The sequence below is a fragment of the Thalassospira alkalitolerans genome, from assembly GCF_002115745.1.
GTDB lineage: Bacteria > Pseudomonadota > Alphaproteobacteria > Rhodospirillales > Thalassospiraceae > Thalassospira > Thalassospira alkalitolerans.
Genome location: NZ_JFKB01000007.1, coordinates 57,672 through 173,014, shown reverse-complemented (window position 1 = coordinate 173,014; position 115,343 = coordinate 57,672). Strand labels below are relative to the sequence as shown.

Sequence of the window (115,343 nt, the reverse complement as noted above, 5' to 3'; positions counted from 1 at the left end):
AAATGGCGCGGTTGAAACCCGATCAAACGATATTGTTCTGGCCCAGAACGACGATCCGGCCGCATGGCCCGATCCGTTTGGCGGGCTGGTTTATCTGGTCAAATTCCTTGCCAAACGCGGCCAAAGCCTGAAACCGGGGGATGTCATCACCACCGGTGCCTGTGCAACACCGACGCTAACCGACCACGGCAAGATCGAAGCCATCTTTGCCGGTGTCGGCGTGGTTCGCGCCGAAATCAAACTGGCCTGAAAACCAACCAGTTAATCCGGCCAAAACAGACAAAGGGCCATGCAGTTTATGCTGCATGGCCCTTTGTGTTTGGAACTTTTTACAATGCTATCCGGCTTCACGGAACCGATGAACCGCAACGCCCGGCACATCGACATGCAACGTCACAAGCTTGCCCGCATCGGGGAACTCAGCACGTTTTTCAGCACTGTAATTTTCCATGTGGCTTGTGACATAAAGCGTCTTCATATCCGCCCCGCCAAAGCACGGCATGGTCGGATTGGGCATGGGCATCGGGATCGACAACAACAACGTGCCATCAGGCGCAAAGCGGTTCAGGTTCCCGGCCGATACCCCGGCACTCCAATAACAGCCTTCAACATCAACCGCGCCGCCATCCGGGCGGCCAAGCGTATCATCAAGATCCAGATAGCGCTGGCAATTGGCAATCGCGCCGGTCGCCGCATCAAAATCCCAGCGATTGACCCAGGGCCCGCGTGAATCCGAATGATACATTTTCGTTCCATCGGGCGACCATGCCAGCCCGTTGGAAATCTTGATCCCGCCAACCTTGTGCTCGACCGTGCCTTCACCGGTCACACGATACAGTGATGCCACCGGCTGCTTGTCGGCATTCTGATCCATGGTGCCGATCCAAAACGCCCCATCCGGGCCAATTTTGCCGTCATTTGTCCGGCTCATGGCGTTGTCGCCGTCAACCTCGGCCAGTTTTTCACGGGCACCGGTTTTCGGATCAAACAGGATAACGTCGCTTTTAAGCGCCACGACCAGACGCCCCTGATCGGTCAGGCCAAAACAGCCGACTTCGCTTTCGAATGACCAGCTGTGGCGCTGGCCGGTGGCGATATCAAGCGCATGGATTTTCTTGCCAACGATATCGCCCCAATACAGACGATTGTTATCACCGTCCCAGTTCGGGCATTCACCCAGTTCAAAGCGTTCTTCAAGCAGAAGGCGGGGCTGTGCCGCCGCTGAATTTTCACCCGACATGATCCGTCCCTGATCCGTTTTCGTGTTGCGCAACAACTTCACGGTGTGCCGGTCGCAACGATCACTTGTCAACAAATTTACAAAATAATTTTACAAGCACAACGGATCAACACCCCAGTGATGCTCCATACCAAGGCTTGACATCCTCACCGGATCATATAGCGAAAAACGGTCTGAATTCAAAATCTTAGCAAAAATAAATACCGGAGGAAATCACCCTCGCGCGCGCCATGCATTTTGCCTGTTACGCCACCAGACAAGATGCCCTGTCACATTTCACGCGCATGATCCGTCACGCGCTGGCGCGCCTGATGCAGGTGATAACGCATCAAAAGTTCGGCGCTGTCGCCATCTTGGCCACGAATGGCATCAAAAATCTGGCGATGTTCCGACAGAACCTTTTTGACCCGTTCGGCCGTGCCGCCGCGCGTGATATTCAGCGCGACATTCATGCTTTTGGCGATCACCCCATGCAGGGATGTCAATATGGTCACAAAGATTTCGTTGCCGCTGGCACGCGCAATCGCCATGTGAAAATCGAAATCGGCCTGATCGGCGATATCACCCGCGGCAATACTGTCTTCAAGCATCTTCAGCGCGTGTTCAATATCGCGGTGATGGCGCAAACTGGCCCGTTCGGCGGCAAGCCGCGCTGTTGCGCCCTCAATTGCAATACGGGCTTCAAAACACCGCAGCAAACCGGCAACGTCATTGATGCCGCCAAATTCGATCAAGCCCTGTGGCGGGCGTTTTTTAACAAAGGACCCAACGCCCTGACGGGCATAGACCAAACCATCGGTTTGCAATTTCCGAAGCGCTTCGCGCACAACCGGTCGCGACACGCCAAAAGATGCACAAATCTCGTTTTCCGAGGGCAGCTTCGCCCCTTCCGAAAGATTGCCCGATACAATCTGCTCCAAAATCTGCCCATAAAGCTGATCTGCAAGCTTTTCGCGCTTCTGAATTTTAAGCTGCAACCCGGTCATTCGCCTCATCCCCGCCGACTTGTAATCTTGTCAATCTAACTTGTAAGTTTTATCGGCAAACTCTGACTGGGTAAAGGGGCGGCAATCAATCAACCAATGAATAATCGCGCCGCCCAACGGGTTCTTCAGCGTCATCGACAAGGCTGTCATCAGACCGCGCCAAAAGACCGGGCGTCAATGTCATGGTACCAGAAATCGTATCGTTATACCCCAGCACCCTGACATCCCCGAATTTCTTAAGTTCCGGCCGATTATGAACATTGGGCACATGCGATACCGGTTCAACACAGAATGTTTCGCCGTTTTCCGGAATATAAAATTGCAGGTTCGAAAGCGTATCACTGGCTTCCAGCAACAGACTAAGCTGGCGATCCTTCCATGTCATTTCCACGGCCCCGTGCCAGCCGCTATAATGCACATCCAACCCCTTGTTATGGCGGATCATTTTGCCATCGGAAAAGTCCCGCCCAAGGTCAATCACCGTGCGGGTGGTCGGCAATTTACCGTCGTCGGTGCCAAAGCAATCGGCGGCAATAAAACTGACCGATGCATCTTCGCCCGCCGGGAACCACGGATGCAACCCAATCCCATAGGGCATCGGTTCACGGCCAAGATGGCGCACGCCGATTTCAATTGAAATTGATCCGTTCGCAACTGTGATTTCCTGCCAGGCGGTATAGGAAAAACCGGTTTGCGGATCATCATGTTTGTGACTGAACCGGATGGTATCGATTGTCGGGCGTTCAATTTCCCAAACCGCTGAAATGCCAAAACCATGGATGGCATGCGGGTCCGGCGCACGATTGGCCGGCACATTGATGGTTTTGCCATCAAAGTCAAACTGCGCATATCCAAGCCGATTGGCAAACGGCACCATCGGGAAGCACCCCAAATGCGATGGGTTACCCGATGTCAGTGAAAATTCGTCAACCGGACGCAAAAGGTTGATCACCCCATCGCCATCGGGACGCACCCAGTCAATCCGCGAAATCGCCCCGCCACGGGGGACAATTCCAACCCGAAACGGGCCGCTATTCCATAGATATTCCGCTTCGGACTGTTTGCCCATCATGCCGCCTCGTTTAATGTCTTAAGAAATCATATGATGACTTTGCGCCACCAACATAATAGGACTATTTCAAGATGTTAGGTATGTCACTATTAACAATTGCCACTCTTAACATCTGGTTCAGATCATACCGGATTTGCAGAGCAGGAAAATGAGCATCACCCCTGCGCGGAAAGCGCCACGGAAAGTTACGCTGACCGAGAAGGTCATTGCAAGTCTGCGCCACGAAATTGAAAGCGGCATGCGCACGCCAGGCAGCAAATTGCCGACCGAACCGGTTCTGACCGAACAATTCGGTGTCAGCCGCACCGTGGTCCGCGAAGCCATCGCTGCCCTTAAGGCCGACGGGCTGCTTGAACCGCGTCAAGGGGCCGGTGTGTTTGTGCTGGCGCCCAGCCCGCGCAAATTGGGCGACACAATTTTTGCCGTCGATTCGGCGCAAATTTCAGATGTGCTGGAAATTCTTGAACTGCGCATGGCGGTCGAGATCGAGGCCGCCGGCCTTGCCTGTGCGCGCAGTTCCGCCGCACAACAGGCCAAGATTTACGAAGCCCTGCAGGAAATGACCGATCAGTTTGAAAAAGGCAATCCGACCGAAAAGGCCGATTTCGAATTTCACCGCGCCATTGCAGACGCGACAAATAACCGCCGCTATGCCGAATTTCTGGAACATCTGGGCGATAAAACGATCCCGCGCGCGCAATTGCGCCGTCGCCCGCCCGAGGTCGAAGACCAGAAAAACTATATGCAAAAAATTCTGGCCGAACACCATCGCATCTTTGATGCCATTGCCGCCCGCGATGCCGAAACTGCCCGTCAGGCAATGCGCGACCATCTAAGCCAAAGTCAGGCCCGCTATCAAAGCCTGCTTCGACAAAGATAAAACCACCTTTTAGCCTTCACCCGCGTCAGCCGACCGGATCAGATCGGCAATATCGCGCATATTGTCAAAAACAATATCCGCCCCGGCATCATAAAGCCGCGTTCGGGCATCATCGCGGTCTTTCTCGTAATGGCCGCCGCCAACATATCCGATGCATGTCATGCCTGCGGCCACCGCGGCCTTAACCCCGGCCACGGAATCTTCAATCACCACCGCCTGTTCGGGGCGAACATCCATTTTCTTTGCCGCATATAAAAACAGATCCGGTGCAGGTTTGCCATTGGCGACAAAATCAGCACTATAAATCTGATCGCCAAACCAATGACCAAGCCCGGTCACCGCCATCGTGCGGTCAAGGCGTTGCATGGAACTGCTTGAAGAAATGCAAAACGCAATATTGCGATCCTTCAACGCCTTCAGAACGGTTTCAATTTCCGGTGTTTTGCGAAGTTCGAAATCATATCGGGCAAATAGCCGTTCATAAAAGAACGGTTTGAATTCGTCGGTGATATCGCGCCCGGTTTCGGTGTGAATATGTTCGATGGGCGCCGCACTGGATCGCCCGGTAAAACGCCTGGCCACTTCCGACTGGCCAAGCGGCGCGCCGAAATGATCAAGAACATCCACAAGCGTCGCCAGCGAAATAGGCTCGCTGTCAACAAGAACACCGTCACAATCAAACAAAACAGCGATCTTGCCGCTCAGGATTGTTGCTGATGCAGGGCTTTGGGCATTATTTCGGACATTTCCGGGGGCCATGTTAAACCTGGCTTCGTTGGATTGGATTATGAAACCCTATACAATCGCAAATATCGCCGTCAATCAAAATGAACATTTGACCAAACACTGCACTTTTGCTCAATTACCTGCAACGTGATTATATTGCGGTGAAAAACAGGCGTGAAAATCGCCCATAGCCGGGATCGGGACCGCCGTAAAACATGGCCCCGAACAACCGGCCCCGCGGGAGGGAAATCAAATGAAGCTTAGCGAAAAAGTCATCATTGGCGTTGATGTCGGCACCGGTAGCGCACGCGCAGGCGTCTTTGATCGAGACGGAAAACTGCTTGGCAGTGCGGCGCATGCTATCGCCATGAACAAGCCAAAGCCCGACTTTGTCGAACAGGATTCGGAAAACATCTGGCAATCCGTTTGCCAGTCTGTTCGCGATGCCATGGCAAAATCAAATACCGCCCCCGATCAGGTCGCAGCCATTGGGTTTGATGCCACTTGCTCGCTTGTCATCCGCGATACGGATAATCGCCCGCTTGGTGTCACACCGGGCGGCGCTGATAATTGGGATGTCATCGTCTGGATGGATCACCGTGCCGTGCGCGAGGCCGAAGAATGCACCAAAACCGGCGCCAAGGTGCTTGAATATATCGGCGGCACCATGTCCCCCGAAATGGAATTGCCCAAATTGATGTGGCTGAAACGTCATCATCGCCAGAATTGGGATAAAATGGGTGTCGCCTATGATCTGGCTGATTTCCTGTCCTATCGCGCCACCAACAGCAACGACCGGTCGTGCTGCACCGTCACCTGCAAATGGACCTATCTGGCCCATCAGGATGCACCATGGGATCGTGAATTTCTCGATCAGGTCGGGCTTGATGATTTCCCCGCCAAAATCGGGATGGACAGCAAGGCCTTGGGCGTTGGCGATCTGATCGGCAATCTGTCAAAACAGGGGGCCCTTGATCTTGGCCTGACCACCGATTGCGTCGTCGGGGCGGGCCTGATTGATGCCCATGCCGGTGCGCTTGGCACATTGGGTGAATATCTTGATGGCAATCTTGATGAACGGTTTGCCATGATTGCCGGGACATCGACCTGCCATATGGCGCTATCAAGCGAACCACGCTTTATCAAAGGCGTCTGGGGTCCGTATTTTGGCGCGATTGCACCGGGTCTTTGGCTAAACGAAGGTGGGCAGTCGGCCACGGGCGCCTTGCTTGATCATATTGTCGCCATGCATCCGTTTTCCCATGACATGGGCCGCGATGCCCATAAATTGGCTGGGCAAAAGCTTTTGCCGCGCATGATGGAAACACCCGATCTGGCCCCGCGCCTGCATGTTCTGCCCGATTTCCACGGCAACCGATCCCCATTGGCCGATTCCGAAGCATTGGGTGTTATCACCGGGCTAAGCCTTGACCAAGGCGAGGAAAGCTTCCTTGATCTTTACTGGGCCACCGCCTGTGCGATTGCCTATGGCACGCGCCATATCATCGATGCCCTAAACGCCACGGGATATAACATCAAACATATCCATCTAAGTGGCGGCCATACCGCAAGCCCGGTTCTGGTCAAACTTTATGCCGATGTCACCGGCTGCAATGTCGTGATGTCTGATTGCGCTGAACCGGTCTTGCTGGGGTCGGCCATGCTCGGTGCTGCCGCCCTTGATCCCGATGGCGGTCTTGCCGTTGCATCGCGTCAAATGGCGGGCAAGGAAACGGTTCATGCCCCGGATCAAACGGCCAAAATCGCCCATGACCGGCGCTATGGCATTTTCCACAAACTTCACGCCCATCGGCAGGAACTTGATGCCATGGCAAACGCCTGATCCCTTTAAAAAAGCCCCGCGGCATTTGCTGCGGGGCTTTTCATTTTCAGCCATTCTATACCTTCAGGCCTGAACCGTCGTCTGGCGCTGGCGCCCCAACCCTTCAATGCCAAGCTCCATGACATCACCGGGTTTCAGGAAACGTTGCGGCTTCATGCCCATACCAACACCGGGCGGGGTGCCGGTGGTGATGACGTCACCGGGTTGCAGGCTCATAAAGTTCGACAAATAGCTGATCAGATGCGCCACACCATAAACCATGGTCGATGTGCTGCCATCCTGAACCCGCTCGCCGTTCAGCTCCAGCCAAAGGCCAAGATTTTGCGGATCAGAAACCTCGTCGCGCGTCACCAGCCACGGCCCAATCGGACCAAAGGTATCGTGGCTTTTGCCTTTTACCCACTGCCCGGCATGTTCAAGCTGAAAGGCGCGTTCGGACATATCATTGACCACGCAATACCCCGCAACATGATCAAGGGCGTCGGCCTTTGTCACGTATTTGGCTTCCTTGCCAATCACGATGCCAAGCTCAACCTCCCAGTCGGATTTTTCCGAACCGCGTGGAATTTCAACATTATCATTCGGGCCACAAACCGCCGAAGTTGCCTTGAAAAACACCACCGGTTCCGGCGGGACTTCCATCCCGGCCTCGGCCGCATGGTCGGAATAATTCAATCCGATGCATATGAATTTTCCCGGCTTGGCAACGCAAGATCCAATGCGTGGATCACCTGAAACTGCCGGAAGACTGGCCGGGTCAAGGGCGGCGATCTTGGCAAAAACCGCATCGGAAATGGTATCGGGATTAATATCGTCAATCACGCCCGAAAGATCACGGATGACGCCATCCTGATCAAGCAATCCCGGCTTTTCCGATCCCGGCACACCAAAACGCAACAATTTCATTTTATCCGATCCTCCTGATATCATTGATCTGCGGCACGGTCGGCCACAGTTGTTATGCTTTCCTCATACAAATAAAACAAAGCACCGTCCAGCAACGATCCATCAATCCCAAAAATAACCTGCAAAACAAAAAGGGCCGCAAATTTGCGACCCTTGATGCTGTTAATCGGCATTGATCAGACCAGATTGGCCCTAAAGAATTCGGCCGTACGCGCATTGGCGGTTTCAGCATCATTCTTGTCGTAATGCGCCCCACCCTTACGCGCAAAGGCATGATCCCGACCGGGATAAAAGTGAAGCTCTGTCAGGGAATGATCCGCCAGCGCATCCTTGATCACATCCTGTGCCTCGGCCGGAATATATTCGTCATTCCCGGCAAGATGAATGATCACCGGCTGTTTGATATTATCCGCTTCACCGACGTAATTATCCATCCCGCCGCCGTAATAGACCGCAAAGGCATCGCCATCGGTGCGCGTTGCCGACAAAAACGTCAACAGACCGCCAAGACAGAAACCAACAACACCGACCTTGCCATTGGCTCCGTCAATCTTGCGCGCTTGCGCCATTGTGGCTGCGATGTCTTCGACACCCTTATCGACATTGAATGCCTGATAATAGCCAAACGCCTGTTTCCATTCTTCTTCGGTCTGGTCGGTGATGTTAATCCCCGGTTCGATCCGCCAAAACAGATCCGGACACACCGCAATATAGCCCTGTTTGGCGTAATCATCGGCAATGCCGCGCATCACGGGATTTACGCCAAATATTTCCTGAATAACCACCACAACAGGTGCCGGAAGTTTGGCCGGCATGGCAACATAGGCGTCAAATTTTCCGTCCGGCGTTGTCACGGTCAGGCTGTTTGTCATAGTGGCTCTCCTTGAGGATGCGGATGTTTGATATCAAAACCTGATTTTAGCTTTCCTGTTGAGTTATCAAATCATTGCGTTTGCGCAAGGCCCAAGACCGGACCGGTCACAAAATCATCACAGATCATGGCCCATTCATTCATCCTGTACGCGCAGGGTAAAGGGCAATGTGATCTGAACATGCAATCCGCCTTCGTCCCGGTTATGGATGGCAATCTCGCCGCCATGGGCTTTAATCGCACGCCGCGCAATCGACAACCCCAACCCGAACCCGATGCCATTTATCCCCGGTTCACCGCGAATAAACGGTTCAAACATATTTTCCAATTGTTCGGCCGGAATGCCCGGCCCCTGATCGGAAATCGTAATGCAGAACACCTTTTGATCCATATCGGCCTCGGCCGAAATCCGGACCAACTGCCCTTCGCGCGAATGACGCAACGCATTGCGCACAATATTTTCAAATGCACGGCGCAACAATTCGGCATTGCCGATAACCACCGGCACCTCGCCCTGCCAATTGCGTTTGATCGCAAGGTTGGTCTGCACCTTGATCCCGGTGGCATCTGCCTCGAACCTTGCATCGCTAACAACCCGGCCCAGCAAATGATCGATGTCAAGCCATGTCTGGTTTTGACTGGCACCGCTTTCCGCACGTGACAGGGTCAAAAGTTCCCCAACCAATTCGTCCAAACGAACGGTTTCCTTTTCGATCCGATCCAGCGACCCCTCGATCCGGTCCGGTTTCTGGCGCGCCAGTCCGACGGCCAATTGCATCCGCGCCAAAGGCGACCGCAATTCATGCGACACATCATTTAACAACCGATCCCGCGCCTCGATCAATTGTTGCAGGCGCACGGCCATCACATCAAAATCACGTGCCAAATCGGCAATTTCATCGCGCCTGCGGCCAATCTTTTCGCCCAGTCGCCAGGTTAAATCACCGGTCGAAAGCCTTTCAAATCCTTCTTGCAACTGTCGGATAGGCCGGGCCAGATACCACGCCAAAACACCGCTAAAGATCAATCCGCCGATAATCCCGGCAATGACAAGCGGGGTTGGCACGCTGAACCGTCCACGATCGGGGATTTCGGCCACAATATCAGCAACATCAAATTTCAAATGCACCAGCAAACCGACCGGGCTGATGGCATCACGGGCCAAAAAGCCGTTTACCTTGATATCTTCGACCCGGTCTTCCGGCGCAGGGGCCGCATTTATCATCGCGCCATCAATCACCGGCTCAATGGAAAGCCGATCCCGTTCAGATTGCGGCCAATAGGCCATCGCCTGTTCCAGCGGGCCAAGTCCCTCGGCCTCGACAATGCGCGCGGCTGTTTCGATATAACCGCGTGCCGTTTCCTTAAGATACCCAATATGATAGGGGGTCGGCGGGCCACCATAAATCGTGAACAGCAACCATACCCCCTGCCAGATGGCCGTAAAGGTCAGGGAAAACCCGATCAGGATTTTCCAAAATAAACGGCCCCTCATATGTCCTGCCTCAATCGATAGCCAAACCCGCGCACGGTTTCGATCAAACCGGCATCATTGCTGACAGATTGCAGTTTCTGGCGCAGGTTGCTCATATGAACGTCAATTGATCGGTCATAAACCTCGCGCGGGCGGCCCAAGACTTTCATCGACAATTCGTTTTTCGATAATGCCCTTTCCCGCGCCCGCATCAGAACTTCCAAAAGATTGAATTCCGAAACTGTCAATTCCATTTCAATTGCATTAAATGCCGCAACCCGGCGCGCGGTATTAAGGCGTAACTTGCCAAGCACGACTTCATCGTCCTTTTCACCGCCCTTGTCGTTGGAATGTCCTTTGCTGCGGCTATCATTGATCGGTTCTGCACGGCGCAAAACCGCCCGAATGCGCGCCACCAATTCACGCGGGTAATAGGGCTTGGGGATGTAATCATCCGCACCAAGTTCCAACCCGATCACACGGTCCACATCATCGCCCTTGGCGGTCAACATGATGACCGGCACCCGGCTTTGGGTTCGCAATTCGCGCAGCACCTCTATCCCGCCCATGCCCGGCATCATGATATCAAGCAACACCACAGAAAACGCCCCGTCTGCCCCCCCGTCCAGCGCCAGACGCAGGCCGTCCTGACCGTTAAAGGCATTGGTGATGTCAAATCCCTCGCCTTCAAGATACTCGGCCAGCATCGTGCCAAGTTCGACATCGTCATCAACAAGCAGAATTCTGGTCACAGGATGCGGATCTTTCAAAATGCGGGTTCATTCATATGCATGATGACATTCTAGCGTGGAAAATCCCGAACAAAAGGCACCCATGCCGGACTTTACACATTCCTTACACATCATTTTCACCCCGCTCACCCCCATCTGACAAACGACTTGCTATGTCTGGGGTGTCACGCGGCGCATTGCCGTCTGACATGTTTCATCTCAGGATCTGAAAGCCCGATGACAAAACCACAAAAGACTGCGCGCAACATTGTAATTGCCCTGATTGCCATATTGGTTGCCGGATGGATGGCACAAGCCTGGCTGTTCCCGCCAGAAACCAAAATCGGCTATGTCACCGCCAAACCCCGTATCGGCCATCTTGCCGATACGGTTCTGGCCAGCGGCACAATCACCGCATCCAAACTGGTCAGCGTCGGCGCACAGGTTTCCGGGCAAATCACCGCCTTGCATGTCGATCTGGGTGATCGCATCAAGGAAGGCGATATGATCGCGGAAATCGATCCATCAACCCAACAAAACGACCTGCTCGATGCCGAGGCCGCCTTGGCCAATGTCACCGCACAGCTTGCCGCCAAACAGGCCGAACTGAGACAGGCGCAACTGGATTACACACGCCAGAAAAAAATGCGTGCCCTTGACGCATCCCCACAAGAAGATTTTGATGCCGCCGAGGCAACCCTTGCCGTGACCAAGGCCGAAATTACCGCCCTCAAGGCGCAAATCGATCAGGCTAAAATCGCACTCGACACCGCACAAATCGATCTTGGCTATACCGAAATCCGCGCCCCGATGGATGGCACCGTTGTTGCCCTTGCGGTCAAGGAAGGCCAGACCGTCAATGCCGCGCAATCAACCCCGACCATCATCAAACTGGCCCAGCTTGATACCATGACGGTCGAGGCCGAAATATCCGAAGCTGACGTTATCCGCGTACACGAAGGTCAACCGGTCAGCTTTACCATTCTGGGGGATCGGACCACCAAATATGAAAGCACGCTGCGCGCCATCGAACCGGCCCCGGACGGGATCGAAGACGATGACGACAACACCGATGATGACGCGGTCTATTACAACGGCCTGTTTGATATCGACAACCCGGACCACCGTTTGCGCGTCTGGATGACTGCCGAAGTCATCATTACCCTAAATGATGTCGATAATGCCCTGATCGTACCATCTGCGGCCCTGATCGGCCCCGACACCAATGGCAATTATAGTGTGCGGGTTCTTGATGAAAAAGGCGACGCGATTGAAAAACCTGTCACCGTCGGGCTGAACACCAATATCGACGCCCAAATCATAAATGGCATTTCCGAAACTGATGATGTTGTGATCGGCGCGACAAGCGGCGCCACGGCGTCAAGCCAATCGGTCCGTCGTGGTCCCGGGGGGATGTTCTAGCCATGAACCAGATCACCCCTGACACAACAACTGCGCCGCTGATTGAAATCCGTGATTTATGGCGCCACTATCCGGCCGGCGAGGAACGCATTGCCGTTCTTAAAGGCATCAACCTGACCATTGAACGTGGTGAAATGGTCGCAATCATTGGCGCGTCCGGGTCGGGAAAATCGACCCTGATGAATATTCTGGGCTGTCTGGATCGCCCGACGGGCGGGGAATATCGCGTTAATGGCCGTCTGACCGGCGATCTGGAACCCGATGAACTGGCCGCCCTTCGGCGCGAATATTTCGGCTTTATCTTTCAGCGGTATCACCTTCTGTCGGACCTAAGCGCGCTTGGCAATGTCGAAGTCCCGTCGATCTATGCCGGGTTTGATACCGAAACCCGGCGCGACCGGGCGATGGATATTCTGACCCGTGTCGGACTTGGTGATCGTATTCATCACCGCCCCGGCCAACTTTCCGGCGGACAACAGCAACGTGTCAGTATCGCGCGCGCCCTGATGAATGGCGGCGATGTCATTCTGGCCGATGAACCAACCGGCGCACTTGATAGCCAAAGCGGTGCCCAGACATTGGAATTGCTGCGGGATCTGCACCGCGATGGCCATACGGTTATTCTGGTCACCCATGATCACGATGTTGCCGCCCATGCCGAACGCATTATTGAAATCCGCGATGGCGAAATCATTCGTGATGAACAACAATTTCAGGCAAATGCGTCTTCCACGTCGCGCAAACCTGCCGAAACCTTTGTCCAGAAATCATCGCGCATCCGTGCGGAAATAGACCGGTTCAACGAAGCCTTCAAAATGGCGCTGGTTGCCATGAATGCGCATCGCCTGCGCACTTTCCTGACCATGCTGGGCATCATTATCGGCATTGCATCGGTGGTATCGGTCGTTGCCCTTGGCCAAGGGTCACAAGACCGAATTCTTTCTGATATCAGCTCAATCGCGACTAATACAATTGACGTCATGCGTGGCAAGGATTTTGGTGATCGTGATGCCGATCAAATCCGAACCCTGACCGCGGCCGATGCCAATGTTCTGGCCACCCAGTATTACGTCGACAGCGTCACGCCAAAGGTTTCAAGCACCGTCACCCTGCGTTACGGCAATATCGAAGTCGATGCCGCTGTTTCCGGGGTCGGTATGGATTACTACCGGGTGCGCGGTTATGAAATGGCCAATGGCATCTGGTTTAACAACCTTGCTGTCGAAAAACGTGCCCAGGATGCCATCATTGATGACAACACCCGTGAAAAACTGTTTCCCAATGGGGAAAATGCACTGGGCCAGGTCATTTTCCTTGGCACCGTGCCGGTCCGCATCATCGGTGTCACCGCGCCCAAAGACAGCACATTTGGCAATAACGACAGCCTGAACATCTGGGTGCCCTATACCACTGCGCTCACCCGTATTCTGGGGCAAAATTACCTCAGCAGCATCACGGTGCGCATTGATGACAATGTACAAACCGCACTGGCCCAGCAAAATATCGAAAGCCTTTTGACCCAGCGACACGGGATAAAAGACTTCTTTACCATCAACACCGATACCATCCGTGAAACCATCGAAAAAACCACCCAGACCATGACGCTTTTAATCTCATCAATCGCGGTGATTTCGCTGATTGTCGGGGGCATTGGGGTTATGAATATCATGCTGGTTTCGGTCACAGAACGCACCGGTGAAATCGGCGTTCGCATGGCGGTTGGCGCGCGTCAAAGCGACATTTTGCGTCAATTCCTGATCGAGGCCGTTCTGGTCTGTATCCTTGGCGGCGCATTGGGTGTTTTGACCGCCCTTGGCATCGGCGTTCTGTTCGATGTGATGGGCAGTTCATTTTCGATGGTCTATTCGACAACATCAATCGTTGGTGCCTTTGCCTGCGCGACCCTGATCGGGATTTCGTTTGGCTTCCTGCCTGCCCGCAGTGCCGCCCGGCTTGATCCGGTCGATGCCCTGTCGCGCGACTGACGGAGAAATAAAAATGATCACGCATATTCTGAAAACCGGCACCATTCTGTCAATGATCGCCCTTGCCGGGTGCAGCAGCCTGACCGAAACCCGCTATTCCCGCCCCGATATAGCGGGACAGAACAGCTGGAATGGCGCCGCCACAACAACGGCAACAAGCGATAGCGCAACAACACCAACCCCCATCATCGACAGCCAAAACTGGTGGCAGAATTTCGATGATGCCAAGCTTGATGAACTGGTCGCGCGCGTGCTTGAACGCAACAATGATCTGGCGGCTGCCACGATCAAGGTCCGCAAGGCACAGCTAACCGCCGGCCTTGCCGAGGATGACCTGTATCCCGATCTTTCCGCAGGTGCAGATACATCTGTTTCGCGTCAACTTGATGAAAATAACGGCAGCACGCGAAGCTTTGGCACCAATGCCGGGATCAGTTACGAACTCGATCTTTGGGGCAAGCTTGGCCATGATTACGATGCTGCACGCTGGGAAGCACTGGCAACGCTTGAAGACCGCGAAAGCACCGCTCTTTCCCTGATCGGCACCACTGCCACCCTTTACTGGCAGGCGGTTTATTATCAGCAACGCCTTGATATTGCACAGGCCAGCATCGATTACGCCCAGCAGACCCTTGATCTTGTCGATGTGCAATATGCATCGGGATCAACATCGTCGCTGGAATTATTCGAAGCCCGTCAGAACCTTGAAAGCCAGCGTGCCGATTATACCCAGATTGAACAAAGCCTGACCGAAACCAAAAATGCGCTGTCGATCCTGTTTGACCGTGCGCCGGGCGATATCGCCATTACACGCACCACCCTGCCATCCGGGGCCTTGCCCGATGTGGCACCGGGCCTGCCATCCGAATTGCTGTCACGCCGCCCCGATGTCCGTGCGGCTGAATTGCGCTTAAAAGAAAGCGTTTCGGATTTGAATTCGGTCAAAACCAGCTTGCTTCCGACCGTCACCCTGACCGGTGAGCTTGGCACCAGCAGCGATCAGTTGCGCGATTTCCTGCAAAACCCGATTGGCACATTGGGCGCCAGCCTAGCCCTGCCATTCCTGAACTGGAACCAGGGACAACTTAACATCAAAGTATCCGAGGCCGAATACGAACAGGCCATCACCGAATTCCGCCAAACCACCTATGAAGCCATGAATGATGTGGAAAATGCGCTTTCGGCGCGCACGCAATATGAACGCCGCGCCCAGCGTCTTGAAGCCGCCCTTGATGCTGCGCGCAATGCCGAACGGATTTACGAAACCCGGTTCCGGTCCGGTGCGGTTGCCATGCAAGATTGGCTGGATGCCCAGGAAACCCGTCGTACCGCCGAAGAATCCGTTCTTGAAAACCAGTTGGATCGCATCACCAATCTGATCACGCTGTATCAGGCCCTGGGCGGCGATGCCACACCGGCCAATGCCCTGCCCGACACACCGCCGTCAATACCATCTGAGGCATAACAATGCCTGCCCGAACAAGGAAACATGATGATGCGATATCACCATCTTTCGCACCATATCGGCCATGCCCTGATCCTTGCCGGGGCCGGGCTTTGCATGACGGCCTATCTGCTGGGCGAAAGTCGTGCCGCACAGGAACACCCCGGCCAAATGGGCATGGATCAGATTGATCAAATAGATCAGCAGGATGAAGGTGAAAAACCGATCATCCTGCAACGCCCGTTTATCCCGGCGCCATTTGTTCCTATAACGGATTAACCGCCCGGCGATCGACAACACCGGGCACAATACCACGCGATGCATTCGAGACGTGATCCATCACATTGCTGGCCGCGATATCAAATTGCCGCGCGACCATGCGTTTTTGCCGTTCGGCAAACAGGGCGGCACGATCCGCAACATCAACCGGACTTCCGGCAACATCACGACCGGCAAGAAACGCATCACGATCCAGCCAATCCAGCGTATTTTTCGTCAGATCAAGCCGCAACACATCGCCATCACGCAAATGGCCGATACCGCCGCCGACAAATGCCTCGGGCACCATATGGCCGATGCAGGCGCCCTTGGTGACACCGGAATAACGCCCATCGGTGATCAACATGCTTGATGCTTCAAGAATGCGGTGATGGCGCAAATTCTGCGACGGGGAAAACATTTCCGGCATGCCATAGGCCTCTGGCCCCTGCCCGCCAATGACAAAGGCAAAGGACAAATGCCCCTGTGCCAGCATGTCTTTGGGGGCTGCCATATCAACCCGGTTGCCGCCGTTGCGCGCAACAATGGCCGCGATAAGGTCTTCATCCACGCCATCGGTTTCAATCAACCGCGTCACCAGATCGGGCGAGGCAAAATCCGCATTACAAACATGTTCATTTTCATAGTAACGCACGATGAAAACGTGATCGTCGAAATGTTCGATCAAATGGTCGCTCATCCCTGATGTCTTGACCGCACAATTTTCAAAAAAACTGCCGGTTAAAACATCAACGCCGGACCGGGCGCGTATCGGCGTTGCCCGGATAACCGATTTATCACCCAACGACAAATCGACCGGGTTATCAAGTCCCGCAATCCGTTCACCCCATGTTTTGCCAAGCACCGTCGGCGCATCCAGATCCATCGCGACACCAAGATCGACCAAAACCCGATAAATGCTTTCCATGCCGCGATTTTTGCCCTCGGCCATTTGCTGGGCCAGAACAAAGGTATCGCGATTTTCGGTTAAGCTATGGGCGAATATTTCCGGCACCGGGGTGTTAAGGCGGACATTCTGATAATCATCAACCGTCACATCAAACCCGGCATAGCGCATCATAAACGGCAGATGCAGCAACATATTGCTGCTGGAACCCGTCGCATTATGAATACGCACAAAATTGGCAAAGTTGCGTTTCAACAGATTGCTAATCGCATATTCGGGTTTGTTAAACACCCCAAACAGCGCATCAATCCCCGCCGCTACGGCGGCATAGGGCGGCACATCGGTCAAAAGCTCCAATTCCGGCGGCGTCAGGCCAAAGGCGGCCAACATGGTGCGCGATGAATTGCCCGTGCCGTTAAAGGCACAAATCCCGCCCTTGGAATCACAGGTCGCCCCGGCCAATTCGTCAAGCACCCGGCGTTCCATTTTGCCATCAACAATGCCCAGCAACCTTGCACGATCCAGCAATCCGGCAAAGGCTTCGTCGGATGTACATTGCAAGATATAGCGCATGTTTTCGCGAATATCAGACCCAAGGTCATCATGCCCGGCCCGGTCGGCATCATCGGCGATTTTATCAAGCAGGCGTCGCGTTCCGTCGGGAATTTCACCGCCCTTAAGCACATGTGATGGCGCAAACACCGCCCAAACCGGGGCCTGATCCCCGCGATAGGCACGCGCCTGATCGGCAGACGCCAATCCGGCCACCACGGCGGCGGGCGATTTGTCACATCCGGCAATCACATAGGCCGCGTGATAGCTGTGCCCTTCAAAGGTGATATTGACCGCCGCCGCCGTATGATTGCGCGATGCCAGCGAATAACTTTGGCCGATATTGTTCTGCGCGGTGCCGTCACAAATAACCGGCACATGAAACAAAAACGGCACCCCGCCCCTTTCCCAAATGCGGATTGCCGCCATCAAGGCCTGTGGCCGATCCAGCAAATGCGCCGGATGATCCGGTGCCCCGCCGATAATCGCAATCCGGGGCCGGTTTTCAACCAAACGCCCAACAACATCGCGGATTTCCGGCATCACAAAATGACGATCCCGCACAACCACGGGATTTTCATTTACCGCATCACGCAACAACCCGATCACCGTGATCGGTTGATTGGCAAGCCCCTGAATACAATCGCGATAGGGATTGGCTTTTTCGTCAATGGTGATTGCATTGGGGATGGATCGGGATTGGGGCATAATGGACTCTGTCTGCGGGAAGCGGGATGGCAAGATGGCGGGATGATATTAGCAGGCGTTTTAGCACGTATTTATGCACGCGCCAGCAGACTATCAGACAAGTCCACCATCAACGATAAAGCTTTGTGAACTGCACGCCGATGAAACATCTGATGCCAGGAAAAGCACCATCTGCGCAACATCATCGCCGACAAGCCGACGTTTGACGCATTGCTGTTGCTGTATGCGTTCTTCGTCCTCGGGCGTGATCCAAAGATCAAGCTGACGCTGCGTCATGATACAGCCCGGAATAACCGTATTGACCCGAATGCCATCGCCCCCCCAATCGCGTGCCAATGCCCGCGTCATACCGATGATCCCGGCCTTGGCGGTTTCATAGCCGACCAGATCAGGCAATCCCATCAAATAACTGACCGAACTGAAATTAATGATACTGCCCCCGCCTTTTTCGGCCATGCCCTTGGCCACCGCGCGTGAACAGAAAAACTGATGGCTCAGATTAACGTCAAGCTTGTCACGCCATTCATCCGGTCCGGTTTCGGCCGGGGTGTGCCGATCATCACGGGCGGCATTATTGACCAGAACATCGACCACGCCGATCTTTGCCGACATTTCCGTAATTGCCTTGGGAATCTTGAATTGATCACGCAAATCAAGCGACGCATAAACCGGCCTGACATTCAGGTCGCGGTCGATTTCATCACAAAGCTTTGCACCTGCTTCATCATCAATATCAAAAAAACCAACCCGCGCACCTTGCGCACAAAAGGCCCTAACAATAGACGCCCCGATCCCTGACGCGCCGCCGGTCACAAGGACCGATTTTCCGTCGATGTCGTGGTAACTCGCTGTCATGACGTTCCTGACCTGTTTTAATTTTTTAGGTTACCAAATTAAATGCTGCGCTGCATCAAACCAATCACTCCCTTAACCCAACCCTGAATGCGTTAAACGGGACTGATTTAGCCTTTGAAGCGAGTTTTTTAATTTGTTCATTAAAAAAAATTTGACAGGACGGACCGAAGGCGTCAACATTTTTTCGACAATAAAAATAAATGTTACCGCAAGACACATATCATTCAGGGAAGAAACAAATGAAAAAGCTCCTCTCCTCGGTCGCACTGGCCGGTGCAGTACTGTTTTCTGCCAATGCTTTTGCCGATGATCTGATCGTTGGCGTTAGCTGGTCGAACTTCCAGGAAGAACGTTGGAAAACCGACGAAGCCGCGATGGTCAAAGCCCTCGAAGCCGCTGGTGCGCAATATATCAGCGCCGATGCCCAAAGCTCGCCATCCAAACAGCTTTCCGATATCGAAAGCCTGATTTCGCGCGGTGCAGATGCCTTGATCGTTCTGGCACAGGATTCCTCGTCAATTGGTGCCGCAGTAAAGCAGGCAACCAACGAAGGCATCCCGGTTGTTGGCTATGACCGCCTGATCGAAGACGCCACCGCCTATTACATTACCTTTGACAACAAGGAAGTCGGCCGCCTTCAGGCCAAGGCCGTATTCGCCGCCCAGCCCAAAGGCAACTATGTCTTTATCAAAGGCGCCCCGACTGATCCGAACGCCAATATCCTGCACGAAGGTCAACTTGAAGTCGTTCAGGCCGCAATCGATTCCGGTGACATCAAGGTTGTCGGCGAAGCCTATACCGATAGCTGGCAACCCGCCATCGCCCAGCGCAACATGGAACAATTCCTGACCGCTGCCGATAACAAAGTCGATGCCGTTATTGCCTCAAATGACGGCACGGCCGGTGGTGTTGTTGCCGCCCTTTCCGCACAGGGCATGCAAGGCATTCCGGTTTCCGGTCAGGATGGCGACCATGCCGCCCTTAACCGTGTTGCCCTTGGCACCCAGACGGTTTCGGTTTGGAAAGACGCCCGCGTTTTGGGCCAGCGCGCAGCCGAAATCGCCGTTGACCTTGCCAAAGGCACCAAACTTGGCGACGTCAAAGGCACGCAGGATTGGCAAAGCCCGAATGGCGTCACCATGAAATCCTATTTCCTTGCTCCGGTCGCCATCACCCAGGACAAACTCAATCTGGTGATTGATGCCGGTTGGGTCTCGAAAGACGTTGTCTGCAAAGGCGTTGCAAGCGGCAAGGTCGCTGCCTGTAACTAAGGCAGGTTTCCTCCTCCCTCCGACCTTGCGAAACCCGGGGCTGGCCTATCATTCTGGCCAGCCCCGCTGCTTGACGAGCTTTTGACATGACAAGACTACTTGCCAAGATGGAAGTCGACCGCCGCCTTGTCGGGCTGGCCGTTGTGCTTTTGATTATCTGGATCGGCTTTGACCTGGCGTCTGGTGGCCGGTTTATCACCCCGCGAAATATCTTTAACCTGTCGGTGCAAACCGCATCCGTGGCCGTGATGGCCTGCGGGATGGTTCTGATCATTGTCACCCGCCATATCGATCTTTCGGTCGGCGCCATATTGGGCGTTCTGGCCATGATCATGGGCGTGGTCCAATCCGATATCCTGCCACAGTTTCTCGAATACAATCATCCGATGACCTGGGTGATCACGCTGATCGTCGGATTGATCATTGGCGGCGCCATTGGCAGCATTCAGGGACTTGCCGTTGGCTATCTTGGGGTTCCGGCCTTTATTGTCACGCTGGGCGGGCTTTTGGTCTGGCGCGGGGCAGCATGGTGGGTCACCCAGGGGCGCACCGTTGCCCCGCTTGATCATAATTTCATGCTGCTGGGTGGCGGCATCGAAGGCACGATTGGCGCCACTTGGAGCTGGGTCGTCGCCGCCATTGCCATTGCCGCCATCATCTATGCCGCGATCAAAGACCGACGTCGCCGGCTATCATTTGAATTCCCGGTCAAACCGATCTGGGCGGAATACACCAACACCGCGATCAAGGCGGGTCTGGTTCTGATTGCGGTCATCACCTTAAATGCCTATCACCTGCCCGAACGGGCCGCTGAACGCATTCTTGAAAGTCGCGGCATTGCGGCAACCGCAGAAAACCTTGTGATTTCGCATGGCATTCCAATCCCGCTTTTGATTGTTGCACTTGTCGCCATTGTCCTGACCATCGTTGCCAAACGCACCCGGTTCGGGCGCTATGTCTTTGCCATTGGCGGCAACCCACAGGCTGCTGAACTTGCCGGGATCAATGTCAAACGCATGACCGTGGCGGTCTTTGCCCTGATGGGGGTTCTCTGCGCCATCAGTGCGGCGATTTCATCGGCCCGCCTGCAATCGGCTGGTAATGACCTTGGCACTCTGGACGAACTTCGTGTGATCGCGGCTGTGGTCATTGGCGGCACATCGCTTGCCGGTGGGCTTGGCACAATTTACGGCGCGCTGATTGGCGCATTGGTCATGCAAAGCCTGCAAAGCGGCATGGCCTTGCTCGGCGTTGATACGTCATTGCAAAGCATCGTGATTGGCCTTGTTCTTGTTCTTGCCGTCTTTAGTGACAAATATTTCCACCGTCGTTACAGCGACCCGACCGCGTAAGGGAGACCGGAAATGCCAGAAACCAACAACAGCAACACCGATAAAAATCCGCTGGTCGAAATGCGCGACATCCATATCAGTTTTGGCGGGGTCAAGGCCGTTGACGGTGTTTCGATTGACCTTTACCCCGGCGAAGTGGTCGGCGTTCTGGGCCATAATGGTGCCGGGAAATCAACCCTGATCAAGGTTCTTTCAGGTGCCTATCAGGCCGATAGCGGCCAGATCATTGTCGATGGCCGCGAAGCCAAAATCGAAAATGCCCGCGATGCGCGGGACAACAATATCGAAACGATCTACCAAAACCTGGCCCTTGCCGATAATCTTGATGCTGCTCAAAACCTGTTTCTGGGCCGCGAATTCACCGATAAGTTTGGCTTTCTTGACGATGCAGCGATGGAACACAAGGCCCGCGAAGTCCTTCATCGTCTAAACCCGAATTTCAAGAAATTCACATCGCCGGTTTCAGCCCTTTCCGGTGGTCAACGTCAATCGGTTGCGATTGCGCGGGCACTTTTGTTCGAAGCCCGCGTCCTGATCATGGATGAACCCTGTGCCGCCCTTGGTGTTCATGAAACCCGCATGGTCGGCGAATTGATTGATCAGTTAAAACGCGACGGGCTCGGTATTTTGTTGATCAGTCACGATCTTCATGATGTGTTTGATTTATCTGATCGTTTGCATGTCATGAAAAACGGCAAACTGGTTGGAACGGTCCCGACCAAGGATGTTACCCACGACGATGTTCTGGGGATGATCATCCTTGGTAAAATGCCTGAACACCTGATGCATCTTGCCGGACCGGGTGCCACCAATGCCCCAAACAAAGAGGCTCTGCAATGACCGTCCACGTCCCCAATTCTGCCCGCGATATCCTGCCAAGCGATCATGATCGCGCCATTCTGATCGGTCGCGTGTGGGACCCGCGGGTATCGGGCCCAACGCCCGTTCTTGTCGATCAGGGCAACCTGCGCGATATCAGCAAGCTCGCCCCGACGGTCAGTCAGCTTCTTGAACGCGATGGCTTGGTATCCGAACTGGGCAAGGCATCCGATTTCCCGCTGATCGGGACGCTTGATGACATTGTCGCCGCGTCAAAACCCGGTACCGGGGCAGAAACCCTTCATTTGCTTAGCCCCAATGACCTTCAGGCAATCAAGGCAAGCGGGGTCACCTTTGTAGCCAGCCTGTTGGAACGCGTCATCGAAGAACAAACCCGCGGCGACGCCAGCAAGGCCGATCAAATCCGCACCGAAATCACGGGTATTATTGGCGATGATTTATCCCAGATCGAACCGGGATCGCCCAAGGCCGCCGAAATCAAACAGGTTCTGATCGAAAAAGGCGCCTGGTCGCAATATCTCGAAGTCGGGATCGGCCCGGATGCGGAAATCTTTACCAAATCCCCGCCGATGTCAGCAGTTGGACACGGGGCGCATGTTGGCTTGCATCCGATTTCAAACTGGAACAACCCGGAACCCGAAGTCGTTCTGGCCGTCAATTCGGCGGGCACCATTGTTGGCGCGACCCTTGGCAATGACGTCAATCTGCGCGATGTCGAAGGCCGGTCTGCCCTTTTGCTGGGCAAGGCCAAAGACAACAATGGATCCTGTGCCATTGGTCCATTCATTCGGTTGTTTGATGGTACATTCACCCTTGAAACCGTCAAGAATGCCGATTTGAAAATGGCGGTTGATGGCGCAGATGGCTATCACCTTGACGCCGGAAGTTCCATGAGCCAGATCAGCCGATCCCCCGAAAGCCTTGCCGCACAGGCATGTGGCAAACATCACCAATACCCGGATGGATTTATGCTGTTTCTGGGCACCATGTTTGCCCCGACCGATGACCGGGGCGGTCCGGGCAAGGGCTTTACCCATGAAATGGGCGATCTTGTCACCATCTCGACCCCGTCTCTTGGCACATTGTGCAATCAGGTGGATCGTTCCGATGCGATTGCCCCTTGGACATTTGGCATCACCGCCTTGATGACCAATCTGGCGGCACGCGGCCTGCTTTAAAACGGCGACATCAAAAACCCTCGGAAATCCTTGGCGATTTCCGAGGGCACGACCCCAAACAGCAAACCTCCGCCAAGAACGGCATCAAGGACGCATCAAGGAAATTCCAAGAACGCCCCGGCATCCCCCGGGATCACGCCATGCCCATATCACGCGAACGGGCCTGAAATTCAGACCCGTTTCATATCCCGCCCCACACAGTTAGTTACAGGCCCCACCCATGAGCCGTCGCCCCGATCATGACACCCCGCGCCAACCCTCGCAGATTGCCATTTTGCGCTTTTTGCGCGTTCATGGTCCGGCGGCCCGGATTGATATCGGCAACGCCACCGGATTAAGCCCCGCCACCGTCACATCGCTGACCGCGGATCTGATCGCCCAAGGATTGGTGCAGGAAACCCAAAGTGCGGCGACCAGCACCGGCAGCCAAGGCACCACACGGGGCCGCCCCAAGGTTTTGCTCGATCTTGTCCCAAGTGCGGCCTATGTCATCGGCATCAAACTGACCATCAACCTGATCGAAATCGCACTGGGAAATTTCAAGGGCGAAATCGAACACAGCATCCAGCACAGCATCAATACCCGCGACCTTGACGACACATCACTTGTCGCAACCCTGTGTGACCTGATTGATCAATTCATTGCCGACAACGACACCTTGGCAAAGCGCCCGCCGATTGGCATCGGCATCGCCATTCAGGGCGTCGCCGACAGCAATAGCGGCGAAATCATCTGGTCCCCGGCCCTTCGTCATCGCCAGATTGCCGTCACCAAACCACTGCGCGAACGGTACGGCGGGATTGTTCAGATGTCGAACGATGCCAATTGCATCGCCACCGCCATCACCCAAAACAACGACCTTGGCGGCAAGGGTGATTTCGCCGTCATCATGTTGGGATACGGGGTTGGCATGGGACTTGTCCTGAACGGGGCGGTCTATAATGGGCATTTCGGCGCGGCGGCCGAATTTGGCCATATGAAATATCAACCCGATGGGCCGCTTTGCAATTGCGGGCGACGGGGCTGTATCGAAGCCTATATCGGCGATTACGCCATCCTGCGCGATGCCAGCGGCCTGATTGACCTGCCCAACGCCAACAGCCTGCATCCCAGCGAAGATCAAATGATGGATCTGGTCAAACGGGCGCGCAGCGGCGACGAAGGTCTTGCCGATCTGTTCCGCCATGCTGGCAAGGTTCTGGGATATGGCATTGCCAATCTGATTGCGCTGTTGGGACCGGAACGCATTCTGATCACCGGGTCAGGCGCACGGGCCTATGATTTGATGGAACCCGAAATCGACCGTGGCCTGCGCGAAGCACAGGTGCCCGAACTGCGCAACGGCCCCAAAATCATCCATCTGCCCTGGAACAAGGATTTGGCATTGCAAGGTGCGATTGGCCAAAGCCTTTTACGCCATGACGAAAGCATCTTCGCCAATCCACCCGCACATCAAGGCTAACCCCCGGCATTCGATAATGTGGCACAAAAAGACGTAGCGACACACATCACACGCGCCCCGATCCAGACAGGGCCGTCAAACTGGCCCGCCCAAATCCCCAAAGATCATCATCCCGACCGTCGCCAAATGATCCGCCAGACCGCCCGTTGCCCATCGCATTCCCCATCACTCGTCACTCGTCACCCATCCCCCGTCACACATGCCCACCCCACAGGCCGCATCACAACAAACCACTCCGCCACGCAATCTGCGGCTCAATCTGCTGCCCCATGCAAAAGGCCGCCCGAAACCGGACGGCCTTCATTACATTTTCGCCGCTATATACAGCAAAATATAGCGGATCAACGACCCGTTTTTTTACGCCATGCTTCGAAATTGGCCTTGGTTTCATCCTTGGTCGGCGGATACAGGCCAATGATCGACTTGCCCGCCATAACTTCTTCCAGAACAAAGTCTTCGAAACTTTCCATGCCTGCGCATTCTTCGGCAATCTCATCGGCCAGATGGGCCGGAAGAACCACCACGCCATCCCGGTCTCCAACCAGAACATCGCCCGGAAAAACCGGTGCATCGCCACAGCCGATTGGCACATTAATGTCATAGGCCTCGTGCAGCGTCAGGTTGGTCGGGGCCGACGGACGATTGTGATAGGCATGAATATCAAGCTTGCCAATGCCTTCGGCATCACGAAAACCGCCATCGGTAATGATACCAACAACACCGCGCTTCATCAGGCGGGTAACAAGGATTGATCCGGCGGATGCCGCACGGGCATCCTTGCGGCTATCCATGACAAGAACATGGCCCGCCGGGCATTGCTCAACAGCAACACGTTGCGGATGGTTGGGATCGCGGAACACTTCAATCGGATTGCGATCTTCACGCGCCGGGATATAACGCAGCGTATAAGCCTGCCCGACCATGTTGTCGTCTTTGGGCGCCACCGGCCCGACTTCCTGAATGTACTGATTGCGCAGGCCACGCTTAAAAAGCGCGGTGCAAAGCGACGCGGTGCTGACCCGTTTAAGTTTGTCACGCGTGGCATTGCCAAGGACATAGTCGGTCATATTCGAAACTCCGTAGATATGCGCGGGCCGTGGATCACACGCACCCGCGCCAAGTCATATCAAATGGCAATCAGGCCAGATCAGTCGGCAAAACATCCGCCGGGATGTTCTGATAGCAAACCGGGCGCAGGAAACGACGGATCGACATGGTGCCGACCGATGTCGCCCCGAAATTGGTCGATGCCGGATACGGTCCACCGTGCACCATGGTGTCGGAAACCTCGACCCCGGTCGGAAAACCATTGGCCAAAACACGGCCAGCCTTGCGTTCCAAAATCGGCATCAACGAACGGGCATCGGCGGCATCACCGGCATCAAGATGAAGCGTACAAGTCAACTGACCTTCAAGTGCCTTGGCAACCGCGCGCATTTGCGCCATGTCCTTAACCCGGACAACAAGACCAAGCGGCCCAAAGACTTCTTCGCCCAACACATGATTGGCCAGCCAGTTTTCACCGGTGGTTTCAAACAAATACGGCGTTGCATTGCGAAGATCACATGTCGTGGTCAGCACATCTTTAACGCCTGCGGTTTCGGCAATGCGTTTTGCGCCACTGCGATACGCATCGGCCATGCCATCGGTCAGCATGGTCTGGGCGGCAACATCGCCAAGGCCTGCTTTGGCCGTTTCAACAAAAGCATCGGCATCCGGCCCATCAATCACAACCGCAATTCCCGGATTGGTGCAGAACTGCCCTGCTCCCATGGTCAAGGACCCGGCCCAGCCTTTGGCAAGGGCTTCGTTCCGCGCGCTCATGGCTTTGGGCAACAGGAACATCGGATTGACCGATCCCAACTCGCCAAAGAACGGAATTGGTTCCGGACGTTGCGCACACAGATCAAACAATGCACGACCACCGCCAAGCGACCCGGTAAAGCCAACCGCCTTGATCAGCGGATGCTGCACCAGACTTTGACCAACATCACGTTTGCCGCCTTGAATAAGCGAAAACACGCCGGGATGAACGCCACACGCCTTAACCGCAACGTCAATCGCCTGTGCAACGATTTCACCAGTACCAGGATGGGCGGAATGGCCTTTGACAACAACCGGGCAACCTGCGGCAAGGGCGGCGGCGGTATCACCACCGGCAACCGAAAACGCCAGCGGGAAGTTCGACGCACCAAACACGGCCACCGGGCCAATCGGGCGCTGCATCAAACGCAAATCCGGGCGCGGCAACGGCGCACGATCGGGCAATGCTTCGTCATGACGACGATCCAGATAATCACCGGCCAAAATATGGCTTGCAAACAGGCGAAGCTGGCCAACGGTGCGGCCACGCTCGCCATTCAGGCGGGCTTCGGGAAGGCCGGTTTCCTGGGTGCCGATTTCGGTAATTTCTGCACCGCGCGCATCGATTTCATCAGCAATTTTGTTTAGCAACGCCGCACGATCTTCACGGGTGGAATAGCCAAAGCTCCAAAACGCTTCTTCGGCGGCCTTGGCAGCCTGATCAACCAGTGCCGGGGTGCCGACCGGGAATGTATTGGCCGGGCCATGGGCAGGCTCGGACTGGAAGGTCTGCTCGCCTGCTACCCACTGGCCTGCGATCAGATGTTTTCCTGTCAGATGATAGGACATTTTGTGCCTCCTTTGACCGGGGTTATCCCGGCATTTATTTCACAAGTTTATTTTGACGCATGAAGCCAACCAGCTTTTCATGCTGTGTATCGGTAAGCGGCCATGCCGATGGCGGACGGGTCGCACCGCAATCATTGCCCAGCAATTTCAACGCCGATTTCACACCGGTCACATTGGTGCCATTCATTTCTTCGGCGCGCACATCTTCGAATGCGCGCATTTCTGCAATCAGTTTACGGGCGGTTTCATAATCGCCGCCTTCAAGGGCGCTGTGGATCGCCATCGACCGTTCCGGCCACACATTGATCAAACCCGATGTAAAGCCACGTGCGCCAACGGCATAAAAACTTGGCGCCCAAACCTCGGCCAATCCCCCGACCCAGACAATATCAGGATCACAGGCAGAAATCGCCTCGGCCAGTTTCATCGGGTTCGGCGTTGCCCATTTCACACCGGCCACCCCTTCGACCGCACAAAGATCGGCAATTGCCTTGGTGCCGATGGTATCATTGCGCAGATAAAGCATCATCGGCAAACCATCCGATGCATCGGCAATACGTTTCAGGTAATCAACAACACCGCGCGGCGCAACAAACGGGTCTGGTGGCTGATGGATCATCAAAGCCTCGGCCCCGGCCTTGGCCGATGCCTTGGCCAACGCAACCGCATCGCGAATACCGCGACCAACCCCGGCCAGCATCGGCGCCCGACCATCCAGCATTTCAGCAACCGATTGGGCCATGGTGATGGCCTCATCCGTGGTCAGCGCGTAAAATTCGCCGGTATTGCCATTCACCACCGGAAAATGCACACCCGCCGCCAGCGCACGATCAATGATCGGCGAAAGTTTAGCCGGTGCAACATCACCGTTTTCGTCATAAGGCGTGACAAGGATACCCGATATCCCCGAAAGCACGTCACGCAATTCAGCCTTGGAAAGCGCCATTGGTCAAAGTCCTTGAATTCTGTGGATGGCAGCACGTTGGGGGCACCACCATTTCGTTTCACACTTAATCATTACCGGCCATCAAAACCGGATCAGAAAATATCCGGCTCGCCCGCGGTTTTACCAAAATCAGGCGACAGGAAGTCAAAGTCACAGCCCTCATTGGCCTGGGTCACATGCTTGCCAAACATCCAGCCATAACCACGCTGATAGCGATCTTCGGGTTTTTTCCATGCGGCACGGCGACGCTCGATCTCGTCCTCGGCCACCAGCATATCCAAACGCCGGTTATCAAGATCAAGCCGAACGATATCGCCGGTCTTCAAAAGTGCGAGCGGCCCGCCGATATAACTTTCTGGCGCAACATGAAGCACACAGGCCCCATAGGACGTGCCCGACATCCGCGCATCAGAAATGCGCAACATATCGCGATGGCCCTGTTTGATCAGCGCCTTGGGAATGGGCAACATACCCCATTCCGGGAAGCCCGGCCCGCCAAGCGGCCCGGCATTGCGCAGCACCAAAACATGATCGGGCGTGACATCAAGGTTTTCGTCATCAATCGCCTTTTTCATCTCGGGATAGCTGTCAAACACCAATGCCGGTCCCTTGTGATTGCGGAAACGCTCGTCACAGGCGGCCGGTTTGATCACCGCCCCGTCCGGGCACAGATTGCCGCGCAAAACCGCAAGCGATCCTTCGTGATAGACCGGGTTTGACAACGGGCGAATAACGTCATCGTTATAAACCGTCGCCCCTTCAAGCGTTTCACCCAGCGTTTTGCCGGTTACCGTCGTCACACCAAGGTCAAGCTTGTCACCAAGCTGCGCCATAAGGGCGCGCAATCCCCCGGCATAGAAGAAATCTTCCATCAAATAATCACCCTTGCCCGATGGGCGAATATTGGCGATCAGCGGCGTGGTGCGGCCCAGCGCATCAAGATCATCAAGGGTAAGATTGATACTGGCACGGCGCGCCATCGCCAAAAGATGCACCACCGCATTGGTCGAACACCCGGTTGCCATTGCAACAACGGCAGAGTTCCGAACCGATTCCGGGGTGACGATTTTTTCCGGCGTCAAATCTTCCCAGACCATATCAACAATCCGACGACCACATTGGGTCGACATGCGAATATGCCCGGCATCCGGTGCCGGGATGGAGGACGCGCCAGGAAGGCAAAGCCCCATTGCTTCGGCAATGGCGGTCATGGTCGATGCGGTGCCCATTGTCATGCAATGGCCATAGGACCGCGCAATACCGCCTTCAACACCAAGCCATTCTTCGTCACTGATGTTACCGGCGCGCCGTTCATCCCAGTATTTCCAGGCATCCGAGCCTGACCCCAGGATTTTACCGGCATAATTGCCGCGCAACATCGGCCCGGCGGGCAGATAAATCATCGGCACACCGGCCGAAATCGCGCCCATCACAAGGCCCGGTGTCGTTTTATCGCAACCGCCCATCAAAACCACACCGTCAAGCGGGTGGGACCGGATCATTTCCTCGGTCTCCATCGCCAGCAGGTTGCGATACAGCATCGAGGTCGGCTTGGTGAAGGATTCATCAACCGAAATCGCCGGAAGTTCGACCGGGAAACCGCCCGCCTGATGCACACCCTTTTTCACATCCCCGGCCCGTTCCCGGAAATGGGCATGACAAGGATTTAATTCCGACCAGGTATTCAAAATACCAATCACCGGGCGCCCAACCCAGTCTTCCGGATCAAGCCCCATCTGCATCAAACGTGAACGATGCCCAAACGCGCGAAGATCATCCGGCGCAAACCAACGCGCACTTCTAAGGTCTTCAGGTGATTTTTTTTGTTTCGCGGACATGGCGTCCCTCCCGTTTTTTTGCCTGAAGGCTGACGATGCATCACGCGCAACCAACAAAACAATATGATTTCTTTGATAGCTTTATGTATGCGCATACATGTATTCGTTGTCAAGTATTCTTACATGCAATTCAACAGAGAAAAGCTGGATAAAAAAGACTGACTATTCTGGGATTGACATAATTCAAAACCACTTGTATGAAATTATGTATGCGCTTTCATATGGCTTGAAAATTTACAGGCTGCAATAATAATAACAAGTGAAACGCTAGCCCGCGAGAACCACCTCGACCGGGCATCACGGGCAAAAAGCTCCATCAGGAAAGCGTCATTTGGGAGGAAACTCATGACCGGATTTTTCAAGACCCTCGCCACCGCAGCCGGCTTTGCCGCCATGGTTGCATCACCAATTATCGCCAACGCCGCAGAACTGCCAAGCAATGTTCGCCTGGTGATCGGTTCAAAATCGACCGGCGGTGATACCTATCAAAACAGCGCCATCGTCGCCGAAGCCCTGTCGAAAAAACTGGATATCAATGTCAAAGTTGATGCCGTTGGCGTCAGCGAAGCCTTCAAGGCACTTGATCGCGATTCACGCGGCACGACACTTATGATGTTCCATGACGGTGCCTATATGGGCAACCTTTATGGTGTTCGCGGCTATGACAACATTTTTGAAAAATACAATGTTGGCGCAACGGTTTCGATCAATCCGGGCAATGCATATCTTGTCGCAAAAGACTCACCATTCCGATCAATGGAAGACGTCTTTGCCGCCGCCGCCGCCGGACAGCGCATTCGGGTTGCCATTCAGGCCGGTGGCGTTTCGGAAATTGGTTTGTCTGCGATGAAAAACGCCGCAAAAATCATGTATCCCGGCGCCGAAGAAAACATTGTCGCCGTTAACACCGGTTCACAGGCAGATAAAAACCAGCTTCTGTTTGACCGTCAGGCTGATGTGATCAACGGCTCGGTGCAGGCGAACGAACAGTTCACCCAGCTTGCCCAGGATGACCAAAAAGCCATGCGTTTCATCTGGGTAACCGCCCGTGAAGAAACCATCAAACAGGCAAATCCGGAAGGCATGGGAAACACGACCAGCGAAGAACTGCTGGGCTATACCACGCCAAATGTCAGCGTCACGATCGATGGCAAAAAAGACTTTACCTTTGATAAAGAGTTCTTTTTCATCTTCAACAAAGACATGGATCCGGCAATTATCGAAACCATCGACAATGCCCTTGCTGAAATCTATGCCGAAGGCAAAATTCAGGAAACCCAGAAGAATTCCTTCTTTATCCCGAACTTCCTGCCCTCGACCGAAGCCTCTGCCTATCTGAAAGATAAAAGCGAAACCATCCGGAAAATTATCTCTTCGATTTCGACCAAGTAACCATATCATGTCGGCCCGGCTTTTGGTCGGGCCGACATGGCACTTGGCATTTTTCCCTGCCTGAAACGACCACTAAAGACAATCCCGCCAAACGCTTCACGCTTTGAAACAGATGGGTTTTCGGCAGAACCGGAAACGGCGGGATAAGCAGGAGATACTTCATGTCACTGGAATCGCTTTTATCAGTGTCCATCGATTTCGATACATCACACACTGTGTTTCCAACGATCACCGCCGTTGTCCTTGGCATTTTACTGGTGGCCATATTGGCAACGCGCGGCCGCACAATTTTGGCGACGGTTGGCTCTCTTCCATGGTGGCCGGCCAAGATTGACCACATGCGGTTTTTCGGAACACTTGTGGGTACCGTTCTTTATTTCATCGCAATGCCATGGGTTGGTGATTTTTACCCCAACACCGGTCTGGGATTTTACATCTGTTCAATCCCCTACCTGTTCGCCATGAGCGTGCTTTACCTGCACCAGCGCGATAAACGGCACCTGATGATAGCAGGACTTAACGCCGTCATAGCACCCAGCGTTGTCTGGTATCTGCTGTCCGAGCTTTTCAACATATCGCTTCCTTAAGCCAAGAACGACACGAGAGATTTGACATGGATTTTCTTTCCATTTTAACGCCGTTCTTCTTTACCCTGGTTGCATCAGGCACCGTGATTGGCATCATCTTTGGTGCAATTCCGGGCATGACAGCAACCATGGCGGTCGCGGTGTGTTTGCCCCTGACCTATTCCCTTGGATTGGAAAACGGTCTGGCCTTGCTGCTGGGTCTTTACGTCGGGGGTATTTCCGGCGGCCTTGTTCCGGCAATTCTTTTGAATATTCCGGGAACGCCATCCTCTATCGCCACCACATTTGATGGCTATCCGATGACCCAAAAGGGCGAAGGCGAACGTGCCCTTCGGATCGCGGTCATTTCGTCATTTATCGGCGGCATCATAAGCCTTGCCGCTTTGTACTTCTTCGCCCCTGCCCTTGCCGACTTTGCGATCAAGTTTTCATATGTCGAAAAATTCCTGATTATCTTCTTTGCCCTGACCGTTATGGCCGCACTTAGCAGCAACATGCTGGTCGGTATTTTCAGCGGCGTTTTGGGCATATTCCTAAGCCTGATCGGGGCCTATGATATTTCACGTGGCGGCAACGGCGAATTGCGCTTGGTGCCGGAATTTTTGGAATATTATCTTGAAAGCGGCTTTTCATTGCTGCCGGTACTGATCGGGATTTTTGGCTTGGCCACGATCCTTATCGAAGCCGAAGACGGTATGAAAGACGGCAAAGACCTTTCATCGATCAAGATCGGCAAAGGCAAACGGTTCGATTTTTCCGTCTTCAAAGGTCAATTTGTCAATCTGATCCGCTCATCCGGGATTGGGACTTTTGTGGGTATTTTGCCCGGCGTTGGTGGCAGTGCCGCATCGATTTTGGCCTATAGCCAGCAAAAGAACTTTTCAAAAAACCCGGAACGATTTGGCAAAGGCGAGCCATCAGGCATTATGGCATCGGAAAGTGCCAACAATGGCCTGACCGGCGGCGCATTGGTTCCGCTTTTATCGCTTGGTATTCCAGGTGATTCGACAACCGCAATCCTGATCGGCGCCTTTACCTTGCAAGGCATTCAGGTCGGCCCCCTGTTTATCGGCAATAATCCGGTAACATGGGATGCCATGATTATCGCGATGCTGGCGGCAAACATCGTTATGCTTCTGGTCATGATCTTTGCCATCCGCTATATCGCCAAAGTCGTGATGATCCCGAAAAACATCCTGTTTCCGATCATTTTGATGATGTGCGTTGTCGGGGCATATACCATCAATTACGGCGTCATGTTTGATGTCTGGACGTTGCTGATATTTGGTTTGTTTGGCTACTTTGCCCATAAAATCGGATTGGAAATTGCGCCGTTTATTATCGGTTTCATTCTGGGTCCATCGGCGGAAATCTATTTCGTCAAAAGTATTGAATCCTTTGGCACGCTTTCGATCTTCTTTACCAAAAGCTGGATCGCGGTTCTTTTGTGGGTCTTGATCGGGCTATCCGTCTGGTTCTCGATTACAATCGCGCGCAAAAAGAAAAAAGACTTGGTCCAAAACGGCCAGTAACATAATCAGGCACGCTTTATTGCCTGACCCCCTGCAAAGATGTTTTCTCCGGGGTTTCCTTTACCCCCGGAGAAAAATATCAGCGCAGCTTTACCAACAGAGAAACCATTTTGCCCAAGACCGAACGCAAACCTGAAGCCAAACAAAACACCGAAAGCAGCTCCGGCACGGTGACAATGGAAGCTGTCGGGCGTCTTGCGGGCGTATCTCAGGTAACGGTATCCCGGGCGCTGAATAATCCGTCGAAAGTTTCCGCCAAGACACTTGAACGCATCAAAAATGCGATTGAATTGACCGGCTATGTTCCAAACATGGTCGCAGGCGCACTTGCCTCAAAGCGAAGCCACCTGATTGTCGCCCTGATCCCGTCGATCACCAATTTTGCCTATTCCGAATTTATCAAACACTTCATTCAGGTCATGCGCGGATACGGCTATCACGTTCTTACTGCGGAAACCGGCCTGTCGCAGGAAGAAGAAGAATCAATTCTGGCAACAATGCTCAGTCGCCGCCCCGACGGCATCATGATGACCGGCATAAATCATTCGGCCAAATGCAAACGCATGATTTTGGGGTCCGGCATTCCGGTTGTTGAAATTTGGGATATTACCGCATCTCCGATCGACACCTGTGTTGGCTTTTCACATGCAAAATCGGGTGAAGAAACCGCAAAGTTTGCCTATGAAAAAGGCTATCGCCATGCGCTGGCCATTTCCGCAGGCGACGAACGGGCGCTAAGACGCAAAGATGCTTTTTGCGACACCTTTAACAAGCTGACCCAAAATCAGGTCGATGAAATTTGCTTGCCCGGACAGGCCAGTCTTGAACTCGGGCGCTCATCCCTTGCCCAAGCCATCGAAAACGGCTTCAAAAGCGGTGTTGTTATGTGCAGTTCGGATCTTCTGGCACATGGCGTCATTATCGAAGCCCAAACACGCCACCTTAAAATTCCCCAAGACATCGCCGTGATTGGTTTCGGGAACCAGAATTTTGCCGCCTTTACCGCGCCCGCCCTGACAACGGTCAAGGTCGACCGGGCTTATCTTGGCTCTCAGGCTGCAAAAGTTCTGATGACGCGTATTGACCAAAAACCATTGGAAAACAAGTGCATCGACATCGGATTTGAAATCGTGGCACGGGATTCGGCTTAAACACCAACCGACATCACGAAAAACGGCGGAATAATCCATGCCGTTCGCGGCAAATCATCGTCAGGCCCGCCTGCCGCGCCAAATTGACCGCAGTTAATGTCGGCCCCGAAAGCGTCACAAGCCCACCAACCCCGCATTGCACGGTTTTGGTCACGATTTCATACGAACACCGGCTGGTCATCAGGATGAACCCGCCCGTTTTATCAATCCCGGCACGGGCCACCGCCCCCAGAACCTTATCCAGCGCATTATGACGCCCAATATCTTCGCGCACGATTTGGATCGTCCCCGTGCCATCGACAAAGGCACTGGCATGTAAAAGCCCCCCGCCTTCGCGATTGCGCGTCTGATGATCCGGAAGCGCATCAATCGCCCGCAAAACAATATCTTGGGCCATATTACCCGGCACGACCTTGCCGATCTTGTCCATGGCAACCGCGTCAAGCGATTGAACCCCGCAAAGCCCACAGCCGGATCGGCCTTCCAGCGTGCGCTGGCGAACATCAAGACGCTCAAGGATATTCTCATCCAGATCCGCCTCGATCACAAAACCCTGCAAGGTCTTGCGCACATCGCGCAGGGTAATTTGCCCGATATGATCAGCAATGCCTTCGGACAGGGTAAACCCGATGATGAAATCCTCAAGATCGTGGGGGGATACCATCATCACCGCATGGGATTTGCCATTAAAGGTCACCGCCGCCGGGATTTCCGGCTGCAGGATCACCGGCACATCATCATCGCCCTGCCCGTTGCCAATGGCGCGGGCCGGGTCGTGATCACGACCATCAATAATGCGGTTTTCCGATGCCATTTTCGCCCTCACGCAGGTTGCTTGACCTTGCGGATCGACGGGGCGGCTTCGATGACCAGCGGATGGAAACCTTCCTGGCCACTTTCGATCATATCAAAAAGCTGCTTGCGCATACGCGGTTCCCAGAATTCACTGATATGACCGGCCACACCTTCGACCCCTTCGGCATGGGGTTTGGATGTAAAAAAGGTCGCAATCTGATTGGCCATATAGACGAGCTTGTCAGGTGCCATTGGCGTTATAACTCCCGCCGTTTTTTTGTTTTACGGATGGAAACACCCGGTTTCATGACGATATCCTATCACGAAACCGGGCACGATTTCCGGCCTATTCGGCTGCGTCAACGCGCGGGGCAATCCGGCGCGACTGTTCAGCCTGCTTGTCGTATTCGACCTGCCATTCGCTTGGCCCGTTGCTGGGCGTAATCTGCACGGCTGTAACCTTGTATTCCGGGCAATTGGTCGCCCAGTCGGTAAAGTCCGTGGTGATCACATTGGCCTGTGTGCCCGGATGGTGGAATGTGGTGTAAACCACACCCGGCGCAACACGGTCGGTAATGGTGGCACGAAGCGATGTTTCGCCCGAACGCGATGCCAAACGGACCCAGTCACCATCCCGAACGCCGCGCTGTTCGGCATCATGGGGATGGATTTCCAAAAGGTCTTCCTTATGCCAGGCGGTATTTTCCGTCCGGCGGGTCTGCGCACCAACGTTATATTGGCTCAAAATCCTGCCCGTGGTCAGCAACAGCGGGAAGCGCGGACCGGTGCGTTCATCGGTGGCAACATATTCGGTAACAACGAACTTGCCCTTGCCGCGCACAAAGCCATCAATATGCATGACCGGCGTGCCCATCGGGGCCTTTTCATTACACGGCCACTGGATTGATCCTTCGCGTTCCAAAAGATCGTAATCAACCCCGGCAAAGCTTGGCGTGGTGGCGGCAATTTCATCCATCACCTGTGACGGATGGGTGTAATTCCAGTCAAGCCCCATGGCACGTGCCAAATTCTGGGTGACTTCCCAATCGGCAAACCCGTTTTTCGGTTTCATCACCTTGCGAACACGGTTGATGCGGCGTTCGGCATTGGTAAATGTGCCGTCCTTTTCAAGGAAGGTCGAACCGGGCAGGAAGACATGCGCATGGTTTGCGGTTTCGTTCAAAAACAGGTCATGAACAACAACGCATTCCATCGCCGCCAGACCGGCCGCCACATGTTTGGTATCCGGGTCCGATTGCAGGATGTCTTCACCCTGAATATAAATACCCTTAAATGTGCCTTCGACGGCGGCATCAAGCATATTGGGAATACGAAGCCCCGGCTCGTCATCAAGTTTGACGCCCCAGATTTTTTCAAACACATCACGCGTCGCATCATCGGCAACATGGCGATAGCCCGGTAACTCATGCGGGAAGGACCCCATATCACAAGCGCCTTGCACATTGTTCTGCCCGCGCAATGGGTTCACCCCAACCCCCGGACGGCCCAAATTTCCCGTCGCCATGGCAAGATTGGCAATCGCCATCACGGTGGTTGATCCTTGGCTGTGTTCGGTCACGCCAAGCCCGTAATAAATCGCACCATTACCGCCGCGTGCGAACACACGTGCGGCCTTGCGCACGGTTTCGGCCGGAACACCTGACAGGCGTTCGACTTCTTCCGGGCTGTTTTGCGGATCGGAAACAAACGCGGCCCAATCCTGGAACTCGTCCCAGTCACAACGTTCGCGAATGAATTTTTCGTCAAACAGCCCCTCGGTCACGATGACATGCGAAAGCGATGTTAAAACCGCAACATTGGTGCCCGGACGCAATGCCAAATGGGCGGCGGCCTTGATATGCGGCGATTGCACAAGATCAATCCGCCGCGGATCAATGACAATCAATTCAGCACCCTGACGCAGGCGCTTTTTCAAACGCGATGCAAACACAGGATGCCCATCCGTCGGATTTGCCCCGATCAGGATCACAACATCGGTTTGTTCAACACTGTCAAAATCCTGGGTTCCGGCAGACGTCCCGAATGTGGTTTTAAGGCCATAACCGGTTGGTGAATGGCAAACACGCGCACAGGTATCAACATTGTTATTGCCAAAACCGGCCCGGATCAGCTTTTGCACAAGGAAGGTTTCCTCGTTCGTGCAACGCGATGACGTAATGCCACCAATCGCGCCTTTGCCGTGTTTTTCCTGAATGGATTTGAATTTATTGGCGGTATAGCTCAGCGCCTCTTCCCAACTGACTTCACGCCAGGGGTCAGACGTCTTTTCACGGATCATCGGGTTCAGGATGCGATCCTGATGGCTGGCATAGCCATAGGCAAAGCGCCCCTTGACGCAAGAATGCCCGCGATTGGCCTTGCCGTCTTTATACGGCACCATGCGGACCAGCTCATCACCGCGCATTTCCGCCTTGAACGAACAGCCAACCCCGCAATAGGCACAGGTCGTGACCACCGAATGTTCCGGCTGACCGATTTCAATGACTGATTTTTCCTGCAACGTCGCCGTCGGGCAGGCCTGCACACAGGCACCACACGAAACGCATTCTGAATCCAGGAAGTTTTCATGCATCCCCGGCGACACGCGGCTTTCAAACCCGCGGCCTTCGATGGTCAGGGCAAAGGTCCCCTGAACTTCCTCGCACGCCCGCACACAACGCGAACAAACAATACATTTCGATGGATCATAGGTGAAATACGGGTTGCTTTGATCCTTGGCCATATAGCGAGCATTTTCCTCGCCATTTTGGCGGGTTTTAACGTGGTTGCCCCCGTCATAGCCATAGCGCACATCGCGCAGGCCAACCGCACCGGCCATGTCCTGCAACTCGCAATCACCATTCGCCGCACAGGTCAGGCAATCCAGCGGGTGATCGGAAATATAAAGCTCCATCACGCCTTTGCGGATTTTCTTAAGCCGCTCGGTCTGGGTATGCACCACCATGCCATCGGCAACCGGCGTCGTGCAAGATGACGGCGTGCCATTGCGGCCCTCAACCTCGACCAGACACAATCGGCATGATCCGAACGCATCGACCATATCGGTCGCGCATAGTTTCGGCACCTTGATCCCGACCTCCATCGAGGCCCGCATGATCGATGTGCCCTCGGGCACGGTAACATCAAATCCGTCGACATTGATCGTCACGGTCTTTTCGGATTTGGCGGCGGGGGTTCCGTAGTCAACTTCTTGTATCAAGGACATCGTGCTCACTCCGCGGCTATATCAAGCGCATAGGGCTTGAAGTCATCAGGGAAATGGGTCAATGCGCTCATCACCGGATAGGGGGTAAACCCGCCCAAGGCGCACAGTGAACCGAACTTCATCGTTTCGCACAGATCGGCCAGGAGTTCCTTTTGCATTTCGGGGTCTTCACCGCGTGCGATCTTGTCAACCACCTCGGTGCCGCGCGTTGATCCGATGCGACATGGTGTGCATTTGCCGCATGATTCAATGGCACAAAACTCCATGGCAAAACGCGCCTGCTTCATCAGGTCAACCGTATCGTCAAACACAACGATACCGGCATGACCGATCAAACCGTCCACCTTGGCAAAGGCCTCGTAATCAAACGGAGTATCGAATAATTTACGCGGGAAATACGCGCCCAATGGCCCGCCCACCTGCACCGCCTTGACCGGGCGGCCACTGGCCGTGCCGCCGCCAATCTGATCAACGATTTCACCCAGCGTCAGGCCAAATGCGGTTTCATAAAGCCCGCCATGTTTGACATTTCCGGCAATCTGGATCGGGATCGTGCCGCGTGACCTTCCCATGCCGAAATCGCGGTAATATTCCGCCCCTTTTTCAAGGATAACCGGCACCGAACACAGCGAGATAACGTTGTTAACAACCGTTGGTCGGGCCAGAAAACCTTCAATGGCAGGAAGCGGCGGTTTGGCACGCACGACGCCGCGCTTGCCTTCCATACTGTTCAAAAGCGATGTTTCCTCGCCGCAAACATAGGCCCCGGCCCCCATACGGACTTCCATATCGAACGCCTTGCCCGATCCAAGAACGTCTGCGCCCAACAGTTTATTGGCACGCGCAACCTCAATTGCTTCGGTCATGATGCGGATCGCGTCGGGGTATTCCGACCGGGTATAAACATACCCTTTGGTCGCCCCGGTCGCGAGGCCCGCAATGATCATGCCTTCGATCAAAACAAATGGCTCGCCTTCCATGATCATGCGGTCGGCGAATGTACCGCTGTCGCCTTCATCGGCGTTACAAACGATGTATTTCTGATCGCCCGGTGCCTGACGGACCGTGTTCCATTTAATCCCCGTCGGGAAACCGGCCCCGCCGCGCCCGCGCAAGCCTGAATCGGTAACCGCCTTAACGATTTCCTCGGACGACAGTTTCAGCGCATTTTCAAGCCCGATCAACCCCTCATTGGCGCGGTAATCATCCAATGATACCGGATCGATAATGCCACAGCGCTGAAACGTCAGGCGGGTTTGCGCCTTTAAAAACGGAATTTCCTGTGTATGGCCAAGGTAATGTTTGTGTTGCCCGCCGTTCAGGAACCCGGCATCGAACATGCCCTCAACATCCTCGGGCGTAACCGGGCCATAGGCCAAACGCCCGCGCGGGGTTTCGACCTCGACCATCGGTTCCAGCCAATACATGCCAAACGAGCCATTGCGCACGATCTGGATATCTTCACCGCGTTTTGCCGCCACCGTGGCAATGGCGGATGCAACGTCATCTGCCCCCAATGCAACGGATGCGGAATCAAGCGGGACATAAATCTTGATTGTCATGATCCGACCTCGCTCAGAATACGGTCAAGACGGTCCTTGCTGACGCGTCCGATAACCTTGCCATCCACCATCGCCGCCGGGGCACAGGCACAAAGGCCAAGGCAATATACCGGTTCCAGCGTGACATTCTGATCGCGTGTCGTTTCCGACCAGCCGACTTTCAGCTTGCGTTTGGCGTGGTCGGCAACATCATCGGCCCCCATCGCCTGACAGGCCTCGGCACGGCAGATTTTGATCACGTGTTTCCCCGGCTTTTCTTCGCGGAAATCATGATAAAAACTGGCAACCCCATGGACTTCCGCCCGGCTAAGGTTAAGCCGCTTGGCAATGGTTTGAAGCGCGCCATCGGGAATAAAGCCGTATTCATCCTGCACTTCATGCAGGATCGGCAAAAGCGGGCCTTCGATACCGGCCAGACCATCACAGATGGCACCAACGCGGTTGGATATTTCCTCGGTCATCTCTGTTAAAGACATGTAAGCCTCTCTCACTGACAGTCTTTTGAAATTATTCGTTATTCCAACCAGTGTCGGCGATTGCCGCCCCCGGTTCAATAAAGCCATCCCGTTACGCGATAGCGAAAACCTATCAAGCCGTTTTCACGCGGTCTTCAAACCGGCTCAAGTTCCGAAATGCCTTTGGCTTCTTTTAACAAGGCTGACACCACCGGGGTTGCCGGTTCGCGTTTTGCCGCAATCATTCCAACAAGATGCAAAGCATCGGGTTCGACAATCGGGATCGATTTCACCCGGTCATGCATGCTGAATTCCTTGACCATTTTAACCGGCATGATGCTGGCCCAATTGCCGGTATGCACATGGGTAAACAGCGCAATCATCGAATCACTTTCCAAAGTCGGGCTAACCTTTGCCCCGGCTTCGGTCAGATGTTGATTGATAATCCGCCGGTTTTGCATATCGGGCGTCAACAGACACAGCGGAAATTCCGCCGCCTCGCGCCATGTAATGCTTTCCCGGTCCCCGATATGATCGAAATTCGATGTCACCAGATGATAACGTTCATAATAAAGCGGGATCGACGTCACCCGCCCCAAAGGCTCGTTATCCAAATAGGTAATCCCGACATCGATCTGAAGGTCATCCAGCAAGGCCTGAATTTCGATCGAGGTCCGCGATAACACCGCAAAAGTCACATCCGGGTGCTTTTCGCGAAACGGGGTGGTCAATTCATGCACCATCGACAATGCGGTAGGAATAACCGCGATCTGCACCTGACCGGTCAGGCCAAAACGCATCGCGCGCATTTCATCGCGCATCGACCGCGAACTGCCCACAATATGACGCGCCCATTCCAGAACACGTTCTCCTTCGGGCGTTAAACCCTGATAGCGCGATCCACGGCGGACAAGCACGACGCCAAGATGGTCTTCAAGCTGGCGCAGCGCGCTGGAAAGAGTTGGTTGTGTCACACCGCATTCTTCGGCGGCATGGCCAAAATGCTGCTCGCGGGCGAGCACCATAAACATTTCAAGTTTATCGATCATGGCGTATCCGGCGCCTTTCGGGGTTAACCCCTTATGGTGGCGCACTTTATGTGATTAATGGACACCATTGGCGGGGCGGGTGTCCTTGTCACAGGATAACCCGAATGGCCATAAAAGCCGAAGGGTTAATCCTGCAACAGGACCAGACATGAAAAAATCAAGGCTTCATGCCAAAGCGGGTCCGGCGACAGACAAATATCGCCGGACCCAATGGTACCGGTCGGGGGTGTGTCCGACCGGCTCCGGGGTTCGCTTGCCTAGGCCTTGGACGTGGCTTCACCACCGGCTTTGCCATGGTCCGAAGACGTTTCCATGTAATGCTTGTCATGGATCGGTTTGATCAATGAGTTGGCAATCAGGCCAATCACCAGCAAACCGGCCATGGCATACATGGTGGTATTATAAAGGCTTGGCGTCGGATCAACCGTGCCCACCGGCGCGATTTCCATCAGACGAGCAATGGTCACCGTTTTTGCCGCCACCAATTGATCAAGCTGTTCCATCCCGGCACCAAATTTGGCCTGGAATGCCGCCGGATCAATATGAGACGCCAGATCGCGGATCGAATTCCCGACCGAGGTCTGACGCAACTGGGTGATGGCAAGCGGGCCCAAAACGCCAGCCGTGCTCCATGCGGTCAGAAGACGACCATGGATACCACCCACATATTTGGTCCCGAAAACATCGGCAAGATAGGCCGGAATGGTCGCAAAACCACCACCATACATGGTGAAGATGATCATGGTTGCGCCATAGAACATAATAAGCCAGGTCACAACCGGGTTCACACTGACCTGACCCGCAGCATAGGGGATCGACAGATACAGAATGATGCCCAGCACAAAGAAGCAATAATAGGTGTTTTTGCGCCCGATATAATCGGAAATAGACGCCCAGAAGAACCGGCCACACATGTTAAAGACCGAAATCATAAACACATAGGTCGCCGCAAAACCGGAATTGACGACCAATGGCAACGTGCTGCCAAAGATTTCGCTCATCATGGTTTTGGCAACGCCAATCACCCCGATACCCGCCGTCACGTTAAAGCACAGAACAATCCACATCATATAGAATTGCGGTGTTTTCAGCGCCTGATCGATATGAACGTTTTTATGGGTAATCATGCGTTTGGATGCGTCATCGGCGGTCGGCGGCGTCCAGCCAGCCGGAAGCCATCCTTCGCGCGGCACGCGATAGGAAAACGCTGCAATAACCATCACGATGAAATAAACAATCCCCAGCGTAAAGAAGGTCGATGCCGCACCGGTATCACCGGTCCCGACAACATAAACACCTGCTTCAAGCGGTACGGGCGCCGACGCAATCTGTGCCGCACCGGCAACAACAACTTCAACCATCTGGCCACCGAATTCGGCCATCCGCTTGCCGCCTTCGGTTACCATGGTAACCGCCCCTTCGGCACCCAGATATTCCGGCGCCTTATAGAACATGCCCAGCAGGGTTTCCTTGATCGGGGTTGCGATCATCGCACCACCGCCAAAGCCCATGATCGCCATGCCGGTCGCCATACCGCGACGGTCCGGGAACCAGCGAATCAGGGTTGATACCGGCGAGACATAGCCAAGGCCAAGGCCACAACCGCCAAGCGCACCATACCCAAGATAAACCAGCCACAATTGATGACTTGCAATGCCAAGGCCACCGATGATGAAACCGCCACCCCAACAGAATGCGGCAACAACACCAACCATACGCGGGCCAACTTCTTCAAGCCATTTGCCGCCAAATGCCGCAGCAAGCCCCAAAAAGACAATCGCAACCGAGAAAATCCAGACGACAGATTGCAGCCCCCAGTCCCCGGAGCTTGACGCAACCACACCGAATTCCTTGATCAGCGGCGGGTTGAAAATCGACCAGGCATAGACCGAGCCGATACAAAGATGAATGGCGATAGATGCTGGTGGCACTTTCCAGCGGTTGAAACCGTCTTCTGCGACGATATGTTCTTTTTTAAGGCGATCAAACATTTGAGTTCTTCCTCCCGGTATTATGTTTTTCCGGCGGCCACATCCCCCTTTTTTCGGTGAATGCTGCATGGCCATATCGCTAAGACCCGGAAAACATACCGTCGCAATCGCTATGCCATTCAGTCTATTGCCTGATTTTCTGGAAGTTTTTGAACGCTCAATCACATGCTGCGGCGCACGCGCATGGACAAAATGTCCACACACGCGTCACCGTACAGATGCACCAATGGACAAAATGTCCACTCGCAGTTGCACAATATCGGGCGTACCAACACCAAAACAACCGCATAAAAGAAATGATATTACCGGAAAAAAACCAATACCCTCGCCGGGTTATTTATTGCCGATGAATGGCAAAGGGTGACCAACTTTGACTGACCGGCATCACTTCCAATGTATTGATATTCACATGCCCCGGCAGGCTGGCGACCCAATAAACGGTTTCGGCAATATCTTCGGGCTGAAGCGGATCGGCACCGCCATAAAGTTTATCATAGGCATCCTTGTTCCCGCCGGTCCGCACCAGCGTAAACTCACTTTCCGACAATCCGGGTCCGATGGATGTTACACGCACCCCGGTGCCCTGCAAATCACACCGAATCCCAAGGGAAAATTGCTGAACAAATGCCTTGGACGCGGCATAAACATTCCCCCCCGGATAAGGCCAGTTTGCTGCAATCGACGACAGATTGACAATCATGCCCTTGCGCGCAATCAACCGGTCAAGCAACAAACGCGTCATCGTCACCAAGCCGGTGATATTGGTATTGATCATCGTCGTCCAGTCCGTCAAATCGCATTCCTGTGCCGGTTTGGTCCCCAGCGCCAGACCGGCATTGTTCACCAAAAGATCGATCTCGGCGAAATGCGCCGGAAGACTGTCAATTGCGGCCGCCATCGCGTCTTTGTCCGAAATATCAAACGCCAGCGCATGGGCGCGTGACGCCCCGCCAAGTTCATCAACAAGCCCCGCCAACCGGTCGGCACGCCGCCCGGTAATAATAACGTTCCAGCCCTCGGCAACAAATCGGCGCGCCATTGCCGCGCCAAATCCCGACGTTGCGCCCGTAATCAATGCATTTTTGGTCATGATCGTCTCCGGTTTGGATATTTCAGGAATTCAAAAAATCTGGATGTCAAAGCATGATCAGAATGGTTTGCATGGCACCGACAATCGCAATAAGAACCAGACTGATGGCGCAAACACGCCGCCACAAAATCATGCTCATCTTTCGATAAATCATCTCGCCGGGAAAATAGGCGATCACCGCAATCGCCAATAACGGCAAGGCCATACCAAGAAACCCGTCGGGCAACATCCCCGCACCTGCCCGTGTGGCAAAGCCCAGCACATCAACAAATCCGAAATAAATCGCCAATGTGTTGCGCACACGTGCACCTTCGGTGCCCCCTGCCAGCAACCACGCCGCCGCCAATGGCCCGCCAACGGCAAAACCGGCCATCATGCCCCCGACCACCAAGGCCAAAACCGCCCCGACAACCACATGACCCATCCATTGCGGTGGCCGATGCATCATCGCCACAAGGGCGGCAATTGCGATGGCAATATTGGTCGCGATCCGGGCGCTGTCATCACTGAGCATCGCGGCAACATAAGGCCCGGAAACCCCGCCGATCAGGCCAAAGCCCAACAATATCGCGGTCGCCCGCCAATCCACCATATGCCGATCAAATTTGCGTAAAATCAGCCCGGTCAGCACGAGATCAATCAACAGGATGATCGATGTCGCATCCTGTGGCGCCATCAGGGAACTCAGTCCCAGCGCGGCCAGCAAGGCAAAACCAAAACCGGTAACGCCGCGAAACAATGCTGCAATCGCAATCATCAATCCCGGCAAGACAATTTCCATCAACGCCCCCTTGCGCGCAAACCTGCTGTTGTAAGCTCTGCTCTTAAGTGGAAATACGCCAGTTCAAGGCCGACCCAATAGAGCCACAAACCGGGTTTTGATGGGTCCACCCCCATATCTGGCACCACACATAGTTTCCATCTGGCCCTAACGGGACTTGCAAGCACCGCGCTAGTTAACAATCAGCGTCTTTTTTGTCCTCAACCCTTGCAAGCGTACAGGAGCCACCATGACCGTACAGACAAAGCCCAACATGGCCCATCACTGGATGCCATTCACCAACAACCGTCTGTTCCATGAAGAACCCCAGATGTTTGCCAAGGCAAAGGGCGTTAAATACTGGACGCCAGAAGGCCGTGAACTTCTGGATGGCGCATCGGGCCTGTTTTGCTGTGCGGCGGGTCATAGCCGCCCGGAAATCGCCGATGCCGTTCATCGGCAACTGTCAACGCTGGACTATTCCCCGCATTTTCAGCGCGCCGCCCCGATATCGTTTGAATTTGCCGAAAAACTCGCCGCAATCCTGCCCGACGGGATTGATCGCGTCTTCTTTGCCGGTTCCGGGTCCGAGGCCGTCGATACCGCAATGAAAATGTGCCTTGCCTATCATCGGGCCACCGGCAACGCCCAGCGCACCAAATTTGTCTCACGCGCCTGGGGCTATCACGGGGTAAACCTTGGCGGCACCTCCCTTGCCGGGATGGTTAATAACCGTCGTGATTTTGCCGGCATTACCTGTGATGTCGTCCATATGCGCCACACATGGTCCGAAGAACAGCGTTTCACCCGCGGCCAGCCAGAAACCGGTGCGAACCTTGCCGATGAACTAGAAGAAATCTGCAAAACCTATGGCGGCGATACAATTGCGGCGGTCTTTGTCGAACCGATTGCCGGATCGATTGGCACCATTGTCCCGCCAAAGGGTTATCTCGAACGACTGCGCGCCATTTGCGACAAACACGGCATCTTGCTCGTCTTTGACGAAGTCATCACCGGCTTTGGCCGTACCGGTTCGGCCTTTGCATCCCAGGAATTTGCCGTCAAACCCGATGTGATCACGATGGCCAAGGCCCTGACCAATGGTGCCATCCCCATGAGTGCTGTTGCCACCTCGGCAGAATTTCAGGCCGCCATCTTCGAAGCCGCCAAAGGCGACCGGCCGGAATTCTTCCACGGATATACCTATTCGGCCCATCCGGTGGCCTGTGCCGCCGGGATTGCCACCCTTGATATTTACGCCAACGAAGGCTTGTTTGACCGCGCCAAATCGCTTTCCGATCATTTCCTCGACGCGGTATTTGGCCTGCGCAACCTGCCACAAGTCAGCGACCTTCGCGGCTATGGCATGATGTCTGGCATTCAACTGACACCGGGGAAAACACCGGGTGAAACAGGCAGTTGGGTCCAACGTGCGCTGTTTGACGAAGGCTTGCATCTCAAAGCTACGGGCGATGCCCTGATCTTTGCCCCGGCCCTTGTCAGCACCGAACAGGACATCAACGACATGGTTGCCATCCTGCAAAAGGTTCTTGGCCGACAAATCTGATCCTGTTTCAGGACCACCGCCATCCAACGCGGGCTCTCGATTTCGCAGTCGGGCTTGGGGCTTGGGATCTGAACCAAAAGGAACTGTTGCGCTATTGCGTGGCAGTTCCTTTGTCTTTTTCGGCTGTCACGGTCATGATGGCATCACGTAACTGACTGATCCCGGCCGCGATCTGCCCCCGATCAATCGCGGCAAAGCCCAACCGCATGTGATTGCGCGGGGCGGTTGCCCCATCAACGTAATGCACATCGCCCGGTTCGATCAAAACACCCCGCCTTGCAGCTTCGCGATGAACCGCCCAGGCATCAATCCCCTTGGGCAATGTTACCCAAAATGCCGATCCCCCGGCCGTCGGGGTGAAATGTATATCCGGAAGCTGGCTTGCCAATTCGCTCTGCATGATTTGCCATTTATCGGCCAGACGATCGCGGGTCCGGCGCAAATGCGCATCCAGATGCCCCTCGCCCATGAACAATGCCATGGCACGTTGATCCTGCCCGGATGGATGGCGATAACTTAACCGGCGCAAGGCGCGCAATTCGGTAATCAGTTCACTATCGGCAACGATATATCCCACCCGAAGCCCCGGAAACATCAGCTTGGTCAGGCTGCCGATATAAATGATATGCCCCGAATTATCATAACTTTTAAGGGCGGCGCGCTGATTGCCAAGATAGTTCAACTCATGCTCGTAATCGTCTTCGACAAGAATAAAATCCTCGCGGCGCGACCGTTCGACAAGCTGCAACCGACGATCCAGCGACATCGTCACACTGGTCGGGCATTGATGCGACGGGGTGACATACACCATGTCACAGCCATTCATCGCCGATGATGGCACCACGCCTTCGCTATCAATTGGCAAGGGCACGATATCGGCCCCGCTGGCGGCAAAGATATTGCGCGCATCGACATAACCGGGGTTTTCCACCCCGACGCGCCGCCCCTTGCCCGCCAGCAATTGCCCGACCAAAAACAGCGCGTTCTGGGCACCGATGGTGATCAACATCTGTTCGGGATGGGCGCGCAATCCACGATGGGGCAGGATGCGGGTAATAATCTGTTCTAACAGTTTCGGGTCGTCCATATCGACCTGATCACCGACCCAGCTTGCCGAATGGGCCAGACTTCCAGCCAGACGCATCGAATCCCGCCACCGCGAAATGGTGGTTTTATCCACCGCCACCTGCCCATAAATAAACGGATAGGGAAAATCACGCCAATTGCCCGGTTTAACGATATTGCGCGCCGCAGACGGGCGAAAACCAAGATGCCGCTCCCACAATTTCGGATCACGTTCGGGCGAAAAAAGCGATGCGGTGCGCGTATCAACCCGAAGACGCAATTGCTGGCGAATATATTGTTCATTCACAAAATGCCCGCGCCGCCAGACCGCGGTAAGATACCCGTCATCCATCAGGCGTTGATACACCAGCATCACCGTATTGCGCGATACCTTCAGGCTTGTGGCAAGATCGCGCGTTGATGGCAACGGTTCATGCATCGGCAACCGGCCTTCAAGAATAGCATCCACCAACCCCTGATGAAGTTGTTGCTGCAAGGTTTGGCCACTGCTGGCCGGGTCATCAAGCGTGATGTTAAGCATCCTGATCCCGTTTCCTTATGTGGCATCGCAGCATTAAAGCCCCTCTGGCACCATAGTTTTTGGTTCTTGGCTCTACTGTAAGTAGAGGCACCAGATATAGCATTTTGTCAACCGCACAAGCTTCAACAAGAAAAGTGTCACAAAATCAGACACTTCAGCGAGGCCTGTCAATCAGGGAGGCGCATGGTGCGCCGCAAAAGGGAAAAAACCCCGGCTATCAGGAGACAACGGATGACCAAGCTCATTTCCGGCTCGAAATTCAATCGACGCACATTTCTTAAAAGCTCTGCGGCGGTCGGTGGCCTGTTCGCAATGCCCGCCATCATCAGCAAGCGTGCGCTTGCCTCATCAGGTGAAATCAACATTCTGATGTGGTCCGATTACCTGCCAGAAACCTTTATTTCCGCCTTCGAAGGCGCGACCGGCATCAAGGTCAATTATACCGGTATCGGTTCGAACGAAGAACTAATCAACAAGCTCAAGGCGTCCAAGGGCCGTGGCTTTGACATTGTGTCGCCGACCAATAACCGCGCGCTTCAGTGGAAGGCGCTGGAACTTCTTCAGAAATTCGACATGACCAAGGTGCCGCTCGAAGCGGTCAACCCGGCCATGGCCAAAATCGGCAGCACCGACTGGGCCTTTACCGCCGGTGATACCTATTGGCTGCCCCATATCTGGGGAACCGAAGGCATGGCATGGCGCACCGACCTGTTCCAGCCCGACGGCACCTTCCCGTCCTATGGCGATGTCTGGTCTGATGCCAATGCTGGCAAAACCATGGGCCGCCCGCATTCGATGATGCTTGGGGCGGGTCTTTACATGGAAAGCATCGGCGAACTTGAACCCGGCTCCATGTGGAAAGCCTATGAATCCGAAGACGCGATGCGCCCGATCTGGGACAAGGTCACCGCATGGTGTGTTGCCCGCAAAAACAATATCAAACTGTTCTGGAACGATGCCGACACCCAGAAAAACGGCCTTTTGAACGAAGGCGTCATTGTTGGTCAAACATGGGATGGCCCGCCGCTTGCCCTTAAAACGGCGGGTGAACCGGTGATCTATCGTGCACCAAAAGAAGGCGCAATGGCATGGGTTGACGGCATGGCGCTTCCGGTTGGGGCCGCCAATCTCGATCAGGTCTATGAATTCATCAAATACGCCTTCAAACCGGAACTGGCTGGCGAGGCCATCGACCATCACGGCTATAACTCGCCCGTCCTTGGTGCTGACAAATTCGCAGGCGAAGCCTATGCCCTGAACTTTGCCGATGCCTATCCGGGCGAAGCGCTTAACAACCTCAATCCATGGCCGTCCGAGCCACAGTGGTATGCCGATACCCGGACCGAATACGCAAACCGTTTCGAAAGCGCATAATTCCACTTTTGCGACTTAGGCGGGAATGGGATGGCACCAATGGCTTTTTGCCGGTGCCATCCCCCTGTTCCTGTCTCCGACACCGGGTCAATGAACCGGCTGTGCTTTCGGATTGCCCGTACAGGCAAATTGACGTCTTCAAGGATTGGCATTTCCATGACCAAAGAAATCTCGCTTGAACATGTTTGGGTCGAGTTCGGTGAATTTACCGCCGTTCAGAAAGCGAACCTGACCATCGCCGGGGGGGAATTCTTTTCATTCCTCGGCCCGTCCGGCTGCGGCAAGACAACACTTTTGCGCTGTATTTCCGGTTTTCAGGAACCCACCCGCGGGGTGGTCAAAATCGGCGGCAAAAACATGAAGGGTGTAGGCCCGAACAAACGTCCGACCGCCCTGATTTTTCAAAACCTTGCCCTGTTTCCGCTGCGATCCGTTGCCGATAACATCGCCTTTCCCCTTGAAGTGCGCGGTGTTGACAAAAAAACCCGGCGCAAACGTGCCGATGAATTGCTTGAACTGATCGCGCTGACCGGTCAGGGCGACAAGAAAATCAGCGAACTTTCCGGTGGCCAGAAACAGCGCGTTGCCATTGCGCGCGCGCTGGCCGTTGAACCCGATATCCTTTTGCTCGATGAACCGCTTTCCGCCCTTGATCTGAAACTGCGCCAACATATGCGCACCGAACTTCGCGCCATCCAAAAACAGGTCGGTCTGACCTTTATCTATATCACCCACGATCAGGGCGAGGCCCTGACCATGTCGGACCGGATCGCGGTCATGAACAAGGGCAAGGTCGAACAGATCGGCGATGGCAAAACCATTTATGATCATCCGGGCACCGGATTTGTCGCGTCATTTGTTGGCGAAAACAACGTGCTCGAAGGAACGGTCCTGTCCAATGACGGCACAATCGTCAAGGTCGATACCGGTTTGGGCGTGCCCTTTGTCGTTGCCAATCACGCGACGGAAAAAGGCGCGCTGGTACCGGGCGATGCCTGTCAGATGTTTATCCGCCCCGAAGCGCTCAGGATCGCTGCCGGCGATGATGATCGAAATCGCTTTGAATGCAATTTTGTCACCGAAGAATTCGAAGGCAATATGCGCCATATCGTTCTGGATGCGAGTGGCCGCAAACTGAAAATGTCGATGATCAATGACGGCCGCAACCCGATTGACGGCAGCGCCCCCATCGCCCTTGATTTCGCCCCCGAAATGGGCATTGCCCTGCCGCCTGGCCCCTTGGCCAGTGCATGATGGGGGGATCGAAAAATGCGTGATCTGTTTTATGATCTGGTCCGTCGCAACGGCATGCCGGTCGCAATTTACCTGATGCTGGCTGTGACACTTTGGGTCTTTATCCTGATTGTCCTGCCGCAACTGACCATGTTTGACTATTCCTTCCGTCTTAACCTGCCACCGGGCAAGGTCGGCGGGCCCGAAGATGTCTATACCGTCGAACAATACGCCTATCTGTTTCAAGGAAGCGGCGGCGCGGGCAATATCAACACCCTTGATCTGGGTATTTTGTTCAAGACCCTTTTCTCTGCGGTCTTCGTTACGGTTTTCGATCTTCTGATCTGTTATCCGGTGGCATTTGTTCTGGCCAAATCATCAACCGGCGCCAAGGCACGTTTGCTGGTACTGGCCCTGATCGTGCCCTATTGGATCAATGAAATCCTGCGCGCCTTTGCCTTTCGCATCCTGTTTGGCAGCACCGGGGTCATCAATGAATTTGGCATGGGGCTTGGCCTTTGGGACAATCCGGTCGATTTCATCCGGGCCGATGTCGCATTATATGCCGGTCTGGCCTATGCCTATATCCTGTTGATGATTTTCCCGCTTTATAACGCGATTGAAAGTCTGGATCGAAACCAGATCGAAGCCGCGCGCGATATGGGTGCCAGTTGGTGGCAGGTCCACGCCAAGGTCGTCATCCCCTATGCCAAACCGGGCATAGCATCGGGCATGACCATGGTCTTCATGCTGACATCGGGGGCCTTGGCCGCGCCGCAAATTCTGGGCGGGCCATCGAATTTGTGGTTCACCCAGCTTGTTTATCAATGGTTCAATTCCGGCGGTAACTGGCCGCGCGGTTCGGCCTATGCCATGATCCTTCTGTTCGTTTGCATCGCCTTGGTCCTGTTGACCATGCGGATCTTCAAGGTCTCCATCGGGGAGATCAAGCGATGAACAAACGTTCCCTCTCCGCCATGGTTCCCAGCCTGTATCTGGTGTTGTTCTTTACCTATCTGTTCGGGCCCTTGATCATCATGGTGATCACCGCGTTCAATTCATCGGGCTTCCCGCGTGTCAGCCCGTGGGAATGCTTTACCACAGACTGGTTTGGCAAACTTGCCGCCGACAACAAACTGATAGAAGGGCTGGGCAACTCGCTGATCATCGGTGTCGGCGTTGTCGTGGTGGCCATCCCGATCGGGCTTGCGGCCGCCATCATGCTGTCGCAGGTCGGACCAAAACTGCGGGCCTCCCTTTATACGATCTTTATTGCGCCGATTTTGGTGCCCGGTGTTGTCATCGGTCTTTCGACCCTGATTTTCTGGGATCGGATCGGCACGTTTTTCAATGCGCCTTATGAAAGCTTTTTCTACAGCGGCACCTTCCTGACCATCATCGGTCAGGTCACCTTTATCGCCGCCTATTCGATGCTGGTCTTCCTGTCGCGGATCCAGCGATTTGACCATACCCTGACCGAGGCGGCCCTTGATATGGGCGCCAGCCCGACACAGGCCTTCGTCAAAGTCCTGCTGCCGTTCATGGCACCGGCCATCGGATCGGCCACGGTTCTGGCGTTTCTGGCCTCGCTTGAAAACTACAACACCACCGTGTTCACCATTGTATCGTCCAGCACGTTCACCACCGTTCTGTCGTCAAAGGTGCGTTACGGCCTTGATCCGTCGATCTCGGCGGTGGCGGTTATCATTATCGCCATCACCCTGATTGGCGCGATCATCTTTGAATGCCGCAATCGCTATATGTCCGTCGGCTGGATCAAGGTCGTGGCGGATCGCCCCGCCCTTAAAATCGCCACCCATCCGGGTACGGTTGCTGCCATATTGGCCGTGATGGTGCTGGCCGCCGTCGGTTTCATCAAATCCCATGATTCAAGCGCCTGTCAGGCCGAAATCCTCAACCAGAAACGCGCCCTGCAACAGCAATTGATGGAACAACAAGCCATATCGACCCCGGCACCGGCAACACCGGCTGAAACCACCACCGGTGATACGGCCCCGGCCAATCCGTTTGGCGGGGCTAACAACAATATCTTTGCCCCGCAAAATCTTGGCGGCTCCACGGCTGAACCGGAGCCGGAACCGGCCGAACCACAATCGTCCAGCCCGTTTGGCAAGGGCAATATTTTTGCACCAGAAAACCTGACCACACCGCCGCCTGACGGCGGATAATCACCGGTACACTCAAACAAACAAAGGCGGCCTGCTATCGGGCCGCCTTTGTCTTATCATACCGGTATTATCTAGGTCGCTTCGGGCAACCAGATGGTAAAGACCGTGCCCTGCCCCGGTTCGCTTTCAACCGTCATCTGCCCACCTTGGCGATCAATCAGGGTCTTGCTGATCGAAAGTCCAAGCCCCGTGCCTTCACGCCGCTTGGTGGTGTAAAACGGATCAAAAATCCGGCCCAAAATTTCGGCAGACATCCCCGTGCCGGTATCGCGCACCGAAATCAAAATGCCCCGTTTGCCGTCCTGCTCGGCGTCTTCATCGATCAGGGTCAAGGTGCCGCTATCGGGCATCGCATGCAGGGCATTCACCATCAGGTTCACCAGCACCTGCTGCAACTCGGTCCGGTTCATCAAAATAAGGCGGGTCGCATTGCTGTGACATACAATCTCGATATCGGCCTTGTTCAACAAATGCTGCACCAGGGGCAGGCAATCGGCAATCACCTCGCCGGGGGCATGGCGTTCAATAAAACCGGCATATTCTTCGGGTTTGGCGAATTGCAACAGCTTGGTGACGATCATGTTGATCCGGCTGACCTGCTCATCGATCAGACGAAATTCGGTTTCGGCCAGCCGGGCATTTTCGCCCAAAACATCGCGCACCACATCCAGATTGCCCTGAATAACCGCAACCGGATTATTGATTTCATGTGCAACACCGGCGGTAATTTCGCCAATCGCGGCCAGTTTTTCCGACATGATCAATTGTTTGGTGGTCGCTTCAAGCTGGCGGTTGGCATCGCGCAATTCGCGCGTTCGCGCATCAACCCGCGCATTGAGTTCTTCGTTCCACGCCCGAAGGCGCTTATCGCGTTCCTGCACCTGATCGAGCAAATCATCCAGATGTTCCGCGACCAGCGATATTTCATCCTGCACCTGATTGATATCGGTCCGCGCGTCAAAATCACCACTTTCGACCCGGGCAATCGTCTGGGTCATGCGTTCAAGCGGTTTGAAAATGCCCCGCGCCCATCGCAGGAAGATCGGCACACTTAACGTCGCAACAAACAAAAACGCGCCGATAATGATCAACAGGCTTTCATATTTCGTCTGGGCAAAGGGCTTTTCCAGAAAGCCGACATAAAGCATCCCGACCCGCTTGCCAAAGCTGTCAACAATCGGCTCATAGGCCGAAATATACCAATCATTGACGACAAAGGCGCTGTCGAGCCAAACCTTGCCATCTGTCAGGACATTTCCCCGCACCACAGCCGAAACGCGGGTCCCAAGTGCCCGTCGACCTTCAAAAAGCCGGACATTGGTGCTGATGCGCACATCGTCAAGGAACAGCGTCGCCGTCCCTTGGCTCCCTTCCGGAAGGCTGCTTTCGCGGTACACCAGATCATTGATCGTATCGATGAAGACAAGGTTCTGGTTTAACAACAAGCCCCCCACCAGCACCCCGTCGGCCTCGGCCCCCGTCCCCCCTGTCACCCCCGTCGCCTCATCCATCGGCAGGGAAACATGACTTGCCGAATGCACGACCATGCCGCGCGTTTCAGTATTGCGATCCGTCGGCACCGCATTGGCGGTCGGCACCAGATCAAGGCGCGCCCGCGCCGCAAGATCGGGCGAAATCGCCGCAAGATCGGCATTGCTGAAAATATCCACCCCGGTGGATGACCCGCCCAAAAAGGCCTGCGAAATCACCGGCCAGCCGGGATCAACCCGTGGCCGGGCCTGGATTGGCGCAACACCCGACACCCTGCCTTGTCGGTTGGCAATATACAGAAAATCAAGGCCAAGCTCGCGGCGCTTTGCCGCCAGAAAATCATCAATCTGCCCCCGGTCCCCCGATGACAGAAGATCGCGAAACATCACCGACTGCCCCAAAGCTTCGATCTGCTTGCCGGTATTTTCAAGGATATGTGAAACATACTGATGGGCAATCGTCAGGTCGCCATTGACCTTGGATGTCAAAAGCGCATCAAATTTGCTGTTCCAGCGCACCATCATCACGCCAAGCAATAAGGGCAAAATGACAAGCGTCGGCAAAAGCGCAATCGCCAGCAATTTAAACCGCACCGACCGGGTGCGTTTGGTGCGTCGGCCCGGCCACTGCATCAAACGGCCCAATCGGCAAATTTGCGGTCAATCGTCTTGCGCGAAATGCCAAGTCGGCGCGCCGCTTCATTGCGGTTGCCATCGGTTTTATGCAACATCGCCAAAATATGGCGGCGCTCCATTTCATCTAGCGTTTCATCCTGATCGTTCTGGGCCTCGCCGCCAATTTTCTCCTCGCGAAATTCCGGTGGGAACCGGCCAAGGATCAAGGTCCGTTCGATCAGGTTGCGCAATTCACGCACATTCCCCGGCCAGGCATAGCGCGTTAATCCGGCCCGTACCGCTCCATCCATTGTCACTTGCGGCACGCCAAGCTGTTTGGAAAGCTTGGTCATGAACAAACCCGCAAGTTCCAAAATATCGTCGCCACGATCACGCAAGGGCGGCATGGCAATATGCATGACATTGATCCGATAAAATAAATCGGCCCGGAACCGACCGGCTTCAACTTCAGCTTCCAGATTGGCATTGGTGGCAAAAACAAACCGCAGATCGACCGGGGCTTCGCGTTCTGACCCGACCGGGCGGATACGGCGGCTTTCAATCGCCCGCAAAAGCTTGCTTTGCGTTGCCAGCGACAGTTCCCCGACCTCGTCCAGAAACAGCGTGCCACCCTGCGCATGCATGAAAAGTCCGTCACGTGCGGCCATCGCGCCGGTGAACGCCCCTTTAAGGTGGCCAAACAATTCGGCTTCGATCATTTCCGATGGAATGGCGGCACAATTGACCGGCACAAATGGTTTTTCCGCCCGATCCGATAACGCATGCAGCGACCGCGCTGTCACTTCCTTGCCTGTGCCGCTTTCCCCTGAAATCAGGATTGTTGTCGGCAACGGGGCAACACGTGAAATGGTTTCGCGAATTTCCTGAATTTGCGCCGAATAACCGATCAATTTGTCGCGTAACAGCACATGATCGGATGTGGACCGCAATTCATGACGCAGGACATAGTTTTCACGCCGCAACCGCATACGATCAAGACAGCGTGCAACCGCGTTCAATATCTGATTGGATCGAAATGGCTTTAAAACAAAATCAACCGCCCCCGCCCGCAATGCTTTGATCGCGGTATCAAGATCGGCAAAGGCCGTCATCAAAATCGCATCCGAGAAAAAGCCGACTTCCCGTTGTTCGGTCAACCATTCGACCCCGGATTTTCCGGGCATGATGTTATCAAGGATCACCACGTCAAAGTGATGCTGATCCAATAATTTGGTCGCTTCCTCGCAATCGGCGGCTTCCTCAACCCGTTTGGCGCGCGGGCCCAAAATGCGGACAAGAAAGTTTCGCATCCCCGGCTCGTCATCAACGATCAGGATCGATGCCTTTTCAAGCCAGGGGCCAAATTCTGGCCCCGGCCCGCCTTGCGCCCGGTTTTCCGATTGCGATACAGATGCAGCCGCGGCCATCTCTGGCGCGTCCATTGCGGTCGATCTCATGATATTCCTCCGCCGATCCTCTTAAGATCAGTTTGTTATTATTTTTTCAAAGCTTAGATCAGCAGAAGATGAAAAGCAAAACTGTTGGTGGAATCATTTACAGCCTTCGTGCGACACATCACGACAGGGCCGAATCCCCCCTCGGTCCCAAACGCAATTCGGGCGGGGAATTTGATTTCCCCGCCCGATAACCTCGTCGCATAAAGCCGGGCTGACGCCCAAAGCCCTAGCTCATATTTGGCATGACAAATTCCGCACCTTTGCGGATGCCGGTCGGCCAGCGGGTGGTGATGGTTTTAAGCTTGGTATAGAACCGCACCCCTTCCATGCCATGCATGTGATGATCGCCAAACAGCGATGCTTTCCAACCGCCAAAGGAATGGAATGCCATCGGAACCGGGATCGGCACATTGATGCCAACCATACCGGTTTTGGTGCGATGGGCAAATTCACGGGCCGTATCGCCATCACGGGTAAAGATCGCAGTCCCGTTGCCATATTCATGGCTGTCAACCAGATCAGATGCCGTTGCAAAATCATCGGCACGCACAATCGACAGGACCGGGCCAAAGATTTCTTCTTTATAGATCGTCATATCAGGCGTGACATTGTCAAACAGGGTGCCGCCGACGAAATAACCGTCTTCATAGCCCTGCAACCGAATGTCGCGGCCATCCACAACCAGATCAGCACCTTCTTCAACGCCCTTGTTGATATAGCCAAGAACCTTGTCACGATGCTGCGCGGTCACCAACGGGCCCATATCGGCCTTGGGATCGGTGCCCGGTGCAACGCGCAATTCATTAATCTGCGGGACCAGTTTCGCAATCAGCGCATCGGCAGTTTCCTTGCCAACCGGCACGGCAACCGAAATCGCCATGCAACGTTCACCAGCCGACCCAAAGGCCGCCCCCATCAGGGCATCAACCGCCTGATCAAGATCGGCATCAGGCATGATGATCATATGGTTTTTCGCCCCGCCAAGCGCCTGACAACGCTTGCCCTGCGTTGCCGCAGTTTCATAGATATATCTCGCAATCGGGGTCGATCCGACAAAGCTGATCGCGGTGATTTCCGGATCATGAAGCAAGGCATCCACGGCTTCTTTATCACCCTGAACCACGTTGAAAACGCCGTCCGGCAAACCGGCCTCGGTCAACCATTCCGCCATCAAAAGCGACGCAGAAGGATCACGTTCCGACGGTTTCAGGATGAAACAATTGCCGCACGCCAATGCGACCGGGAACATCCACATCGGCACCATGGCCGGGAAGTTGAACGGCGTAATCCCGGCAACAACACCCAATGGCTGACGCACGGCATGGCTGTCAACCCGCGTACCGACATCCTCGGTGATTTCACCTTTCAAAAGCTGCGGCGCACCGGTTGCAAATTCAACAACTTCAAGCCCGCGCTGAACTTCGCCCTTGGCATCGGAAAGCACCTTGCCATGTTCGGCCGTAATCGCGGCGGCCAGTTCATCCTGGCGTTCCTCAAGGATGGCAAGGAACTTGTTCAAAATACGCGACCGGCGAAGCGGGGTCGTATTGGCCCATGCTTCATGTGCGGCACTGGACGATGCCACAACGGCGCGGACTTCTTCCTTGGATGCAAGGGCAACCGTCGCACTCTGCTGGCCGGTGGCCGGGTTGAACACGGCGGCGGATCTGCCGGACGTCCCGGCAACGCGTTTACCGTTGATGTAATGGGTGATCTGATTGGACATCTGGCTTCTCCCGATCGTCGTGATGAATTTTTGCTGCGGACCACATCTGGGTGATCCGCAAGTTGGTCGATTATGGGTATGCATCGCTATGCACATCAATTACCATTGTTGCAAATTTGATGTGCATTTTTTAAAGTCGATCAATCATGGACTGGGACCGCATTCGTATCTTTCTGGCCGTGGCACGCCATGGGCAAATTCTGGCCGCCGCCAAACAGCTTGGCCTGAACCATGCCACGGTCGGGCGCCAATTGACCGCGCTTGAAAAAGAACTTGGCACCAAACTGGTTGAACGGCGCACCACCGGATCGGAACTGACCAAGGCAGGCAAGGCATTGATGGGCGCCGCCGAGGCTGCTGAATCCGCCTTTTTGCAAGTCGGCAATTCCTTTTCCAATACATCCGAAAGCATCACCGGCACGGTGCGCGTCGGTGTCCCTGACGGGCTTGGCAACTATTTCCTTGCCCGTGAACTGGCCGGTTTTGCCGCCGATCACCCGGATCTGGTGATACAGCTGGTTCCCCTGCCCCGGACCTTTTCCCTGTCCCAGCGCGAGGCCGATATCGCCATCACCCTTGACCGCCCGAAACAGGGCCGTCTGGTGATCCGCAAACTGACCGATTATACACTCAGCGTTTACGCTGCACACAGTTATGTCGAACGATATGGCGCGATCAAATCCGAACGTGATCTAACCGACCGGCTGTTTGTCACCCATATCGAAGACCTGATTTACAGCCGCGCACTTGATTATGCGGCACGTCTTGGCAAACTGATGAAACGCCGTTTTGAATGCGGCAGTGTCGTCGCCCAGATGGAAGCCGTGCGCAACGGGCACGGCATCGGCATCCTGCATGATTACGCGACCCACGATATGCCGGAACTGGTCCGGCTTTTGCCCGAAATCGGCTTTACCCGCAATTACTGGATGCTGATGCATCCTGACACCAAAGACACACGCGGGATTGCCGCGGTGGCGGCCTATATTTCACACGTCACACGCGCCGCACGAGGATTGTTTGTTGCACAATGATCGTCTGGCACAAAAACGCCGGGATTTATGAAACTCATTTTGCATATGCGCAATGTCATCGATCCATTCGAAATATCACGACCAATTTGACACTATACAATCAGCCGAAAGTCCCCATACCTCCGTGCAGCAAGGCGAGAGGACATAGGTGCTTTCGATGCACCACCCCACACCTTTAATTGCATTTTCATCGACTTAACCTGCAATTTTTTAATTCAGCTACTTGCAATACAGGTGTATTCCCGGTCATATTCGATTGGATATGGTTGGGGAACAGCCATGCCGATTTGGTCATACGATAATCTGGTACACACAGAAACCAAAAAGACCAATCTCGACATGGCACAACAACGTTTGAAAGGTCAGACGTTGCAGAAGCGAACAAGACAGTTTGCACCGGGGACAGTGCAGAACAAAACCGCCCTTACGACGCCGCAATCAAGCATCTGGCTTGATTGGGCAACGGATGAGGATTGCGCAAAATACAATATCTGCAACATCGTCCAGTTTGAGGGCGATCTTGATATTGCGGCCCTGCACAAGGCAATTGTGCAAACCGACGCTGAAAATGACGCCCTTCGGCTGCGCTTTGACACCAAAGACGGCGACGGTTTCCAAACTTTTGCCGATGCCAGCCACAATACCGAATTCAGCGTCATCGATTTCAGTTATGACGAAAATCCAGAACGTGCCGCCAATCACGAAGTCGAAGAAACCCGCGCCCGCCCGTTGAACCCGATAAACGGGTATCATTGCCGTCATCGCCTGTTCAAACTGGGCAAGGACCGATTTTGGTGGGTGCGCGTTTATCACCATCTGGTCTGTGATGGGTATGCCGGGCATTTAATGGCGCACCGCACGGCTGAAATCTACTCAGCCCTTGTATCGGGCGCGCCGGTTCCCAAAACCACATTCGGATCATATGGCGATTTTATCGCATCCGACGCCGATTACCCGCAAAGCGCGGCCTCTGCACGCGATCTTGCCTATTGGCAGGAACGGCTGAAAAACGACCCCGCGATCACGCGGTTTTCGTCACACATCCCAACACAAAAATCTCCCATCGCCTATCAGGCTCAATGCCTTGATGGCCCGGAACTGACCAAACTGACCGAAACGGCCAAGGCCTGTGGCACCTCGCCAACATCGGTGATGATGGCGGTTTATTTCATCCTGCTGGGGCAAATCGCACAAACCAAACAGCCAACCGCAATCCTGCCACTTCTGAACCGCACCGGGCGGGTTGAACGCAATACACCGGGGACATTTTCCTGCACAATTCCCTTTGATGTTGATTTGGATAAACATACCTGTTTCTCGGAATTGGCACGTGATATTTTTGCTCGCGCACGGCGCGATGTCCGTCATATACGCCTTGCGCCGGTTCGCATGCGGGCCGCACGGCTGGGTGCCCAAGGCCTGTCGGGCAGCGGGGCTTTCTTTAACAGCCTCGACGCACCAGAACCCCTTGCCTTTACCGGGTTATTGACACGACGGATCAATGTCTATAACGGCCCGGTCAATGACCTTGGCCTGATTCACCAAAAACAGGCCATTACCCCGGACCACCACGAAGCCGAACTGATCTGGCAATTCAACACCGATTGCTTTGATCCCAAAACAGTTACCCGCATTGCAAACCGGTTCCGACAGTTCCTTGCCAAGGCGATGGATAATCCTAATCAGGAAATCGCGGCAATTACCGTCCTTGCCAACACCGAGCTTGACGACCTTCGCGGCTTTGAAACCGCCCCGGCAATCGACGACACAACATCTGACAAACGGCTGATACCGGCCCGGATCGACGATGCCATTGCCGCCCGTCCCGATCAAATTGCCCTGATTGATCAAGACGGGCGCAAAACGACCTTTGCCACATTGGGCCGCATGGCAAATGCCGTTGCCCGTTACCTGCAACAACAGGGCGTCAAACGTGGCGACTTTGTCGGCATGAATGTCGCATCCGGCCCGCAACAAATTGCCGCTGTCATCGGGATGATGAAATGCGGTGCAACCTGCGTTCAGCTTGATCCGCTCCACCCCGTTGCACGCAATGCGGAAATGACCCGTCATCTTGGCTGTCAATTAATCCTCAGCAGCACGGCGGCCGCTTGGAAATCCATCGACAACACCGCATTTTCAGTTGTCGATATCGCAACATTGCCCGGCATCGACGGCCAGACGGATGGTACAAACATTCATGTCGATGTGAATGGCGATGACATTGCCTTTGTCTTCCACACATCGGGCTCAACCGGCCAGCCAAAACCGGTCCCGGTTCTGCATCAATCACTGAAAGACAAAGTCAATTTCATCATCACACGGCTTGGCATCGGATCACACGAAGCTGGCACCCCCGAAATCATGGGGCTTTTCCCATCCATCGGCTTTGATCCATGGATGGCGCAGTTTTGCATCGGCCTGACGCGCGGCCACAGCATGTGGCTGATGACACATGCGACACTTGCCGATGCCCATAAATTCTGGGGCGGCATTGTCCATCACAAAGTAACCCACCTGATGTCGGTGCCGTCGCTTTACGAAAGCCTGATCGACGCGGTGCCAACCGATGCGCAATTCCATTTGCGCCGTTTGGTGACCGGCGGCGAAGTGATGCCGCCCAAACTGGTCACCCGGCTATATGCAATTTTCGATGCGGCAGATATCTGGAATTGCTACGGCCCGACCGAGGCCACCATCCATATCGCCTGTCACAGAATTCCCAACAACACCACCGCCAAAACCATTGCCCTTGGCCCGGTTGACCATGGCGTAATTGTCCGAATTCTGGGCGATGATGGAAACCGTGTCCCGCTTGGCATTCCGGGCGAACTTTATATCGGCGGTGCCGGATTAAACCCCGGCTATATCAATATGCCGGTCATAACCGCCCAAATGTTTATCCCGGACCCGACCGGTGAAACCGATCAGATTTTCTATCGCAGCGGGGATTGTGTTTCATGGGGCGAAGATGGCCAGCTTTACTTCCATGGCCGTTACGATGAACAGGTCAAAATCCGGGGTCAACGGATCGAAATCGGCGAGGTAGAATATCATCTGTCACGCATCACCGGGGTCGGGCAGGCCGCCGTTTTATACGTTAAAACCAATCATGGCGGTGATCTACTCGCCTATATAACGCCCGATAAAACCCATTCGACCCGGCCCGATATCGACACCATCCGCACCGAGCTGGCACGCCATCTTTCCAATGCTGCCATTCCATCGCGCATTGAATGGGCTGAAGTACTGCCGGTCTTGCCATCGGGCAAGGTTGATCGTCAGGCATTGGCGGCACTGGCGCGAACCCCGATTCTCTCTTCCCCGGCGGCCAATCAACCCTTGGCAAAAATCCCGCGCCAACCCGATCAGATCCGCATTCAAAAACTGGCGGTAAAAATCGGTGAAATCTGGGCCAATCTGATTGAAACCGACGCCATCGAATTTGACGCCAACCTGTTCGAAGCCGGTGCCCATTCGCTTTTGGTGCCACGTGCGCAGTTTGCCTTTTCAAAACTTGTCGGGCGCAATATTCCATCCATCGACATATTCCAGTACCCGACCATCAATTCCTTTGCCCGTCATCTTTGCGACGATGACCTGACCCCAACGACTGCCGCCCAAAGACAAACGCTACCAACCCCGCCCCTGTTGGCAAGCAACCGCCCCGATGAACATGACATTGCGATCATCGGCATGGCGATGCGTCTGCCCGGTGCCGATGATCCCGATACCTTCTGGGCGATGCTTGAAAACGGCATTGATCATATCCGCGATGTCGATATCGCCCGGTTGCGCAATATGGGCGGCGATCCCGCCGCGCTGGAAGACCCGAATTTTGTTCCCCGGCACGGCATCCTTGACAACATCGACATGTTCGACCCGGCCCCCTTTGCCATGACCGCTGGCGGTGCCATCGAAACCGACCCGCAACAACGCCTGTTGCTTGAAGTCGCCCTGAATGCTCTGGAAGACGGGTCATGTGACCCGGCACGGGATGGCCCGGTCGGGGCTTATGTCGGGGTTGGGTTCCCAACCTATCTGGTCGATGTTCTGGGCGATCGGCTGCACCCGCGCCCTGATGCCATGCGCTATGGTCTGGCGATTGGCAATGACAAGGACTTTGCCGCCACACGGCTGGCTTACAAGCTTGATCTGACCGGCCCTGCCATCGCATCCGCCACCGCCTGTTCAACCGGCTTGGTCAATATCGTCCTTGCGGCACAGGCCTTGCGCGCCGGGCAATGCCGCGTTGCATTGGCGGGCGGGGCGTCGCTTGGCATCTCTCCGGCGGGCGGATATTATTTCACCGAAGGCGGCATTGGATCGCGCAGCGGGGTTTGTCGCCCGTTTGACCATCACGCCGATGGGGTTGTCGGTGGCAGCGGTGCGGCCATTGTCGTGCTGAAACGTCTGAATGACGCCATCCATGATCGCGATACCATCCACGGTGTCATCAAGGGCGTCGGACTTTCCAATGACGGTGCGGACAAGGCGGCCTTTTCCGCCCCCACCGTCGATGGACAGGCCAACGCCATAACATCGGCCTTAACCGATGCCCAAATTGATCCCTCAAGCATCCAGTTTGTCGAAGGTCACGGCACCGGCACCGCGCTGGGCGACCCGATCGAAGTCGCCGCCCTGAACCGCGCCTTTGCCAAGACCGACCGAAATAGGGCCGCCCCGATCTGGCTCGGCTCGGTCAAGGGCAATATCGGCCATCTTGATGCGGCAGCGGGCGTGACCGGCCTGATCAAGGCGGTTCTGGCCCTAAAACATCGCTCAATGCCGCCGACCTGCCATTTTGATCAGCCCAATGAAAATCTTGGTCTGGATCAGGGGCCGTTTGACATCAACAAAACCACCCAGCCCCTGCACCGCACCGGCAACAATCCGCTTCGCGCCGGGGTCAGCAGCTTTGGCGTTGGCGGCACAAATGCCCATGTCATCGTCGAAGAAGCCCCGGCTCCGCACACCGCAGACGATGATCAAGCGTCAGATGATCTTTCGGGTACTCAAACGCCCTATGTCCTGCCGTTCTCGGCGGCAAGCGAAACCGCCTTGCAAAACGTGTTGGCAAATACCGCCGATTGGCTGGCGCGCGACCCATCAAATATCGCGATACCCGATCTTGCCAACAGCCTGTCACGTCGCCGCGCCTATCGGTTTAGAACCGCGATTATCGCGTCCGATATCCCAACCGTGATCGCCGCCCTTGGGGATGCAAAATCCCCCCACCGCCAGCACGCCATCGCCCAGCGCAGCACCCCGGCCGTCACCCTGCTTTTCCCGGGTCAGGGATCGCAACGCCCCGGCATGGCCGCCGACCTGTATCATGCCGATACACTATCGGCAGAATTGATCAACAACGCCTGCCAACAGGTCACTCAAATGGGTGGCCCGGATGATCTTTTGCACTTGCTGATATCGGACGATACATCATCTGCCGACGCACCATCTGATGCAAAAACCCGGCTGGCCAAAACCGAAATCGCCCAACCGGCCCTGTTCATTTTTGAATATGCCCTTGCCCGCTTTTTGATGCGCGGCGGTGTTGCCCCCGCCGCATTGGCCGGGCACAGCATCGGCGAATATGTCGCGGCCTGTATTGGCGGGGTGATGGCGTTTGATGATGCGCTTGCGCTTGTGGTCATGCGCGGTCGCCTGATGGGCCAAACCCAACCGGGATCGATGTTTGCCCTGTCAATGACCGAGGCAGAAGTTGGTGATTTGCTATCGGCATTTGGTCCCGATCTGTCGATGGCGGCAATTAACGGCCCGCGTCAATGCGTGGTCGCGGGCAGCCATGCCTGCATCGACGCCCTTGAAGACCAAATCAAACAACAGGGCAATGCCGGGCGGCGTCTGATCGTGTCGCACGCCTTCCATTCGCCGATGATGGAACCCGTTCTGGATGCATTCCGTGATCTGGTTGCGGGCGTTCCCTTGCACGCGCCGAGCATCCCCATTCAGTCCAATCTGACCGGAAAATGGCTCTCGCCCACGGATGCCACCAGCCCGGATTACTGGGCGCAACATCTGCGCAATGCGGTGCGCTTTGCCGATAACATCAAGGAATTGCTGGCCGATATGCCCGAAACGATGATGGTCGAATGTGGTTTTGGCAATACCGCAAGCCGCCTTGCCATCGTCAATGGCACCAACACCCAAAACAGCATCGCCTGCCAGCCCGCCCCGCGTCCAAACCAACCCCCTGACGGCGCAAACGCGCTGGCGCAAACGCTGGCGAAACTTTGGACCCACGGCGTATCGCCCGATTGGGAAAACATCAATCGCACCCAAAAGGCAAACCGCATCCCGGTGCCGGGCTATGCCTTTGACCGGCGGCGTTTCTGGCCGGAAGCCCCCGCCAGAACCCCCACGGCCCCGCAATCAACCGATGACATAAATTTTGCTGCCCCTGCCCCAAAAACCGGCAATGCAGCGGTCATCAAACCAACCGACACCCCACCGGTTTCCGACAATCCCCTATTGGCGACGATCTTGGAAATCTGGCGCGATATGTTTGGCGAACCGGCATTGTCCCCCCGGGATGATTTCTTTGAACTGGGCGGGGATTCCCTGTTTGCCGTGCGGATTGCCGCCCGATTGTCCGAAGAATTATCGGCCGAAATTCCCGCCGCCATCTTGTTTGAAGGCCGCACCGTCACCGGTGTTGCCGATTTGCTGGCCCGCCATATCGGGCCACAGGAAAGCCTGCCGTCATCGCCGCCGCAAAACATCCCATCACGTGAACAAGGAGTTCTGTGATGAACACCGATCAACTGTTGCATCGCAGCCAATCCGCCCGCGCGCTATATGACAAACTGCGTCAGCGCGACATACAGCTTAGCCTGCATGCCAATGGCCATGATCTGTGTTTTGATGCCCCGACCGGGGCGTTTGACGAGGCGCTAAAATCCGAAACCCGCGATTTAAAGGCCGAAATCGCCGCCTTGCTGCGCGACGGGATTAACGCACCGACACCAACACCAACACAACAGCCCCCTGAAACCGGCCCCGGCCCGGTGATCAAATCCTTTCCGGCCCATCCCGCCATCGAAGGCCAATGGATTGCCCGGCGCGATCAACCGCCAAGCACCAATTATCACATCGTCACAAATGTGCCCCTGCCTGCGGATGTAAAATTCGATGCCGTCTGCGATGCCATCGCCCGGATTGTCAAACGTCACGATACCCTGCGATCCACCTTTGTCGAACAAGACGGCCAATTGTTCCAGCGCGTCCATGCCCACATGCCGGTGCATGTTCGCAAGATCAACAAGATCATCGAAATTCAAAATGATCTGTTTGATATCGCCACCGGCCCGCTGGCCCGGTTCGGCTATATCGCATCGGGCGAAAATGGCAGCCCCCAACTGATCATCAGCATTGATCATCTTTGTTTTGATGGCCAATCAATTGCCCTGCTGCACAAGGAAATCTGCGCCGATCTGGCCGGTAAAACCGCACCCCAAACCCCCGATATCGAACAGATTGCGCGCAATGCCCATCACGCCCTCGCGGGCGCACGCGGCGCACAAATCCGCGAATTCTGGTCCCCCAGAACCGATAAACTGTTGTCCACCGGCCTGCCAACCGATCCCGCAGCGGATAAAAACGGTGGCGGCAAACGCTTGCTGATTGAATTGGTTGGCAAAGATGCCCTGGCATTTGAAACACTGATCAAACATGCGCGTAAAACCACCCAAACCACCCTTTGGACCGCGCTTAGCATCGCCATGATTGCCCGTCACAAGGAAAATGGCACCGCGGTGATCGGCCTGCCCTTTGCCGGGCGACGCGATCCGGAAACCATGCGCGCCATGGGCTGTTATGTAAATGTCCTGCCGGTCGCCATCACACCGGATATGAACGCCAATATTGATACCCTGATCAAACAGGTCGGTCATGAAATCCTGTCGGTTCTTGATGTGCAGGATTACCCGCTGTCGCGCTTGACCCACGATATAACCCGCGCCGCACAGGGGCCAACCGGCGATCCATTTGATGCGGTCAACATTCTGGAAATCAGCGATAACGAACAGCTCATCGAAGATGACGAATTTGGGGCCGGTAAATTCCCGCTGATGATCGGCCTGATAAAGGGCGGCACGCATTCGATGCTGGCGCTTGAATATCAAAGCAATATCTTTGGCCCGGACTGGATCAAACGCTTTGCCGACCGTTTTCTAACCTTCGTCCATGCCCTTGCCCGCAATCCAGAAATGCCCATCGGGCAGGTCGATCTGATCCCCGATGATGAACGCGATTTATTGACAATCGCCCTAAACGATACGGCATCGGATTATCCGCGTGATTGCGGCCTTGGTGAATTGCTGGCATGTCAAATCGCCAATCCCGCCAATGCCAATCGGATTGCGCTTCAAGATCACGACCACAAAATCACCTATGCCCAATTGGGCCAACAGGTCCGCAGCATTGCCACCGGGTTGGGGGCCTTGGGCGTTGCCCCGGGTGATATTGTCGCCCTTGCCGCCGAACGATCAATCAAAAGCATCCTCACCCTGCTTGGCATTGCCTGGCAGGGGGCGGCCTATCTGCCGATTGATAAATCAATGCCGGGCGATGCCATTGTCGCATTGATGGATGATTGCGGCGCCAAGACCCTGTTATGCGACAGTTTCGAAATGGATCGGCTCTCAAACATCACCGGCGATATCCGTCTTGCCCCGCTTCCCGACCGCAAAAGCAAAGGCAAAACCGATACCCCCCCTGCCAAACGCACCGGCGATGATCTTGCCTATGTCATGTTTACATCCGGCTCCACCGGCAAGCCCAAGGGCGTTCTGATCCCCAACCGGGCCGTTGCCCGACTTGTGCTAAACAACAAATCCCTTGGCTTTGATCACCGCGATGTCATGGCACAGGCCGCCTCGCTTGGGTTTGACGCCGCCACACTTGAAATCTGGGCACCGCTTTTAAACGGCGGGCGGTTGGTTATCATTGATAACGACACCCTGTTTGATCCCGATGCCCTGCGTGATGCGCTTGTTAACGGCGATGTCACGACCATGTGGCTAACCGCCAGCCTGTTTAACCGCATTGCCGACGATGCCCCGCATTGCTTTGCCCCGCTGAAACGTCTGCTCAGCGGCGGCGAGGCGCTAAGCCCCCTCCACCTTCAAAAAGTCATGGCCGCCTGCCCAAACCTTCACCTGATCAATGGCTATGGCCCGACCGAAAACACCACATTCACCTGTACCCATCCGATCACATCGGCTGATGCCAATGCCGATAATGTCCCGATTGGCAAACCATTGGGCAATACGCGGGTCTATGTTCTTGATGCCCGCCAAAAAATCGCCCCCATCGGGGTTTGGGGTGAACTTTATGCCGCTGGCGACGGCTTGGCGCGGGGCTATTGCGGGGCAGCGGGTCTTACCGATGCGGCCTTTGTCAAAATCGACCATCTGGGCGAAGACCGCCTGTATAAAACCGGCGACCGGGTGCGCTGGCGGGCCGAGGGCGTCCTTGAATTTGGCGGACGCGGCGATGGTCAGGTCAAAATACGCGGTCATCGCATCGAAACGGCGGCGATTGAAAAACACCTTTGCGATCTCGATGGCATTCGCAATGCCTGTGTCATGCCGATGGGCACCGGGGCCGATGCCTTTTTGGCCGCTGCGATTGCGGCAAGTCGCGATGACAGCGCCATCTGGATGGCCCAACTTGGCCGTATCCTGCCCGATTATATGGTACCCGAACGGGTCGTTATCCTTGATCATTTACCGGTCAATGTGAATGGCAAGGTTGATCGCAAGAAAATCGCCCTTGCCATCGCCGATGCATCCCCCGTCCCGCACGACGTCGCGACAAGCACGACCTCTCATTTCGAACAACTTGTCACCGATCAGTTCAAATCCCTGTTTGCCAATGCGCAAATCACCCCAACGTCTGATTTCTTTGCCTTGGGCGGGCATAGCCTTGTCGCCATGCGCCTGGCCGGATTGATCGAAAAAACCACCGGTTTCCGCCCCAAACTGCAAGATATCTTTATCGCCCGCACCGTTGCCGGGATTGCCAGTCTGATCAGCCAACAGGTTGGCACAGACCCTCAAAGCCTTATCCCTGTCGCCGCGGGGCCAAAATTCCCGCTGTCAAGCGGACAGGCCCGTCTTTGGGTTTTGCAACGCATGCAGCCCGACATCGCGGTCTATTCCGTCCCGGCGGCCTTTGAAATCCAGGGTCCGATTGATGCCGATGCCCTGCAATCGGCCCTGCACCGGCTTGAAGACCGCCAGCACGCCTTGCGCCTGCGCTTTAAATCCGATCCCCATCACCCCGATGGGGTCAGCCAATATCTGGTCCCGGCCGGTTCATGGCAACTTGGCCGCCATACGATGGATGAACAAACCGCCCGCCAGTTCATCGCCCGCGAAACAATGCGGCCCTTTGATCTTGAAAACAAACCACTGGCCCGTGCCGATCTGATCACAATCGCACCGGATCGCCACTGGATGATGGTGTCATTACATCATGCCATCTGCGATGGCTGGTCGATGCCGACCCTGTTGCACGATCTTGCCGCGTTTTATCGTGCACAAATCGGCGGGGCCGAACCAACGCTTTCCCCGATTGCCCGCCATTACGAAGATTTCGCAAGTTGGCAGCGGTCTTATCTGCAATCGACAACCGGTAAACAATTGCTGGATCGTTGGAAAACCCGGTTACTGCCGCTGCCCGAACCCTTGGCCCTGCCAACGGATCGCCGTCGCCCCAAAGCACGCCGTTTTGCCGGTGATTTCCTGGATGTCACTTTTGGCAATCGCACCACACGCGCCATCGAAGACGCCGCCACCCGCCATGGCACCACCGCGTTTTCGATCCTGACCGCGCTGGTGCAAATTTTGATGCACCGTCAATGCAACCAAACAGACATTGCTTTGGGTATGCTGGTTGCCGGGCGCGACCAGGCCGCCCTTGATGATGTCGTCGGTTTCTTCGTCAATACGGTCGTCATTCGCCAAAATGTCGACCCGGATGCAGTTTTTGACAATCATCTGGCCCAAACCGGCAAAACCATCATTGATGCGCTTTCTGATCAGGCGGTGCCGTTTGAAGACGTGGTTGCCGCCGTCAATGCTCCGCGTGATCCGGCGCGCAACCCGCTTTTTGATGTGCTTGTCGCCTGGCAAGACAGCCTGCCCGACCTTGGCAAACTCGGACCTGCAAGCCTGTCGCTGCTCACCGCCGACTTCCCGTTTTCAAAATTTGATCTCGCGTTTTATTTTTGCAAACGCGGCGATGCGCTTTGCACCCAGATCGAATTTGATACCGACCTGTTTGACACATCCACCATTCAGGCCTTTTTCGACCGGTTGGAAACCCTTGCCACCGCGGCCCTTGCCACCGCAGCGCAAACCAAAATCGCGCAATTGCCCATCTTGGCCTCGGGGGAATTGGCCCGCATTGACCATTTCAATGCCACCACCCGCGACCTTGCGATTGATCGCTCCATCTCGGAACCATTTATCGATCAGGTGCGAAAAACCCCCGATGCATCTGCGGTAATCGGCACGTCGGAAACGCTAAGCTATACACAATTTGCCCGGCGTGCGGCTGGCATTGCCAAACGATTGCGCATGGCCTCGGTCAAACCGGGCGATGTGATCGGTGTCGCCATCCGTCGATCCACCGATATGCTGGCCGCCATTCACGGCATCCTTCTGGCCGGTGCTGCCTATAGCCCGCTTGACCCGGACCATCCGCAACAGCGCCGCACCGATATGCTTGACGATCTTGGCTATCCGCGTGTGATCACCACCGCCGATCTTGCCCATCTGTTTGATACCGATGCGGTCATCATCCTTGATGGCAACGAAGATGCCGATATCCCGGACCCCATCCATGCCCCGGACAGCCTTGCCTATGTGCTGTTTACTTCCGGCTCAACCGGGCGGCCCAAAGGCGTTGAACTTGCCCATCGCGGGGTTTTAAACCGCATTTTATGGATGCAAGATGCCTTCCCGCTGGGGCCAGACGACGTTATTTTGCAAAAAACCCCGATCACCTTTGATGTGTCGGTTTGGGAATTGTTCTGGTGGTCTTGGACCGGGGCGCGCGTTGTCCTGCCCGATCCGGGCGTCGAACGTGATCCGCAACAATTGGCCCAGACCATCCATGACCACCGCGTCACGACGATGCATTTTGTACCGTCGATGTTGGCAAGTTTCCTGTTCTCGATTGAAAATAATCTGGTCGATATTGAAAACCTGCGCAGCCTGCGTCGCGTTTTCGCCAGTGGCGAGGCACTGGACCCTGCCCTGGTCAAACGGTTCAACGACCTTTTATTCGCCAAATTTGGCACCGAACTGCATAATCTTTATGGCCCGACCGAGGCCACGGTTGATGTCACATGGCATGCCTGTTCACCGCTTGAAAATCCCGATCTGGTGCCGATTGGCAAACCGATTGCAAATACCAGCATTCGGATAGTTGACCCGAACCTCAACGATGTTCCGATTGGGGTCGCCGGGGAAATCGTTCTTGGTGGCCCGCAAATCGCCTTGGGATATCGCAACCGCCCGGAATTAAGTGCCGAAAAATTCCCCGATGATCCACGCCATCCCGGCCAGCGAATTTACCGCACCGGCGATCTCGGCCGTTTTCTGGCCGATGGTGCGGTCGAATATCTTGGCCGCATGGATCATCAGGTTAAAATTCGCGGTTTCCGTATTGAATGCGGCGAAGTCGAAACCGGCCTTGAAAACCATGATCTGGTCGAACGTGCCTTGGTCATGGCCGTGCGGGTTGGCGATCTCGATGAATTGCACGCCTTTGTTCTGGGCGATGATGATCTGACCACGTCAATCTTGCGCGATCATCTGCGATCCCGCCTGCCGGAATATATGATCCCCGCCCGGTTCTTTACCCTTAATCATTTGCCCCTGACCAGCAGTGGCAAGGTCGACCGCAAGGCGCTTTCGGGTACGCCCATGGCCGGGTCGCCTAAAACCACCCGCAAAACGCCAGCCCCCAACAACACCGCAACCGCAAATGCAAATGCCGCCATCACCAAATCTGAACCCGGCGATGAACTGGCAAAACTTGAACGCAGCCTGCAACGGCTGTGGCAAGAAATCATTCCCGGCATTCTTGCCGAACGCGATGACGGTTTCTTTGAAATTGGCGGCAACTCGTTATTGCTGCTGCGTTTGCATGAAAAAATCAATACCCGCTGGCCGGGCAAGGTTGGCATTGCCGATCTGTTTGCCAATGCGACCATCGCCCGTCAGGTCGAACTTCTCGCCAACGGCAATGTGGTGGTGGATGATCTTGCCACGGCCCATGACGATGCCTTGGCAATCGATGAACCGATTGCCGTGATTGGCATCGGGCTTCAGCTTGCCGGGGCCGATGATATCGACAGTTTCTGGCATGATGTTGCCAAAGGCACCGATCATGTCCGTCCGTTACCGACCGATCGTGATGCCCAAACCCGCGATATGTTATCCGCCCTTGGCCGTCCGGTGCCCGCGCATTTCCGCCAGGCCGCCTATCTGGATCGCATCTTTGATTTTGATCCGGCCCGGTTCCGCATGGCACCTGCCGATGCTGCCTTGCTTGACCCGGAACAACGCCTGTTTATCGAAACCGCCCTGATGGCGATGGAAAATGCCGGATATGGCGGGCAGGCCTTGCGCGGCCGCAAGGTGGGCATTTTTGCCGGTGGCGGGGCCAATCCGGCCTGGCGCATGGCGATGGAACATATATCGCGCGACAAGGCCGAACAGGTCTTTGCCTTAAACGTGCCATCCAACATGGTCACCCGCCTGTCCTTCCTCAAAGACTGGCATGGCCCGGCCAATATTGTTGATACCGCCTGCTCATCCTCTTTGGTGGCGGTGCATCAGGCCTGTCAGAATTTACGCAATGGCACCTGCCAAATTGCTCTTGCCGGTGGGGCAAAACTGATCCCCTGCCCGCCCGATGCCAAGGGCGGGTTTACCATCGATTCATCCACCGCCCGCACGCGTGCCTTTGACAATACCGCCGATGGCACCGGCATGGGCGAAGGCAGCGTTGTGCTTGTGCTGAAGCCCCTTGGTGCCGCCATGGCCGACGGGGATCCTGTTCATGCCATCATTCGCGGCAGTGCGGTTAATCAGGACGGCGCTTCAAGCGGCGCTGCCGCACCAAACCCCGCCATGCAGGCCGATGTCATCAAACAGGCCGCCCGTGCGGCGGATATTGATCTGGCATCTCTTTCCTATATCGAAGCCCACGGTACGGGGACGTCGCTTGGCGATCCGATTGAAATTGATGGCTTAACCCGCGCCTTTGCCGGGGCGTGCGATGAAACCGGCTTTGCCCTGATTGGATCGGGCAAGGGCAACTATGGTCATCTTGATGGCGCGGCGGGTGCGCTTGGTCTGGCGCGTGCGATCATGGCGTTACGCTTTGATCAGGCCCCGCCACAGCCGTTCTTTGACACACCCAACAGCAAAATTGATTTCGCCCGTGCGCCGGTGCGTGTTGCCAAACATCTTGAACCGCTTCCTGATCGTGGTGCGCCACGCCGGGCCGGGGTCAGTTCCTTTGGGCTAAGCGGCATCAACGCCCATATTATCCTCGAAGCCGCGCCGCAACGCGGGGCCTTCGCCAACACCACTATCACGGCCAACACGGCCAACGACGCCCGCCAAACAAATGCCGCCTATGTCATCGCCCTTTCTGCGGCCAATGAAACCGCCCTTCGCGACTATGCCACCCGCCTGCATCGGGTTATCGCGCAAAAGCCCAATCTTGATAGGGCCGACATTCGCGATATCAGCCACACGCTGATCACCGGGCGCGATGTGTTAAAACATCGCTTTGCGATTGCCGTTTCGGATCGTGACGGGCTGTTGGATGGATTGTCGCGCCTGATCGCGGGCGATCAAACCAATTGTGCTGCCCCCAAACCGCAACAAACCCCAACCGTCGCCGCATCAACGCCCCATCGCGCCGATGCCACCGCCCATGCGCGCCAATGGCTTGATGGGGCAAACCTGATCTGGCCTGCGGATCACAAGGCGGGCAAGGTTTCCCTGCCCCATGCGCCTTTTGCCAAAATGCTTTGCAAACCGGTGTTTGGTACAAAGACAAAAACAGTCGCATCGCCCGATACCTCGATCCTGACCGGCCCGGTTGATACCGAAAAAGGCCGCTGCTTTGCCATTCCGGTTGGCGATCCGGCGTTCTGGCCAACCCGCGAACATCACCTGAACGGGCAACCCACCCTTGTCGGCATGGCAGTACCCTCCCTGATTGCCCAGGCTGTCCGCAAGGGCCGCAGCGACACCCCGGTCGTGCGCATCTCAAACCTGAAATGGCAAAAGGCGCTTATTGCCAATGCCCTGCCCGATGGCACGGCAACGCTTGTTCTGCACGATGATGGAAACGTCGAACTCGGCGGGCGGCTTAAAAACGGCAAATGGTCGGTTTTCGCCACCGCCCAACAAACAAGTGAAGCCGCGCCAACCCGCGAAAAATCCATTGCCACGGCGGGCACCGCCGCGCCATCACACATAATTCCCACAGATCAAAGCGCCCGCACCAACCGCACCGGCGATGGCGACGCACGCGATACCCATACGAATGCCAACTCGCCCGCCAACAACTATGGCGGGACCAGTACCAACACCAACAATACCGGCTATGGCAACACAACGGACCACGCCAACGCCAACAATACCGGCTATGGCAACAGCACCATCAATACAACAGACCACACCAGCAGTAACGGTTACGACTACGCCAGCGGCAACGGCAGCAACAACGCCAACAGCAACAGCAACAGCAACGGCGACAACGGCTACGCCAACAGCAACAAAGATGCTGCCTCAAACACCGATGCCACTTCCTATGCTGCCCCGCGCAAAGCCCCCCTGCTGCCATCACTGGCAGATTTCCGCGCCCGATGCACCGTTCGGGTCGATATTGCCGCCCATCACAATCAAATTGGCCCGATCACCATCAGTGACCGTTGGGATTGCCGCCAATCGATGCATTACGACCCGGCGCGCACCATTGCGATCAGCCAGTTGAAACTAAAACCGCAATATCGTGATGACTTGGACCAATGGGTCATTCATCCGGCCCTTGCCGATATTGCCTGTAGCATGCTTTTGACCGCGACCGATAATGGCTCTGTCCCGATTGGTGCCGACCAAATCACCGTCCATGCGCCCCTTACGGAAAACATCGTCATTTGCGTCCATCGCCACCCCGATGGCGTCGCCGACTTCACCTTCTTTGATGCCCAAAGCGAACAGCTTCTGCTGACCCTTTACGGCCTTCATTTTGCCTTCCCCGATGGGGCCCGGACCGACACCAAAGCCCCGGATCTTTCACCGGAACTTCTAAAAATCATCTGGCAACCATCCCCTGTTGCCACGGTCCCCATCCCGGCCAATTGCATGATGATTACAGATGGCGATTTCTGGCCAGTGCCGCAGGGGTGCCAAACCCTTACCCCCAATGCGGTCTCTCGCGAAATCCTCGTTGCGACCGATACCCTCATTCTGGCCTTGCAGCCGGGAAATGACCTTGCCCTTCGCACAGCACAGGCATTACGCAGCATCCTGCGCCATATGCACGGGCACTTGCGCCTTGTTGTCGTCGGGACCGGTGCCTTTCACATCGGTTCACCCTTCCCCCTGACCGATCGAAATATGATTGCGCAAACCGGCACAGATACAGGCTCGGGCACTGTAAAAGCGGCCGGGGCTGGGGCCGGGGATGAGGCGACTGCTTTCACGCACACGGGCACAGGCACGGGTACAAGCACCGGCGCGGACATCGGCACGGATAAAAACACCACCGCCCTTTCCACGCCAATTGATCCGAACCAAACCGCCGCCGCGGGCGTTGCCATGGCCGCCGCACAGGAAGAACCGCGCCTTGCGCTCAGCTTTGCCGATATCGCCCGCGATGAATTCCTCTCGCACATCGGTGCTGCACTTCATTCGGCCCCAACCCGCGACCCGGTATCGGTTTATCGCCACCAGACCCGCTATCACCGCAAGCTGACCCCGCTTTCGAACGCAGACATCCTTTTCAACTCTGCCACAACGCCCCTCGGCGCGCCCAACTCAGGCCCCCTCAACTCAGGCACGCCAAATACCGCCGCCACAGACACAGATACCAACCGGCCAAAATCCAATTGGCCCGATCACGGTGTCTGCGTTGTGACCGGCGGCACCGGTGGTTTTGCCCTGTCACTGGCCGAGGAAATGGCCGCAGGCGGCAAAGTCAAACTCGCCCTGATCAGCCGGACAGGAATATCTGGAACCATGGCAACGGATGGCAACACCGCACAATCCCAAATCGCGGCCCTGCGCGCCAAGGGCATTGATATATCGCTGTTTGCCTGTGATGTTGCCGATCAAGCGGCCCTGTCAGATACGCTTGATCAAATCAGAAACACGCTTGGCCCGATCACGGCGATTGCCCATGCCGCCGGGCTTGCCGATGGCGGCTTTCTTGCCATCCGCGATATGGCGGCGTTTGATGCCATCATGGCGGCAAAAATAGACGGCGCGCGCCATCTTGATGCCCTGACCCTCAACGACCCGGTCCAAGCCTTTGTCATGTTTGGCAGTTTAACCGCCATGATCGGTGTTCCCGGTCAGTCGGCCTATAGTGCGGCCAACGCTTTTCTTGACGGCTTTGCCTATTACCGCCGGTCCCGTGGCCGCCCGGCAATCACGATTGACTGGTGCGCGCTTCGCGATCAGGGCATGGCCGCCCGCCACAATGTCGCCTTCCAGCCGGGGGCGACCATCTCCCCCGATCAGGCCCCGGTATTCTGGCGCAATGCGCTTTGCAGCACCGCAGAACAACTGATCGTGCTTGCACCGGCACTTGCCGGTGATGCCATTGAAAAACCGGATCAAACCAAGGATACAGCCCCTCGCCCGGCCCCCAAAGCCGATGCTGCCGCAACGCATCCACAAATCACGCTGCCCGCATCAACGCCATCAACTGCGTCAATTGCGCCAACAGCCCCCGTAACGCTGGATATCACATCGCAGATTGCCGCCATCTGGGCCGAAACACTGGGATATGACGCGATTGGCCCCGACGATGATTTTTTTGCCTTGGGCGGGGATTCGATCACCGGCATGCAAATCATTGATCGCATCAATGACGAACTGAACGTGTCGCTGGCGATTTCAGACCTGTTTGCCACCCCGACACTATCGGAATTCACATCCCGCTATATCCCGATGAATATAGCGGCAAAAACCCCGTCGTCATCGCCGATGATTTCGACGGATCAAAACGGGCCGAATAATTCACCAAATCTGAATAATGTGCCTGATCATTCAGAAAAAGTGTTCAATCCGACGCTGCAAATACAACACATCTGGGCCGAGGTTCTGGGCTATGAAACCATCGATCCGGATGATGATTTCTATGCCCTTGGCGGGGATTCCATCACCGGCATGCAGATCATCGAACGGATCAATGCCACCTTCGAAAGCGACCTCAGCCTGGCCGATCTGTTCGAAACCCCAACCATCGATGCCCTAACCACAAAAATCAAAGGAAATCCAACGGTTTCCACGGCACCCGCAACACCAATCGTACAAGAATTATCCCCGGCACAAGCGCCGAATCCGGAGCCGGAACCAGTTCCTGATGATCCGCGCCAGGCACCGATGCTTGATTTCTATCCGCTGGCACTGGAACAAATTTCGGTTCTTCATGCCGAACATAGCGGCAATATGGGGACCGCGTTTAACCTGCCGCATGTCTTTGTTTTGAATAACAGCATCGATTTTAATCAATTACGCCAAGCAATTAGCCAATTAATCGACCATCATGAAATCCTGCGCACACGGTTGATCGCAACCGGTGATGACTGGCGCATGCAAATCCTTGCCACCAAAGACGCGCTGCCCGATTTAACCCCGATTAAGCTCGATACTTCCGTGCCGCTGGAAACAGCCTGCGCACGCTTTGTCACCCCGTTCAATCTGGAAACCGAACTGCCAGTCCGCTGGCATTTGCTGCATGGGAAAGACGGGCAGAAAGTCCTGTTCTTTGACATCCACCATGCGCTGGCCGATGGTTTCACCACGGAAGTGCTGTTTTCTGATCTGTTTGCCTTTTATCGCGGCAACCAACCACAAGCGTTAAAATACCAGCTTCGCGATTACGCTTATTGGAGCCACCAGCCCGAAAACCGCCGTCGCCTTGCCGATGCACGCGATTATTGGCAGGCGCTTTATCAGGGGCCATTGCCCAAACTTGATCTGCCAGCCGATCATCGCCGCCCGGCATTCCATAGCTTTAACGGCGGCATGGCTGGCTTTGAGCTTGATCACAACCTTTTGAAATCAGCCCGCAAATTTGCTGCTGGCCAGCGTGTCACCATGTTCACGCTGGTTCTCAGCACGTGGTTCGCGGTTTTAAGCCGCATAAGCGCCCAAGACGACTTGGTGATCAGTGTGCCGGTTGATCAGCGCGACGGGGCCGGGTATCGAAATCTGCCGGGCATGATGGTGTCGCTTTTGCCGTTACGCATGCAGATTTCCGGGGATGACACGGTCAAAACCCTTCTGCGCAAGGTGCAAAATCATCACGTAGATGCCATGCGTCACCGGGCCTATTTCCTGGATCAGCTGTTGAATGATCTGGCCCCGCCAGCAGCACCGGATCGGACTTTATTGTCGGAAGTTTCGCTGTCTTACATGAACTATGCCCAAGGTGGCACCGGAACCGGTCCAGACCAAAATACCGACGATCTGCGCCTGATCGGGCTGGGCCGTGCGCAATGCAAAAACGATATCGGTATCTTTGTGCGTGACCTGCCAGACAGCATGGCCATCACATTTGATTATTATGCCGATATGTTTGATCAGGAACGCATGGTCGAACTGGGCAAGGTTTTCACCACCACCTTGGAAAACCTGATCGCCACAGACCATACGCCGATTGCCGATATCGATCTGTTGCCCGATGAACAGCACGCAAAAATTGCGGTGTGGGAACAGGGTCCGCAACCCGATATCAGCTTTGAAACCCGCACAAATGACGGGATTTTCGCCCTGTTTGCCCAACAGGCATCCCGCATCCCGGATCACCCGGCCATTCAGGATCGCGATGGGGTTTGGAATTTTGCAAAGCTGAATGCACAAGCCGATGCCATTGCCCATTGCCTGCAAATTGCCGGTGTAAAACAAGGCGATCTGGTGGCGATGCATATCGAACGCGGCGCCCATGCCGTTGCTGCAATTCTGGGGATTACCGCATTGGGCGCGGGATATGTGCCGCTTGATCCGGCCTATCCGGCAACGCGGAACAGTTTTATCCTGCGTGATAGCGGGGCCAAACTGGTTCTGATTGATGACGGGGGTCAGCACGCGCTGGCCAGCATCGGGAACCAAACCGCACGGCAGATAAACATTGCCGAAATTGCGCCCGCCTTGGGCAAATTCACGCCGCCAAGGCTAACCGCCCCGAACAGCGCACCGGCCTATATGATGTATACGTCCGGTTCGACCGGCACCCCCAAAGGCGTTTTGATCGAACAACGCGCGGTCTTGCGACTTGCCCTTGGCGAGGATTACGCAAAAATTGGCCCCGATGATGTCGTCGCCCAGGCCGGGCCACTGGCCTTTGATGCATCGACCTTTGAAATCTGGGTTACCTTGCTGCGCGGTGCGCAAATCGCGGTGATTGATCGCAACGACCTGCTTGACCCGGTAAAATTCGCCGAGGCCCTAAGACGGTTTGCTGTCAGCAAAATGTTCATGAGTGTTGGCCTGTTCAATCGTCAAATTGACCATGACCCGCAAAGTCTGGGTGGGTTGAAAACATTGATGATTGGTGGCGATGCGATCAGCAAAAGCCATGTCCGCAATTTCATCAGCCAATGCCCGAACGTCACGGTACTTAACGGCTATGGCCCGACGGAAAGCACAACCTTTGCCGTTGTCGGCCCGATTACCAGAGATGATCTGAGCGGTGATACCGATAATACGATCCTTGGCCGCCCTATCGGCTTTACCAAGACATTGATTGTGGATGGTAATGGCAAGCCCGCCCCGATTGGGGTATGGGGGGAATTGCTGATTGGCGGGGCGCGACTGGCGCGTGAATATTGGCAACGCCCGGAACTGACCCGTGAACGGTTTATTCCCGATCCCGATCAGCCCGGTGAACGGCTTTATCGCAGTGGCGACCTTGCCCGATGGACCCTTGATGGCCGGATTGAATTTGGTGGTCGTCGCGACAATCAGATCAAATTGCGCGGGTTCAGGATTGAACTGGATGAAATCGAACAACAGCTTCTGAGCGCGCCTGATATGCGCAATGCCATTGTCCTGTTTGATGCAAAGGCCCCTGACGGTGGGGCGATCATCGCCTGTGTCCAGATCGGGCAACCCGGCACCGCCACAAACCTGAACGATGCCGATATCCGCACGATGGCCGAATGGCTGGGTGGTCGTCTGCCGGGGTATATGATCCCGTCGAAATGGTACATTGTCGATACCATTCCAATTACCGCCAATGGCAAGGTTGACCGCAAGGCATTGCTGGAAACGGTTCGCGTGCAGGCGAATATACTGACACTTGAAAACGGGGCTGGCACACCGCCGGTCAATGCCGCCGAAACCCTGATTGCCGATATCTTTACCGAGGTCTTTGGAACGCCCATCCGCGACCGTCATGCAAGCTTTGCCCTTTTGGGCGGACACAGCCTGATGGCGATCCGTATCGTCAACCGCATTGCCGATCACATTGGCAAGCGGATCGGTATGGCGGATTTCTTTGCCGACCCGACGGTGATGGGCCTTGCGCGCCATATTGATAGCGTTCAGGGCAATGTCCCGTTTGCGGCAACCCAAAACCAAATTCCCACTGCACCGGATATGGCATTTTACCCCGCCAGCAATGCGCAAAAACGGCTTTATCTGTTATCACAAATGGAAGGCAACAACGGCGCATATGGCATGTTGTTTGTCTTCCGATGCACCGGCGACTTGTGCGTTGACCCCCTGCAAACCGCCCTGACCAAACTGGTGGCGCGCCACGAAACATTGCGCACCGGCTTTGAAGAACGCAACGGCGTGATCACCCAGAAAATCCACGCCATCACAACCCCGGTTGTTGCGTTTGATGATCTTTCGGGCCACAGCGACCCGGCACGTGAAGCCCTTAGACTGACACGTCACGAAGCGGCCACGCCGATCATCCTTGACCAGCCACCGCTTATTCGCGCGCGCGTGATCAAGGTGGCGGAAAACGAAAACCTGCTGGTCTTGATGACCCATCATATTGTCGGGGATGGCTGGTCATCGCGTATCCTGATCGATGAACTTGGCGCGTTTTATGACGGTGCTGTTCGCAATCAGGATGATCGTCTGGCGCCGCTTCCGATTACCTATAAGGACTTTGCCCATTGGCAATCCAAACAGGATTGGCAGGCCGCAGGTGCGTATTGGTGCCACCAACTTGCCGGTGCCCCGGAACAGATCAACCTGCCGACGGATCGGCCCATTCCCGAAACCCAATCATTTAGGGGCGCACATGCCCATCACGCCCTGCCTGCCGAAGTTTTGCAAGGGTTACACGCCCTTGCACGCAAACACAAAACCACACTTTCATCGGTTGGCATGGCGCTGTTTTCGGCAATGCTGTATCGCCTGACCCGCCAAAGCGACATGGTGATCGGCATGGGTGTTGCCGGGCGTGAACGAACCGAAACCGAGGGATTAATCGGCTTTTTTGTCAATGTGTTGCCGATCCGTATTCATCTGGATGACGATACGGACCTTGGTAATCTTATCACCGCCATCCATACCAATATTGCCGACGCCCTTGACCGGCAGGACTATCCGTTTGATGAATTGGTTCGTGCGGTTGCGCCGAAACGGAAATCAAACCGTCAGCCACTTGTGAATGTGGTGTTTGAATATCAGCGTTTCGAAGCGGTTCCAGCATCGGACAAACATCGCGGCCTGCCACAGATCGCCCCCGAAACACCGGGTCTTTTGCCCGCCAATTTGGATACATTTGTCGATAACACAACGGCAAAGCATGACATCATCCTGTTCCTGACTGAAGAAGCCGGTCAGGCACGGTTCACACTTGAATATGATACCGACCTGTTTGATGCGGACACCATGCAACGCTGGTTAAGCTTCCTGGCCAAATTTGCCGGTGCTGCGGCACAGAATGCTCAAAGGGACTCTGAATGAAGATCGCCGATTTCGATTTTGATACCATCGACGACACCCCGGCCCCGGCGACATCCGCCAAACCGGCGGCAACCACCGGCAGCATCGTTGATCGGTTTGCCGCCTGTGTCGCACAGTATCCTGATCGTATTGCCGCACGCGATGAAGACGGCAACATCACGTATGGTGATCTTGACCGTCAAAGCAATCGCATTGCGCATTTCATCACCGATCTGCACCTGCCGTCCGGGTCCCTTATCGGGGTGATGACCGGCCGCAACCGGCATTACATCAGCGCCATCCTGGGGGTTTTAAAAGCCGGGTTTGCCTTTGTCCCGCTTGATCCCAATGTCCCGTTGATCCGCCGTGTGACATTGGCACGCAGTGCCAATACGCCGCTGATCATTTCCGAACGTGCCTTTGTCGGTGATTTGCATCAATTACAGTGGCGCTGCCCAACGGTTGGCGATGTTCTGTGTCTTGATCAGGACGATATCGATGACGCATTGGAAAACCCCGGATCGCTGATGTCGGTGGAATTGTGGGATCATCTGGCCGGTGATGATGCCGACAATGTTTTGGCCGGCGGTTGGAAAAGTGCCTTTACCGGCCAACCGATTGCCCAAAGTGCGATGGATGCATTTGGCGAAAATGCACGGGGCAAGATTGCCGATCTGGTATCGCCCGATGCCCGCGTGCTTGAAATCGGCTGTGCGTCGGGTTTCACCATGAAACATGTCGCCCCGGTTGTCGGAACCTATGTCGCAACCGATCTGTCACGGCGTAATGTCGAACGGACCGAGGCCTTGGCGATTAACCTTGGCATGACGCATGTGATTGGTCGCCAATTGGGCGCGCATGATATTGATGTTTATGAACCGGGTTCTTTTGATCTGATCATCTTAAACAGCGTCATCGAAAACTTTCCGGGTTTTGGCTATTTGCGCCATGTTTTGGCAAAGGCAACCGTGCTTTTGGCACCGGGCGGGTCGCTTTATCTGGGCAATGTCTGGGATGCGGACCGGCGCGATGACTATATCGCCGATCTGGCACAATTTGCCCGCGACAATATCGGCAAGGGCTATGACACACGGCTTGATTTCGTCGAAGACCTTTTTGTGCCGCAAAGCTTTATCGAAGACTGGGCCCGCGAACAGGGCGGCTTTGTTTATAGCCGTTCCGCAATAAAAGCACCGGGTTTTGACCCAGCCCCTTACACATTTGATTTCGTCCTGACCCCTGATGCCAATGCACCGATTGGCAAAACCGAAAAACGTCGTCATGACCTGTGCGTTCTGGCAAATCATCAAGCATCCACGGCCCCGACCCTATCAGGCACGAAAGCCAGCGACCTTGCCTATGTTCTGTTTACCAGTGGCACCACCGGCACGCCAAAAGGGGTGATGATCGAACATGGATCGGTTGTGAACCTTGCCCAATCGGTTCAGGACACACAACTTTCCCTGATCTGTGCCGATGATGGCAACACCGGTCATGGTGGCCGCGGGTTTCATCTAAGCTGTGTTGCGCCGTTTGCCTTTGACGGATCAATTGTTCAGATATTTGCCGCCATCCTGAACGGGCATTGCGTGCATATTCCGGGCTTTGACACACGTTCCGACCCGGAATCACTGCATAACTTTATAACCGAGGGCGCGGTTGATCAGCTTGACGCAACACCAAGCCTGTTTTCCCTGTTACTGGATTACTGGGAAGAACATAGCCTTGGCTGTACGGCGCGCATGGTTGTCTTGGGCGGTGAATCCGTTTCCACGCCGATTGTTGAACGTTTCTTTGCCCTGCCCGGTCACGCGGATCGCAAATTGGTCAATGCCTATGGGCCGACCGAATGCTGTGTGTCGGCGGCACAATATGTCATGACCGCGCATAACTATAAACAGATCCTGCCGCCGCCCATCGGACAGCCAATCCAAGGGGTTGATCTTGAAATTTGTGATGATCAGGGACGCCGGTTGCCCGATGGGGTTCCGGGTGAAATCCGCATTGGCGGCGCGGGTGTTGCCCGTGGTTATTTGAACGATCCGGCCTTAAGCGCGCAAAAATTTGTTGCGGGGCCGAATGGCAATCGGTTCTATCGCAGTGGCGATATCGGTCGCCGTCGCAGTGATGGCGAAATCATCTTTATCGGGCGCGAAGACAGCCAGATCAAAATACGTGGCAACCGCATTGAACTGGGCGAAATCGAACAGGCGCTTTTGGGCCATCCCCATATTCGACGTGCCACAGTTATTGCCCATGACCGCAACCAAAACGGCAATGTTATTTTAATTGCCTATATCGTTGCCGATGACGGGGCAGAAGCCCGATTTGACATCGCAACGTGCCGGGCAAAACTGGAACAGGCATTACCGAATTATATGGTGCCTAGCCATATCATCACGGTTAATGACATCGCGCTTAACACCAATGGAAAGGTTGATATCGCCAAACTTCCATTGCCCGATATGGCCGAACAATCAGCAAGCCAGACAAAAAAACCGCTAGGTAATGCGCATGAACGAACCGTTGCGCGCCTGATGGGCGAGGTTCTTGATTGCACGATTGATGACGCGGGGGCGGATTTCTTTGAACTGGGCGGACACAGTGTTTTGGCGGTGCAATTGCTGTCAAAAATCACCAAAGCCACCCAAGTTAAAATCCCGCTTGGCGATCTTTTCACCGGGGCGAGTGTTGAAAAACTGGCCGCACGGATTTCGGACCACGAAAACATCAAAGACGCCAAAAGCCCGATTGTGACGGTCAATGCCACGGGCAGTCAGCCGCCAATGATCTGTTTCCATCCGGTCGGCGGCAATGTGCTGTGTTATCAAAATATGGCGCGTGAATTTGGCCCGGATCAGCCGCTTTATATGATCGAGGCACAGGGCCTTGAAGAAGGTCAGAACCTGTTGCCAAGTATCGAGGAAATGGTCGCGGCCTATATGCCCGACATCCGCAAAACGGTTCCCGATGGTCCGATCACGGTTGCCGGATGGAGCTTCGGCGGATTATTAGCCTATGAGGCGGCCTATCGCATGGCCCATGCCGGGGTTGATGTGCGCAATATCATCCTGCTGGACGCGATTGCCGTGCCCGATGCGGTACGCGCCATGTTGCGCAAGGGCGAGGCAGAATATCTTGCCGATATTTTCGCCGAACTGGGGCTGGTGACGGTCGATGAACTACGTCCGTTAACCCCGGAAGAACGCATCGACCTGTTGCTGGAACGTGGTAAAAATTCCGATATGTTGCCCGAAGAAGCCGACCGGGGCACCATGCGCCGCCTGCTTGCGGTTTTCCAAAATAACGCCCTTGCCGCCGTGCATTATGTCCCGCCGAAAATCAGCGACATAGACATTTTGTTGGTGCGCCCGACAACGGAAACACGTGCCGCCCCGGCCATCACCGGCGATGAATACAGCGGGTGGCGCAAGGTTGCCGGCGATCGTGTTAGCCTTAAATGGGTGCATGGCACCCATGGGTCGATGATGTTTGATCCTGATGTGATTGAAGTGGCGGAATGCATCCGCGTTCATCTTGCCAAATCGTCATAGGCCGATATTTGGACGGGCGAGATCAAACACACACTATGACAATGGCGCTATGACCAAGGCAATCTTGCCGGATCAAACAGGGTTTGGTCCGGTAATGTCAGGGCCAGCCAACCGCGTTTCCCCGGCCAGATGATCGAACGGTACTGGCCAAAATTGGCGTAGCGCACAATATATGCCACGCCATCCTTTTCAATCGATGCCGGTGCATAAACGTCAAGCGGGGTCATCATCCCGGTGGTCAGGGTTTTGGCCAGACTTTCACGCGCCACCCAAAGCAGGCTTGCGCCCGCAATATCATCAAGACCCAGCCTTCGAATGACACCCGCAACACCCGGCGCAAGCCCCGCAAGGACGGCGGGCATATCCTTGGCGGTCGGAAGATCAACATCAATCCCCATCGGATGGGCCTGATGAAAAACCATGGCCACGGCGAATTGATCCGAATGCGAGATCGAAATCGCTAGCCCCTGCAAGCCCGGCTGATCCGTGGTCAATATCGGCTGATCAAACACCCCCGATCCAATTTCGATTTCACGCGGGTTAATTTCCGGACAATGGGCGACCAATGCCGTCTTGGCCGCAATGCGACCACAGGTAAAACTTTGGCGCCGCCGATCATGGGCAAAACCCGCCATGCGGGCTTGTTCGGCGGAATGCAGCAGAATGTCGGCCTGTGCATCACGTTGGGCCGCATCCAAAAGATCAAGATCGACCACCGCCAATGTTGCCCGCAAAATATCGGTGGGAAATGTTCCCGTTTGCATACGACTGCCCACACCACGGCCCGCACCGTTTGGCCGGTGCAGCACAAGTGAATGGGTACGGATCAATTCAAGGGCGGACATCGGGCAGCCTGTTGCGCATCAAATCGGCTTAAACAAAAAGAATGCCCAAAGCGTGCTTTGGGCATTCCGGCAGATACAAATCTGAAAACCTGATGATCAATCAGGCTTTGGCGGTTGCAGCACCCGCAGCCGGTTTCGCCGTGGTTTTACCACCTTTGACGAATTCCGAAGCCTTGCGTTTGCCGTCTTCGAATTCGTCCTTGAAACGTTCTTTCATTTCATCGGCATCGAAATCGTTGGTGGTCCCGCCCTTGGCAAAGTGCCAAGCAAAAACACGACCCAATGCATAGGTGCAAGCACCGGCAAAGGTCGGCATGGCAACAACACCAAAGATCGTACCAACAACCGGAACCTTGCGGATCAGGGCCGCAGTTGCAAGACCAACACCAGTCATCGGCAGAACCGTTGCAACCAGGGTCGAAATCGAATTTTTGATGGCATTTTCAGAGAAAGGAACACCATAGATATCGCAAAGTTTTGCGATCATCCGCAGCTGAATGGTGCTGCTGGTGGCCATTTCAAGGAACGGAATCGGCACAAGACCGCCAACCGCAGCGTATACACTGTGACGGTGAATACAATCGCGTGACAGCGCCCGGACTTCGTCCACTTTTGCAGCGGTCAGTTCTTCAGTCTCTTCGATGGTTTCTGCTTCGGTCATGATCGCCTCTTCGGATTTGTACCAATGGGTTAAAGGTCAGGACGCACGCCTAAATTACCGTAAAACAATACTCGAAACACCCTCAAGTAGCAACGCGTTATGGCTGTTATTTGCTATCGGCTTTTGACACCTCAGGTTGGCCGGGTTGTTCATGTAATGCCGTTGGTCCTGTCTCGCTTTGTTTAATGGGCTCGAACGGCGCATTAACGGCGGGGTCAACCGCTGTTGTCTGCGGTTTCTGGTTATCATTCGTCGTTTCACCCGCCGGTGCGGTTTCTGCGGAATTGATTTGCGGGCCCTTGGTTCGTGGCTCTAACGGTGCACGAACACCGGGTGAAATTGCATTTTGCGGGGCAATTTCCTGAGCCCGGGCATTGAACTGCCCCGAATTTGGCAGCGTATCGGCACTATCATCTACAAGTTCCGCCCCGGGGCCTGATCCACCCGCCGATGGCGCATCGGCGGTATTAAGAATAACAGGCAGGCCGTCCCTGCCGCCGATGATAATCGTCTTGCTGTTTTTCGATGTCGCAAGCGTCATGGTGGCTTCGATGCCGCGCAGGCGCAGATATTCCTCGGTAATTGTCTTGGCGACGATATCCTGGAATTCACGAATACCTTCGGCTTCGATCTTTTTGCGCTGCTTTTCCTTTTCCTCGCGGGCAAGGCGGAAATCATATTCCAGCATGATCTGATATTGTTCGGCTTTGCGTTCGATGGCATCGGCCACGCGTTCGGGCAAAGTCACCGACCGGATCAGGACATCTTCGACCGACACAAGGCGCCCCTGAAAACTTTGATTAACCAGTGATGATCCCAGTTCGCTAACCATGCGTTCAAGGATTTCAGCCTGAATGAAGGCACGGGTTTCGGTATAAAGCTGTTCCGGGGTATAGCGCGAAATCAGTTCGCGGGCATGAGAGCCGATTTCCGGATAAACAAGAATTTCCGGATAGTCCGGCCCAACCAGTTTATGCAGCATTCCGACCGCTTCGCGATTGATGCGATAGCGCACCGCAATGTCGACTTCCATCGACAGGCCGTTTGATGAAATAGTGTCATAGACGCGTGCCTGATTTTGCAGACGGGCATCATAGATATACATCTCATCCCAGGGAAAGATCATGTGCATGCCTTCCCCAAAGCTTCTGTCAACCACGGTCCCGCCAAAGAAGCGATACCACAGAACACCGACATGACCGGCTGGTACGTTGATGAAGATCTGCGGTGCCAGCGCGAAAATCGCGATCAGCAAAAACAGCAGAACAATCAGGAAGGTCGTTCGCAAATGTCGCAGGTGTACGGCCGCACGGCTTGAAAATTCTCGCCAGAAATCGGCAATGCGCCGGGTTGGCCGACCGGTATCGGGACCAGCGCCATTATCATCCGGTGCATCGGGTGCGACTGTCGCGCTATCAACCATTCATCATCTCGTCATCGGGTATGTTGTGGCGCGGGCGGATCGCGTGTCAGTCATCTTCGATATCTTTTAGCTTTTCGCGTAGTTCTCGCGATGGGCGCGCGACGATCTGGACCAGAAAATCCCCAATCGGCGTGATAAAAATCGCCAACAGGAAATGCCCCAGAAAGCCGAAAGACGTCTTGCGACCCAACATGCCGCAAACAAGGCACGCAAGCAAATAAATAACCAACAAAATCAATTGCATCGTGCCAAAATCCATATTCCTGTTTTGGTGGAATTTTCTGTTATCACGCCGTTTTCGCATCCTGATTAAATTTCAGGCCATCCTTAAACTTCTGACGGAATGCGGGTTCTGCCTTTTCAGGATCAAAATCTAACATGGTCCCGCCCGTGGCGTAATGTTGTTGAAAGACCTTACCCAGCGCATAGGTAAAGGCCCCATTGAAACCAGGCATGGTCAAAACCCCCAGTGTCGATCCGACAACTGGCAGCACTTTGGCAAGGCTTGTAAAAATTCCGGTACTCAAAAGAGCCCGGCCCAACACGCCACTGGTGATACATGAGGTCAAGGCAGCGATCACAGATTTGCCGCTGCTTTTGTTGAACTTCACACCGTAAACGTCGCTAAGTTCGGCTAGCATTTTAAGCTGCACAGCGACCGTCGCGGCGGAATCAAGGACAGGTATCGGGACAAGTCCCGTGGTCGCAGCCCATAATACATTGCGCCGCACAACGCCATTCGCAAGGCGGTGCTGCTTTCGATGCTTCAGCACATCAAGCGTTTCGGCCCCCATCACATCCCCCAGTTTATTTGCGTCGTATAGAAGCATAATCGCTAACTATACACACTGCAAATCGAATCAAGGCGCTACGCAGACTTGACCCGCCCCAGAATGTAATCAACCATGTGGCCGACAAAACCATGTCCCAAAGAAAATTTCGCCATTAGCCGGGACGATGACTTTAAAATGGCTCCAGCCGAGGATACAACTTGAAGCTGTCATCAAAGATCGGTTTATCACTTTTCATTATTCTGGCAAGTGCGTTGAGCATGACTACCGTGCTGAACTACCTGCGATTCGACCAAACCCTGCACACCCTTTTGACCCAACGCATGAATGTCATCGTCAATGAAACCAGCCAGGATATTCTGGCGGTCATTGATCTGGGCCTGCGCCTTGAAAACATGGAAAACCTTCAGCCGATCCTGACCCGGCGCCTGCAAATGGCAAACAACATCCAAAGTGTTGCCGTGCTTGATTGCGATGGCATGCCGATCAGTGCTGCGACCAAATCACCAGATGATCAATCCGATCAAATTAGCCCGGCGGGCCAAATGACGACGATATCAGCACGATCAAAGGATCGCTGGATCGATTTTGTTCCGGGGCACGCCATTGCCGGTCAGATCCTGCGCGATAGTTTGGGGTTATGTGCGGGTCAATTGATTGTCACGGCAAATTCGAAAACATCCGATGCCAAAATCGCCCATGCATGGTTGGAAATGTGGAAATCAGCCGCCATCGGCATGGTGATGATCATCCCGACCCTTGGTGTTCTGTTCGTATTAATGCGCCGCCGCCACCGGGTATTTGAAGAATTAAATGAGGATCTGGCCCGTGCCATTGCGGGCAAAGCCCCAATTACCCAACCCCATGACGGTGATGTGTTAACGGCAAGCGAGATCGAATTGATTTCGCTTTATCGTGAAATTCGCGATCAGCTTCCGCGTAACAGCGATAACACCGACCCCCAACAATCACAGACTTCATTGCCCCCCAACACCGCAACGGGGGATGTCCGATGACCGATTTCAGCCCCCCCAAAGCAGCCCCCAATAGCCAACCGGCGCAACATGCCGATCATGCGCACAGCCGCCTGTTGCCCAAGGGGACGATCTGGATTTTGTTGCTGCTAAGCACCGTGACGCTGTGTCTGGCATTGATCAGCATATCCTGGCGGGCAGCCGATCTGGCGCGCGACGAGTTGCAAACCGAAATCACCGAAAAGGCCGAGATCGAAGCCCGCGCCCTTGGCGAGAAAATCGAAAAGGCACTGCATCTGGGCATTCCGCTGCGGGGCATTGTCGGTTTTGAAAGTGTCGTTGATAAATTGCGCGATGGTGACCCCGATCTGGTTTTCGCCGCCGTCACCAATGATCAAAACGATGTCTTGCATGCTGGCGGCCTGACCGGCGATGAAATTGGCCTCACATTGGCAGTGGCAACACCATCGCCAGATGACACCCCCTATATCGTGACCCGGCTGGCATTAACACATGACAACGATCACGAAGATATCGCGATTGTTCTGGGCCATACGCGCGCCGCCCTGATGCGCCCGGTTACCGACAATCTGTTTGATATCGCGATCATTTTTATTATCACCTTGGCCCTGTCATTCGAACTGATGTTGCTGGTATTAACGGTGAATGTCGCCCTGCCCGTGCGCGTTGCCCGCAAGGTTCTGGGCAATGTGCGGGACCGCAAGTTCACCTTGCTTCACGGTCAAAGCACCCATGACGAAATCGGCCAGTTCATGGAACGCATCAACGCCGTTATCAGCAGCACCGCCAAAAAGATCGGCACCCACCCGCAGACCGAACGCGAGGTCAGGCTGATTGGTGTGCGTATGCTGGCCTTTATGTTTGTTCTGGCCGAAGAACTGGCCCGCCCGATTATGCCGTCGTTCTTTAGTCAGGTCACATCGAGCAGTCTTGACGGCCAATTGGGGGCCGGTGTGGTCATGGCGGCACATCTTTTGATGGTTGCCCTTGCCATGCCAATCTGCAGCCTGTTTCAGGAACGGGTGGGATCGTTGCGCATGTATTTATGCGGTGCGTTTCTGGCAACACTTGGCCTGTTTGGCACCGCCTTTGCCGCAGGGATTTGGGATTTGGTGCTGTGGCGGGCATTATCGGGGATCGGATATGCGACAACCTTTGTCGCCTGCCAATCCTATGTACTTAACGCCACCAACAGCAGCAACCGGACACAGGGCACGGCAATGATGGTTAGCGGCATCATGCTGGCCGATATTTGCGGACCGGCAATTGGCGGCATTGTTGCCGGGCATTTCGGCCCGGATACGACGTTTCTTGGCGGTGCGGCGATTGCAAGCCTGGCCGTGGCATTGGCCTTTTTCCTGATGGATAATATGGTGCGCGGCAAAACCCCGCCGCCGATCCCGACCAAGGCCGCATTAAAGGCGATGCTGGGTAATCGCCGGTTACAGGTGTTGATCCTGTTTGCCGCCATGCCCGCCAAACTAATCCTAAGCGGCTTTTTATATTACCTGACGCCGATCATTTTGCTGCAATCAGGGGCCACCACCGCCGAAACCGGGCGGGTTATCATGCTATATGGGCTGGTCGCCATTCTGACCGGCTGGTTCATTGCCAAATGGACCGACAAAAGCCAAAACGAAACCCGTGCGGTTGGGATTGGCGGCGGGCTTACCGCCGCCGGATTGCTTTTGGCCGGCTGGATGCCGGAATATGCGACTTTTGCCGTGGCCGTGGCCGTGCTGGGTTTGGCACAGGCAACCTCGATCCCGGCGCAACTGTCGGCTAGCTTGAAACTCAGCAAGGATTTCACCGAACAGCATGGCACGGGGCCGGTTTTAGCCGTGTTGCGATTGACCGAAAGGCTGGGCGGGGCGATTGGCCCGCTATTGGCCGCCGGGCTAACACTTTGGGTTGGGACCACACAGGCGGTATGGATTTTGGGCGCATTTGCCGCCGTTTCGGTGCTGTGCTTTGAACTTTTGATCGGTCATGTTCCGGCGGAACAAAAAGACGAAGGGACCGTAAAATGAAAACCCAACGTCCCGACAAAGGCGGAATTTGGCGATCCGGCGGCCTTTTCACCGCCCTGATCGTACTGGCCTGTCTTTTTGTCCCCGATGCCAATGCACAACAATCGGCCAAAGAACCGTTAAAGATTGCCATGATCCTGTGGCGCGGCGAAACCCGCGTCGAAGAAGGCTTCCGCGCCTATTTCAGCGAAGAAAACATTCCGGTCGAACTGACCGTTCATGACATCGGGCGTGACTTATCGAAAATACCGGGAATTATCGACGACATCCGCAACAACCCGCCTGATCTGGTTTATACTTGGGGCACCGGAATTACATCAGCCGTTGCAGGCAAATATAACGCCGCCGATCCCGCCAAAAACATCACCGAGCTTCCAATTGTCTTTGTGATGGTGTCATCGCCCTGGAAAACCGGGATCGCCGCCCCCACGGGGCAAAGCCGCCCCAATGTAACCGGGGCCACGCATATGGCGCCGCTAGCCGCACAAATCAACGCCATCCGGGCCTATCGCCCGATGGACAAACTTGGCGTGGTCTATAACAGTGCTGAAGACAATTCAGTATCCAACATCAATGATCTGACCGAACTTGGCAAAACCATGGGGTTTGACGTTCTGGCCGCACCGCTTGGCACAGATCGGGCCCCCACACCGGACGACATCGGCCCGGCGGTTGCCAGCCTGACCAAACGCGGGGCCGATATTTTATATATCGGGCCGGATAACTTTATCGGCAATTACCGCGATATTTTGACTGATGCCGGATTTGCCAACGGGCTGGCGGCATTTAGCGCGACCGAACTTGAAGTCCGCGATGGGCAGGCCATGCTGGGCCTTGTCAGCCGTTACGAACTGGTCGGGCGCCTTGCGGCAAGCAAGGTTTCCGAAATCCTGATTGACGGCGTTTCACCGGCAGATATCCCGATTGAAACGCTGGATCGGTTTTCGTACCTTGTGCGACTTTCGGCCGCGCGCAAGCTAAACCTCTATCCGCCGCTGGCGTTGCTTGACTATGCGGAAATCATCGAATGATCCCATTGATACGGCTGGACCAATCACAGCTTGGCGCGGTGATTGCCCTGCATCATGATATGCTGGCGGAACTGGCCCCCGGAATGGCCGCCACCGAGACCGATCAGTTTTTCACCGATCATCTTGACGCCTGCGGACAAATCTTTGGCGCGTTTTCCGGGGATCGCCTGATGGCCTATTGCATATTGGGTATCCCACGCAAAGAAGATCCCAATTTCGGAATCGATCACGGTCTTTCCCCCGATCAATTTGATCAGGTTGCCCATATTGATGGTGCAGCAGTCGATCCGGCATGGCGCGGACAGGGATGGCAACGTCGCATGATCAACCACCGGCTTGATATTGCCAAAAACCTTGGCCGATCCATCACGTTAAGCACCGTCGCCCCCGCCAATTCCGCCAGCCTGTTCAATATGATTTCGACCGGTTTGACAATTCGGGGATTGATCCAAAAATTTGGCGGCGACCGGTTTTTAATGCGCCGCGATATTGCCCCGGCCGCAGACCAAAAGACGCCACCATCAACAAATCAGGCACAACCCCCGGCAATCTGGTGTGACAGCACCGATCTTGTCACCTGTCAAAAGCTGCTGGACGATGGGTATATCGGTCAATATTGCCAATATTCAGCCCCGCATTCTGTGCCCCGTATCGGTTGGGTTGCGGGCCGATAAACCACAAGAAACGTTATTTTTTCTGATCGCTGTAATCTGGTTTCGGCGGTCTGTTTGGATCGACCTGATGGTAATATTTTTGCCAGTCACAGGCATGCGCATCGGTTTCCCAATAGCAGGCCGCCCCTTTGTGGAAGGGCAGGAAATTGCCCTTTTTAAACATGTCTTCCACAACCACGCTGCCAAATGCCGGATACAGTTGCTTCATCAGCCCGATATTTTCGTGAATGATCCGCGTGATCCAATATACCACATAGGGATCAGCCGGTTCATAGGCGATCAGGGACGCCTTAAAGCCATATGATGAAATGGCTTTTTCCTGTGCGGAATATGTTTTGGCCGGTAAAACCTGATTAAAGAAATACTGATTGGCCTTGACCATTTCATCGGTCAACGGCCCGCCCATACCGACAACCCGTGCCTCGCATGCAAGCGCGTCTTCGATCAGCGAAGCCGGATGTCCGATCCATAGCCCGAACGCATCAATGTAATCTTCGCAGATACCCAAAGTGTTATAGTCTTGGGCGACGCTATAAACCGTTTCCAGATCATCAAGCGAAAGACCATATCGCGACAGAAGTTCAAGCCACAATTCACGCGATGCCGATCCTTCGGGCCCGATATTGATGCGTTTACCCCGCAGGTCGCCAACAGATTCAATCCCCGAATCATTGCGAACCACCAGCAACCCCATTTCATCATGCAACGACATCACCGAACGTGCACCGGGAATGGGGACGATGCCTTTTTGGGCTTCCCAATTATTGTTCGATTGCACGATCGTCAATTGCACCCGACCTTCTTTCATCAGGCGGATATTGCTGCCAACCCCTTGGGATCGCAACGGAACACAATGAACACGGTGGCGCTCGAACGTACGTTCCATCATCTCGCAAATCTGGGCGGCGACATTGAAATAGACCCCGCTGGTGCTGCCACTATAGATCGCGGCGTAATAGGATCGCACGGTTTGGCCATCTGCCATCATACCGGTATTACTGTACGCCACCAGACTGGATGGATCGTTGGTTTTCCGGCGGTATTGCGATAATGGGATGGCATCTGGCTTATAGATCATCCCGTCAATCATATCCGGATTGACGGTCATCTGTTCGCGCGGAATATCATCGAAGCGATCAATATCGATATTGGGCAAAACCTGGGCCGTTGACGTATCCAAGGCCGTATTTTCAGCCCCGTTCTCAACTGGCGCGCTGTCTTGTGCATAGGCACAAAATGACGCCCCCATCAGCGCAAGGGCGCAAACAAGCGTATTGGTCACAATCGATTTGATGCTGAATTCAGGGCGCAATCTGTTCCACACATGATTTGTTACATGGGCCATTTTTTTGCAGTCTAAAGGATCGCAAGGAAGAACGTCGAGAGCGAAGATAAATTAATGCGCTTGTTCACAACAACATAACACAATCGTTGATATTCAGTTTGCATTTGACGCGACATTATCTGCACCTCATAAACCATAACAATATCAAAAAACAAACCAAGCTCTTGCCAAAATTCGGAGAAATGAATGACAACCATAGACGCCCTGAAACCCGGGCGCGAAGACATATATCAGGCATTTGACCTGATATCTTCCTGGTTGGAATATCAACAAAGTCCGCTGATCCCAGCACCTGGCCTTGCCCGTGAACTTGATCTTGGTGCGGTCTGGATCAAAGATGAGAGCAAGCGATTTGGTCTGGGGGGGGTTAAGGCACTTGGCGCCCCCTATGGCTTGAAACAGCAACTTTTGAAGCGCGGTCTGACACCGGGAAGCCCGCAATGTGCGGACTATACGGCAATTGCCGCAACCGATGGCAATCATGGTCTTGCCGTTGCGTGGGCGGCACAAAAGTTTGGCTGCCATGCGCAAATCTATGTCGGCAGCGACGTCGATCAGGCCCGCATTCAGCGCATCGTCAATAACGGTGCTGAAATCATCCGGATCAAGGGCACTTATGACGATGCCGTTGTCGCCGCCGAAGCGGCGGCAAAATCCCAAAATATCCTTTTGATCACCGATACCGATTACGGTGACACCCTTGACGTTACGCGTGACATCATGGCCGGTTATGCCGTTTTGGGCATTGAATGCACCCGCCAGCTTCAACGCACCAACAGCATTCCAAGCCATGTTTTCCTGCAATGCGGGGTTGGTGGCATGGCCGCAGGATGCGCGATGGGGCTTTGGCATGAAAGCGGACAAAAACCCAATGTCTATTCGGTCGAGGCAACAAATGCCGCCTGCATTAAGGCCAGCCTTGCCAAGAACAAACTAACATCGGTTCCGGGCAAACTTTTAACCCGCATGATCGGGCTGTCTTGCGGGCGTCCAAGTTTTCCGGCCTTCGAGATTTTACGCGCGGTTTGCAAGGACAGCATTGCAATCAACGATGACGTTGCAAAACAGGTTCAAGACAGGCTTTCATCCGGGATCAATGACGATCAACCGCTTGATACATGGGATACCGGGATCGCCGGGATTGCCGGGCTTTGGCATGTGGCAAAAAGCGCCGAACTCAGAAAGCGTTTTGGCTTGAACACCCAGAGCGAGGTGCTTGTGGTGAACAGCGAAGGGGCGATCCCCGCCCCATAACAGCACAACACAACATCGGGGCACTTTCTGCGTGAAAAACCGTCGATCATATGCCATCGACTAGACAGTCTCGCGGGGCGCGGCTACAGTCATAATGAACGATACACAATTTACCAATCCGGGCTCATTGGGGACTGCAAACAAATGAAATTGCTGGAACTGTTGTCCTGGGGAGATAACAGACTGATGGCCCGGCTTGCTGTTGCCGGGGCGCTTTCCGGTGCGGGCAGTGCCGTGTTGCTGGGGCTGGTTAATACCGCCGCCGAGGAAATTTCAGATAACGGTGTCGATCAGGTTGACTGGCTTTTGGCCGGTGGTTTTATCGCCTTGGCCATCGTCTATTTTCTGGCTGAAGTCTATTTGCTCAGCAATATTTCGACCCAGATCGAACAGGGCATAGACAAGGTCCGCAAAAAGCTTCTGGATCAGCTTGCTCATGCGGATTTCGCCCAGCTTGAAACCTTTGGCCAGTCCAGACTGTTTGACAGCATCACCCAAAGCACACAGGTCATTTCGCAAAACTCGCATATGATCGGGATGTCATTCCGCTCCCTGCTGCTGGTTATCGCGGTGATGATCTATGTATTTTGGCTTTCCATGCTGGCGTTTTTCCTGATCATTTTGGTGATCGGACTTGGCGTGGTGGTTTATCTGCGTATGGGCAAAACTCTGACCGCATGGTTTGGCAAGCTCCATCAGGTCAAAACCGAATTATTTGGCAAGGTCGCCGACCTGTTTTCCGGCATCAAGGAAGTTCGGATGTGGTCTTTGCGCAGCAATGCGCTTTATGAGTCATTCCGTATCAATTCCCTTGAAAAAGAACAGATCGGTGCGGAAACCCACAGCCTGACATTCCGTCAGATGATCATGGGCATGACCGCCTTTTACATCCTTTTGGCCGTGATTGTGTTTATCGTTCCGGTCTATGCCGAGAATTTCAGCACAACCATTTCAAAAGTCAGCACCGCTGTTTTGTTTATGATCGGCCCGATCAGCACGGTGGTTCAGGCCATGACAGTCTTGGGTTCTGCCGAACAGGCTGCACAGCGCATGGTAGTGCTATCAAAGGATTTGCGCGCCATCAAGGAACCGATTGTCGACGATGGGACCAAGCTGCCCGATACGTTTAAAAGTATTGCGTTTGAGGATGTCAGCTTTACCTATCCCAATCGCGATCCGCGCCATGGTTTTGTTCTCGGCCCGATCAGTCTTGCCATCAAAAAGGGCGAACTGATTTTTGTCACCGGCGGAAACGGGGCCGGGAAATCAACCCTGATCAAGCTTCTAACAGCCCTTTACCGTCCGGTATCTGGCACAATCCGCTATGATGACATCCAGCTTGGCACACAAAACATTGCATCTTTCCGCAACAAGATCGCGACGGTGTTTTCCGATTTTCACCTGTTTTCCGACCTGCATGGGATTCCCGAAATTGATCCGGAAGAAGCCAATCATTGGCTTAATCTGTTTGAACTTTCGCATGTAACGGGCATTCGCGATGGAAAGTTTGTGACCATTGCGCTTTCGGCCGGACAACGTAAACGACTTGGCCTGATAACTGCTATTCTGGAACATCGTCCGGTCATGGTGCTGGATGAATGGGCGGCGGATCAGGACCCGCAGTTTCGCAAGAAATTCTATTACGAAATTCTGCCGCAAATCAAAGCCCGCGGCACGACCATTATCGCCGTAACCCATGATGACCATTATTTCGATGCGGCGGATCGTCGCCTGCATCTTGAAGGCGGAACCCTGCATGAGCTTGACCGCAACGATCCACGCGGAAGGATTTGATCATGTTGCTTCTTGATCTTCTGCGATCCCAAAGCCGAAGCGATTTACGACTGGCTGTTGCCTTATTATCGCTGGCATCGATTGCGACCACCATGGTTCTGGTTATCGTCAATATGGCGACCGAACAGGCCGAAAACGGCGAAGCAAGCATGCGGCTTTTGGCCATGATGGGGCTGTCGCTGATCGGGTATATCTGGGCACAAAAGAAATCCAGCGACATGATCGCCACCGAGGTCGAGCATATCCTGCACGAACTTCGGCTCAGAATTTTTGACAGTGTACGCAAGGCAGGCCCCGATACCCTTGCCAAAGTTGGCCAGGGCACGGTGCAAGCCGCGCTGACACAGGAAATGCAGACCGTATCCGGCGCCTTGCCCTTAATGCTGAACGGTGTGCAGCAAGTGGTTCTGCTGATTTGTGTGTCAGTATATCTTGCCTGGCTGTCGACCTTTGCCTTTGTGATGATTACAGTTCTGGCAATTGTTGTCTCGACCATCCACCTGCAACGTATCCGACGCATCAATGCCGCGACACGGGCGGCGGTTGAAGACGAAAACCTTTTGTTTGGCGGCCTTACCGACCTTTTGCAGGGCTTTAAGGAAGTCAAGATGAACAGTCAGCGCCGGGATGCGCTGATCAAGGGGCTTGATGATCGTTCGACCCGGGCGCGTGATACCAAATCAACCGTCAAGGCACAGTGGTCGCGTGAGTTCGCCCTGATCCAACTGGCATTTTACGGCATGATGGCGGCGATGGTGTTTATCATTCCGATCTTTACATCCGACTATCACGATGTTGCCGTACAGACCACCACAGCGGCCCTGTTTATGATCGGCCCGATCGGTGCAGCGGTGGCATCTGTACCAAGCTTTGGCGATGCCGATGTTGCACTTCGCAAGATCAATGACATTGACCATCAACTTGAAGATGCCCTTGGCCAACACCAAGATCACGATGCAAAAATCCCCCCTGCCACCGACAAAGCCAAACAGGCCACCGCGAAATTGCAAACCGCCCTTGGCAATATCAACGAACTTGCCTTGCGTGATATTCGCTTTGCCTATCCCGGCACATCCGACAGCCCGGGCTTTGCCGTTGGCCCGATCAATGCCGTGTTTCACAAGGGTGAAATTACCTTTATCACTGGCGGCAACGGAGCCGGAAAATCAACCATCATTGCACTGTTAATCGGTTTGCGCCCGGTTGCCAGCGGGACGATTTCGGTCAATGACTGCCCGATCCCGACAAATGCCTTGCAGCAATACCGCGATCAATTCGCGACCGTACTTTCCGATTACCATCTGTTTCGCGAACTTTACGGCATCGACACAATTGATGCTGACCGCGTCAAGATGTTGCTGGCGCAAATGGAGATCGAGGACAAGGTTGACCTTGATGGGCGGGCATTTTCAACAACCGCCCTTTCGCAGGGACAGCGCAAGCGACTGGCCCTGATTGCCGCCCAGTTGGAAGAAAAGCCCATTCTGGTTCTGGATGAATGGGCGGCGGATCAGGACCCGCATTTTCGGTCTGTGTTCTATGAAAAAATCCTGCCTGCGCTTCGCGATCAGGGCAAGATCATCATTTGTGTAACCCATGATGATCGATGGTTTGATCAGGCAGACCGAATTTATCATGTGCGGGACGGTGAATTTATCGACGGACGTGCCGGGGCATCGGCCTGAAGATACGGAACGGACAGAAACGGAACAGCCCGGATCAGAACCTAATCCAGCAAGGCATTCTTGACGGTATAGATAATATCATCCCCGGCATCGCGCAAAAAGAAATGCCCGCCCGGCAGGATATGCTTGGCAAATTCACCCCCTGTCGCCGTCGCCCAGTCATCCAGTTCGATGGGCACCGGATTGGGGTCATCTGCCCCGCCAAAGGCCGTAATGGGGCAAGATAGCACGGGCAATCCCAATGATATGGCGGTTTCGGAAAGTTTGAAATCTGCCCGCAGGTTGGGTTCAAACAAATCGCGATATTCAGCGTTGTCCAAAATCTCGCGCGGTGTACCACCGTAATGGGCAATCCCCTGCCAAAACGCATCAGAGGGCAATCCATGAAGCGGCGGCCTGTGCCCGGATATCGTCGGCCCGCGCCGGGCAGCGACAAACAGATGCATCGGCACCGCCTGCCCCGATTGTTGCAGATGGCAGGCAAGATGATGGGCAATCAAGGCCCCCATCGAATAGCCGAAAAAGGCAAACGGTCGATCAAGACAGTTTTTCAAACCATTGGCAAGGGCCGCAACCATAGTGGCAAGATCATCAATCACCGGATCGCCAAACCGCTGCTCGCGCCCCGGCAAACTGACGGGGATCACATCAACATCAGATGGAAATTGCGTCAACCAGGGCCGATAGGCCAGCCCGCCGCCCCCGGCAAACGGAAAACAAAACAGCCGCAACCGGGCCTGCGCAGTAACATGGTTATTTACCCAGACATTTTTCGTCATGATATCCGATGTGCTTGGGGTCAAAAGGATGGCCTGACAATCATTACCGGGCACAGATTACGTGCCCGGATAATTCTGTGCAACATCAGTCCTCTAATCCCTGCAAGGTTAGCTTGCACATATGATGCGATCAATCAGATGGCATCCGACGCTGACCTTAGATCCGAGCCAGTGAACCCGAAAATTCATCCATCGTGGCAATGGCAATCACCTCGGCCTGTGATTGCGCAACCGGATCGGTTTGGCCGGTTGCCTTAAAGGCGGCTTCGTAGTTACACCAGCCCTGATAAAAATCCCGACCATTTGCATCGCCATCAAACAACCAGCGCGACAATGCATCGATGTCACGATTTGGATCACGATATTCGATATCAATACCGATCATTCCCCCGGGGCGGGTCGAAATGGCGACCGCGACCAGATCACGACTGTGGCTGATACTTGCGCAATACCTCACACCGTTGCAAACCACAACAGAGCGCCCTGATGCTTCGCGAACAGTTTCAATGTCAACACCGACCCAAATGCGACGGCCAAGATCGCCCAGCATTTTCCAGCCCTGCTTTGAACTTTTCCGTCGCCGTTCTGCCCGGCCGCCTTGTAAATTCGTGACCTGTTGCCAGCACCAAAATACTGTACCGTCATAAGCCGTTTGAATTTCAGGAGGTGCAGAATTTTTCATTAACCTAGCAATTTTTGGTTGTGTCGGTGATGGCGAATTAATTAAACCAAAGGCATCAACCCGGTTCGAGCAAGATGATCCTTGCCGATCACATGAATAATATCAACACAAGGTAGGTTGGATATGCGCAGTTTGAAATTTGCCGTCATCGGTTTGCTAACCCTTGTCGTGGCAGCATGCCGCACCGTCCCGGTTCAGAACGTCACCAGTCAGCCCTTTCCCGCTGATGTTACGAAACTCAGCATGGCACAGATCGAAGAAAGCATCATCAAAGCCGCAGGTGACCGGCAATGGATCGTTCAGCACAAATCCGATGGCGAACTGATTGCGACCTATTCCCCGCGCACCCATGTCGCCAAGGTCAAGATCGATTTTGACCAATCGGCCTTCTCGATTGCCTATGTTGACAGCTCCAACCTGGATTATAATGGCACTTCGATCCATTATAATTACAATCGCTGGGTCAACAACCTGCGACAGGATATTTTGCGTGAAGTGTCGGCGCGCGCCACACTTGCCAACTAAGGTTTTACATGACGCTGCTGCACGCCCGGATTTCACATTGGGCATTCTGGGAAGACCGCGATAATCACGCGATCCTGAAAACCGGAACGCCCAATGCCCGTACCGACACGATTGACGACATGACCAGTGCCAATCTGGCGCGCAGCCTGAAACCTGCCTGGCGGCGGCGGCTTGATCTTTATGGTCGCGCTGCCGCCGAAGTACTCGGCAAGGTGCTTGTTACCGATGATAATCCGCATATCGTTTTTGCCTCGCGGCATGGCAATATCGACAGAACCCTGAAACTTTTGCATCAAGTCGCAACCGACGAAATTCTGTCCCCGGCAAATTTCAGCATGTCAGTTCACAATGCACTGGTAGGGATCGCATCAATTAACTGGTCAATCACCCAAAGCCACACGGCAATTGCCGCTGGTGCCGATAGCCTGATTTCAGGCCTGACCGAAACATTATGCCAGCTTGCCGATCACAATGGCCCCGTGGTTCTGTGTTATGTCGATCTGCCACTTCCTGAAATTTATGCCGATATCGACCCAGCCGATATTTCCGGAATTGCACTTGCCATGCGCTTTTGCCCGCTTGGCGATGATGAACCCGCAAAAAACCAATTAGCCTTCAAAGCCATGTCAAAACGCGATGATAAAGCCCCCCCCCATCAGCAGGCCCGCCAGATTGCCAATTTCCTTGGCGCGATGGCCCCGGATTTAAAACCGGAACCAAAGTACGAAGTGGAACTTGCGGGTAAAACAGGTGGATGGCTGATGACCCAGCATGACTAAACGCCAGATTGATCAAAAAAAAGCAACGCCCCCACGCAAGGGGTTAAACTGGTACTGGCGGCTTTTTGCGACGGGATTTGCCTTTTGCAGCTTTGGGCTGGGCGGTGTTCTGATGGCAATCACGATCTTTCCGGCCATGATGATCATCCTGCAAAACCGGGAAAAACGGCGCAAATACGCCCAACTTGTTATTTGCCGCGGCTTTCGCATTTTTGTTTGGTTGCTTGATGTCACTGGCGTTGCCGAGGCCCGAACGGAAAACATCGAACAATTGCGCGCGGCGCGCGGCGCGCTGATCATTGCCAATCATCCGACATTGCTTGATGTTGTCATGATCCTGGCCCAGATGGACCGCTGTCAATGCGTGGTCAAACACGAGCTGTTTCGCAACCCGTTCATGGCCGGTGTTGTGCGTGCCGCCGGTTTCATCCGCAATGACGATAATCCGGAAAACCTGATTTCGCAGGCCAGCGCACATTTGGGATCAGGTGCCTGCATCATGATTTTCCCCGAGGGCACACGCACACCAAGCCGGCGCAAGCTTGGCCAATTGCAACGCGGCGTTGCTAATATCGCGATAGAAACGCATGCCGACTTGATTCCTGTGGTTGTGCACTGTAATCACGATACCTTGAAAAAAGGGGTACCGTGGTATCGCATTCCGCCGTCGAAAATCCGTTATCGGTTGGTGGTTGATGCACCGCTATCATTTGGGGACATTGCTGATCCGACGCTGACACGTGCCAAACTGGCGCGATCCGTGACCCGGATCATCAAAGACTATTTTCTGGATAAACTGACGTATGACTTCGCTGGAAACAGAACTTAAAGCATTTATTATCGAGACGCTTAATCTCGAAGACGTAAACGTCGATGATATCGACAGCGAAGAAGCCCTGTTTGTTGACGGGCTTGGACTTGATTCGATTGATGCCCTTGAACTTGGCGTCGCGCTTCAGAAAAAATACGACGTGCGCATCGATGCCAAGAACGAAGACGTGAAAACCCATTTCGCATCTGTTCGCAATCTGGCGAAATTCATTCACGCATCCGGCAGGGAAGGGTAATCATGCACAGCCGCGAAGACGTTTATCAGCAGCTTCACGATTATCTGGTCGAACTTTTCGAAGTACCGGCTGAAAACATCACCCCCGACGCACGCCTGTTCGAAGACCTTGATCTTGACAGTATTGATGCCGTCGATCTGATCGTGAAATTCCAGGAAATCACCGGCAAGAAAATTCCGGCCATGGAATTTCGGTCTGTCCGCACTGTCGACGATGTCGTCGAGAAGATCCATGTCCTGGTCAGTTCCTAAGCGAATCACGTCCATTCTGCTTGCCATACTGGGTGTGACCTATCCGGTTCTGGTCTATTTTGGGCTATCGGCTTTTTCCCCGCGGGTCATTTTGATCATCGCCCTGTTTTTAGTGATCCTGCGGGCCGCGATGTTTGCCGCAGTCCGGCGTTATGATGCGGCCGGGTTGACCTTGCTGGTTGCGCTTATTCTGGCGCTGGCCGGGATTGCCAGCGACATGGTCGCAATCCAATTTTACCCGGTGATCGTCAACCTGACACTGGCGACTGTTTTTACCGTCACGCTGTTTTCAAAGGCTCCGATGATTGAACGTTTTGCCCGGATGAAAACACCCGATCTGGATGACTATGCAATTGGCTATACCCGCATCCTGACCAAGGTCTGGATCGGATTTTTCATTGCCAATGCCGCCATTGCGAGCTGGACAGCACTTTATGCCAGCCTCGAAACATGGACGCTTTATAATGGTCTGATTTCTTATCTTCTGATCGCCACCCTGTTTGTCGGCGAATGGCCAATCCGCCGCATCCTGCGTGCGCGTCATGACCGCAATATCAAAGAGAACACATGACCGGTTTTATTGAAAACCTGTATCACCCCCAAAATGCAAATACGGCCCTTTGCATCGAAGGCGGGCGTGAATATTGCGTTGGTGACCTGCGCACCGATATTGATCGCTTATACCCGCAACTCCCCCAAAATGGCCGGATCGCTATCCATTGCCAATCAGCACGCCTGTTTCTGATTGCCATCACCGCAATATGGCGTGGTGGTGCCATTGTGATTTTTCCGGCCACAGATCGCCCGGCCTATCTCGATGGTATTGCCGATCAGTTTGACCTGTATCTTGATGACGCCGCGATCCTTGCAAGACTGAACACCCCGCCCCCGGCAATCAAGCCAAGTCCGACCGACATATTGCCAAATCCGGTCAACTGCAAGGCCGTCTTCTTTACATCAGGGTCGACCGGAACACCCAAACCGGTTCATAAAACGCTGACCCAGATAGAGGCCGAAATACGGGTTCAAGAACCCCTGTGGCAAAACCACATTCCGGCAGGTGCACGCATCGTCGGACTGGTATCGCATCAGCATATCTATGGCCTGATATTTCGCATTATCTGGCCTGTGATCAGCCACCGTATTTTCACCGCCGATCCGGCCCCCTATTGGGAAATGATGCAAGGTGATCTTCGCACTGGTGATGTTTTGATCGCCAGCCCGGCACACCTTAAAAACCTGCATCCTGACCTTGCAGATGTCGCGCGTCCGTCGATCATTTTTTCATCCGGAGGGCCGCTTGATCCGGCGGCTGCGCACGAAACCACCACAATGCTAGGCACCTGCCCGACCGAGATTTATGGCAGCACGGAAACCGGCGGCATTGCCTATCGACAACAGATAGATGCCGACAGCATCTGGCACCCCCTACCCGGTGTTGAGACCAGCAAAAACGATGCCGGATGTCTTCGTGTCCGCGCCGAACATATCGCCGGGGATGACTGGTATCAAACCGAAGATTTCGCCGAAATCAACAAGGATACCGGCGGTTTCACACTTCGCGGACGGGCCGATCGGGTGGTCAAAATCGAAGGCAAGCGTATCTCGCTTGGCGCTGTCGAAGGCCATCTGCGCAATTGTGATCTGGTCGAGGATGCCATCGCCCTGATCCCGGACGATCATGATCGGCGCCTTGGCGTAATTGCGGTTCTAAGCAAAACCGGCAAAGATATGCTGGCCAATGTTGGCAAGTTCCGCATGGGGCGTCAGTTGCGCCGCGAAATCGCACAGTACGAAGATGACGCCGCCCTGCCGCAACGTTGGCGCTTTGTCGATCAACTGCCTTCTGACACTCAGGGCAAACGTCCGCTGCACCTGTTGCGCGCTCTATTCGCTGATCCCGCACCAGAAAATCCGGAAATCATCGCCAATACGCATGATGGAGATACTGCCAGCCTGACACTTCACCTGCCGGGCGACCTGATTTATTTCCGCGGACATTTCCCCGATATGCCGATCCTGCCCGGCGTTGTGCAATTGCATTGGGCGGTCACACAGGCGGCGATGATTTTCAAAGTCCCGGTAACACTTGGTGAAGTCACACAACTTAAATATCGCAAACCGATTACACCCGGAACAAATGTAACGCTGGAGCTTACCTGTGACCGGGCCGGGGCAAAGGTACGATTCCGATATCATTCAAGTTCTGAGGGCGATCACAGTTCGGGCATTCTGAAATGGCGCGGTGAAACCGCATGAATAATGCCATGAAAATCTGTGCTGTCGTTCCGACCCATAATCATCACCGCGTCCTTGCCGACGTGGTAAAACACCTTCGCGAACATGACCTGCCGATCTTTATCATCGATGACGGTTCAGACGGGGAAACACGCGACGTTGTGGCCGCCCTGCATGATCCCGAAAACGGCGTCACCTGTTGGCGGCTTGATGAAAATGGTGGCAAGGGTATTGCCGTCATGATCGGCATGACAATGGCAAACCGCGCCGGTTTTACCCACGCAATCCAGATTGATGCCGATGGTCAACATGACCTTGACCGGCTCAATGACATGATTGATGCCGCACATCAAAATCCCGATGCCCTTGTTACCGGACTGCCGATCTATGACGACAGCATCCCGACCGGGCGCAAGATTGGCCGCTGGGTCACCCATGTATGGGTCTGGATCGAAACATTATCACTTCATATCCGCGACAGCATGTGTGGCTTTCGCGTTTATCCAATCACTCAAAGCCTTGGCGTCTGGCGCGATGAAGGTGCCGGGCACAAAATGGATTTCGATACCGAACTGATGGTGCGGCTTTACTGGCGCGGGGTGCCAATCATTCATATTCCAACCAAGGTCACCTATCCCGACGGCAATATTTCCAACTTCCGCCTGTGGAATGACAATGTCCTGATCAGTTGGATGCATACACGCCTGTTTTTTGGCATGTTGGCCCGATTGCCGGGCTTTGCCCTGCGTGGCGGGCGGTTTGGCGCAAAGCCATCTTCTTCATCCCCATCGCCCTTATCCTTCGCCCGTGATGCCAATCCGAATGCGCGCCACTGGGCCGAAATCGATGAACGCGGGATCTATTGGGGCATGCGGTTTCTTGGCATGGTCTATCGTCTTGGCGGGCGCAGGTTGTGTATGATTTTCATGTTTCCGATAATCACCTATTTCTTCATAACAGGGCGTTCCGCACGCGACGCATCGCAGGATTTCCTGACCCGAATTGCCAAAATCAACAATAGCCCGAAACCGACATGGCGCGACAGTTTCCGTCATTTCATGAATTTCGGCGAAAGCGCATTGGATAAAATCGCTGCATGGTGCGGGGAAATGAAGATCGACGATCTTGATCTTCCTGATCGCGCCGACAGCCTGTTTTCCTATATCCCGCGCGATAAGGCGGCTGTTTTGTTCGTATCGCATTTCGGCAATGTCGAACTGGTCCGGGCCATTGCCAGCCGGGATCGCAATTTCCGCATCAATGTGCTTTTGCATCAGAAAAATGCCGCCCGGTTTGGCCGGGTTTTGCAAAAACTAGCGCCCGAAAGTCAGGTCGACCTGATCGAAGTCACCGATATCGGCCCGGACACCGCCATATTGCTGCGAGAAAAGGTAGAACGCGGCGAATGGATCGTGATCGCAGCCGACCGTGTTGCCATTGGCGCACGCGACAAATCGGTACTGGCCCCATTTTTGGGGGAACCGGCCCCATTCCCGCAAGGACCCTTTATTCTGGCCTATCTTCTGCAATGCCCGGTTTACATGGTCGCGGCATGGCGTACAGGCAAACGGTTTGAAATCGTCTGGAACAAACTGGCAGATCAAATCATTCTGCCACGCAAGGACCGGGTTGGGAAAATCACCGAATATGCCGGTCAGTATGCAAGTTGGCTGGAAAAGCTTGTTGTGACAAAACCGCTGCAATGGTTCAATTTCTATGACTTCTGGGCGACGAAAAAGGACGACAATGAATAACAGTTGCACCAATGTTCTGTTTGGCGAAGAAAACCTGCGCATCGAAGATATCGTTGCACTGGCCGAACAGCGCGCTATGCCCGTCCTGTCATCTGCCCCGGAATTCACCACCCGCATTCAGGCCGGTGCTGATTTCCTTGACCGCGAGTTGCGCGATCACGGCCATATTTACGGGGTGACTACGGGCTATGGTGATTCTGTTTCGCGCCGCGTCCCGCCGGAACTGGTGGCCGAACTGCCCCTGCATCTCAGCCGGTTTCACGGTTGCGGCCTTGGCAATTTACTAAGCGCCAATCAGGCACGTGCGGTTCTGGCCGTGCGGCTGGCATCGCTTTGCACTGGATATTCCGGCGTCAGTCTTAACCTTTTGCGCCAGTTATCAGGCCTTCTTGAACATAACATCACGCCTTTGATCCCCGAAGAAGGATCGGTTGGCGCCAGTGGTGATCTGACCCCGCTTTCCTATGTTGCCGCCGCCTTGATCGGGGAACGCGATGTCTTGTATCGCGGTGAAAAAACCACCGCCGAAGACGCCCTGTCAAAAGCCGGGTTAACGCCGTTAACCTTGCGCCCCAAAGAAGCCCTTGCAATCATGAATGGTACATCCGTAATGACCGCCATGATGTGTCAGGCATTCGTGCGAGCCGATTACCTGTGCCGTCTGACCGCGCGCATCACATCACTGGCATCCATCGGATTGCTGGGCAATCCCGCGCATTTTGACAAACGCCTGTTTGCCGCCAAACCCCATCCGGGCCAGGCCCGCATCGCCGCCTTTATCGAAGGCGACCTTGCCGATCTTGGCGCAAATTACACCCCCGCCCGATTGCAGGATCGATATTCGCTACGCTGTGCGCCACATGTCATCGGTGTTCTGGCCGACATGATGCCGACATTCCGAACCACACTTGAAACCGAACTTAACAGCGCAAATGACAATCCCCTGATCGACATCGAAGGCGAAACCATCCTGCATGGCGGGCATTTCTATGGTGGGCATGTTGCCTTTGTTGCCGACGGGATGAAAACCCTGATTGCCAATCTGGCCGATTTGATGGATCGGCAAATGGCGCTTTTGGTCGATACCAAATTCAATCATGGCTTGCCATCAAACCTGTCAGGGTCGGATGCGGATCGGGCATCAATCAATCACGGGCTTAAAGCGGTGCAAATCGGTGTATCAGCCTGGACGGCCGAGGCACTTAAAAACACCATGCCTGCCAGCGTTTTCTCGCGCTCGACCGAATGTCATAATCAGGACAAGGTTAGTATGGGGACGATTGCCGCACGTGATTGCCTGCGCATCCTGCAACTGACCGAACAGGTCGCGGCCGCCAATCTGATCGCCGTCAAACAGGCCATCACACTGCGCCTGAAAAATGGTGAAATCCGGGATGCCCAGCTTGGCAATGACCTGACAACGTTTCTTGATGCGCTTGGCCGCGACATCCCGTTTATCGCCGAAGACCAACCGCTTGAAGGCACATTGCGTCTGCTTGTCGATCGTATTCAGGGCCGTCACTGGGCGCTTTATGGCGAGGATATCGCATCATGATCAATGCGTCCATCACAGAAACCGTTCAATTCTATCACCTTGATCCAATGAATGTGGTTTGGCACGGCAATTACGTGCAGTTCTTTGAAAATGCCCGCTGTGCCCTGCTTGATAAGGTCGATTACAATTATCCGCAAATGGATGCATCGGGCTATGTCTGGCCGATTGTCGATATGCGGGTCAAATATATCCGTCCCTGCAGCTTTGGGCAGAACATCACCATTATCGCGACGCTTCGCGAATATGAAAACCGCCTGAAAATCGACTATTTGGTCCGCGACACCAAAACCGGTGAAAAATTAACCAAGGGCTTTACCATTCAGGTCGCGGTGGAAAAAAGCAGCGGTGAAATGCTGTATCGCAGTCCCGATTTCTTCATCGAAAAGATAGAGGCCCTTTCTTGACCCTGCTTCGCCGCCTGATCGCATCTGGAATGATGGCCGCCCTATTTGGCGCGGGCGTGTTCAGTTGTGCATGGGCGACCGAAATCACGCCCCCGGCAAAGATCAATCAGGACCAATATCTGCGCGGCAGTTTCACCATGGAACGCTATCTAGCCGGTTTTGACAAACCGCTAAGATCAAACGGTGACTTTATCCTGTCCCCGACCACGGGGCTTGTCTGGCGCACCCTTGACCCGTTCCCCGGCACAACGGTTCTGGATGATCACGGCATCACCCGGATTGATGATCAGGGCAACCGTGATGCACTTGCCCGTGGTGATCAGTTTCGCCAGTTTGTCGAACTGATTTCCGCCGTGCTTGCCGGAAACTGGCAACCGCTTGAACAACGCTTTGACATCACCAAAAGCACGACCGCCGATAATGCCTGGCAAATAATCCTGACCCCAAAAGATAACACCGCGATTGCAAGCCAGATCACCAAAATCACCGCAACCGGCAACGATTATGTCCAAACCATCCAACTTGAAAAACCATCCGATGATCATGACGACATCATCCTTGCCGATCAGGGCCTAGGCAACCTTCCCTTGCCGCCGGAATTTGCCGCCCTTTTGACAGGAACGGTCAAGTAATGGCATTGCGGGCATCCATCTGGGCATTTTGCCTGATTTTAATGGCGACCTTCGCCGGATGGCAGTTGCACGGCGGGTTCACCGGGATTGATGCTGATTTCCTGTCGCTGATCGGGCGGGAAAACACCGATCCGGACAAACCGAAAAGCAATATTGAAACCGTCCGCCACCTTCTGGCACGTGATAGCCAGCAGGCGATTTTCATGCTGTCGCATCCAGAACGCGATACACTTGAAAAAGCGGCCAGCGAATTCGCCGATAAGATTGCGGCGATGGATGGCACACAAAACATTACCCTGCCCGGTCGCAACAATGACCGCTTTGCCGATCTGATGGCGCTTTATGGTCCCTATGCCAATGGACTTTTATCACAATCGGATCATACCCGATTGACCAATGGTGACGGCGACGCGCTGTATCGTCGGGCCATCCAGAACCTTTATTCCCCGGCAACAACACTGAGCAGCCAATCGCTAAAACAGGACCCGTTTGCCCTGTTGCCCGTGTTTCTATCGGACCTTGGGTCAAAGCTTGGTTCCGGCAATGATGTGATCGCACGCGGCGGGCGCTTTTATCTGCCGGTGATGGCCACTCTGTCTGCTGACTTACGCAGCACCGGCACCGATCCGCGATGGGTCAAGGGTGCCAAGGCCGCCCTGCAATCGATCAAGGATATGACACCCGATCTGACCACAGCCAAAACCGGGCAGATCTTTTTTGCCCAGGCCGAGGCAACCCGCGCCAAAGCCGATGTCCAGCGCATCGCGATCATCGCCACCATTGGCATCCTGATTATGATCGGGTTGGTGTTTTATTCACCGATACCGCTTTTGGGGGCCTTGCTGGTCGTTGGCAGCGGACTTATCGCCGGACTTGCCGCCGTCATCCTGATTTTTCCGACCATTCATGTGATCGCGCTGGTTTTTGGTGCCAGCATGATCGGCATTTCGGTCGATTATGCCCTGCATTTCCTTGTCCTGCGCACGTCGGATGGATCACCACGTGACAGATTGCGCAAAATCAAACCGGGCCTCAGCCTTGGCCTTTTGACATCTGTCATCGGCTTTAGCGCATTATCACTTAGCCCAACGCAATTACTGGCCCAGATTGCCGTCTATTCGGTGGTGGGGTTGATCGCGGCTTATTGTTCGGTCCTGTTCCTGTTGCCGCTGGTTCCGGCGCGCGATGTACGGGCATCCTCGCCAATCCGCAAATTACATGACCTGCTTCAAATAGGCCTTAACAGGACCTTTTCCACACGCCCCACACGGTTGATCGCAAGCACGGTGATCATCATCGGGCTTGTCCTGGCAGCCGCGCTGATCCCCGGTAATAATGATATTCGCCAATTCGGCCATGGCAATGATACCCTGATTTCCGATGCGCGCGAGATCGCCGATATTCTGGGGTTAGGTGGAAGTTCCACCTTCCTGCGTATTGATGGCGACAATGCCCAAAGCCGCCTGCAAACCGGCGAAGCGGTGCGTCATGCCCTATCGCCCCTGATAAATGACAACCGTCTTGGCGGCTTGATTGGGCTTTCAGATTTGATCCCGTCCATCGCCCGACAGGAAGAAAACCGGCTGCTGGTCACACACGAACTCTATGACCGTTTTGGCGCGGCCCTGTCCGATCAATTACCGGTCAATATCACCGCCCCGACGATGTCGGCGGATTACCTTGTGCCCGATGAAAGGGCCACAATGATCCTGCCAGAAATTGATCGCCTGCATTCTGGAAATTCGGACATCATTCGACTTCGCAATGTCATGGATATTGATGCCATTCGTGCGGCAATTGCCCCAATCAATCCTGTCACCTTGATCGACCCGGCAGACGCCATCAGCGCGCAGTTTTCCCAATATCATTTTTGGGCGTGGGTGGCACTTGGCGGCGCGCTTTGCATTGCTGCCATCCTTGCGGTTTCGCGATACGGGCTTCGCAGCGGCATTTGCATTTTTGCCGCCCCCGCAGGCGCGATCCTGATTGCTGTGATCGGCGGATATCTTTTCGGGATACCGCAAAGCTTCTTTACCACCATGGCACTGTTTCTAGTCTTTGCCATCGGGGCGGATTATGTGCTGTTTCTGGCCGAAAGCCGCAATAGCAACCATGACGACGATACAAGACTTGCGGTCTTGTTGTCCCTGATCAGTAGCGTTCTTGCCTTTGGTCTTCTCGCCAGCAGTTCGGTACCACTGGTCCGCGACATTGGTTCGGTCATTGCCATTGGTCTAGTCGGCGCGTGGTTTCTGGCCTTTTGGATGACAGCTCCCGATCATGAACAAGGAAACACCCCGTGAAAGCAGAATGCGATATCGCCGTCATTGGGGCGGGCCCGGCCGGGTCGGTGGTTGCCAAATTCCTTCATGATGCCGGGCTTGCCGTTACAGTGCTGGAAGCACAGACCTTTCCACGCTTTGTCATCGGTGAAAGCCTGCTGCCCAATTGCATGAATGTGCTGGAACGCGCAAACCTGCTGCCCGCGGTTGAGGCCGCCGGTTTCCAGTTTAAAAACGGTGCCGTTTTCGAATGTGCAGATCAATACATGTCGATTGATTTTCGCGAGAATTTCGAACGAACGGGCTGGGGCACAACGTTTCAGGTCCAGCGGGCCCAATTTGATCAAATTTTGGCCGATGAAACTGCACGTGCCGGGGTCGATATCCGGTTCGGGCACAAAGTGACATCGGCAAATCTTTCCGATGGCCATTGCAGCCTTGGCTTTGAGGATGCAGATGGCAAACCGGGCGAACTTCGCGCCGGTTTCGTTGTCGATGCCAGCGGGTATGGCCGGGTACTGCCCCGCATGCTCGGCCTTGCCCGTGCCGATAAATCCATCGAACGCCGTGCACTGTTCACCCATATGCGCGATCGCATCAGTGATCCGGGTTATGACCGCGAAAAAATCCTGATCACTGTGCACCCGACCCGGCATGAAATCTGGTACTGGCTGATCCCGTTTTCCGATGGCACAGCATCCGTTGGGGTTATCTATCCCGATAACGACCCGGCATTTGTCGGAATGACCGATCAGGATATTTTCAAACGACTGATCGATGATACGCGACTTGGAAGTTTGTTGATAAATGCCGAACCGATCCGTGAACTGGCATC

Annotated in this window: 80 protein-coding genes (2 of these 80 cut by a window edge); 45 read left to right on the top strand and 35 right to left on the bottom strand. The window is 54.6% G+C overall.

Annotated features, from left to right (window positions below; genetic code table 11):
• On the top strand, positions 1–250 hold the 3' portion of the coding sequence (locus TALK_RS11830; protein ID WP_085619096.1) for a 2-keto-4-pentenoate hydratase. It extends 515 nt beyond the left edge of the window; only the last 250 of its 765 coding nucleotides appear in the window; its start codon lies beyond the left edge, outside the window; it ends in the stop codon at positions 248–250.
• A gap of 87 nt (positions 251–337) precedes the next feature.
• On the opposite strand, the gene TALK_RS11825 is transcribed toward TALK_RS11830, so the two are convergent.
• The 3 genes from TALK_RS11825 to TALK_RS11815 form a co-directional block, all read right to left on the bottom strand.
• A complete protein-coding gene (locus TALK_RS11825) occupies positions 338–1,240 on the bottom strand; it encodes an SMP-30/gluconolactonase/LRE family protein (RefSeq protein WP_085619094.1) in 903 nt (300 codons plus the stop codon).
• Between the two features lie 269 nt (positions 1,241–1,509).
• Entirely contained in the window at positions 1,510–2,226 is a 717-nt protein-coding gene (locus tag TALK_RS11820) for a FadR/GntR family transcriptional regulator (protein ID WP_085619092.1), read from the bottom strand.
• Positions 2,227–2,311: 85 nt separating this feature from the next.
• The gene (locus TALK_RS11815) at positions 2,312–3,298 is read right to left on the bottom strand and encodes an aldose 1-epimerase (RefSeq protein WP_245829848.1); all 987 of its coding nucleotides are present in this window, start codon (positions 3,296–3,298) and stop codon (positions 2,312–2,314) included.
• A gap of 148 nt (positions 3,299–3,446) precedes the next feature.
• Here TALK_RS11815 and TALK_RS11810 point away from each other — a divergent pair, with 148 nt between their 5' ends.
• The gene (locus tag TALK_RS11810) at positions 3,447–4,178 is read left to right on the top strand and encodes a FadR/GntR family transcriptional regulator (RefSeq protein WP_085619088.1); all 732 of its coding nucleotides are present in this window, start codon (positions 3,447–3,449) and stop codon (positions 4,176–4,178) included.
• A gap of 9 nt (positions 4,179–4,187) precedes the next feature.
• Here the strand turns inward: TALK_RS11810 and TALK_RS11805 are convergent, their stop codons facing one another.
• Positions 4,188–4,937, bottom strand: coding sequence for an HAD family hydrolase (locus TALK_RS11805; protein ID WP_085619086.1), 750 nt, complete (start codon positions 4,935–4,937; stop codon positions 4,188–4,190).
• Positions 4,938–5,157: 220 nt separating this feature from the next.
• On the opposite strand from TALK_RS11805, the gene TALK_RS11800 reads away from it, so the two are divergent.
• Positions 5,158–6,747 carry an FGGY-family carbohydrate kinase gene (locus TALK_RS11800; RefSeq protein WP_085619084.1) on the top strand — a complete coding sequence of 530 codons (1,590 nt, stop codon included), beginning with the start codon at positions 5,158–5,160 and terminating at the stop codon, positions 6,745–6,747.
• A gap of 63 nt (positions 6,748–6,810) precedes the next feature.
• On the opposite strand, the gene TALK_RS11795 is transcribed toward TALK_RS11800, so the two are convergent.
• The 4 genes from TALK_RS11795 to TALK_RS11780 form a co-directional block, all read right to left on the bottom strand.
• On the bottom strand, positions 6,811–7,653 hold the full coding sequence (locus TALK_RS11795; RefSeq protein ID WP_085619082.1) for a fumarylacetoacetate hydrolase family protein: 843 nt from the start codon (positions 7,651–7,653) through the stop codon (positions 6,811–6,813).
• 176 nt (positions 7,654–7,829) lie between these two features.
• Complete coding sequence (locus TALK_RS11790) at positions 7,830–8,525, bottom strand: dienelactone hydrolase family protein (protein WP_085619080.1); 696 nt, start codon at positions 8,523–8,525, stop codon at positions 7,830–7,832.
• A gap of 135 nt (positions 8,526–8,660) precedes the next feature.
• Positions 8,661–10,019, bottom strand: coding sequence for a HAMP domain-containing sensor histidine kinase (locus TALK_RS11785; RefSeq protein ID WP_085619078.1), 1,359 nt, complete (start codon positions 10,017–10,019; stop codon positions 8,661–8,663).
• Positions 10,016–10,750, bottom strand: a complete 735-nt coding sequence (locus TALK_RS11780; protein ID WP_245829847.1) for a response regulator transcription factor — start codon at positions 10,748–10,750, stop codon at positions 10,016–10,018. Before TALK_RS11780 ends, TALK_RS11785 begins: the two co-directional genes overlap by 4 nt.
• A gap of 216 nt (positions 10,751–10,966) precedes the next feature.
• Between TALK_RS11780 and TALK_RS11775 the strand changes: the two genes are divergently transcribed.
• From TALK_RS11775 to TALK_RS11760, 4 genes are read left to right on the top strand one after another with little or no spacing between them, the layout of a single operon-like run.
• On the top strand, positions 10,967–12,151 hold the full coding sequence (locus TALK_RS11775) for an efflux RND transporter periplasmic adaptor subunit (protein WP_085619076.1): 1,185 nt from the start codon (positions 10,967–10,969) through the stop codon (positions 12,149–12,151).
• 2 nt (positions 12,152–12,153) lie between these two features.
• The gene (locus tag TALK_RS11770; protein ID WP_085619074.1) at positions 12,154–14,136 is read left to right on the top strand and encodes a MacB family efflux pump subunit; all 1,983 of its coding nucleotides are present in this window, start codon (positions 12,154–12,156) and stop codon (positions 14,134–14,136) included.
• Between the two features lie 13 nt (positions 14,137–14,149).
• Positions 14,150–15,601 (top strand): TolC family protein, encoded by a 1,452-nt coding sequence (locus tag TALK_RS11765; protein WP_139833806.1) that lies wholly within the window; start codon positions 14,150–14,152, stop codon positions 15,599–15,601.
• Between the two features lie 27 nt (positions 15,602–15,628).
• Complete coding sequence (locus tag TALK_RS11760; protein ID WP_085619069.1) at positions 15,629–15,859, top strand: hypothetical protein; 231 nt, start codon at positions 15,629–15,631, stop codon at positions 15,857–15,859.
• On the opposite strand, the gene TALK_RS11755 is transcribed toward TALK_RS11760, so the two are convergent.
• Together TALK_RS11755 and TALK_RS11750 are read right to left on the bottom strand one after the other, a co-directional pair.
• Positions 15,846–18,005, bottom strand: coding sequence for a dihydroxy-acid dehydratase domain-containing protein (locus TALK_RS11755; RefSeq protein ID WP_085619067.1), 2,160 nt, complete (start codon positions 18,003–18,005; stop codon positions 15,846–15,848). The two genes, TALK_RS11760 and TALK_RS11755, sit on opposite strands and share 14 nt — an antisense overlap.
• Before the next feature lie 93 nt (positions 18,006–18,098).
• Positions 18,099–18,860 (bottom strand): SDR family NAD(P)-dependent oxidoreductase, encoded by a 762-nt coding sequence (locus TALK_RS11750; RefSeq protein ID WP_085619065.1) that lies wholly within the window; start codon positions 18,858–18,860, stop codon positions 18,099–18,101.
• A gap of 239 nt (positions 18,861–19,099) precedes the next feature.
• On the opposite strand from TALK_RS11750, the gene xylF reads away from it, so the two are divergent.
• The 5 genes from xylF to TALK_RS11725 all read left to right on the top strand — a co-directional run bounded on the left by xylF (position 19,100) and on the right by TALK_RS11725 (position 24,963).
• Complete coding sequence (gene xylF, locus TALK_RS11745) at positions 19,100–20,131, top strand: D-xylose ABC transporter substrate-binding protein (RefSeq protein ID WP_085619063.1); 1,032 nt, start codon at positions 19,100–19,102, stop codon at positions 20,129–20,131.
• 86 nt (positions 20,132–20,217) lie between these two features.
• A complete protein-coding gene (locus tag TALK_RS11740) occupies positions 20,218–21,483 on the top strand; it encodes a sugar ABC transporter permease (RefSeq protein ID WP_085619061.1) in 1,266 nt (421 codons plus the stop codon).
• Positions 21,484–21,495: 12 nt separating this feature from the next.
• On the top strand, positions 21,496–22,323 hold the full coding sequence (locus tag TALK_RS11735) for an ATP-binding cassette domain-containing protein (RefSeq protein ID WP_211274808.1): 828 nt from the start codon (positions 21,496–21,498) through the stop codon (positions 22,321–22,323).
• Positions 22,320–23,501 carry a fumarylacetoacetate hydrolase family protein gene (locus tag TALK_RS11730; protein WP_085619059.1) on the top strand — a complete coding sequence of 394 codons (1,182 nt, stop codon included), beginning with the start codon at positions 22,320–22,322 and terminating at the stop codon, positions 23,499–23,501. The genes TALK_RS11735 and TALK_RS11730 overlap by 4 nt, the downstream gene beginning before the upstream one ends.
• 220 nt (positions 23,502–23,721) lie before the next feature.
• The gene (locus TALK_RS11725) at positions 23,722–24,963 is read left to right on the top strand and encodes an ROK family transcriptional regulator (RefSeq protein ID WP_085619057.1); all 1,242 of its coding nucleotides are present in this window, start codon (positions 23,722–23,724) and stop codon (positions 24,961–24,963) included.
• A gap of 341 nt (positions 24,964–25,304) precedes the next feature.
• Here the strand turns inward: TALK_RS11725 and TALK_RS11720 are convergent, their stop codons facing one another.
• The 4 genes from TALK_RS11720 to araD all read right to left on the bottom strand — a co-directional run bounded on the left by TALK_RS11720 (position 25,305) and on the right by araD (position 30,399).
• Complete coding sequence (locus tag TALK_RS11720; protein WP_085619055.1) at positions 25,305–26,030, bottom strand: ribonuclease activity regulator RraA; 726 nt, start codon at positions 26,028–26,030, stop codon at positions 25,305–25,307.
• A 70-nt stretch (positions 26,031–26,100) separates the two neighbouring features.
• Positions 26,101–27,615 (bottom strand): aldehyde dehydrogenase (NADP(+)), encoded by a 1,515-nt coding sequence (locus tag TALK_RS11715; RefSeq protein WP_085619053.1) that lies wholly within the window; start codon positions 27,613–27,615, stop codon positions 26,101–26,103.
• 34 nt (positions 27,616–27,649) lie between these two features.
• Complete coding sequence (locus tag TALK_RS11710; protein ID WP_085619051.1) at positions 27,650–28,561, bottom strand: dihydrodipicolinate synthase family protein; 912 nt, start codon at positions 28,559–28,561, stop codon at positions 27,650–27,652.
• 92 nt (positions 28,562–28,653) lie between these two features.
• Positions 28,654–30,399 (bottom strand): L-arabinonate dehydratase, encoded by a 1,746-nt coding sequence (gene araD, locus TALK_RS11705; RefSeq protein ID WP_085619049.1) that lies wholly within the window; start codon positions 30,397–30,399, stop codon positions 28,654–28,656.
• A 345-nt stretch (positions 30,400–30,744) separates the two neighbouring features.
• On the opposite strand from araD, the gene TALK_RS11700 reads away from it, so the two are divergent.
• The 4 genes from TALK_RS11700 to TALK_RS11685 all read left to right on the top strand — a co-directional run bounded on the left by TALK_RS11700 (position 30,745) and on the right by TALK_RS11685 (position 35,061).
• A complete protein-coding gene (locus tag TALK_RS11700) occupies positions 30,745–31,791 on the top strand; it encodes a type 2 periplasmic-binding domain-containing protein (RefSeq protein ID WP_085619047.1) in 1,047 nt (348 codons plus the stop codon).
• Between the two features lie 161 nt (positions 31,792–31,952).
• Positions 31,953–32,378 (top strand): tripartite tricarboxylate transporter TctB family protein, encoded by a 426-nt coding sequence (locus TALK_RS11695; protein WP_085619045.1) that lies wholly within the window; start codon positions 31,953–31,955, stop codon positions 32,376–32,378.
• A gap of 26 nt (positions 32,379–32,404) precedes the next feature.
• Positions 32,405–33,910, top strand: coding sequence for a tripartite tricarboxylate transporter permease (locus TALK_RS11690; protein ID WP_085619043.1), 1,506 nt, complete (start codon positions 32,405–32,407; stop codon positions 33,908–33,910).
• 110 nt (positions 33,911–34,020) lie between these two features.
• Positions 34,021–35,061: a LacI family DNA-binding transcriptional regulator gene (locus tag TALK_RS11685; RefSeq protein WP_245829845.1), complete on the top strand. Its 1,041-nt coding sequence runs from the start codon at positions 34,021–34,023 to the stop codon at positions 35,059–35,061.
• Positions 35,062–35,074: 13 nt separating this feature from the next.
• Here TALK_RS11685 and fdhD read toward each other — a convergent pair whose 3' ends face one another.
• The 9 genes from fdhD to TALK_RS11640 form a co-directional block, all read right to left on the bottom strand.
• The gene (fdhD, locus tag TALK_RS11680) at positions 35,075–35,875 is read right to left on the bottom strand and encodes a formate dehydrogenase accessory sulfurtransferase FdhD (RefSeq protein WP_085619041.1); all 801 of its coding nucleotides are present in this window, start codon (positions 35,873–35,875) and stop codon (positions 35,075–35,077) included.
• An 8-nt stretch (positions 35,876–35,883) separates the two neighbouring features.
• Positions 35,884–36,108: a formate dehydrogenase subunit delta gene (locus tag TALK_RS11675; protein WP_085619039.1), complete on the bottom strand. Its 225-nt coding sequence runs from the start codon at positions 36,106–36,108 to the stop codon at positions 35,884–35,886.
• A gap of 94 nt (positions 36,109–36,202) precedes the next feature.
• Complete coding sequence (gene fdhF / locus TALK_RS11670; RefSeq protein WP_085619037.1) at positions 36,203–39,082, bottom strand: formate dehydrogenase subunit alpha; 2,880 nt, start codon at positions 39,080–39,082, stop codon at positions 36,203–36,205.
• A 5-nt stretch (positions 39,083–39,087) separates the two neighbouring features.
• On the bottom strand, positions 39,088–40,644 hold the full coding sequence (locus TALK_RS11665; protein ID WP_085619035.1) for a formate dehydrogenase beta subunit: 1,557 nt from the start codon (positions 40,642–40,644) through the stop codon (positions 39,088–39,090).
• Positions 40,641–41,120 (bottom strand): formate dehydrogenase subunit gamma, encoded by a 480-nt coding sequence (locus tag TALK_RS11660; RefSeq protein WP_085619034.1) that lies wholly within the window; start codon positions 41,118–41,120, stop codon positions 40,641–40,643. Before TALK_RS11660 ends, TALK_RS11665 begins: the two co-directional genes overlap by 4 nt.
• 134 nt (positions 41,121–41,254) lie before the next feature.
• Entirely contained in the window at positions 41,255–42,148 is an 894-nt protein-coding gene (locus tag TALK_RS11655; protein WP_085619032.1) for a LysR family transcriptional regulator, read from the bottom strand.
• Between the two features lie 257 nt (positions 42,149–42,405).
• A complete protein-coding gene (locus tag TALK_RS11650) occupies positions 42,406–44,139 on the bottom strand; it encodes an OFA family MFS transporter (RefSeq protein ID WP_085619030.1) in 1,734 nt (577 codons plus the stop codon).
• A 337-nt stretch (positions 44,140–44,476) separates the two neighbouring features.
• Positions 44,477–45,229: an SDR family NAD(P)-dependent oxidoreductase gene (locus TALK_RS11645; RefSeq protein WP_085619028.1), complete on the bottom strand. Its 753-nt coding sequence runs from the start codon at positions 45,227–45,229 to the stop codon at positions 44,477–44,479.
• Positions 45,230–45,275: 46 nt separating this feature from the next.
• A complete protein-coding gene (locus tag TALK_RS11640; protein WP_085619026.1) occupies positions 45,276–46,010 on the bottom strand; it encodes a TSUP family transporter in 735 nt (244 codons plus the stop codon).
• Positions 46,011–46,239: 229 nt separating this feature from the next.
• Here TALK_RS11640 and aptA point away from each other — a divergent pair, with 229 nt between their 5' ends.
• Positions 46,240–47,556 carry an omega-aminotransferase AptA gene (gene aptA / locus TALK_RS11635; RefSeq protein WP_085619024.1) on the top strand — a complete coding sequence of 439 codons (1,317 nt, stop codon included), beginning with the start codon at positions 46,240–46,242 and terminating at the stop codon, positions 47,554–47,556.
• 91 nt (positions 47,557–47,647) lie between these two features.
• Here the strand turns inward: aptA and pdxR are convergent, their stop codons facing one another.
• Positions 47,648–49,162: a MocR-like pyridoxine biosynthesis transcription factor PdxR gene (gene pdxR / locus TALK_RS11630; protein WP_085619022.1), complete on the bottom strand. Its 1,515-nt coding sequence runs from the start codon at positions 49,160–49,162 to the stop codon at positions 47,648–47,650.
• Between the two features lie 231 nt (positions 49,163–49,393).
• On the opposite strand from pdxR, the gene TALK_RS11625 reads away from it, so the two are divergent.
• The 4 genes from TALK_RS11625 (at position 49,394) to TALK_RS11610 (ending at position 53,958) form a co-directional block, all read left to right on the top strand.
• Complete coding sequence (locus TALK_RS11625) at positions 49,394–50,536, top strand: substrate-binding domain-containing protein (RefSeq protein WP_085619020.1); 1,143 nt, start codon at positions 49,394–49,396, stop codon at positions 50,534–50,536.
• Between the two features lie 156 nt (positions 50,537–50,692).
• Positions 50,693–51,790 carry an ABC transporter ATP-binding protein gene (locus TALK_RS11620; protein WP_085619018.1) on the top strand — a complete coding sequence of 366 codons (1,098 nt, stop codon included), beginning with the start codon at positions 50,693–50,695 and terminating at the stop codon, positions 51,788–51,790.
• Positions 51,791–51,805: 15 nt separating this feature from the next.
• Positions 51,806–52,726: an ABC transporter permease gene (locus TALK_RS11615; RefSeq protein WP_085619016.1), complete on the top strand. Its 921-nt coding sequence runs from the start codon at positions 51,806–51,808 to the stop codon at positions 52,724–52,726.
• Positions 52,723–53,958, top strand: coding sequence for an ABC transporter permease (locus TALK_RS11610; protein ID WP_085619014.1), 1,236 nt, complete (start codon positions 52,723–52,725; stop codon positions 53,956–53,958). Before TALK_RS11615 ends, TALK_RS11610 begins: the two co-directional genes overlap by 4 nt.
• Before the next feature lie 71 nt (positions 53,959–54,029).
• Here TALK_RS11610 and TALK_RS11605 read toward each other — a convergent pair whose 3' ends face one another.
• The 3 genes from TALK_RS11605 to TALK_RS11595 all read right to left on the bottom strand — a co-directional run bounded on the left by TALK_RS11605 (position 54,030) and on the right by TALK_RS11595 (position 59,246).
• Positions 54,030–56,081: a sensor histidine kinase gene (locus TALK_RS11605; protein ID WP_085619012.1), complete on the bottom strand. Its 2,052-nt coding sequence runs from the start codon at positions 56,079–56,081 to the stop codon at positions 54,030–54,032.
• Positions 56,081–57,520, bottom strand: coding sequence for a sigma-54-dependent transcriptional regulator (locus TALK_RS11600; protein ID WP_085619010.1), 1,440 nt, complete (start codon positions 57,518–57,520; stop codon positions 56,081–56,083). Before TALK_RS11600 ends, TALK_RS11605 begins: the two co-directional genes overlap by 1 nt.
• A gap of 226 nt (positions 57,521–57,746) precedes the next feature.
• On the bottom strand, positions 57,747–59,246 hold the full coding sequence (locus tag TALK_RS11595) for a CoA-acylating methylmalonate-semialdehyde dehydrogenase (protein ID WP_085619008.1): 1,500 nt from the start codon (positions 59,244–59,246) through the stop codon (positions 57,747–57,749).
• Positions 59,247–59,392: 146 nt separating this feature from the next.
• On the opposite strand from TALK_RS11595, the gene TALK_RS11590 reads away from it, so the two are divergent.
• The 4 genes from TALK_RS11590 (at position 59,393) to TALK_RS11575 (ending at position 87,032) form a co-directional block, all read left to right on the top strand.
• A complete protein-coding gene (locus TALK_RS11590) occupies positions 59,393–60,280 on the top strand; it encodes a LysR family transcriptional regulator (RefSeq protein ID WP_085619006.1) in 888 nt (295 codons plus the stop codon).
• Positions 60,281–60,559: 279 nt separating this feature from the next.
• Positions 60,560–67,051, top strand: coding sequence for a hybrid non-ribosomal peptide synthetase/type I polyketide synthase (locus TALK_RS11585; protein WP_085619004.1), 6,492 nt, complete (start codon positions 60,560–60,562; stop codon positions 67,049–67,051).
• Positions 67,051–83,499: a non-ribosomal peptide synthetase gene (locus tag TALK_RS11580; protein ID WP_085619002.1), complete on the top strand. Its 16,449-nt coding sequence runs from the start codon at positions 67,051–67,053 to the stop codon at positions 83,497–83,499. The genes TALK_RS11585 and TALK_RS11580 overlap by 1 nt, the downstream gene beginning before the upstream one ends.
• A complete protein-coding gene (locus tag TALK_RS11575; RefSeq protein WP_085619000.1) occupies positions 83,496–87,032 on the top strand; it encodes an alpha/beta fold hydrolase in 3,537 nt (1,178 codons plus the stop codon). Before TALK_RS11580 ends, TALK_RS11575 begins: the two co-directional genes overlap by 4 nt.
• Positions 87,033–87,079: 47 nt before the next feature.
• Here the strand turns inward: TALK_RS11575 and TALK_RS11570 are convergent, their stop codons facing one another.
• The 5 genes from TALK_RS11570 to TALK_RS11550 all read right to left on the bottom strand — a co-directional run bounded on the left by TALK_RS11570 (position 87,080) and on the right by TALK_RS11550 (position 90,791).
• Positions 87,080–87,877 carry a 4'-phosphopantetheinyl transferase family protein gene (locus TALK_RS11570; RefSeq protein ID WP_085618998.1) on the bottom strand — a complete coding sequence of 266 codons (798 nt, stop codon included), beginning with the start codon at positions 87,875–87,877 and terminating at the stop codon, positions 87,080–87,082.
• A 100-nt stretch (positions 87,878–87,977) separates the two neighbouring features.
• Positions 87,978–88,538: a YcjF family protein gene (locus tag TALK_RS11565; protein WP_085618996.1), complete on the bottom strand. Its 561-nt coding sequence runs from the start codon at positions 88,536–88,538 to the stop codon at positions 87,978–87,980.
• A 106-nt stretch (positions 88,539–88,644) separates the two neighbouring features.
• Entirely contained in the window at positions 88,645–89,961 is a 1,317-nt protein-coding gene (locus TALK_RS11560) for a prohibitin family protein (protein ID WP_085618994.1), read from the bottom strand.
• A gap of 46 nt (positions 89,962–90,007) precedes the next feature.
• Positions 90,008–90,205: a hypothetical protein gene (locus TALK_RS11555; RefSeq protein WP_085619235.1), complete on the bottom strand. Its 198-nt coding sequence runs from the start codon at positions 90,203–90,205 to the stop codon at positions 90,008–90,010.
• A gap of 43 nt (positions 90,206–90,248) precedes the next feature.
• Positions 90,249–90,791, bottom strand: coding sequence for a YcjF family protein (locus TALK_RS11550; RefSeq protein WP_085618992.1), 543 nt, complete (start codon positions 90,789–90,791; stop codon positions 90,249–90,251).
• A 161-nt stretch (positions 90,792–90,952) separates the two neighbouring features.
• On the opposite strand from TALK_RS11550, the gene TALK_RS11545 reads away from it, so the two are divergent.
• The 4 genes from TALK_RS11545 to TALK_RS11530 are packed head-to-tail and all read left to right on the top strand — an operon-like array spanning position 90,953 to position 95,482.
• Complete coding sequence (locus TALK_RS11545) at positions 90,953–91,768, top strand: hypothetical protein (RefSeq protein ID WP_085618990.1); 816 nt, start codon at positions 90,953–90,955, stop codon at positions 91,766–91,768.
• The gene (locus TALK_RS11540) at positions 91,765–93,777 is read left to right on the top strand and encodes an MFS transporter (RefSeq protein WP_085618988.1); all 2,013 of its coding nucleotides are present in this window, start codon (positions 91,765–91,767) and stop codon (positions 93,775–93,777) included. The genes TALK_RS11545 and TALK_RS11540 overlap by 4 nt, the downstream gene beginning before the upstream one ends.
• On the top strand, positions 93,774–94,808 hold the full coding sequence (locus TALK_RS11535) for an ABC transporter substrate-binding protein (RefSeq protein ID WP_085618986.1): 1,035 nt from the start codon (positions 93,774–93,776) through the stop codon (positions 94,806–94,808). The genes TALK_RS11540 and TALK_RS11535 overlap by 4 nt, the downstream gene beginning before the upstream one ends.
• On the top strand, positions 94,805–95,482 hold the full coding sequence (locus TALK_RS11530; protein WP_085618984.1) for a GNAT family N-acetyltransferase: 678 nt from the start codon (positions 94,805–94,807) through the stop codon (positions 95,480–95,482). Before TALK_RS11535 ends, TALK_RS11530 begins: the two co-directional genes overlap by 4 nt.
• A gap of 13 nt (positions 95,483–95,495) precedes the next feature.
• Here the strand turns inward: TALK_RS11530 and TALK_RS11525 are convergent, their stop codons facing one another.
• Positions 95,496–96,764 carry a TAXI family TRAP transporter solute-binding subunit gene (locus tag TALK_RS11525; protein ID WP_169715010.1) on the bottom strand — a complete coding sequence of 423 codons (1,269 nt, stop codon included), beginning with the start codon at positions 96,762–96,764 and terminating at the stop codon, positions 95,496–95,498.
• A 249-nt stretch (positions 96,765–97,013) separates the two neighbouring features.
• Between TALK_RS11525 and TALK_RS11520 the strand changes: the two genes are divergently transcribed.
• The 3 genes from TALK_RS11520 (at position 97,014) to TALK_RS11510 (ending at position 101,560) form a co-directional block, all read left to right on the top strand.
• Positions 97,014–98,081 (top strand): diaminopropionate ammonia-lyase, encoded by a 1,068-nt coding sequence (locus TALK_RS11520; protein ID WP_085618981.1) that lies wholly within the window; start codon positions 97,014–97,016, stop codon positions 98,079–98,081.
• A 144-nt stretch (positions 98,082–98,225) separates the two neighbouring features.
• Positions 98,226–99,875: a cyclic peptide export ABC transporter gene (locus tag TALK_RS11515; RefSeq protein ID WP_085618979.1), complete on the top strand. Its 1,650-nt coding sequence runs from the start codon at positions 98,226–98,228 to the stop codon at positions 99,873–99,875.
• 2 nt (positions 99,876–99,877) lie between these two features.
• Entirely contained in the window at positions 99,878–101,560 is a 1,683-nt protein-coding gene (locus tag TALK_RS11510) for a cyclic peptide export ABC transporter (RefSeq protein ID WP_085618977.1), read from the top strand.
• A gap of 41 nt (positions 101,561–101,601) precedes the next feature.
• On the opposite strand, the gene TALK_RS11505 is transcribed toward TALK_RS11510, so the two are convergent.
• Positions 101,602–102,339, bottom strand: coding sequence for a thioesterase II family protein (locus TALK_RS11505; RefSeq protein WP_139833804.1), 738 nt, complete (start codon positions 102,337–102,339; stop codon positions 101,602–101,604).
• Positions 102,340–102,496: 157 nt separating this feature from the next.
• Positions 102,497–102,889, bottom strand: coding sequence for a 4'-phosphopantetheinyl transferase family protein (locus TALK_RS11500; protein ID WP_085618973.1), 393 nt, complete (start codon positions 102,887–102,889; stop codon positions 102,497–102,499).
• A 255-nt stretch (positions 102,890–103,144) separates the two neighbouring features.
• On the opposite strand from TALK_RS11500, the gene TALK_RS11495 reads away from it, so the two are divergent.
• The 13 genes in view from TALK_RS11495 to TALK_RS11435 are tightly spaced (at most 8 nt apart) and all read left to right on the top strand, a layout consistent with a single transcriptional unit that may run on beyond the window.
• A complete protein-coding gene (locus TALK_RS11495) occupies positions 103,145–103,546 on the top strand; it encodes a hypothetical protein (protein ID WP_085618971.1) in 402 nt (133 codons plus the stop codon).
• An 8-nt stretch (positions 103,547–103,554) separates the two neighbouring features.
• Positions 103,555–104,325, top strand: a complete 771-nt coding sequence (locus TALK_RS11490) for a beta-ketoacyl synthase chain length factor (RefSeq protein WP_085618969.1) — start codon at positions 103,555–103,557, stop codon at positions 104,323–104,325.
• The gene (locus tag TALK_RS11485; protein WP_085618967.1) at positions 104,318–105,154 is read left to right on the top strand and encodes a lysophospholipid acyltransferase family protein; all 837 of its coding nucleotides are present in this window, start codon (positions 104,318–104,320) and stop codon (positions 105,152–105,154) included. The genes TALK_RS11490 and TALK_RS11485 overlap by 8 nt, the downstream gene beginning before the upstream one ends.
• Complete coding sequence (locus TALK_RS11480) at positions 105,129–105,392, top strand: phosphopantetheine-binding protein (protein ID WP_085618965.1); 264 nt, start codon at positions 105,129–105,131, stop codon at positions 105,390–105,392. Before TALK_RS11485 ends, TALK_RS11480 begins: the two co-directional genes overlap by 26 nt.
• A 2-nt stretch (positions 105,393–105,394) precedes the next feature.
• Entirely contained in the window at positions 105,395–105,643 is a 249-nt protein-coding gene (locus TALK_RS11475) for an acyl carrier protein (RefSeq protein WP_085618963.1), read from the top strand.
• Entirely contained in the window at positions 105,624–106,214 is a 591-nt protein-coding gene (locus TALK_RS11470; protein ID WP_085618961.1) for a COG4648 family protein, read from the top strand. Before TALK_RS11475 ends, TALK_RS11470 begins: the two co-directional genes overlap by 20 nt.
• Entirely contained in the window at positions 106,211–107,902 is a 1,692-nt protein-coding gene (locus TALK_RS11465; protein ID WP_085618959.1) for an ApeI family dehydratase, read from the top strand. The genes TALK_RS11470 and TALK_RS11465 overlap by 4 nt, the downstream gene beginning before the upstream one ends.
• Complete coding sequence (locus TALK_RS11460; protein ID WP_085618957.1) at positions 107,899–109,635, top strand: glycosyltransferase family 2 protein; 1,737 nt, start codon at positions 107,899–107,901, stop codon at positions 109,633–109,635. The genes TALK_RS11465 and TALK_RS11460 overlap by 4 nt, the downstream gene beginning before the upstream one ends.
• Positions 109,628–111,190: an HAL/PAL/TAL family ammonia-lyase gene (locus TALK_RS11455; RefSeq protein WP_085618955.1), complete on the top strand. Its 1,563-nt coding sequence runs from the start codon at positions 109,628–109,630 to the stop codon at positions 111,188–111,190. Before TALK_RS11460 ends, TALK_RS11455 begins: the two co-directional genes overlap by 8 nt.
• Complete coding sequence (locus TALK_RS11450) at positions 111,187–111,594, top strand: acyl-CoA thioesterase (protein WP_085618953.1); 408 nt, start codon at positions 111,187–111,189, stop codon at positions 111,592–111,594. Before TALK_RS11455 ends, TALK_RS11450 begins: the two co-directional genes overlap by 4 nt.
• Complete coding sequence (locus tag TALK_RS11445; protein WP_085618951.1) at positions 111,591–112,226, top strand: LolA family protein; 636 nt, start codon at positions 111,591–111,593, stop codon at positions 112,224–112,226. The genes TALK_RS11450 and TALK_RS11445 overlap by 4 nt, the downstream gene beginning before the upstream one ends.
• Positions 112,226–114,529, top strand: coding sequence for an MMPL family transporter (locus TALK_RS11440; protein WP_085618949.1), 2,304 nt, complete (start codon positions 112,226–112,228; stop codon positions 114,527–114,529). The genes TALK_RS11445 and TALK_RS11440 overlap by 1 nt, the downstream gene beginning before the upstream one ends.
• Positions 114,526–115,343, top strand: the 5' portion of a protein-coding gene (locus TALK_RS11435; RefSeq protein WP_085618948.1) for an NAD(P)/FAD-dependent oxidoreductase. The gene runs 418 nt beyond the window's last position; the window shows 818 of its 1,236 coding nt (coding positions 1–818); its start codon is at positions 114,526–114,528; its stop codon lies off the right edge, out of view. Before TALK_RS11440 ends, TALK_RS11435 begins: the two co-directional genes overlap by 4 nt.

Bases quoted from the DNA above. Each gene is read 5' to 3' on its own strand.
- TALK_RS11530 (WP_085618984.1), top strand. From the start codon at position 94,805: ATGATCCCATTGATACGGCTGGACCAATCACAGCTTGGCGCGGTGATT.
- TALK_RS11490 (WP_085618969.1), top strand. From the start codon at position 103,555: ATGACGCTGCTGCACGCCCGGATTTCACATTGGGCATTCTGGGAAGAC.
- TALK_RS11505 (WP_139833804.1), bottom strand. From the start codon at position 102,339: ATGACGAAAAATGTCTGGGTAAATAACCATGTTACTGCGCAGGCCCGG.
- TALK_RS11740 (WP_085619061.1), top strand. From the start codon at position 20,218: ATGACAAGACTACTTGCCAAGATGGAAGTCGACCGCCGCCTTGTCGGG.
- TALK_RS11810 (WP_085619088.1), top strand. From the start codon at position 3,447: ATGAGCATCACCCCTGCGCGGAAAGCGCCACGGAAAGTTACGCTGACC.
- TALK_RS11460 (WP_085618957.1), top strand. From the start codon at position 107,899: ATGAATAATGCCATGAAAATCTGTGCTGTCGTTCCGACCCATAATCAT.
- TALK_RS11660 (WP_085619034.1), bottom strand. From the start codon at position 41,120: ATGTCTTTAACAGAGATGACCGAGGAAATATCCAACCGCGTTGGTGCC.
- TALK_RS11495 (WP_085618971.1), top strand. From the start codon at position 103,145: ATGCGCAGTTTGAAATTTGCCGTCATCGGTTTGCTAACCCTTGTCGTG.
- fdhD (WP_085619041.1), bottom strand. From the start codon at position 35,875: ATGGCATCGGAAAACCGCATTATTGATGGTCGTGATCACGACCCGGCC.
- TALK_RS11725 (WP_085619057.1), top strand. From the start codon at position 23,722: ATGAGCCGTCGCCCCGATCATGACACCCCGCGCCAACCCTCGCAGATT.
- TALK_RS11535 (WP_085618986.1), top strand. From the start codon at position 93,774: ATGAAAACCCAACGTCCCGACAAAGGCGGAATTTGGCGATCCGGCGGC.
- TALK_RS11580 (WP_085619002.1), top strand. From the start codon at position 67,051: ATGAACACCGATCAACTGTTGCATCGCAGCCAATCCGCCCGCGCGCTA.
- TALK_RS11795 (WP_085619082.1), bottom strand. From the start codon at position 7,653: ATGAAATTGTTGCGTTTTGGTGTGCCGGGATCGGAAAAGCCGGGATTG.
- TALK_RS11455 (WP_085618955.1), top strand. From the start codon at position 109,628: ATGAATAACAGTTGCACCAATGTTCTGTTTGGCGAAGAAAACCTGCGC.
- TALK_RS11665 (WP_085619035.1), bottom strand. From the start codon at position 40,644: ATGACAATCAAGATTTATGTCCCGCTTGATTCCGCATCCGTTGCATTG.
- TALK_RS11480 (WP_085618965.1), top strand. From the start codon at position 105,129: ATGACTTCGCTGGAAACAGAACTTAAAGCATTTATTATCGAGACGCTT.
- xylF (WP_085619063.1), top strand. From the start codon at position 19,100: ATGAAAAAGCTCCTCTCCTCGGTCGCACTGGCCGGTGCAGTACTGTTT.
- TALK_RS11645 (WP_085619028.1), bottom strand. From the start codon at position 45,229: ATGACCAAAAATGCATTGATTACGGGCGCAACGTCGGGATTTGGCGCG.
- TALK_RS11485 (WP_085618967.1), top strand. From the start codon at position 104,318: ATGACTAAACGCCAGATTGATCAAAAAAAAGCAACGCCCCCACGCAAG.
- TALK_RS11765 (WP_139833806.1), top strand. From the start codon at position 14,150: ATGATCACGCATATTCTGAAAACCGGCACCATTCTGTCAATGATCGCC.
- TALK_RS11605 (WP_085619012.1), bottom strand. From the start codon at position 56,081: ATGCAGTGGCCGGGCCGACGCACCAAACGCACCCGGTCGGTGCGGTTT.
- TALK_RS11720 (WP_085619055.1), bottom strand. From the start codon at position 26,030: ATGACCGACTATGTCCTTGGCAATGCCACGCGTGACAAACTTAAACGG.
- TALK_RS11640 (WP_085619026.1), bottom strand. From the start codon at position 46,010: ATGGAAATTGTCTTGCCGGGATTGATGATTGCGATTGCAGCATTGTTT.
- TALK_RS11520 (WP_085618981.1), top strand. From the start codon at position 97,014: ATGACAACCATAGACGCCCTGAAACCCGGGCGCGAAGACATATATCAG.
- TALK_RS11565 (WP_085618996.1), bottom strand. From the start codon at position 88,538: ATGACCGAAGCAGAAACCATCGAAGAGACTGAAGAACTGACCGCTGCA.
- TALK_RS11575 (WP_085619000.1), top strand. From the start codon at position 83,496: ATGAAGATCGCCGATTTCGATTTTGATACCATCGACGACACCCCGGCC.
- TALK_RS11790 (WP_085619080.1), bottom strand. From the start codon at position 8,525: ATGACAAACAGCCTGACCGTGACAACGCCGGACGGAAAATTTGACGCC.
- TALK_RS11710 (WP_085619051.1), bottom strand. From the start codon at position 28,561: ATGGCGCTTTCCAAGGCTGAATTGCGTGACGTGCTTTCGGGGATATCG.
- TALK_RS11570 (WP_085618998.1), bottom strand. From the start codon at position 87,877: ATGTCCGCCCTTGAATTGATCCGTACCCATTCACTTGTGCTGCACCGG.
- TALK_RS11615 (WP_085619016.1), top strand. From the start codon at position 51,806: ATGCGTGATCTGTTTTATGATCTGGTCCGTCGCAACGGCATGCCGGTC.
- TALK_RS11610 (WP_085619014.1), top strand. From the start codon at position 52,723: ATGAACAAACGTTCCCTCTCCGCCATGGTTCCCAGCCTGTATCTGGTG.
- TALK_RS11620 (WP_085619018.1), top strand. From the start codon at position 50,693: ATGACCAAAGAAATCTCGCTTGAACATGTTTGGGTCGAGTTCGGTGAA.
- TALK_RS11560 (WP_085618994.1), bottom strand. From the start codon at position 89,961: ATGGTTGATAGCGCGACAGTCGCACCCGATGCACCGGATGATAATGGC.
- TALK_RS11735 (WP_211274808.1), top strand. From the start codon at position 21,496: ATGCCAGAAACCAACAACAGCAACACCGATAAAAATCCGCTGGTCGAA.
- TALK_RS11675 (WP_085619039.1), bottom strand. From the start codon at position 36,108: ATGGCACCTGACAAGCTCGTCTATATGGCCAATCAGATTGCGACCTTT.
- TALK_RS11550 (WP_085618992.1), bottom strand. From the start codon at position 90,791: ATGCTTCTATACGACGCAAATAAACTGGGGGATGTGATGGGGGCCGAA.
- TALK_RS11770 (WP_085619074.1), top strand. From the start codon at position 12,154: ATGAACCAGATCACCCCTGACACAACAACTGCGCCGCTGATTGAAATC.
- TALK_RS11755 (WP_085619067.1), bottom strand. From the start codon at position 18,005: ATGCCCCAATCCCGATCCATCCCCAATGCAATCACCATTGACGAAAAA.
- TALK_RS11600 (WP_085619010.1), bottom strand. From the start codon at position 57,520: ATGAGATCGACCGCAATGGACGCGCCAGAGATGGCCGCGGCTGCATCT.
- TALK_RS11515 (WP_085618979.1), top strand. From the start codon at position 98,226: ATGAAATTGCTGGAACTGTTGTCCTGGGGAGATAACAGACTGATGGCC.
- TALK_RS11695 (WP_085619045.1), top strand. From the start codon at position 31,953: ATGTCACTGGAATCGCTTTTATCAGTGTCCATCGATTTCGATACATCA.
- TALK_RS11825 (WP_085619094.1), bottom strand. From the start codon at position 1,240: ATGTCGGGTGAAAATTCAGCGGCGGCACAGCCCCGCCTTCTGCTTGAA.
- TALK_RS11700 (WP_085619047.1), top strand. From the start codon at position 30,745: ATGACCGGATTTTTCAAGACCCTCGCCACCGCAGCCGGCTTTGCCGCC.
- TALK_RS11595 (WP_085619008.1), bottom strand. From the start codon at position 59,246: ATGTCCAATCAGATCACCCATTACATCAACGGTAAACGCGTTGCCGGG.
- pdxR (WP_085619022.1), bottom strand. From the start codon at position 49,162: ATGCTTAACATCACGCTTGATGACCCGGCCAGCAGTGGCCAAACCTTG.
- TALK_RS11760 (WP_085619069.1), top strand. From the start codon at position 15,629: ATGATGCGATATCACCATCTTTCGCACCATATCGGCCATGCCCTGATC.
- TALK_RS11440 (WP_085618949.1), top strand. From the start codon at position 112,226: ATGGCATTGCGGGCATCCATCTGGGCATTTTGCCTGATTTTAATGGCG.
- TALK_RS11510 (WP_085618977.1), top strand. From the start codon at position 99,878: ATGTTGCTTCTTGATCTTCTGCGATCCCAAAGCCGAAGCGATTTACGA.
- TALK_RS11815 (WP_245829848.1), bottom strand. From the start codon at position 3,298: ATGATGGGCAAACAGTCCGAAGCGGAATATCTATGGAATAGCGGCCCG.
- TALK_RS11805 (WP_085619086.1), bottom strand. From the start codon at position 4,937: ATGGCCCCCGGAAATGTCCGAAATAATGCCCAAAGCCCTGCATCAGCA.
- fdhF (WP_085619037.1), bottom strand. From the start codon at position 39,082: ATGTCCTTGATACAAGAAGTTGACTACGGAACCCCCGCCGCCAAATCC.
- TALK_RS11625 (WP_085619020.1), top strand. From the start codon at position 49,394: ATGACCAAGCTCATTTCCGGCTCGAAATTCAATCGACGCACATTTCTT.
- TALK_RS11650 (WP_085619030.1), bottom strand. From the start codon at position 44,139: ATGTTTGATCGCCTTAAAAAAGAACATATCGTCGCAGAAGACGGTTTC.
- araD (WP_085619049.1), bottom strand. From the start codon at position 30,399: ATGTCCGCGAAACAAAAAAAATCACCTGAAGACCTTAGAAGTGCGCGT.
- TALK_RS11590 (WP_085619006.1), top strand. From the start codon at position 59,393: ATGGACTGGGACCGCATTCGTATCTTTCTGGCCGTGGCACGCCATGGG.
- TALK_RS11500 (WP_085618973.1), bottom strand. From the start codon at position 102,889: ATGCTGGGCGATCTTGGCCGTCGCATTTGGGTCGGTGTTGACATTGAA.
- TALK_RS11555 (WP_085619235.1), bottom strand. From the start codon at position 90,205: ATGCAATTGATTTTGTTGGTTATTTATTTGCTTGCGTGCCTTGTTTGC.
- aptA (WP_085619024.1), top strand. From the start codon at position 46,240: ATGACCGTACAGACAAAGCCCAACATGGCCCATCACTGGATGCCATTC.
- TALK_RS11715 (WP_085619053.1), bottom strand. From the start codon at position 27,615: ATGTCCTATCATCTGACAGGAAAACATCTGATCGCAGGCCAGTGGGTA.
- TALK_RS11820 (WP_085619092.1), bottom strand. From the start codon at position 2,226: ATGACCGGGTTGCAGCTTAAAATTCAGAAGCGCGAAAAGCTTGCAGAT.
- TALK_RS11450 (WP_085618953.1), top strand. From the start codon at position 111,187: ATGATCAATGCGTCCATCACAGAAACCGTTCAATTCTATCACCTTGAT.
- TALK_RS11465 (WP_085618959.1), top strand. From the start codon at position 106,211: ATGACCGGTTTTATTGAAAACCTGTATCACCCCCAAAATGCAAATACG.
- TALK_RS11750 (WP_085619065.1), bottom strand. From the start codon at position 18,860: ATGACAGCGAGTTACCACGACATCGACGGAAAATCGGTCCTTGTGACC.
- TALK_RS11785 (WP_085619078.1), bottom strand. From the start codon at position 10,019: ATGAGGGGCCGTTTATTTTGGAAAATCCTGATCGGGTTTTCCCTGACC.
- TALK_RS11775 (WP_085619076.1), top strand. From the start codon at position 10,967: ATGACAAAACCACAAAAGACTGCGCGCAACATTGTAATTGCCCTGATT.
- TALK_RS11690 (WP_085619043.1), top strand. From the start codon at position 32,405: ATGGATTTTCTTTCCATTTTAACGCCGTTCTTCTTTACCCTGGTTGCA.
- TALK_RS11655 (WP_085619032.1), bottom strand. From the start codon at position 42,148: ATGATCGATAAACTTGAAATGTTTATGGTGCTCGCCCGCGAGCAGCAT.
- TALK_RS11800 (WP_085619084.1), top strand. From the start codon at position 5,158: ATGAAGCTTAGCGAAAAAGTCATCATTGGCGTTGATGTCGGCACCGGT.
- TALK_RS11470 (WP_085618961.1), top strand. From the start codon at position 105,624: ATGTCCTGGTCAGTTCCTAAGCGAATCACGTCCATTCTGCTTGCCATA.
- TALK_RS11730 (WP_085619059.1), top strand. From the start codon at position 22,320: ATGACCGTCCACGTCCCCAATTCTGCCCGCGATATCCTGCCAAGCGAT.
- TALK_RS11540 (WP_085618988.1), top strand. From the start codon at position 91,765: ATGACCGATTTCAGCCCCCCCAAAGCAGCCCCCAATAGCCAACCGGCG.
- TALK_RS11475 (WP_085618963.1), top strand. From the start codon at position 105,395: ATGCACAGCCGCGAAGACGTTTATCAGCAGCTTCACGATTATCTGGTC.
- TALK_RS11585 (WP_085619004.1), top strand. From the start codon at position 60,560: ATGCCGATTTGGTCATACGATAATCTGGTACACACAGAAACCAAAAAG.